The sequence below is a fragment of the Acidovorax sp. NB1 genome, assembly GCF_005405905.1.
In the GTDB taxonomy this organism is placed as follows: Bacteria; Pseudomonadota; Gammaproteobacteria; order Burkholderiales; family Burkholderiaceae_C; genus Acidovorax.
In genome coordinates this window covers 112,618-194,515 of sequence record NZ_BJHU01000003.1, presented here as the reverse complement: position 1 = coordinate 194,515, position 81,898 = coordinate 112,618, and the positions used below count along the sequence as shown (strand labels likewise).

Below are 81,898 nucleotides of genomic sequence, written 5' to 3'. Positions count from 1 at the left end.
GCACCAGCACCAGCACCAGCACCAGCACCAGCACCAGCACCGGCACCGGCACCGGCACCGGCACCAGCACCCATACCCACCGACAGAATCGCTCAAGCACTCCAGTCCGGCGACCCCCGCCCGTTGCAGCCTGCCGACACGCTCACTCTGCTAGAGCGTGCAACCCGCCTTGCCGTGCAGTTGCAAAGCCGACAGACGGGCATAGTGGCCAACATCTACCGGGGTGGCGAGACGCTGGACCTGTCGCTCAATCACACCACCTCCAGCACCACCGTCACACCCATCGCCACCACGCCGTCGGCGTCGGTCATGGTGGCGCCATTCATCCTCAGCGACAACAACAGTGGCATGGCGGCCGTGTCGGAGGTACAGGCAGGCCGTGGCCTGGCGTATGGTGCCAACGTGCTGGACTGGATGGCCAATGGCACCCGCGAGGCCCAGCATGCGCCACTGTTTAGGCGCGCCTTCACCTGGCTGATGCGAGGGGATGCCAATGCCGCCTTGCCCGCCGGCATCTCCTTCAGCACGGCGGGCTACGCTGGCGCCACGGTGCAGAAATACATCGCTACAACGGGCAAGCAGGGCCGGGAAGTCGTCTGCGATATCGCCAATGCCGCCAATACCTGCTGGCAGCAGGCCGACTTGCTGGTTTTTGGTGCTGGCGTGAAGGCCGACCCCAGCCTGACGGCGCTGGTCGGCAAGTACCTCGCCGCTGGCAAGGCCGTGATCTATATGCACAACAACTGGACGGAGTCGGCCGGCGGCCGCCAGGTCCTGTTGGCCATGGGCATGACGCTCGGGGGCTATCCGGGCAACTACTTTGCCGGGGCTGCAGGTGTCAGTGTGGGCCAGGCCCGCACGGCAGAGCAAAGCCTGGGCAAGAGCGACCAGATCGGCAGCCTGCCCAATGTCCTGCGCATGCTTGCGAACGACAACCTGGTCCACAGCTTCAGCACGGACCAGACCCCTACCGAGCCCATCAACAAGATCCACAACGACCTGGCCGGATTTGATGGGCGCGGGGATGCTGTGTTCGGCAGTGCCGATACCGAGCTGTACCGGCTGCTGGTGCTGTGGGCGGATCTGTGGCGGCCAAACATCGAGTACGGCAAAGGCCTGAGCAAAACCGGTAGTTCTGCAGCCTTCCTGCGGGCCTATGCCTCTGATTCGTGGACGCATTACAGCCGTAGTGCCACCACCGTTTCGCCCAAGGGGCAGGGGGGCTACATGCCTGTTGCGGCGCAGAGCCTGCCTGTGGTGGCCGATGAGGTGGTGAACGTCACCATCGCGCAAGCCAGCGGGAAAACAGCCATAGGCCGTGCAGCGCTGCCTGGCAAACCCCTCACGATCGAGATCGTGGAGGCGGCCGATGGCAGCAGCTACGGCATTCAGACCAGCCATATCCGCACAGCCGGTAGCCCTTTTGACGCCACGTACGCACATCCGCGTCGGCCACAGTCTTTTGCCGTACCACTGCCCCGCAGCAAGGTGACGACTTTTGTGACCCCCTTCGGCGGTCCACTGTTCCTGAACTACAGCGGGACCACAGGTGGCAGCACGGTCAAATTGCGTATCAAGGGCGGCGCCAAATACGCACACTTTGATTTCAGCGGCGCCCCGCCGAGCGATGTGGAGATCGCCGAGGCGGTTGCTGCTGTGTCGCGTCAGGATTTCGGTTGGATGACGGCCAAATTCGTAGGGGGAGAAATCCAGCAGACCATTGGCTACGCCAAATCGGTCATTGGTTCCAAGAGTCCCCGGACTTATGTGATGGATGAACTCAAAGGAATCCTCTTCGATACCAACCATATCGCCAACGGCTACAGCAACTTGCCGCTGATGCCCAACGTGAAGACCATCTGCGATAGCCTGGGCTGGACCTGCGACGGCCCTTTGCACCGAGCCCCGGGCGTGCAGCATTTTGTGGGCTGGATAGCGACCTGCGGTTTCCTTTGCTCGGGCAATCCTTCTGATGGCTTCGCAGGCATTGGATTGGGCTGGGGCTGGGCGCATGAGCTGGGCCACAACACCGTGCAGCGGGTGATGCACCTGGACTTTGGCAGCAACCGTGGCTGCGTTGTTGAATGCGACAACAACAATCTGGCCGTGGCCCAGACTTTCAGGACCTATGCGCTGTTGGGGCAGGACGAGAATGGCAACCGCACCGGTCATCCCGCGCTGTATCAGCACATACTGGCCAACCGTGCCACGAACCTGGAGGGTGAGGCGCAGCGCAGTGATATGGAAGCGCGCCTCTGGGGTGGTGGCGCAGAGGCCAAGATGGCTTTCTGGATGCAACTGTCCTTCCTGTACACCAGGGAGCGCCTAAGCATGGTCCAGCCGACGGCGGCCACAGCGCTGGAATACCACAATATGCTGACCAAAGGCGATCGCCTCGTGGCCAAGGCTTGGGATGCAACCGACCCAGGCAAGTACGGCATGGGTCGTTTCAGTGACAACAAGATCAGCAACCAGGATCTGCTGTTTGTGCTCAGCTCGAAAATCATCGCCAAAGACTTGCGCAAGATTTTTGCGATGTATGGCATGCCTGTGAGCCAGAAGGCACTGGATTCGGTCGCAGACCTGAAGCTGCCCGTCGCCGACCGGAGCTTCTATGCCATCGCTGCTGGCAAAAGCAATCGTTTTTCGACCGGCCAATGGGTCAATTTGGAAGGCCAGGCACCGGCCTATCCGTTCTGATCTGGGCCGCGCGGGGCCGCCTCTGTCCGCAGGAGGCTGCATGATCCCGGGTCTTGATGGGCTGACTATCGCGATGTCGATTGCCACAGTGCCGTGTCTGGTGGCCGGCGTGCTGGGGCGCCGGTGGTGGCTGGGACAGTCTGCAGCACGCAGCCTGCGCGTGCCCGCGCGGTGGCCGCTGCAGGCGCGTGTTGTGGTCAATGCCGAGGAACGCAGAGTCTGGCGCTGGCTGCACCAGGTGTTTGATGACCACCAGATCCTGCTGAAGACGCCGGTGACCTGTTTCACGCGGGCGCCGTCGCGGGAGGGTGGTTTGCGCTGGCACCCGCTGCTGCGGGGCATGTACTGCACCTTCACCGTGTGCACTGCCGACGGCCATGTGCTGGGCTGTATCGATGTGCTCCAGGATGATCAGGGCTTGCCACGCAGCCAACGCCAGTTCCGGCGCGCGCTGCTGTCACGCTGCTCCATTGCCTACAGCGTCGTGGTGGCTGATCGCCTGCCGACGGCGGAGGAGATCCGCCTGGAGCTGCTGGGGGATGAAAGTCCCACCCTGGGCCCATCCTCCGAGCGCCACGCTGGCATCAGCGCGGCGCGCTGGAAGCTGCAGGCCGCGATCAACAGCAGGCGCCACATGCTGCGTGGCGACCCAGGGCCACTGGCTGTCGATGGTGCGAACGAGATCTTCTATGCCTCTGAGGAGGGGCGGCCTGAGAATGCCTTTTACGCGGGGGCGTGGCAGCAGTACGACTCTTTCATCGCACCCCTGCACGGGCAGCGCAAGTTATCAGGCGGAGCCGAAGGCGCGCGGGATGACACGCCGCCTGATGCTGCCAAGGCGGTGTGAAGGCAGCAGCGGGAGTGCGGCAGGACTGTGCGTCAGAGGGCCTCTGATGCCATGCCCATGCCCATGCCCATGCGCATCTGGCGGATGCTTGCCGCCGGCGCACCGGCTGCGCACAGCAGCAGTGCGGCCAGGCGCGGCCCGTGCATGTTGGCCTGAGGCCGAGGCTCCACGGTGGCTGCGGCGGCCAGCCAGGCTTCCATATCGTCGCAGGGCAGGGTGGTGTCGATGGACTCCAGCGCGGCCCTGCGCTGTGCCATGTCGGGCCAGGCCGCCACCAGCTCGCCACGCAGTTGCGCCGGGCGGCAGCCAAACCAGCCGAGGAATGCGCGCTCCAGCGTGGTCCGGTCTGCATAGCCCAGGCGCCGGGCGATCACGTCGATGCCTTCTTCGTCATAGGCCAGGCAGCGCAGCGCGCGGGCACGCCGGTCGGCTTGCAGCAGTGCCGAGAAGGAACTGCCCTCGCCGGACAGGCGCCGCCGCAGGGAGCTGGTGCCGCAATTGAATGCACGGGCCGCACTCGCCTGGCTCGCCCGGCTGGGGTCGGTCAGGGCCCCCAGCCACTGGCGCAGCCGTTCTGTGGCGCTGACCCCATGCCGAACGGGAGGCACCAGGTAGTCGAGCGAGGTGCGCAGGGCCGCGAGAAGGGCAGGGTTGCTGCCGGGCAAGGGCAGGCCCAGCATTTCGGCCGGGTAGCAGACTGCGAATTCGTCCATGCCAAAGCGCGGCATCACGCCAAACAGAGCTTCCAATTGCTCTGCCTGTGGGGTCGCTGGCGTCATGAGTTCAATGGCCTGTGGTCGCAGGGGGCGGGCCACGCAGTGCGACAGCAGGCAGATCAGCCAGGCCACGCCGGCCTCGTAGCGCAGTTGTCGGCCCAGCCGCTGGGTTTGATAGTGCGGGCGCATGACAAGACGCAGTTGCTGGCCATCCTTGTGCATGCCGAACTCGCCGTCTGGCAGCAGGCGGCTGCGCAGGCGCACGATCTCGTGCAACGCGGCTTCCAGAGTGGTGCAGCTGCGCAGGTAGTAGGCAATGCCATGGCCGGTGCTCAAGTCCGATTGCAGCGCAAGCCAGGCGCCGACATGGGGCTCACCTTCTGCATGCAGCATTTCAAGCAGCTCCAGCAGCGCAGATGTCGCCATCAGGTCCTTGCCTTGCCCGGTCACGCTGCGCAGGCCCCACTGGGCCTGCAGCTTCGCCAGCAGCGCAGGTCGGTCGGCAAGCCGCGCATACAGCGGTTGAAGGTGGGCCATTTCAAGCCCATTGAAAGTTTGCATTGCGTAGGAGGGGGGGCGCACCGGTCTGCGCCTGCGCAACCAGCGCCCATGGTGGGGCTGGTTGCTATTTTTATGATAGCTATATGCGCACTGTGCAAAGGCGCAGGGGCTATTTTAGTGCCCCGTTTCTGCTCTACACCACGCGGCTCAGTGCGCGGGGGCCGGTGCGGGCAGGCACCTGAAGGCGATGGCGCCCGCCGCCAGCATGCCCGCGATGGTCAGCATCACCGCCACATACGGGTCCGCGCCCCGTGCGGCGGCCAGCGAGGCGGCCAGGCCCGTCACCCATTGCATCAGTGCCACGCCCAGAAACAGGGCCATGGTGAACACCGCCATGGCCCGCCCGGTCATGGCCGCCGGGTAGGACGAGCGCACATCGGCGTACTGCAGCACCATGTAGCCCGACAGCAAACCCACGGCAATCGAGCCGCTCACGTCCAGCCACTCGGCGTGCAACAAGCCGATGGCCGCAAACAGCCCGGCCAGCAGCAGCGTGAAGCACACCAGCCAGCGCCTGCGCCGCCCGGGCCCGGGGTCGATGCGCCCGAAGTACGCCGGGGTGAACAGCGACACCAGCGACGAAAGCATGGCCACATTGCCACTGGCCACCAGGCTGTAGCCGTGCCGCTCGATGAGCAGCGGCCCCAGCCACAGCCCGCGCAGGGTGAGGAAGGAGGCATAGGTCATCAGCGCCAGCAGCATGATGCCGGCCGTGTGCGGCAGCAAGAACAGCGCTCCAAAGCCGCGCACTGCGGCACCGACCGATTCGCGTGGCAGCGTGCTGTGTGCGGGCTGCGCGGGCTCGTGCACCTTCCAGAAGATCAGCAGCCAGGCCAGTGCAGCCAGCCCGGCCAGCACGCCAAACCCCATGCGCCACGACGACTGCTGCACCAGCCAGGCCAGCGGCGTGCCCGTGAACAGCATGCCCAGCCCGCCCACGCCCATTGCCACGCCCGACACCATCGCAAACCGGCTGGCCGGAAAGTAGCGCGCGATGAACACCGTGCACACCAGAAAGGCGGGCGCGCAGCCCACGCCAATCAGCACCTGGCCCAGCAACACCCCGCCGTAGCTCGGCGCCAGCGCCGACAGCAGCGCGCCCGCAATGGTGAGCGGGAAGGCTACCAGCAGCGTGCGCCGCACGCCATACAGGTCGATGCCGATGCCCATGAAGAGCTGCATGGAGCCGAACGCAAACGCAAAGGCCCCGGCAAACACCCCCAGCGCCTGCGCCGACAGCCCGAACTCCGCCCGCAACCCGGTGGCCATGATGGCCGTGATGGTGCGAAACGCCTGGCTCAGCGCAAAGCCCGAAACCAGTGCCAGCAGCATGGCCCAGGCGGCGCGGGAAGAGAGCAGGGGGGCGAGTTGCGATGGCGGCAGGGGCGTGGACACGGGTGCGGGTCTCCAGAAAGAAGTCGGCAGCTGGTGGATCGGGGTGGCGCCACCGGCCGCAGGGCCCCGCGAGGTTACCTGCAGCGCGTGAAGGCTGCTGTCGCGAATGGACGGGATGGACAGGTGGTGCACAGGCCCGGGATGGCCCGGGGGCATTGGCTGCGGGCGCTTTGAACCGGCTCTTAGGGTATGTCCCAGTCCGGCGCGTCATACCCCACCAAGGGCGTCGGTTGTTGGGGGTTTTGGGCTGCTGGTGCTTGTAATCAGATGTTTCTGGCTGGTATTGGGTTTTCCAGTGCGCCCAATAAAGCCCGGCCCTGGGGTTCTCTGGCCCGTCATCAGGGCGCCACAGGGCACGGGCAGACTTTAGAGGCAGCTCTCGATGTGGGGATCACCCCAATGACGGGCCCTGGGGGCCTGGGGCACTCTTGTGGTCATGCGCTGCACCGGGTGTGGGTCATGGCTCTGGAATCGCTGGTTTCGGTCTCTCGCAAGTGGGAAGGTGCAGGTGCGGTGAGTGGCAAGGTTTGTGCTTAGGTGGCAGCCAGGGGCTTGTGAACAGGCCCCCGTGGCCGGGGGCCACCAGCCGTTGGATGGAAGTTGTCGGATGCGCCGCCAGGGTGCGCCGCGATGTCAGGAGTGACCGATGAAGACGATGGTTTTGCTGGGTTCGGGTGCGTTGGCCACCCTGTTGTTGTCGGGCTGCGCAAGCCAGCCCCCTGCGATGCAGGCGTTCAGTGCCCCTGCAGACGGCAGCAGCATGCAATACGCCTGCGGCAACGGTGAAAAGGTCGAAATGCAGTTCTACCCCGACCAGGGCCGCAGCGTGATGCGCCGCAGTGGCTGGACGGTGGAGCTGCCCCGGCAAGTGGCAGAAACCGGCTACGCCTACAGCAACGGCCCCACCACGGTGCTGGGCAAGGGCAACGAGCTGACCATCCAGATTGGCCATCTGGCACCGATCTGGTGCCGCAGCAACCGCTCCATGATGGTGGCTGGGGTCAAGTAACAGACCTTTCTTTTTTGCCTTCCGGCTGCTGGCCGGTTCGCTGGATTTTTTCTGAGGGCCTGCGCAGTGTGACTGCGCAGGCCCTTTGCCGTTTCAGGAGGCTCCCGGCGTGCAGGCCTCAGGGGCTGCTGGAGCAGCGGGGCGTTGCTCCAGGGTCAGGGGCGCAACCAGGTGGTTGCCCTGCGCATCCCGCACGCTGACGGCCACTTCGCGGCTGGTCTCGGCGCGTGTGTCGCTGAACTGCAGGCGCATCTCTGCAGCCACGGTGCGGGTCTGCACCTGGCCCTCGGACAGTTCCGTGGTCTCCAGGCTTCCATTCAGCACGGCGAGGCCCGTGGCATCGATCTCCCACGGGCCGGTGAACACAAAGTGGCGGCAGGTGACGGTCAGCTCCACCCGCTCGTTCTCCAGCCGCAACTCGGTGTTGTCGCAATGCTGCGCGCAGGGGGCGCCAATCGCGAAGCCGCTGCCCGAGAAGTTGACCGCGCCGAGGATCGGCCCTGTGCCTGTGCCCCCGGTGCCGGGGCCACAGGCGGCCAGCACCAGCAGGGTGGTGGCTGCAGCCAGCAGCCGGGCTGTGCACCGGGCCATGAGCCGGGCAATGTGGGCCCAGAGTTCAGGAGGGACGTTCATCTTTGTCTGCGGCATAGAAGTAGCTGCCAAAGCGGGCGCGCCGGTTGCGCTCGCTGGGCGGGGTGTTTTTCTGGTCGTGGTCGTAACGGGCGTGGGCCTCGGTCATCACGGTCTTGAAGGCCTGGCGCCAGGCTTTGGCGGCCACCACATGCAGGCGGCGGGCCGATTCTTCGCTGAGCTGGTCCACAAACACGGCCTGCTCCAGGTAGTTGTGCTCGTCCTGCAGGTTGAGGCTGGCGGCTGCCAGGTGGTCGTGCAGGTTGTCCTGCATCAGCTGCGCCATCTCGGCAAAACCCTGGCGTGGCACAAAGCCCGTGGCCAGCAGGCGGATCAGCCCATCTTCGCCTTCCTCGGCCATGCCCAGGCGCACCAGCTCGTCAAGCACGGCGCGAGGGCGCACGTCGCTGCTGATTCCGGCCACCAGCCCGTCAAAGTGGGGCAGCTCGCCGCTGCGGGGCAGTGGGCGCGGCTGTCCCTCGTCGTCCAGGCAGTCCGTCTGGCTCAGCCAGCGCGCGGCCACCTGGCTGGCCATGTTCAACGGCGTCTCGCCCGCATCTTCCTCGGCAGCAGGCTCGGCCAGGCGGCCCAGGTTGCGCACGTCGCGCCGGTGCACGCCCGACATCAGGCTCACCGCGCTGTCGGTGGTCTTCTTGCCCGTGCGCTGCAGCTCGTCGTGCGCAGCGTCCAGAAACACCTTCTTCATGGCCGCCGCAAACGCAGGGTAGGCCACGCCATTGCGCAGCAGCAGGCGCGCCAGCGGGCGCAGCACGTGCAGGGCAGAGGCCAGAACGATGGCAGAGCGGGAGGGCATGAAAAAGGAGCCGAAGCGCGGCAGGTGTCAGGAGCAGGCTGTGATTGTCATCTGGTTGACGGATGGAAATTGTGTGGGATATTATCCCACTTATCTGTGGAGGAGGTGGGCAAGAGCCTGCCCCGCTGCGCAGATCACAGGTATCCACAGGGAGAAAAACACACATGACGAACCGAAGATTGATGAACAAAGTGGCGGGCATGTCCTATGTCTCGCCCGCATGGCTGGCCGTGGCCACGGCCGCATTTGTGGCGGGATGCGGTGGCGGGGAGGGGGTCAACCCGCAGATCCCCAACGAAGCGCGTCTGCAGGTGGCGCGCTCCGGCGATCTGGTGGCCTACTTCAAGGCCAAGATTGCGCAGCGGGTGGCGCTGGGCTACCCGGGCACGGCCATCACCGTGCCCACCGTGGGCGGGCTGAGCAGCGCAGGCAGCGTGGTCACCCACACGGGCGCGCCGCTGGCAGGCACCGTGGTGGAGGAAGACGGCCTCATCAAGGCCGAGGGCACCATGCTGTATGGCCTGCACCGCGCCTACGCCACCGACACCGGCCGCGAGCCGCCGCGCCTGACCGCCCAGGCCCGCGCGGCCGATGGCAGCCTGACCGGCGTGGGCCGCGCCACGCTGGACGCCAAGTTCATCCCCCAGGGCTTCTACGTGGCGGGCGGCGGCACACGCGCCGCCGTGCTGTCGCAGCAAGACCCGTATGCCGACCGCCAGCCCGTGGTGGCTGCGGACGGCGCCAGCACCACCGTGTTGCCCGAATACAGCCGCACGCTGTCGCTCGACCTGTTCGCGGTCAGCAAGGACATGGCGCCCGCGCAGCTCAAGCAGATGCGCATCGATGGCCTGCTGGTGGGCAGCCGCCTGATCGGCAACACGCTGTACCTGGTCACCACCTGGTCGCCCGACCTCACGCGCTTCACCGTGCCCGCGGGCGCCTCGGCATCGGCCGTGCAGACGGCGCTCAAGGACCTGAACACCGCTGCGCTGATCCCCACCCTGCGCGTGGACGGCGGCCAGCCCCAGCCGCTGGTGAACGAGGCCGACTGCCTGGTGCAGACGGGCAATGCCTCGCTGTCGCTGCAGCTCACGTCCATCACGGCCATCGACCTGGCCTCGTCCAGCCTGGCGCGCACCAGCCGCTGTTTTGTGGGCGGCAGCGAGGCGGTGCATCTGGGCGCGCGCAGCGTGTATGTGGCCAGTTCGCGGCAGTACCGCTATGGCGGCGATGTGATCAACGCCGTGTTCCCGACCGACAGCCGCACCGACATCCACAAGTTCAGCTTCCGTGGCGCGCAGGTGGATTACGACGCCTCGGGCGCTGTGGACGGCCACCTGGGCTGGGACTTGCGCCGCATGCCCTCGCGCCTGAACGAGTACCAGAACGATCTGCGCGTGCTGACCTTCACCGGCAAGACAGGCCAGAGCGGCATGCCACCGGTGAGCATCCAGGCCCAGCAGGCCTCCCCCGCGCTGCTGACCGTACTGCGCGACAGTGGCCGCGACAACCACCTGAGCCCGCAGGCCAAGCTGCCGATCCGGCTGCGCACGGCGCGGGGCGACCAGCAGATCGACAACCTGTTCTTTGCAGGCACCCGGGCCTATGCCACCCCTTTTGCCAACACCGAACCCGTGTGGGTGCTGGACCTCGCCAACCCCGCCAACCCCACGGTGGCGGGCGAACTGGCGGCGGGCGGCCATGCCGACCACCTGGTGCCGTTGCCGAACGGCCTGCTGCTGGGTGTGGGCAAGGACAGCGCCCAGGGCGGTGTGGCCGATGGCATCCAGCTCGCGGTCTTCGACGTGCGCAATGCCGCGCAAGGCAAGCGCCTGGCCACGCAGGCGGCGGGCGGCCGGGGCAGCATCACCACACTCGACAGCACCCGCCCGGTGCTCAACCTGCAGGCCATGGATGGCAAGGTGCGCGTGGCCTTCCCCGCCCGCGTCTACCAGGCGCCTACCGGGGTGGGGGCATCGCCGCCGGTGCGGGGCTTGCAGGGTGCCTTGCGGCTGGAGGTGAACACCACCACCGGCGCGCTCGCCCAGCGCTCCATGGTGGTGTCCACCGCCATCCTGAACGGCGACACGCCAGGGCTGTACAGCCGCTTTGACATCGCCAACGAGCGCAGCCTGCAGGTGGACAACCTGGCCTACCAGCTCTCGGGCGGGCAGGTCTTTAGCAAGGCCGGAGACTGAAGCGCCGCTGAGTGCGAATCAGGGAGAGAACTATAAAAACGATAGCTGCCTGCGCCCTACCGCAGGGCGCAGGCAGCAGTTAAAAGGCCTGTTCACCGGGGTGGTGGACAGGCCTGTTTTTTTGCGGCGCGCCGTTGTGCTTACAGATCGGTGCGCAGTTTCCAGATTTCAGGGAACAGCACCACGTCCAGCATTTTGCGCAGGTAGCTCACCCCGCCCGTGCCGCCCGTCCCGCGCTTGAAGCCGATCACGCGTTCCACCGTGGTCACGTGGCGGAAGCGCCAGAGGCGGAAGGCGTCCTCGATGTCAGTGAGCTTTTCGCCGAGCTGGTACAGGTCCCAGTACTTCTGCGGGTCGCGGTACACCGCCAACCAGGCCTCTTTGACCGCTTCGCTTTCCGTGTACGGCTGCGTCCAGTCGCGCTCCAGGTGGCTTGCCGGAATGTGCAGGCCTTCCTTGGCCAGCAATTGCAGCGACACGTCGTACAGCGAGGGCGTCTCGTACGCCGACCGCACCTGGGCCAGCAGGTCGGGGCGGTGCTCATGCGGCTTGAGCATCGCTGCGTTCTTGTTGCCCAGCGAGAACTCGATGGCGCGGTACTGGTAGCTCTGAAAGCCGCTGGAGCTGGCCAGGTACGGGCGCATGGCCGTGTACTCGGGCGGCGTCATGGTGGCTAGCACGCTCCATGCGCTCACCAACTGCTCCATGATGCGGCTCACGCGGGCCAGCATCTTGAAGGCCTCGGCGCGGGTGCCCGTGTCGGGGTTGGCAATGCGGTCGATGGTCGCGCGCAGCTCGTGCAGCATGAGCTTCATCCACAGCTCGCTGGTCTGGTGCTGCACGATGAACAGCATCTCGTCGTGTGCGGGCGACAGCGGCTTTTGTGCGGTGAGGATGGCGTCGAGCTGCAGGTAGTCGCCGTAGCTCATGGACTTGCTGAAGTCGAGCTGGGCGCGCTCTTCGTGCACGATGGATTCGGGCAGTGCAGACGCTGCCTTGTCGCCCGGGTTGGCGTCGGCCGGTGTGTTGGAGTGGGAGAAGGGGCACATGATCAGGTCACTGCATGGGTCTGGTTGAACTCAGGCTTGCGCCACTCGCCACTCTCCAGCACCTGGCGCAGGTGCTCCACGGCATTCCACACGTCTTCAAAGCCCAGGTACAGCGGTGTGAAGCCAAAGCGCAGGATGTCCTTGTGGCGGCCCGTGCCGCCGTCGCCCTTGCGGAAGTCGCCGATCACGCCGCGTGCAATCAGCGCCTGCACGATGGCGTAGGCACCGCTGCCCTGGCCGTTCACGCCCGCACCTTCGTCGCGCGTCAGGCAGACCTGCGAGCCGCGCTGCGCATGGTCACGCGGCGTGGCCAGGCCCAGGCCGTGGCCTGCGCAGCGATCTTCCACCAGCTGGATGAACAGGTCGGTCAGCGCCAGCGACTTGGCGCGCAGCGCGGCCATGCCGCCCAGGCTTTGTGCGGCGGTGAAAACATCCAGCCCGCATTGCAGGGCCGACAGGCTGATGATGGGCTGCGTGCCACACAGGTAGCGCGTGATGCCCGGCGCGGGCTCGTAGTCGGGCGTGAAAGCAAAGGGTGCAGCGTGGCCCCACCAACCCGAGAGCGGCTGCCAGAAGCGGTTGGCGTGGCGCGGGTTGGCCCACACAAAGGCTGGTGCACCGGGGCCGCCGTTCAAATATTTGTAGCCGCAGCCGATGGAGAAGTCGGCGCCTGCGCCGTTCAGGTCCACAGGCACCGCGCCCGCGCTGTGTGCCAGGTCCCACACGCACAGGATGCCCTGGGCGTGCGCCGCAGCGGTGATGGCCGCCATGTCGTGCATGGCGCCGGTGCGGTAGTTCACGTGCGTGAGCATCAGCACGGCCACGTCGCTGGTCAGTGCAGCGTTGATCTCTTCAGGCTCCACCAGCACCAGCTCCAGGCCGCGCTCTTTGCACAGGCCTTCGGCAATGTAGAGGTCGGTGGGGAAGTTGCTGCGCTCGCTCACGATGCGTTTGCGGGTGGGGCTGTCTTCGCGGGCGATGTTGAGGGCGGCGCTCATCACCTTGTAGAGGTTGATGGAGGTGCTGTCGGTGCACACCACTTCGTCCTTGCCCGCGCCGATCAGCGGGGCGAGCTGGTTGCCCAGGCGCTGGGGCAGGTCAAACCAGCTGGCGGTGTTCCACGATTTGATGAGGTCCGTGCCCCATTCGCGCGTGACCACATCGGCCACGCGTGCGGCAGCGGCCTTGGGGGCCACGCCCAGCGAATTGCCGTCGAGGTAGATCACGCCCGGGGGCAGGGCGAAGTGCGCGCGCAGCGGCGCGATGGGGTCTTGCGCGTCGAGCGCGCGGCAATCTTGCAAGGTGGTGGTCATGGTGTTCAGAGTGGTTTGCTTCTGTTTTGATAGCTGCTAGCGCATGATGGACGCGCGGTGGAGGCCAAAAAATCTTGGATTTTTTCGGGCTACAGCGCGCGCAGCACGGCGCGCACGGGCGACGCATCCGCCGTGGTCAGCTTGAGCGGCAGGGCGATGAGTTCGTAGTCGCCCTCGGGCACAGCGTCGAGCACCAGGTTTTCGAGCACGCGCAGGCCCCGGCGGCGGATGACCTGGTGGCTGTCGAGCGTCTTGCTGTCGGCCGGGTCGATGCTGGCGGTGTCGATGCCCACCAGCAGCACGCCCAGGTCGGCCAGGCGCTCGATGGTGTCGGGCGCGTAGGCGGCCAGCTGGCCGTCCCAGCGGTCCACGGGCATGTGTTCGTAGGTGCGCACCAGCACGCGCTGGGGCAGGGTGCCATTCACTGCGTGGGCAATGTGCTCCCAGGTGATGAGCGGGCTGCAGCCGATGGCGTGGATCACGCGGCAGGGGCCCAGAAACGCGTCGAGCGGCACGTCGCCAATGGTGGCACCCTGTGCGTCGTAGTGCAGCGGCGCATCGGCGTGCGCGCCCACATGGGGCGACATCGTGATCGCGCTCACATTGACCGGGCAGCCGGGGCCGATGGTGGCGCACCACTGCTGGCTGTAGGCCGTGTCGCCGGGGAACACGGGGCTGCCCGCATGCACGGGCGGCGAGATGTCCCAAAGCTGGCGGACGGTGGGGGAAGAGGGCGTTGACATGGGACAAAGTTTGCATGTCTCGAAAAACCCGTGGTGTCGGTTATTTCCAACACCTCGGCGATTTTTTGTTGAGGCCTAAACTATTTTGATGCGGCAGTAGCTGGGCTGCTGGAGGGCTGCTGCCCCGGTGCCTTCAGGCGTGGTGTGGCAGTGGAATGTCCACGAAAAAGCCCACGCCCCGGCCGCCCAGCCCCGCGCCCATCTGCACCTGCCCGCCCATGCGCAGCACCGCCTGCCGCACGATGGCCAGGCCCAGGCCCGAGCCGTTGGCGGCGTGGCCCGCGCCCCGGTAAAAGCGCTCGAACACCCGCTTGTGTTCGGTGGCCGGGATGCCCGGCCCGTCGTCCTGCACCGACAGCCGCAGCGCCCCGCCCTCGCGCCGCAGCGCCACCGCCACGTTGCCGCCATGGGGCGTATAGCGCAGTGCGTTGTCGATGAGGTTGTGGGCGATGGATTCGAACGCAGGTTGGTCGAGCCGGGCGGGCAAGGTGTCGGGCGCGTCCAGCGACAGCTCGATCTGCCGTGTCATTGCATCAGGCGCGGCCTGCGCCAGCACGCCGCGCAGCCACTGCGCCACGTCCAGGTCGCGCGGGGCGGGGCGCTGGGCGTCGTCCAGCGCCGCCAGGTCCAGCAGTTGCTGCGCCAGGTGCGAGGTGCGGGCGATGGCCTGCTCCAGGTGGGCCTGGGCCTGCATGCGTTCTTCTTCGCTGGGCGAGCGGGCCATCACATGGGCCTGGGCGGTGATCACAGCCAGCGGCGTGCGGATCTCGTGCGCAGCGTCCTGCACAAAGGCACGCTCGCGTTCCACCTTTTGCCGCAGCTGGGCGAAGAGGTGGTCCAGCGACTGCTCCAGCGGCTTGAGTTCGCGGTGGCGGGCGTTGAAGCCTACCGATTGCAGGTCGTCCTGCCCGCGCTGCGCAATGCGGCTGGCCAGTTGCTGCAGTGGCCGCAGGCCATGGCGTACCGAGACCCACACCGCCAGCAGCACAAAGGGCGACGCCAGCAGCAGGTAGGGCAGCAGCGCGCGGCCGTTGTACTGCAGGAAGTTGGAGTCGGTGCGCTTGGTCTCGAACACGCGGAGCACCCAGCGCGCATGGCGGCCGGTGTAGATGCGGAACGACCGGCCCTGCAGGGCGGCTTCCTGGATAAACGGCTCTGCTTGGGGCGTGGCGGGTGGCAAGGCCACGTTCTGCAGCCCCGGCGATGCAAACACGCGCTGGCCCGATGCCGCATCCAGCAGTTCGTGCATCTGCACCCCGGGCAGCAGGCCCACCTGGCGGCGGCGGATGTTGGTCCAGTGGTCGGTGGCCGCTATGGCCGTGGCGGCGTGCGCGGGCTCGGTGATGGAGGCCAGCGAGTCCAGCACCGCGTCACCGTATTTCATCAGGCCCGGGTCGCGGGTGATGGTGTGTTTGTAGTTGACGAAGTTGTAGCCCAGTAGAACGACCCAGACCACCACAAACGCCACCAGCACCGAGGCCACGCTGCGGCGCATCAGCGTGGGCTCGGCCAGCCAGGCCCATGTGCTGCGCAACGTGTGTTTCATCGTTGTGGTCATGCTTGCAGCAGGTAGCCCACACCGCGCACGGTGCGGATCAGTTCGGGCCCGATCTTGCGGCGCAGGTTGGACACATGGACCTCCAGCGCGCCAAAGTCCAGGGGCTCGCCCAGCGGGTCCAGCCGCTGCGCGAGCACCCCCTTGGGCACCACGGCACCGGGTTCGCGCGCCAGCTCCAGCAGCAGCTGGAATTCACGCGGGGACAGGTCCAGCGCTTCGCCGCCGCGCAGCGCCCGGTGGCGGCGGGGCTCGATCACCAGCAGCTCGCCCAGCGCCCAGCGCTCGCTGGCCTGGCGGGCGCTGCGGCGCAGCACGGCGCGGATGCGCGACATCAGCTCAGCCGTGGCAAAAGGTTTGATCACAAAGTCGTCCGCCCCGCCGTCCAGCCCGGCCAGCCGGTCTTCCACGGCCGAGCGCGCCGTGATCACGATGATGGGCACCTGCCCGCCCTGGCCCGCCTGGTCGCGCCAGCGCGCCAGCAGGTCAAACCCGCTGCCGTCGGGCAGCGTCAGGTCCAGCAGCACGCAGTCCACCGTGGTGGCATCCACCGTGGCGGGCGCATCCACCGCGCGGCGCAGCCACTCGCTGGTCAGGCCCTCCACCTTCAGCGCGGACTGCAGCGCCCGGCCCAGGTCCAGGTCGTCTTCGATGAGCAGGATGTGCATGGGGTGGGATTGTGGCGGGAGCGGTGGCCGTTGCATGGTGCGACGGCAGGGGCCTTTGGCTGGCCTTAAGGCAAGGCTTTGCACAATGGCCGTATCCGGCGGCTCAACACAGGAACACAGGGAGAGAGGGTGTATGGCGTATCTGACAACAAACAATGCGAATGCGGTGCGGCGATGGTGGGGCGGTGCAGCGCTCGCCGCACTGCTGGCCCTGGCGGGCTGCGCCTCCGGGCCCACCCACCCCTCACTGGCCAACGCCCAGCTGCCCGAGATGATCCCGGTGCGCGATTTTGTGACCAGTCGGCAGGCCACCGGGGGCTACCAGGTGTCGCCCGACGGGCAGCGCATTGCGTGGTTCGGCGTCGATGGTGTGGTGCCTGCCATCTGGGTGCGCACCATAGATGGCAGCGAAGCCAAGGCGTTCCGCATCCGTGCGCGCACCATCCGGTTCAGTGCCGATAGCCGCTGGCTGGCGATCACGGCAGACCCGACCGGGGACGAAAACACACGCATCCACGTGGGCCTGGTGAATGGGCCCGACACCGGGTTGCGCGAGCTGATGCCCGCACAAAAGTCGGTGGCGCGCCTGGTGGATGTGGTGGAGGGCAGCTCGGACTTCATCGTCACCTCCAACCAGCGCGACAAGAAGGTGTTTGACCTGTACCGCGTGAACTCGGCGGATGGCGCGCCAGTGCTGCTGGCCACCAACCCGGGCAACGTCACCTGGTGGGGCGTGGACCGCACCGGGCAGCTGCGTGCCCGTGCACAGGTGCAAGGTGACCAGGGCCGGCTGGAGCGCCCGGGCGCAGAGCCCGGCCAGTGGGTGACCGCTGCGCAGTGGAGCCGCTGGGACACGCTGAACATCTTTGGCCTGCACGGCGAAGGGCACAAGGCCTGGGCCTTGTCCAACCGGGGGCGCGACAAGCTGGCGCTGGTGCGGCTGGACCTGGCCACAGGCGCCGAAGAGCTGTTTTACGCATCACCCGACGTGGACCTGGACAACGTGACCTTGAGCCGAAGCACGCGCGAGCCGCTGGTGGCTTATTCGATGCCCGGGTATCCGGCTCGCCAGGTGTTCGATGCGACGCTGGCCGCCCGGCTGGCGGCCCTGGCGGGGGACCAGCCTGCGGATGTGCGGGTGATCAGCACCGACCAGTCCGACCGCGTGCTTACCGTGGCCGTGACCACGGAGCGGGGCGCGCGCACCTATCTGCTGCGCGATGGGCACGAGCCGCAGTTCCTGGGAGAAAGCCGCTTGAGCATGATCGCCCATGCGCTGGTGCCCTCCGAGCCCATCACCTACACCGCGCGGGACGGCCTGCCCATCCATGGCTACCTCACGCTGCCTGCGGGCGTGCAGCAGCCGCGTTCGCTCCCGCTGGTGCTGTTGGTGCATGGCGGGCCCTGGGCGCGCGACCGCTGGGGCGAGGGCACCATGCGGCAGTTTCTGGCCAACCGGGGCTATGCGGTGCTGCAAGTCAACTACCGGGGCTCCAGCGGCTATGGCCGCAACCACATGGAAAAGGCCCGGGGCGAGTTCGCAGGCCGCATGCACGACGACCTGGTGGACGGCGTGCGCTGGGCGGTGCAGCGCGGCGTTGCCGACCCTGAGCGCGTGGCGATCTATGGCGCGAGCTACGGCGGTTACTCGGCCCTGGTGGGCGCGACCTTCACGCCCGAGGTGTTTGCCTGTGCGGTGGACATCGTGGGCGTGACCGACATCGCGCGCCTGCTGGAGGCTGCCCCGCCGTATTGGGAGCTGGGCCTGCCCTGGTGGCACCGCTACGTGGGCAACCCCGCCGTGCCCGAGGACCGTGCGCGCATGGATGCGAAGTCGCCCCTGTACCGGGCGGAACATGCACAAAAGCCCATCCTCATCATGCACGGCGTGAACGACCCGCGCGTGAAGCTGGAGCAGTCCGAATGGATGGTGGCAGCCCTGCGCAAGGCGGGCAAAGAAGTCGATTACGTCACCTTCAAAGGCGACGGCCATGGCAACCAGCGCTGGCCCAACAACCTCACCATGTACCGCAAGACCGAAGACTTCCTCGCTCGGTGCCTGGGTGGGCGCACCAGCGGGTTTGATTACTACCAGCTGGGGGCGTGGGCGTTCTGAGTTGAAACCGGAGTGACTCGAAATGCGCTGTTGAAATGGAGTTGCAACTCATGTCACAGCGCTGGGCTCCGATAAGAGGCAATATGAACTCCGGGGCTAGACTTCTGCCTTCGGCCAGGAGCTGTCACTGGTGACAAAAAACAGTCGCGCGTCCAACGACTTAAGGGGCCAGAGAGCGCTCAATCGCGGTCCCGACTAGATGCCTCTGGTGCGCCAACTTTGAGCCAAGCGGTGTGAGACATGCCGTAGTAGTAGAGCAGGCCTTTTCCTAGCTGCTCTTTAGCTTGAGATAGCCCTGTTTCCCGGTAGCATCGCCTCAGGCTTTCCACCTCCGCATTGAACGCAGTTTCCTCCAAAAGTGAGGGAGTCCTACGCATAGGAAATTTGACCGTGGGAAGCTTGTTCAGCATAGTCACGATGTCTTGCAAGAGTGAGTGCTGAACCTCGATTTCTTCCGCCAGTGGCTCTCCGCATGCAGCAAGGGCAAGGCTCATTACTTCCTTGCCATGCGGCAGGCTCTCTGCTCTGGAGCGAAGGTGGGGGACATAGCTAGCCCTTGGGGCAAGTGCCGATAACCAGGCTCCCCAGTTAGCCTCGCGCCAACCAAATGAAAACAGCAGATCCTGAAGCAGTTCATCGTTTAGTGAACACATCCCCCTGCGGCAGCAGTAGAACAACTCAAGGGGCTCGCATAAGACCGCGGGGTAATCATCAATAAATTTTCTGTATCCCTCGCCGGTGACCTTCATGGACTGCAGCAGACCTAGGATTCGGCCATTGCCTAGCTTCAAGTAGAGCATCGGTTCGGTACTCTGCAATAGATGAAGACTGTCAGTGGAGTAGTAGTAAGGGCGACGCATCTAGCAAGTCTGGCCGTGAATAATGATTGCTTGGGAAAATGGTAGCGCTAGACCGCTTTGGGCCCTAAGCCAACATCAGGGCTTTCGATAGCGCTTTCGACGTTCACGGTGGATGCGGAGGTCGTCAGATATTGATTTCTCCTCCCCGGCGCCAAAGATGGCAACCCAGCCGACAAACACGGAAAGCCCGGCGATGAGAAGAATCGTCGTGAGGTCCTGTGACATCTTGAAAGCCACGATGGCAAGCACCAGCAGTAACAGTGCACAGCCTCCAAGAACTAGGTGCCTCACCCAGAGGTACGTCCCGTAGAGCAGGCGTTCAGTGCCAGAGACAGGCTCGGCGGAGCCTCGCTTGTCCTCAAAAAATGCCTGCCAAAAAATCCAGAAGATGATGGGGGCCAACAGTACTGCGAAGAGCACGCTCTCCGTATCTGTTGCCAGCCAGACAGCGAGCGCAATCAAGGCAATGCCAACCACCGTGAGAACTCTGCGCTCAACGACCTCCCAACGCTCCATGCCTTCTCCTCGACGAGTGTGTCAATTTCTGCCCCTGGCTGGATTCTGCCCTCACACACATACTGGCTTGGCTCCCGCCAGTCTCGTGTGACACGTGCGGGCGGTGCACAGCGCCTCGAGCTGGGTTTGCTCTGGATCAGACTCTGCAGCCTTGCCCTGGCAGTGGGATGGTGATATTGATAAAATTGAGAATCAATATCATTAACAACAAGGCATTCCCCCATGAAAGCCATGGACCATGGCGCGGCTGCGCTGCTGCATGAGCGCGCCGGGTGCTCCGCATCCATCGGCCTGGACACGCTGCCCCTGCGCGCCCAGGCGCTCGTGACCGGGCTGCTGCCTGCCCGTGATGCGCAGGAACACAGTGTGTTGTTGCGCCTGCTGGAAATCGGTTTTCTGCCTGGTGAAACCGTGCACGTGGTCGCGCGCGGCGGGGTGGGGGGTGACCCCATCGCGGTGCGTGTGGGGCAGGTCACGTTTGCGCTGCGCAGGCCAGAGGCGTCCATGGTGCAGGTGCAGCGGCTGGATGCAGCCGGGCAGGCGCTGGAGGAGGCGGCATGAACGCGAAAGCATCCGCTGCAGCGTCCCTGCCCCCGTCTGACGCCCCGCTGCGCATTGCGCTGCTGGGCAACCCCAACTGCGGCAAGACCGCGCTGTTCAACCTGCTCACTGGCGCACGCCAGAAGGTGGCCAACTATGCGGGCGTGACGGTGGAGCGCAAGGAGGGGCTGCTGCAGACCGCTGCGGGCCGCCGGGTGCGTGTGCTGGACCTGCCGGGCGCCTACAGCCTGCACGCGCACAGCGCGGACGAGGCCATTACCCGCGACATCGTGCGAGGGCGTCGCACGGGTGAGCCTGTGCCCGACCTGCTGGTGTGCGTGACCGACGCCACCCACCTGCGCCTGAACCTGCGCCTGGTGCTGGAGGCCCGCGCCCTGGGCCTGCCCATGGTGCTGGTGCTCAACATGATGGACGTGGCCGAGCGCCAGGGCATTGCCATCGACCGCGAGGTGCTGTCGCGCGTGTTGGGCATGCCGGTGCTGGCCACCGTGGGTGTGCGCGGCAACGGCGCCCAGGAGCTGGTGCAGTGGCTGGACGGTGTGAGCCTGCAGCAGCTGCAGCGCCCGGTGGTGGCGTCCGATGCGGCGGCGCGGCTGGACGCGAGTGACCTCGAAGCGCAGAACGATGTCATCCGCACGCACCAGGAGGTGCGGCGCATTCTGGACCTGGCAGTGCGTGTGCCCGAGGTCAGCCTGCGCGCCGATGACCGGATCGACGCGGTGGTGCTGCACCCTGTGTGGGGCCTGCTGATCCTGGCCGCCACGCTGTTCCTGATGTTCCAGGCGGTGTTCAGCTGGGCCGAGCTGCCCAAGTCGTGGATTGAAGACGGAGTAGGTTGGCTTGCAGCACTCGTCAACAGCCACATGGCCGATGGCCCCTTGCGCAGCCTGCTGACCGATGGGGTGCTGGCGGGTGCGGGTGGGGTGCTGGTCTTTTTGCCGCAAATCCTGTTCCTGTTCCTGTTCATCCTGGCGCTGGAGGACTCGGGCTACCTGCCGCGTGCGGCGTTTTTGCTGGACCGCGTGATGGGCACGGTGGGCCTGTCGGGCCGCTCGTTCATTCCGCTGCTGTCGAGTTTTGCGTGTGCTGTGCCGGGCGTGATGGCCACGCGCTCCATCACCCACTGGCGCGACCGGCTGGTGACCATCATGATCGCCCCGCTCATGACCTGCTCGGCGCGCCTGCCGGTGTATGCGTTGCTGATTGCGGCCTTCATCCCCGAGCGCACCGTGGCGGGGGTGTTCAACCTGCAGGGCGTGGTGCTGTTTGCGCTGTATGTGGCGGGCATTGCCAGCGCCATGGCAGTGGCGGCCGTGGCCAAGCTGGCCCGCAGCGACACGCGTGCCACGCCGCTGATGATGGAGCTGCCCGCGTACCGCTGGCCCAGCGTGCGGGGCCTGGCTTACGGCCTGTATGAGCGGGCGGTGATTTTCATCAAGCGGGTGGGCGGCATCATCCTGGCCGTCACCGTGTTGCTGTGGTTCCTGTCCACCTACCCCGGCGCACCAGAAGGCGCCACGCAGCCCGCCATCACCTACAGCCTGGCAGGCCAGCTGGGTCGCCTGCTGGAGGTCATCGTCGCACCGATTGGTTTCAACTGGCAGATTGCCATTGCGCTGGTGCCCGGCATGGCGGCGCGCGAGGTGGCGGTGAGTGCGCTGGGCACGGTGTACGCGCTGTCTGCCACGGGGGAGGAGGCCGCTAGCCAGTTGGGGTCGATGATTGCGGGCTCTTGGTCACTGGCCACTGCGCTGTCGTTGATGGCCTGGTATGTGTTTGCGCCGCAGTGCATCTCCACCATTGCCGCCGTGCGGCGTGAGACCAACGGCTGGCGCTATCCGCTGCTCATGGTGGGGTACCTGTTTGCCATGGCCTATGCCGCCAGCTTTGTGACCTACCGCGTGGCGCTGGCGCTGGGCGGGGGCTGAGGAGAAACGTTGTGATGGCCCAGCAATTCATCGTTGGTCTGATCGTGCTCGCGGCGGCACTCTATGTGCTCTGGCGTTACCTGCCCGGGCGCTGGCGCCAGGGGTTGGGCAAGGTCCACCCGGGGTTGGCCGAGTCGCCTGGCTGTGGCGGGAGCGATGGTGGGTGCAGCAGTTGTGGCAGCTGCGGCGTGCCGCCTGAAACGGGCGCCGAAAAGCCGATTGCCATGCCTGTCCCGCGCAGGCCAATGGCGTAAGATTGCTATCTATTTAATAGCTATCTGCGCTTTGCGGATGCGCGGTAAGGCCTGTTTTCTTCAACAAAACTGCGCCTTGGCAGCCTGCTACGTGTAGAGCCTGCCTTCTCCCAGCGCACGCAAGGCCTGCTGGAGATTGGCGCGCGCCTGCGCCTCGTAGCGCTGCGCAAAGTACGCAGTGCCATAGATGTGCGGGCGGTCCAGAAACCCCTTCAGCACCGCGCTGCGCCCTGCCACGTAACGGGGCCAGCGCACAAAGAAGTATTCGCGCCGCACGTTGCGCTCGAACTGGCGGTACACCGCGTCGCTTTGGCCGAGGATGGCCAGGTCGATGTCCACCACCCACAGCGCATCGCCCGTGAGCGGGCCCGGGGTGTGGCGGGTGTCCATCACATGCTGGTGCACGGTATCGGCCAGCGTGGTGGGCAGCCCTTGGTGCAGGAGGAACTCGCGGGCCCAGTCGGCGCTGCGCGCCTCGTTGTGCCCACTCCACGGCCAGTAGATGGCGTCGTGATACCACAGGGCCAGCGCCACGGCATGGGGGTTGTGGAGCGCGCCGGGCTGGTGGTCCTGCACCGCCTGCAGGTGCCGTAGGCAGGCACGCAGGTGGGTGGTGTCGTGGTAGGCGCGGGGCCAGCGGGCCCAGCTGCGCAGCAGGCGCCGGCCCTCGGCGCGCCAGGTGGGGGTGTCGCGCCCCAGCGCTTGGCCCAGCGACTGCCAGTGCGCCAGCAATTCGGCGCTGTGGGCGGGCTGGCGGCGCCAGGGCATGGGGATCTGTCGGGCGGATTCGCGTTTGATCTACTGGAGCCGTTCGGGCTGAGCTTGTCGAAGCCTCGCGCGGCGCTTCGACAAGCTCAGCGTGAGCGGATCTGTATTTCTTAACGCCTATCGGGATCAGGCAACACGGCCGAGCAAAAGGTACTCCATGAGTGCTTTCTGCACGTGCATCCTGTTTTCTGCCTCGTCCCACACCACCGACTGCGGCCCGTCGATCACATCGGCCTCGACTTCTTCGCCCCGGTGCGCGGGCAGGCAGTGCATGAAGAGGGCGTCGGGTTGGGCGGCGGCCATCATTTCGGTGTCCACGCACCAGTCGGCAAATGCCTTCTTGCGCGCTTCGTTCTCGGCTTCGTAGCCCATGCTGGTCCACACATCGGTGGTGACCAGGTCGGCGCCCCGGCAGGCTTCCATGGGGTTGCTAAAGAATTGATAGCTGTCAGCGCTGATTCCGTGCGCGCCAGCGGCCAATTTTTCATCAATTTCATAGCCACGGGGCGTGCTCACATGCACCTTGAAGCCCAGCAGCGATGCTGCCTGCACCCAGGTGTTGGCCATGTTGTTGCCGTCGCCCACCCAGGCCACCGTCTTGCCCTGGATCGAGCCACGGTGCTCGATGTAGGTGAAGATGTCCGCCAGGATCTGGCAGGGGTGGTACTCGTTGGTCAGGCCGTTGATCACGGGCACGCGCGAGTTGGCGGCAAAGCGCTCGATCTTGGCCTGCTCGTAGGTGCGGATCATCACCAGGTCGGTCATGCGGCTGATGACCTTGGCGCTGTCTTCGATGGGCTCGGCGCGACCCAGCTGGCTGTCGCCCGTGGTCAGATGCACCACGGAGCCGCCCAGCTGGTACATGCCGGCCTCGAAGCTCACGCGCGTGCGGGTGCTGGCTTTCTCGAAGATCATGGCCAACGTGCGGTCCACCAGCGGGTGGTGCTTTTCGTAGGCCTTGAACTTCTTCTTGATGAGCGCGGCGCGCTCGAACAGGTAGGCGTATTCGTCGGCGGTGAGGTCGGTGAACTGCAGATAATGTTTCAGCGTCGTCATGACAATCTTGCTTTGCTTCATTCAGCCAGGATGGCTTTGACCAGCGGGGTCAGCTTGGCGACGATCTCGTCGGCCTCGGCCGTGGTCAGGATCAGAGGAGGCACCAGGCGGATCACGCTGTCGGCCGTGACCGACAGCAGCAGGCCCGCTTCGGCCGCGCGGCCGATCAGGGCGCCGCAGGGCTTGTTCAGCTCGATGCCCAGCATCAGGCCCTGGCCCCGGATCTCCTTGACGCCCGGCAGGCTGCCCAGCTCGCGCGCCAGTGCCGCGCGCAGGTGGTTGCCCACCTGGGTCGCATTGTGCAGCAGGCCGTCTTCTTCCATGATGCGGATGGTTTCGACCCCGGCGCGCATGGCCAGCGGGTTGCCGCCGAAGGTGGTGCCATGGTTGCCGGGCTGTAGCACGCTGGCTGCCTTGGGGCCCGCCACCACCGCGCCAATCGGCACGCCCGAACCCAGGCCCTTGGCCAGGGGCATCACGTCGGGCACGATGCCCGCCCACTGGTGGGCAAACCACTTGCCGGTGCGGCCCATGCCGCACTGCACTTCGTCGATCATCATGAGCCAGCCGCGCTCGTCGCACAGCTTGCGCAGCTGCTGCAGGTATTCGATGCGCATGGCGTTGATGCCGCCTTCGCCCTGGATGGTCTCGAAGAACACAGCGACCACGTTGGGGTTGCCCTCGGTGGCTTGCTTGATGGCCTCGATGTCGTTCATCGGCACGCGCACAAAGCCCTCGACCAGCGGGCCGAAGCCGCTGTGGATCTTGGGGTTGCCGGTGGCAGACATGGTGGCAATGGAGCGGCCATGGAAGGCCTTCTCATAGACCACGATCTCGGGCTTGGCGATGCCCTTGTCCACGCCGAACTTGCGGGCGATCTTCAGGGCCGCCTCATTGGCTTCCAGGCCCGAGTTGCAGAAGAACACGTTCTGCATGCCCGACAGCTCCACCAGCTTGGCGGCCAGCTGCTCCTGGCCGGGCACGTGGTAGTAGTTGGAGGTGTGGATCAGCTTGGCGATCTGGTCCTGCAGTGCGGGCACGAGCTTGGGGTGGTTGTGGCCCAGCGTGTTCACGGCGATGCCGCCCAGGCCGTCCAGGTATTCCTTGCCGTTCACATCCCACACGCGGCTGCCTTGTCCACGCTCCAGTGCGATCGGCACGCGGCCGTAGGTGTTCATCACGTGGGGCGAAGCGGCTTCGATGAAAGCGGTCATGCGGGAATCTCCAGACGGTACGGTGGCAAAAAACGAAGCACGATTCTAGGGCGCGCACTGTGATCTTCTGTTGACGATTGCTCATTACTGCAATGCTGCGCACTACCCGACTTTTGCCCGCTTGCTGGAGCCCGGCATAGGGATTAGAGGGCCAGCTCTTATATAAGAGTTAGAATACGCGTTGCGGTGCAGCATGCAGTGATCCTGTATCTGGCGCGCTCACTACCACTCCAATCCCCGATGGTTTCCCCCTCCTCTAAAGAAGTCTTCATTCAGGGCATCACCCATGACGGGAAAACCTTTCGGCCCAGCGACTGGGCCGAGCGGCTGGCCGGGGTGATGAGCAGCTTTCGCCCCGGTGGAGCCCGGCCCGGCAGTCACCTGAGCTATTCGCCTTGGTGCATTCCCACCACGCTCAATGGCATCAAGTGTGTGGTGGTGCACCGTGATCTGCAGGGGCACGAGCCCATGGCCTGGGACTTTGTCATCAACTTTGCGCGTGACAACAACCTGCAGGTAGCCGAGGCCTGCCTGCTGCCCGATCCGCCCCCCGCCAAGGGCTGAGGCGCTCAGTTTCCTTTTTCTGCACCCAGCCGGGGTGCATCGCCAGCGGGGCTCGCACGCAGCAACTGGTCGGCCTGCAGCCGGTTCATCCAGGCTTTTTCCACAAACGGATCCGTCACGCCGTAGTGTCCGTGTTTCACGCGCATGAGCAGGTTGGCCGAGGTCATCGTGCCGATGATGCCTTGCACCTCCTGGGCCGTGACTTCGCGGCCGATCTGCTTCGCATAGGCCTTGAGCGCCTCGCCGGTGAACACGCCCTTCACATCGCCGCCAATGCTGCAGATGCGCGAGAACACGGCTTCGGCCAGCGGGCCCATGGCTTCCACCTTCTGCAGTTCCACATCCGCCGCTGCAGCGCCCAACGACTGTGCGATGGTGGGCAGGTGTTCGTCGGGCAGGGCGTCCGGCGGCAGGCTGCGCAGTACGTTGAGGGCCTTCATCAGCTCCTCGGGCCGGCTGCCCATGCTGCGAAAGGCCGCCTCGGTGACTTCCGCCGAAGGCAGCATGGCGCCCAGCTGGGGGCCGACCTGCGCCAGCACGTAGTCGATGAAGTCCCGCCCCAGCACGGGGAATTCGTTGGTCACCGCGCCGTTGAAGGCCTGGTTGCCCTTGAGCGTGAGTTCCTGCACGCGCGCACGGTGTGAGCCGGTGCCGATGAAGAGGAAATGCCCCGGCGTGCCCGGGCGGGTGTTGATGGCGTCGCGCGCCGCCTTCAGCGCGTGCAGCAGGTGGTCGCCATCGGCACTGCCCAGCGCGTGCTGCACCTCGTCCACGATGAGCACCACATCCGTCCGGGCTTGGTCGATCAGCTCCTGGAACGCCTGGGCCAGGCTCACGCCGTCGTCTTTGCCCACATCGGCGAGCTTGAAGCCAAACTTGAAGCCCGCTGCGCCCGCTTCGAGGTTGGTGACTTCCTTGAGCCGCTTCAGGATGCTTGAGCCGGGCAGCTGCAGCTCTTTGAGCGTCTTGCGGATGGCCTCGTGCACCAGATCGGCCGGGTTGGCCTGCGGTTGGCTCCACAGGTCCACATAGACCACGATGGCGCCCAGCGCCTCCAGGGCAGGGATCAGGTCGGTGGCCAGGAAGGTGGTCTTGCCCACGCGCCGCTGGCCCGACAGGAACAGGCCGGAGCGCAGCGAGGTGTCCAGGAACGAGGGCCTGAGCAGCTGCTGGGCCATCTGCTCGGCGAGGGCGGTGCGGCGGAAGGTCATGGTTTATTGGTTTTTATGAAATTCCAATAATTATGCTTTTCGAATAATTTAAGGTAAAGCCTGCCGTTTCAGGCCCGGAAACGAAAAAACCGCCCGAAGGCGGTTTGTTCGTTTTTTTGCTGGCAGCGCACCCGTTACAAACGGCGAACGGCGGGGCCGTTCGGGCTGTTTGCCTGCCGGGGCAGGCGGTGAATGAATTAAGCGGCTGCGGGTGCCAGGGCTTTCACCTTGGCAGACAGACGGCTCTTGTCGCGAGCAGCCTTGTTCTTGTGGAAGATGCCCTTGTCGGCCACGGTGTCCACCACGGCTTGCATCTTTGCGAACAGTTCGGTCGCCTTGGTCTTGTCGCCAGCCAGAACAGCCTTTTCGACGTTCTTGACAGCGGTACGGTATTTGGAACGCAGCGAGGTGTTTGCAGCGTTGATCTTGACGTCCTGACGGACGCGCTTACGGCCCGAAGCGAGGCGGGGGTTCTTCTTTTTGGGTTTAGCGGATGCCATGATGAATATTCCTTGGGTCTGTGGATGTTGCCAGCAAAGCCAGCGATTATAGCCCAGAGAGGAATTTTTACCACTGCCCTGCCAGCAACCGGCACGGTGCCATCGCCAGGGCGCCTGTGGGGCCGGCTTGCGCCGTGCCGCCAGGGGTGTCCCTGGGGGCGGCGAGCATCCAGGGCTACACTTCTTGCGGTGTCGTTATTCAAAGCCGCCTCCACCGTCTCCCTGCTGACCCTCGCCTCCCGCATCACCGGGCTGGTGCGCGAGTTGCTCATGGCCTCCGTCTTCGGGGTCAGCGCCATGACGGACGCCTTCAACGTGGCGTTCCGCATTCCCAACCTGTTCCGCCGCGTGCTGGGCGAGGGGGCCTTCAGCCAGGCCTTTGTGCCGGTGCTGGCCGCCACCCGCGCGCAGGAAGGTGATGACGGCGCCCGGGCGCTCATCGACCATGTGGGCACGCTGCTGGCCTGGACGCTGGTGCTGCTGTGTATCGCCGGGGTGCTGGGCGCGCCGTGGATGGTGTGGGCCATGGCCAGCGGGCTCCAGCCCCAGGGGTTTGACGCCGCCGTCACCATGACGCGCTGGATGTTCCCCTACATCGGCTTCATGTCGCTGGTCGCGCTGGCCGGGGGCATTCTCAACACCTGGAAGAAGTTTGCAGTGCCCGCAGCCTCGCCCGTGCTGCTCAACATCGCGCTGATTTTGTCCATCACGCTGGGCGCGCCACTGTTTGCGCGCCACGGCATCGAGCCCATCTATGCCCAGGCAGCGGGCGTGATGCTGGGCGGCCTGCTGCAACTGGCCATCCAGGTGCCCGCGCTGCTGCGCCTGGGGCTGTTGCCGCGCATTGGCGTGCGCTGGGCGGCCATCCGCGCGGCCTGGGCCGACCCCACCACACGCAAGGTGGCGCGCCTGATGCTGCCCGCGCTGCTGGGCGTGAGCGTGGCGCAGATCTCGCTGCTCATCAATACCCAGATCGCCTCGCACCTGGCCACGGGCAGCGTGAGCTGGATCACCTATGCTGACCGCTTGATGGAGTTGCCCACCGCCCTGCTGGGCGTGGCGCTGGGCGTGGTGCTGATGCCGCAGCTGGCCAGCGCCCGCGCCAAGCAGGACGACGAGCGCTACTCGGCCATGCTGGACTGGGGGCTGCGCCTGGTCGTGCTGCTGTCGGTGCCTTGCATGGTGGCCCTGCTGGTGTTTTCGCAGCCGCTGGTGGCGGTGCTCTACCACTACGGCGCCTTTGGTGACGAGGACGTGCGCAAGACCACGCTGGCGCTCACGGGCTATGGGGCGGGCCTGGTGGGTATCGTGGCCATTAAAGTGCTGGCACCAGGCTTTTACGCCAAACACGACATGCGCACCCCCATGCTGATTGCCTTGGCGGTGTTGGTGCTCACGCAGCTGATGAACCTGGTGCTGGTGCCCTACCTGCAGCATGCGGCCTTGACGCTGACCATCGGCATCGGCGCCATCATCAACGCCACCTGGCTGTTGGTGGGCCTGTTGCGGCGCGGCAGCTACAAGCCCCTGCCGGGCTGGGGCAAGTTTGCTTTGCAGGTGATTGCCGCGAGCGCCTTGCTGGCCGTGCTGCTGGTGTGGGGCGCGCAGCATTTCGACTGGGTGGAGATGCGGGGCAAATCCTGGCAGCGCATCGGCCTGCTGGCCGCGCTGATGGTGGCCGCCGCTGTGCTGTACTTTGGCGCGCTCTGGGCGGCGGGCCTCAAGCTGCGCCAGATGCTGCGGCGCTGAAGCCCCGTGGCATATTGACCCAAAGGCCACAAATGCCCTGTCAAGACGGGTTTTCTGTCGATTGACGCTGACCGATGTGACGCTTAAAAATTCACTATGTCTCTGAGCTATTCCGTGCCCACCTCGCTGGAGTACTTTGCATCGCTGGTGCACAGCGATGAGCACTTTCCGCTGCTGGAGGCCGCCGCCAGCCTGGCCCAGGACGAATACCCCGAGTTCGACGTGCAGCAACTGCTGGGCGACATGGACCAGCTGCTCGCGCGCATCCAGCGCCGCCTGCCTGCTGATGCTCCTGCGCTGCAGCGCCTGCGCACGCTCAACCAGTTCTTTTTTGCCGACCTGGGCTTTGGCGGCAACATCAATAACTACTACGACCCCGAAAACAGCTACCTGAACGCCGTGCTGCGCACGCGCCGGGGCATTCCCATCAGCCTGGCCGTGTTGTGGATGGAGCTGGCCCAGGGCCTGGGGTTGCATGCGCGGGGCATTGCGTTCCCCGGGCATTTCATGGTCAAGGTGCTGCTGCCCAAGGGCCAGGTGGTGCTGGACCCGATCTCGGGCCAGTCATTGAGCCGCGAGGAGCTGGCCGAGCGGCTGGAGCCTTACAAGCGCCGCAACGGTCTGGTGGACGACTACGACGTGCCGCTGGGCCTGTACCTGCAGGCCGCCACGCCGCGCGACATCATTGCGCGCATGCTGCGCAACCTGAAGGAAGTGCACCGCACCCAGCAGGACTGGCAGCGCCTGATTGCCGTGCTCGACCGGCTGATCGTGCTGCTGCCCGAGGCCTGGGGCGAGCGGCGCGACCGGGGGCTGGCCCATGCCGAGCGGGGCAACACCCCCGACGCAGTGGCCGATCTGGAGGCCTACCTGGCCCATGCCGAGGACGGGCTCGACATCGACCTGATTGCCGACCGGTTGAGCGCGCTGCGCCGTGCTGGCGGCGACTGAGCGATCAGGCTTCCTCCATTGCTCCCTGCCCGTTCAGGCTGAGCCCGTCGAAGCCCGGTGCGGCGCTTCGAAAAGCTCAGCGTGAACGGTTGAGGGTGCAATTTGTTGTCAGAACGGCGCGCTGCCCTCAGGCAGTGCCGCCTGCAATTGCGCCACCTGCCTGCGCAGCTCGGTGTTCTCTGCCGTGAGTTCGGCCACGCGGCTGCGCAGGGTGTGCAGCTCGTCGGCACCGCCCTCGGCGCCCACTGCGGCTTCTGCCGTGGTTTTTTCTTCTGAAGTCGTTTCGTCGCGCGGCTTGCGCTTGCTCTGTTCGCGCACGCGCTTGGCGGCCTGCTTGAGTTCGTCCTTGCCCGCCACCACGGCGGCCACCTGCTCTTCGGCAGGCAGGGTGGCCACGGCGGCGGCGGCGTTGATGGAGATGGTGCCGGACTTCACGGCAGCCACCAGCTCAGGCGCGGCCTGCTTCTGGATTTTTTCGATCATCACCACCTGGCTGCTGCTCAGGCGCGCGGCCTTGGCAATGGCCTCGCGGCTGCTCAAGGGGTCGGGCGCGGGCAGGGCGGCTGCGGCCTCGTGGGCCGCCGCTGGCATCTCGGCCACGGCTGCAGCAGCCGATTCGGCAGGCTCGGCGGCAGTGGCGGCGCGTGCCTTGCGGTCCGCAATGATCTCGCGCTTGCGCAGGGCCAGCACGCCGCGCTGGAAGTCCGACACGCTGCGGCGGCCCAGGTGCTGGTCGATCATCCACAGGTGCACGTCTTCCATCGACTGAAAGCGCGGGTTCTGCACGGTCTGGAACGGCAGGCCATGCTTTTGGCAGATGCCATAGCGGTTGTGGCCGTCCACCAGCACATCGCCCCACAGCACCAGCGCGTCGCGGCAGCCTTCGGTGAGGATGCTGCGCTCCAGGGCCTCGTGTTCCTCGGGGGTCAGGGGTTCGATGTAGGCTTTGAGTTCTTCGTTGACGACGATGTTCATGGTGGCGGGCGGGTCCGGGGATCTGGGCAAGGGGCGGGATTGTAGTGGTGCCTGTCTCCGGGCCTGCGGGGACTGCAGGGTTTGCCTGGCAGCCGCGCCTACCGATCCCGCGCGTCCCTCAGCGTTAGCCAGCCCGCCACTGCGGTGAAAGCCGCCACCACGGCCACGATGATCCAGAAGCCGTGCCCGTTGTCGGCCAGCGGCACGCCGCCCACATTCATGCCGAACAGCCCGGCCAGGATGTTGATGGGCAGGGCCAGCACGGTGACCACCGTCAGCACGAACAGGCTGCGGCTGTTGGCCTCCTGCACGCTGGCAGCGATTTCTTCCTGCAGCAGCTTGATGCGTTCCTGCAGGCCCTGCATGTCGCGCAGCACCACCGAGAATTCTTCGGTGGAGTCGCGCAGCTCCTGCGCATCGTCCGTGCCCATCCAGGCCGGCGGGTGCTGCAGCAGGCGGAACAGCGCCGCAGGCTCGGGCGCCAGCAGGCGCTGCAGCCGCACCAGCAGGCGCCGCAGCACGCCCAGCCGGGCGCGCTTGTGGTCCAGGCGCCCAGCCAGCAGCGCATCCTCCACATCGTCGATGCGCTGGGTCACGCCGCGCACGATGTCCACCAGGCCTGAGGCTTGCGTGCGCATCAGCTCGGCCAGCAGCGCCACGCTGGAGCAGGGTGCGTTGCCGCTGCGCACCGTGGTGCGCAATGCATCCACCGAACGCAGGGCGCGTGTGCGCCCCGTCACCATCAGGTGCGGCGCCACGCTGGTCCACAGGGTGGCGATGTCCGAGGGTTCGAACGCAAAGTCGAAGTGCGCGTCGTTCAGCACGGCGATCAGCGTGTCGTCGTCGCGCTCGATGCGGGTGGAAACGGACCGGTCCTTGAGGGCGTCGAAAAAAGCCTCGGGCAGGTCGGCGTGCCGCTGCATCCAGCGCACGGCCTGGGCGTGGCTCAGGTTGAAGTGCAGCCACAGGAACTGGCCCTGTGGCGCGGTGCCACCGGCCTGCTGGCCCGCGAGCCATTGCGCCGCCTGGGCCGAGTCGATTTCTTGCGGCGCAGCGTCGGCGCCCAGCAGGTAGCCGCAGATCAACCCGGCAGCGTCACCCCCGTAGTTCAGGCTGGCACTGGCGGGCTGGGCGGTGGCGGAAGGGGGGAGGTGATCGACAGACTGCACGGGCCCGCATCGTGGCCTGCGGGCATGACAGTGCTGTGACAGATCACGCCGCTGTCATGGCACTGTCACTGCAGCAGGCGACCATGGCGCATCTTTTTTGCACTGCCGGATGGCTCCCCATGTTCTACAACAACGCCCTTGACTCGCAGGAGCTGATGCAGCGCATCGCCAACGACCTGATCGACAGCTACGACGAGGAGTTGGAGCTGGAGATCGAAGACCGCGAGGTGGACGACATTGGCGCCCCCACCGCCGCTGACAAGCTGGCGCGCCAGCAGTATTTCAAGGAACTGTTCCGCCTGCAGGGCGAACTGGTCAAGCTGCAGGACTGGGTGCAGCACAGCCGCGAGAAGGTGGTGATTCTGTTCGAGGGGCGCGATGCCGCCGGCAAGGGCGGCGTGATCAAGCGCATCACCCAGCGCCTGAACCCGCGCGTGGCCCGCGTGGCGGCGCTGCCCGCCCCCAATGACCGCGAGCGTACGCAGTGGTACTTTCAGCGCTATGTGGCGCACCTGCCTGCGGCGGGCGAGATGGTGCTGTTTGACCGCAGCTGGTACAACCGCGCGGGTGTCGAGCGGGTGATGGGTTTTTGCAGCGACGATGAGTACGAGGAGTTCTTCCGCACCGTGCCCGAGTTTGAAAAGATGCTGGTGCGCTCGGGCATCCGCCTCATCAAGTACTGGTTCTCCATCACCGACGAAGAACAGCACCTGCGCTTTCTGGGCCGCATCCACGACCCGCTCAAGCAGTGGAAGCTCAGCCCCATGGACCTGGAAAGCCGCGTGCGCTGGGAGGCCTACACCAAGGCCAAGGAGACCATGCTGGAGCGCACCCACATCGCCGAGGCACCCTGGTGGGTGGTGCAGGCGGTGGACAAGAAAAAGGCGCGCCTCAACTGCATTGCCCACCTGCTGTCGCAAATGCCCTACCAGGAGGTGCCGCACCCGGCCGTGGTGCTGCCCGAGCGTGTGCGCAACCCCGAATACCTGCGCCAGCCGGTGCCAGCGTCCATGTACGTGCCCGAGGCGTATTGAGCCCTGAGCCCTGGTAGCGGTCAATCGCTATATATTTAATAGCTAAAAAGGCAATGCCATCAGGCGCAAACGGCCTGAAAAGCTTGAAATCCGGAAGCCTATGCGGGGTGCTGGAGCATCTGGATCGTCGCGATCACATCCCGCACCTTGAAGGGCTTGAGCAGCACGCGCCGCACTTGCAGCGCTTTCATCTTCACGGCGGTGGATGCATCGACCTGGGCCGTGGTCACGGCCACGGGCACCTGGGCGTGTACGGCAAAGCGGGCACCGCGCACCTGCTCCAGCAGCGCCACGGCCTCCTGCTCTTCCTCCAGCGAGACGATCACGCCCAGAAACCCCTGGGCTGCCAGGTGCTGCTGCGCGGTGCGCACACTGCTGACCTGGCGCACTGCGGGCATGTTCAGTTGCCGCGCGGTGGACACGATGATGCTGGCCGTGAGCGAGCTGGGCTCCACCAGAAGAATGGGCGGCTGGGCGGCGCTGGGGCTCATGCGGCGGGCTCCCCGCTGGCGCGGCGCACCAGTTCCTCCACGGCCAGGTCGCGCAGCGAGGCCAGGATGGCCAGGTCGATGGCGTCGAGCTGGCGCGGGGTGCGGTCGATGAGACACAGCGTGCCGATGTTCTGCCCCCCCCGGCATCTTGAGCGGCGCCCCGGCATAGAACTGGATGTGCGGGTCGCCGGTCACCAGCGGGTTGTCGGCAAACCGCTCGTCCAGCGCTGCATCGGGCACCACCATGGTGTCGTCGTGCAGGATGGCATGGCCGCAGAACGAGATGCCACGAGCCGTCTCGCACACATCCAGCCCGTGGCGCGACTTGAACCATTGCCGCTTTTCGTCAATGAGCGACAGCAGCACGATGGGCATGTCGAACTCTTGCGCGGCAAACGCCGTAAGCCGGTCAAACTGTTCTTCGGGAGGGGTGTCGAGGATCAGCAACTGGCGCAGGGCCTGCAGGCGGTCGTCCTCGTGGGCGGGGCGCGGGGGCTCTTTCATGGCGGTGTCGGGGCAGTCGCAATGGGCGCCCATTGTGGGGGCGGCGAAGGCGGTCCCCTCACCCCAGAGGCCTGTTCAGTGGGCGTGGCCCTGGGCCGCCCCCTGCGACGGCGTGCCGCCCCGCCCGAACTGGTGCCAGGCGCGGCGCAGTTGTGTGTCAGAGCTGAACCCCGCCATCAGCGCCGCCTGCGTCACGTTCTGGCCTGAGCGCAGCGCGGCCTCGGCCGTGGCCAGGCGGATGCGGCGCAGGTACTGCAGCGGTGCGATGCCCGCGTGTTCCAGAAACAAGCGCGTGAGGTGGCGCGGCGAGGTGTGTGCCACCTCGGCCATCTGCGGCACGCTCCAGTCGGCCTGGGGCTGCTGGCCCACTGCATCCTGCACGCGGTGCAGGGCGGGGTGCAGGTGGTTGCGGTGGTGCAGAAAGGGCGAAAACTCCGGGTCGTTGGGCCCCCGGCGCAGCGCCACCACCATCGCCTGCGCCACCTGGGCCGCCAGTGCGGGGCCGCAGGTGTCGGAGATGCGGTGTAGTAGCAGGTCGATGCCCGTGGTCACGCCCGCGCTGCTGTACACGGCGCCATCGGCCACAAACACGCGGTTGGCGACCACGTCGCAGCGCGGGTCCACGGCGGCCAGTTCGTCCAGGTGCTGGTGGTGGGTGGTGGCGCGGCGGCCGGTCAGCAGGCCTGCGTGGGCGGCCAGCACCGAGCCCGCACACACGGTGATCAGCTCCAGCTGCCCCGCTACGGGCCGCAGCCCGCGTAGCCAGTGCAGCAGCGCGCGCGCCTCGTCGCCGTCCACCGCGATGTGTTGCCCGGCCAGGCCCACCAGCACCACCCAGGCGGGGGTGGGCAGGGTGGCGGGCAAAGGCTCCAGCCCCGCCAGCACCGCACCCACCGAGGTCACGGACTGGGGCGTGGGGCTCACGAAGTGCTGCACAAACCGCTCGGGCTGGCCTTGTCTGGCCAGTGCCTGGTTGGCGATGCGCAGCGCCTCGGCCGGGCCCGCCCAGTCCAGCACCAGGCTGCCCGGCAGCAGGGCGAAATAGACGTGGATGGGAGAAGGGGCCGGGTTCTGCATAGGGGGTGTCAGTGAAGCAGGGCCAGGAAGCGTGTCATGGCTGGGGGTTCCAGGGCGTGTCCATCTGGCGGGCCGTGCGCTCGGACAGCGTTGCGCCCAGCAGCCGGGTGACCAGGTGCAGGCTCATGTCGATGCCCGCGCTGATGCCAGCGGATGTGACCAGCGCGCCCCGGTCCACCCAGCGCAGATTCTCTTGCACGTCGAGTGCCGGAAACTGCGTGCGCAGGTCGGCAATGTCTTCCCAGTGGGTTGTCGCAGCGCCTTCGGCCAGCACACCGGCGGCCGCCAGGATGAACGCCCCCGTGCACACCGAGGCCGTGATCTGCGCGGCCCCGGCCGCCTGGGCCACCCAGGCGCGGGTGTCGGGGCAGGCGGCTGCTGCATCGACCACGCCGCCGGGCACGATGAGCACATCGGGCACGGTGGCGCTGGCAAAGTCCGCATCGGGCAACACGCGCAGGCCCGCGCGGGCGCGCACCGGGGCCATGCTACGGGCCACACACTGCACCACAAACGGTGCGGGGGCGCCGGGGTGTTGGCGCTGGTGCATGCGGCTGGCGGTGGTGAAGACCTCGTAGGGCCCGCCCAGGTCCAGGGCCTCCACATCGTCAAACACCAGGATGGCGACCTGTAACGGTGCGGCGCTCACTGTTGTGCCTTCGGCTTCGCCTGCGGTGCGAGCTTGCTTGGGGCGGCCCGGCGCGGCGCTCATGCGGCCGCCCGGTCCAGCGCCTGCTGCACGGTGCACAGCGTGGCAAAACGGCCCTGCAGCACGGTGGCAGTGCGGGTCTTGATGTCGGCGGCTGCCAGCACCTGGCCGTCGGGCTGCACCATGTCCCAGGTATGGGTGGCGTCGGTCACGTAGTCCACGGCCCAGCCCAGGTCGGACGCGTGGCGCGTGGTGGTTTCGCAGCATTGTTCGGTGCGGATGCCGCTGATGATGAGGCGCTGGACGCCATGGCGTGTGAGCCACACATCCAGCCCCGTGCCCACCAGCGCGCTGTGGCGCGACTTGGTGAAGGTGGCGGCTGCGTCGAAGGGCGCCAGGCCCTCCAGGGCACGCACCTGGCCCGAGGCCTGCGAGAACGGGTTCTCGGCCACTTCGGGGCCGTCGCTGTGGAACACGCGCAGCACCGGGATGCTCTGGGCGACGCAGCCTTCGATCAGTGCGTTCTGGGCCTGCAGGTAGGCGGGCAGGTCGCGCTCGGTGAAGAAAGGGCGGTGGCGGAAGGATTCCTGGACATCAATCACAATCAGACAGGTTTTCATGCGAGGCTCTGTGGAGAGGGGTGGTTGGAAGCCTCTATCCTCGCGCCGAAGAGCCCTTTTATCCGATTCTTCCGGGACAGGTTTCGATCAGTTTAGGCCATCTTTTGTGGTGTGCTTTCTGATGCGGTGCCCGTCCTCCGCCCACCCGCCCGTCAGCGCAGCTGGCGCGGCGCGGCTGCGGCGGGCAAGGCCGCCGGGGCCCCGTCCTGCCCACCCCCGTGCAGCCGGAAGGCCGCCACCACCTGGTTCAGCTCGTGGGCCTGCTGCTGCAGCGCGGCCGCAGCGGCGGTGGCCTGCTCCACCAGGGCGGCGTTCTGCTGGGTGCCCTGGTCCATCTGGGCGATGGCCTCGTTGATCTGCTCGATGCCGTCGGTCTGCTCGCGGCTGGCCTGGCTGATCTCCTCGATCACGGCCGACACCCGCTGCACGCTGTTCACCACCTCCTGCATGGTGCTGCCCGCCTGCTGGGCCAGGTCGGCACCGGCCTTCACCTGCTCGGCCGAGTTGCCGATCAGCGCCTTGATCTCCTTGGCCGCTGCAGACGAGCGCTGGGCCAGGCTGCGCACCTCGCTGGCCACTACGGCAAAACCCCGGCCCTGCTCGCCTGCGCGCGCGGCCTCCACGGCGGCGTTCAGCGCGAGGATGTTGGTCTGGAACGCAATGCCTTCGATCACCCCGGTGATGTCGGACACCTTGCGCGAGGACGCATCGATGGAGCCCATGGTCTGCACCACCTGCTCGACCACCGCGCCGCCCTTGCGGGCCACCTCGGAGGCCGACTGCGCCAGGGCGCTGGCCTGGCGGGCGTTGTCGGCGTTCTGCTTGACGTTGGAGGTCATCTCCTCCATCGAGGCGGCGGTCTGCTCCAGCGCGCTCGCCTGGGATTCGGTGCGTGCCGACAGGTCGTGGTTGCCCGCTGCGATCTGCTGCGAGGCGCTGGCGATGTGTTCGGTGCCATTGCGCACCTTCTGCACGATGCGGTGCAGGCTGCCCTGCATGGCCTGCATGTCGAGCATCAGGCTGGAGTGGTCGCCCGCACGCGTGGCCACGGGCACCGACAGGTTGCCTTCGGAGATGCTGCGGGCAATGCTGCGCGCATAACCGGGCTCGCCGCCCAGCTGCCGGATCAGGTTGCGCGAGATCAGCGTGCCGATGACCAGCAGCGCAGCGCCCAGCAGCAGCGCCAGCAGGCCGAACCGGGTGGCGCGCTGCCAGATGGCCGAGTCCACGGTGTCGATGTACACACCCGAGCCGATCACCCAGCCCCAGGGCGCAAAGCCTTTCACGTACGAGGTCTTCTCCACCGGCGTATCACTGCCCGCCTTGGGCCACAGGTAAGGCACAAAGCCCGCACCGCTGGCCTGCACGGTGCGCACGAACTCGACAAACAGCTGCTTGCCGTTGGGGTCCTTGTTGGCGGTGAGATCCTGCCCGTTGAGTTCGGGGCGGACGGGGTGCATCACCATGCGTGGGTGCATGTCGTTGATCCACACATATTCGTTGCCGCTGTAGCGCACGGCCTGGATGGCCGCCGCAGCACGCTTGCGGGCTTCGTCGTCAGGCATGCCACCCTTGGTGCTGAGGTCGTGGAAATGGGTGGCAATGCCGTGCGCGGACTCGACCACCTGGCGCACGCCGGTCTGGCGCTCTTCAAGAATCAGCTGGCGTTCGGACACCAGAAACCAGGTGGTCAACACGGCGATGCCAAGGACAGCGCTCAGCACCAACAGGGCCAGCTTGCGTGCGGTGGTCATGGGGAGCCTCCTGAAATGGGGTGGGTGGGTAGGCTGTGCGGGGCAGCATCCCCGCAACAGGGAAAAGCCCTGCGTGGCAGGTTACTGCCGCCACCCGGTGGGCGGCAGGGCAATAACCCGCATGGGCAGCAGAGGGCGGCGGTGGAGGAGTGGAGAGAAGGCAGGCCGGTGCGGGCCGGTGCCAATCGGTTGGGCGCTGAAGAGCCGAGCCCTGCGCAGGGGCGCTATACCAGCCGCGCCGCCACCAGTTCCTTCTTGAGGTAGGCGTAGAACAGCGGCGCTGCCACCAGCCCGGCAGGGCCGAACACGGCTTCGGCCACAAACATCACGCTTAAAAGCTCCCACACACCCATCTGCGTGCGGCGGCCTACCACCTTGGCGTTGATCACGTATTCAGCCTTGTGGATCAGGATCAGAAAGCCCAGGCAGGCCGCAGCCGCCAGCGGCGACACCGACAGCCCCACGATGGTGAGCACCACGTTGCACACCAGGTTGCCCACAATGGGCACCAGCCCGGCGACAAAGGTGAAGGTGATGAGCACCGGCGTGTAGGGCAGCTCCATGCCCCACAGCGGCAGCACGAACAGCAGGAACAGGGCGGTGAGCAGGGTGTTGAACGCCGCGATCCAGAACTGCGCCGCCACGATCTGGCGGAAAGCCTCGCCGAACAGGGTGATGCGCTGCCGCAGCTGATCGGCCAGCGGGCCCAGGGTGCTGCCCAGGGGGCGCACGGCGGCCAGGGCGCCGATCAGCAGTCCCACATAGGCAAACAGCACCCCGGCCAGCCAGGCGCGCCCGGCCATGGCCAGCGCGCCCGCCTTGGCGCCCAGGTAGTTGGCTATCACGCGTTGCAACTCGACGGCTCCGTCGGGCAGGTGGCTGGCCATGTCGGGTGGCAGTTTCAGCCGCAGCTCCAGCACCGTGCGGGCCATGTAGTTGAGCAGTTCCTGGTACTGGTGCGGCGCTGCTACCAGGTAGCCGCGCGAATGTGTCAGCCCCACGCCCAGCAGCACCAGGGGCAGCAGCATCACCAGCGCGGCTGCGGCGATCTGGGCCAGGTGCAGGTTGCGGGGGGTGGCCGACGGTTGGCGCAACGCGCGCGCAGCCAGGGCGCCAAACCATCGCGTGAGCGCCCGGGTGAGCAGAAAACCCAGGCACACGCACAGCAGGCCGGGCAGCAGGCCGCGCCACATCACCAGCAGCAGCACGCCTGCCATCAGCAGGTAACTGGCAACCATGACGCCCCGGGTGGCGGGGCGTGCGGGCGTGGCCGCGTCAAAGTCCGCAGAAGGGTTCCCCCCGCCCACGGTAACGGGCGGGGTGGGGGTTGCCGCAGGCGGCAAGGCGGGAAGGGTGGGACGCGTTGCCATGCGCAGTCACCTCAGGAACGGTCGGGTGGGGCGAACACAATCCAAAGCACAAGTGGCGCGCACAAGCCAGCGCGCGGCTGGCCGTGGCGGGACGGGGGCGAGGGCCTTCAGGCGACCACCACGGCGGCGCCATCGCCGCGTGCTGCAATCGCACCAAGGGTGTAGACCTGCTCGCCTGCAGCGCGCAGCGTGGTGGCCGTGGCGTCTGCGTGGGCCGCATCCACCACCACCACCATGCCGATGCCGTTGTTGAAGGTGCGGTTCATCTCGATGTCGTCGATGCCAGCGGTCTTCTGCAGCCAGGCAAACAGCTCGGTCTGGGGCCAGCTGCCCTTCTTCAGGTGGGCGGCCGTGCCTTCGGGCAGCACACGGGGGATGTTTTCGAGTAGGCCGCCACCGGTGATGTGGGCCAGCGCCTTGATGGGGTGGGCGGCCAGCGCGGCCAGCACGTTCTTCACATACAGGCGGGTGGGTTCCATGATGGCCTGCTTGAAGGGCTTGCCGTCCAGCGTGGCGGGTGCGCTGTCGCCTGCGCGGTCGATGCACTTGCGCACCAGGCTGAAACCGTTGGAATGCACGCCGGCCGAGGCCAGGCCCAGCACCACGTCGCCGGGCTTCACGTCCTTGCCGGTCAGGATCTTGGACTTTTCGACCGCGCCCACGGCAAAACCGGCCAGGTCGTATTCGCCAGCAGGGTACATGCCGGGCATTTCAGCGGTTTCGCCGCCGATCAGCGCACAACCCGACAGCTCGCAGCCCTTGGCAATGCCTCCGACCACGGCAGCGGCCGTGTCCACGTCCAGCTTGCCGCAGGCAAAGTAGTCGAGGAAAAACAGGGGCTCGGCGCCCTGCACCAGCACGTCGTTCACGCTCATGGCCACCAGGTCGATGCCCACGGTGTCGTGCATGTTCCATTCAAACGCCAGCTTGAGCTTGGTGCCCACGCCGTCGGTGCCGGACACCAGCACGGGCTCCTGGTAGCGCTTGGGCACTTCAAACAGCGCGCCAAAGCCGCCGATGCCTGCCAGCACGCCTTCGCGCATGGTCTTCTTGGCCAGCGGCTTGATGCGCTCGACCAGCGCGTCGCCCGCGTCGATGTCAACGCCGGCGTCTTTGTAGGAGATGGGGGTGGAGGAGGCAGAGGAACTCATGGGAGGTGCTTTGGTGCTGGTAGGCCCGCCGGGCGGGCTGGAATCCGGGGATTTTAAGGGGGCTGGCCGGGCGTGCCTGCTCAGCCCTGTCAGAGCGGGGGCTTTGGCAGGGCTGTGCCGGTCCGCGCGCGCCACAACACCCCCGCCAGCGCCAGGGTGCTGAACAGCCCCCCGGCGATGAACGTGGCGCTGGCGCCCCATTGGTCCCACAGCAGGCCCGCGAGGGCGCTGGCGATCAGCAGCGCCACGCCGCTGGCCAGGTTGAACATGCCAAAGGCCGTGCCACGCAGGTCGGCTGGCGCCGTGGCGGCCACCATGGTGGCCAGCAGCCCTTGCGTCATGGCCATGTGCAGCCCCCACAGCGCAATGCCCAGCCAGGCCACGGTCCCGTTGCCGCGCCAGGCCAGCAGGCCATCGGCTGCGATCAGCACCACCAGGCCCCCGGCCAGCAGCGTGGTGTCGCTCATCCGGTCGGAAAGCCTGCCCAGTGGATAGGCGCCCAGCGAGAACACCAGGCTCATGAGTACCAGCGCCAGCGGCGTCAGGGCCAGCGGCAGGCCACCTTGTTGCAGGCGCAGCACCAGAAACGCCTCGCTGAAGCGCGCCAGCGTGAAGATGGCGCCCAGAGCCACCACCCACCAGTAGTCCGCGCTCAGGCGGCGCAGGTTCTCGCGGCGGATCGGGTTGGTGCGTGGCTGTCCGGCGGGGCGTTCCGGCTCCTTCACGCCGCACACCAGCACCACGATGCACAGCGCGGCCGGGATCACGGCCACCCAGAACACCGCACGGAAATCGTTGGCCCACAACAACATCAGCCCCATGGCCAGCAAGGGGCCGAGGAAGGCGCCCACGGTATCGAGCGATTGCCGCAGCCCGAAGGCCGCGCCACGCTGGTCGGGCGGGGCCAGGTCGGCCACCAGCGCATCGCGCGGTGCGCCCCGGATGCCCTTGCCCACCCGGTCCAGCAGCCGGGCCGTGACCACCCAGCCCGCCGTGGAGGCCAGCGCGAACAGCGGCTTGGACAGCGCGCCCAGCCCTTAGCCCAGCAGGGCCAGTGGCTTGCGCTTGCCCCACCAGTCGCTCAGCGCCCCCGAAAACACCTTGAGGACCATGGCCGTGGCCTCGGCCGCGCCTTCGATCAGGCCCACGGTGAGCATGCTCACCCCCAGGGCCGTGACCATGAAAACCGGCAGCAGGCTGTGGATCATCTCGGAGGAAATGTCCATGAGCAGGCTGACAAACCCCAGGGCCCAGATACCGGCGGGCAGGCGCTTGGAGGGGGAGGCGGTGGGGGCCATGGCGGGGGATATCGGCGGCGGGGTGGGGTGGTGGCGGCAAGGGGCCTGCGCCAGACTAAAATCGGGGCCATTGTCGCCCAGCCCCCTGCCCAGGGAGCCGGTTGCGCCCCGCGCTGTGAGCCACTTTGCCGCCGCACCTGCCGCAGTCACCCACGGCCGGGCGCCTTCTTCCCATTCTCCTGTGATGCTGCTGCTGAACCTTACCTCGCCTGCCGCTAACGCACCGATCGCCACGGGCCTGCCCCTGCCGCCGGGGTGCCGCGCATGATGATGAAGCAACTGGCGCTGGACATCGGCCTGGCCACGGGGCCCACCTTGGCCCGTTTTTTTGCAGGCCCCAACGAGGCCGCCCTGCAGCACCTGCGCCTGGCTGCAGGCGACGGCAGCAGTCAGGCCACCCGGTCGCCCGTGCCCACCTACCTGTGGGGTGAGCCCGGCAGTGGCAAAACCCATTTGCTCCAGGCCGTGCGCCAGGCCCTGCGCGAGCAGGGCTCCAGCGTGGGCTGGCTCGACCCTTCGGTGGCCGAGCCGCCGGATTTCAGCGAAGACTGGGCCGCCGTCCTCATGGACGATGTGCACCTGTATGACACCGCCCAGCAGGCCACGGCCTTCAACTGGTTCGTGAATGCCATCAGCCCGGCCAGCGGTAGCCAGCGCTGGGTGCTGGCTGCGGGCGACCTGCCCCCTGCCGACCTGCCGCTGCGCGACGACCTGCGCAGCCGCCTGGGCTGGGGCCATGTGTTCCAGCTGCAGCTACTGGGCGAGGCCGAGCGCCGCTCGGTGCTGCGCCAGGAGGCCGACGCACGCGGCGTGTTCCTGGGCGACGAAGTCATGGACTACATGCTCAACCGCTTCTCGCGCGACCTGGGCAGCCTGATGCAGTTGCTGGACCAGCTCGATGCGTTTGCCTTGCGCACCCAGCGCGCCATCACGATTCCGTTGCTCAAGACGATGCTCGAATCGGAATGAAGCCGCGCACCTCTTTTTGCCCTTTGTGACACTGAATGACTACTGAACCCCGCCGCCTGCGGCTTGCGCTGTTTGACCTGGACCACACGCTGCTGCCGCTCGACTCCGATTACGAGTGGGGCGAGTTCACCATCCGCATCGGCTGGAACGACCCGGTGGAGTTCGCGCGCCGCAACGACGAGTTCTATGCCCATTACCAGGCGGGCACGCTCAACGTGCACGACTACGTGCGCTTTGCGACCGAGGCCGTGCGCCTGCGCGGGCCCGAGGCCGCAGCGGCGGCGCACCAGCAGTTCATGCGCGAGGTCATCACACCCGCCATCAAGCCCCAGGCGCTCGACCTGATCCGCCAGCACCAGGCTGCGGGTGACGAGGTGCTGATCGTCACCGCCACCAATGAGTTTGTGACCACACCCATCGCCCAGGCGCTGGGCGTGCCGCAGCTGCTGGCCGTGCAACTGGTGCGTGACGCCCGCGGCTGGTACACGGGCGAGATCGACGGCATCCCCACCATGCGCGAGGGCAAGGTGTTGCGCATGGAACAGTGGCTGGCCGCGCGCCAGCTCAGCTGGGCGGACGTGGACAGCACGTTCTACAGCGACTCCATGAACGACGTGCCCCTGCTCGAAAAGGTGAACCGCCCCGTCGCCACCAACCCCGACCCGCGCCTGCGCGCCCTGGCCCAGCAGCGCGGCTGGCGCATACTGGACCTGTTCTCGGCACCCTCCGGCGAGCCCGCCAGCCAGACGGCCTCCTGACCCCTGCGCTCGCAGCCCCCTGATACCTCCCTACCCATGATCAAGAAGTTCATCGACAAACTGCTGGGCAAATCGACGCCCGGCACTTCGGGCGGCAAGCCCCACTTCGGCAAGCGCGAAGAAGTGCCCGCCAGCGTGCATGGCATCAACCCCGAGCTGGTGGACCGCCGCGCCGCCGAGGTGGTGGCCACGCTCAAGCAGGCAGGTTTTGAGGCCTACATCGTGGGCGGTGCCGTGCGCGACCTGCTGCTGGGTCTGCGCCCCAAGGACTTTGATGTGGCCACCAACGCCACACCCGAGCAGGTCAAGGGCCTGTTTCGCCGTGCCTTCATCATCGGCAAGCGTTTTCGCATCGTGCACGTGGTGCATGGCCGGGGCCGCGAGCACGAGGTGATCGAGGTCTCCACCTTCCGCGCCTACCTCGACAACAGCGCCGCAGGCCAGGTCAGCGGCAACGAAAAGACCTCCAAGGCGCAGCTCGCGGGCATGCAGCACGCCGTGGACGCCAGCGGCCGCGTGTTGCGCGACAACGTCTGGGGACCGCAGGACGAAGACGCCACGCGCCGCGACTTCACTGTGAACGCCATGTACTACGACCCGGTGAGCCAGATCGTGGTGGATTACCACAAGGGCATCCAGGACGCAAAGAAGAAGACGCTGCGCATGATTGGCGACCCCGCCACGCGCTACCGCGAAGACCCGGTGCGCATCATCCGCGCCGTGCGGTTTGCTGCCAAGCTCAGCCCCCTGGGTTTCAGCATCGACGCCAAGTCGGCCGCACCGCTGGTGCAGTCGCAGGCCCTGCTGGCCGAAGTGCCCCAAAGCCGCATGTTTGACGAAATGCTCAAGCTGCTGCAAACCGGCCACGCCATCGCCACCATCGAACAGCTCAAGAAGCTGGGCATGGCCAAGGGCATCTACCCGCTGCTGGATGTGGCCGTGGAGCGCGCTGACACCCCGTTTGTCAAAGCCGCGCTGGTGGACACCGACCGCCGTGTGAACGAAGGCAAACCCGTAGCGCCCAGCTTCCTGCTGGCCTGCGTGCTGTGGGAAGACGTGCGCAATGGCTGGCAGGACCGCCTGGCCCAGCGCCAGCACCCGCTGCCCGCGTTGCAGGAGGCCATCGACGAAGTGTTCGACCGCCGCATTGGTGACGTGTCGGGCCGGGGCAAGCTGGCCGCCGACATGCGCGAGATCTGGGTCATGCAGCCGCGCTTTGAAAAGCGCGTGGGCAACACGCCGTTCGGCATGGTCATGCAGCCGCGCTTTCGCGCCGGGTTCGACTTCATGCGCCTGCGCGCCGATGTGGGCGAGGTCGAAGAAGCACTGGCCGAGTGGTGGCAAGACTTCCAGGCGGCCGACGACGAGCGCCGCGACGACCTGATGGACCAGGCGCGCGAAGAACAGAAGGCCCGCCAGAAAGCGCAGCAGCCCGTGGTCAAGCGCGTGCCACGTAGTGCGCCCGTGGCGGCCCCGCGTGCAGCAGGCCCTGCGGGCGACGCGGACGCTTCAGAAGAGGGCGCGGAGTTCGCCACCGAAGGCAGCGCCCCCAAAAAACGCCGCCGCCGTCGCCGCAAACCCGGTGGTGGTACGGGCGGCGGTGGTGAAGGCGCAGCGCCTGCCACCGCAGGCGAGTGAGTTGGCAGGACATGGGCGCTGAGCCCGCCCTGGTCTACGTAGGCCTGGGCGCCAACCTGGGCGAGCGCGAAGCCGCCCTGCGCAAGGCCCTGGCCGCCCTGGGCCAATGCCCGGGCACACGCGTGCTGCGGGTGTCGCCGCTCTATGGCAGCGCACCGGTGGATGCCGGTGGGCCGGACTACCTGAACGCCGTGGCCGAAGTGGCCACCACCCTCACCCCCGAGGCCCTGCTGCAGGCGCTGCAGGCCATCGAACAATCCGCCGGGCGCGAGCGCCCCTACCGCAACGCGCCGCGCACGCTGGACCTGGACATCCTGTGGTTTGGCGACCAGGTGATCGACACCCCCACCCTCGCCGTGCCCCACCCCCGCATGGCCGAACGCGCATTCGTGCTGCGCCCCCTGGCCGACTTGGTGCCTGAGCGCGTGGCAGCGGAAGCCCTGCAGGCGGTGACCGCGCAGAGCATCTACCCACTGGCCGACGGGCGCTGGGCTGAAGGCGTTGCGGGTGGTGGTTGCTCCTGAATCAGGAGCTGCTTGCGCTTGATGGACGCGCGCAAGAGGCCAAAAAGGCTTGAAAAACCACTTGCCCTGTGCTGGTCTTACCCACACCGGATGGCGCGGGCGAGGCCCCCGCCAGCGCCACCGTAGGATCGGCTCTGCCGGGCCACGGATGGCGTCCCCCTTGGGGGCTGGGTGCCGCCCCTGGCGGCGGCACTGAGCGGGTTGCAGCTCAGGGGGTCAATCCACCTTCGCGCCGGACGCCTTCACCACCTGCTGGTACTTGGCGCGTTCGCTGGCCATGAAGCTGTCGAACTGCTGCGGGGTGGTGGCCACGGGTTCGGCCAGCAGGGCGCCAAAGCGGGTCTTGGTCTCGGGCGCGTTCAGCGCCGCCACAAAGGCCTTGTTCAGCTTGTCGATGATGGGCTTGGGCGTGGCCGCCGGTGCCACCAGGCCCCACCAGGTGTCGATGGAGAAGCCCTTGAACGTAGCGGACAGGGGCGGCACGCCCGGCAGCGAGGCCGAGGCGTCGAGCGAGGTCACGGCCAGCGCCTTGAGTTTGCCCGCTCGGATGTTGGGCGCGGCGGCGGCCAGGTTGTCGATGTTGAAGTCCACCTCGCCCGCCAGCAGCGCCAGCTGGGCCGGGTTGGCGCCCCGGTAGGGGATGTGCAGCGCGAAGATGCCCGCGCGTTGCTTGAACATCTCGCCCGCCAGGTGGCCCGCGCTGCCATTGCCGCCGCTGCCGTAGTTGAGCTTGGCGGGGTTGGCCTTGGCGTAGGCGATCAGGTCGGTCACGGAGTTGATCTTGAGCTGCTCGGCCTTGGCGGCATTCATGACCAGCACGTTGGGCACGCGCACCATCTGCGTGATGCCAACAAAGTCCTTGCCCGCGTCGTAGGGCATGCGCGCATACAGCCAGGGGTTGACCGCGTGGGTGGCGGTGGCGGCGATGCCGATGGTCAGTCCGTCAGGTGCGGCCTTGGCAATCGCGTCGGCGCCGATGTTGCCGCCCGCGCCGCCCTTGTTGTCGATGATCACCGTGCCCAGCGAATCGCGCACGCGCTCGGCCAGCGCACGGGCCGTCACGTCGATGGGGCCGCCGGGTGCGTAGGGCACGATCAGGCGGATGGGCTGGCCCGTGTCCTGCGCCGAAGCGATAGCGGGGGAAAAAACCGTTGCGGCGGCAACGGCGCTGGCGAGAAGGATGTTTCTGCGGTTCATGGGTGCATTGTGCAAAAAATTCGTAAGAAGGCTTATGAAGCCCTGTAGCGGTGATGGTTGGGCGGTGAGGGTCAGGCGGCGACGCTCATGCCGGGCGGGGTGCGCCAAGCGCCACGCCCAGGTCTTCCACCAGCATGCCCAGCTCGTGCGACGAACGGATGTCCAGCTTCAGGAAGATGGCGGACCGGTGCGTGTCCACAGTGCGCGGGTCGATGGGGCGATCTGGGTCACGCTGGGCCAGCGCGCGGGCGACCTCCTTGCTGCTGATGCCGGTGGCCACCAGTTGGGCCACCTCTTGCTGGCGTGGGCTCAGGGCGTCCCATCGCTCGCGCAGTTGCTGCAACCGTTGCGCCTGCCGTGCCTGCGCTTGCGACAGCGTGGAGGCCTTCTCCACAGCGGCCAGCAAGGTGGCTTCGTTGCACGGCTTTTCCAGCCAGTCCACCGCCCCCTGCTTGACGGCTGCGACGGCGGAGGACAGCTCGCCATGGGCCGACAGGAACACGGTCTTGAGCGCGCTGTGGCGCTGGCCGAGTTCGTGGAACACCTGCAGCCCGCTCAGGCCTTCCATGCGCAGGTCCAGCAGCACGCAGCCGGGCTGGTCCAGCGCCGCCTGGGCCAGAAAAGCCTCTCCGGCTTCAAAGGCACGCACCGTGTACCCGCGTGCCAGCAGCAGGGCGGCCAACGATTGGCGCACGCCTTCATCGTCGTCCACGATGTAGACCACGGTGTCACCGGGCGGCTCGGCGGCGGCGGGGAGGGTGTCGTAGGTCATGGTGTGGCGGCGTTTTCAGGGATTGTCAGGTGCGTTGGTGAGCGGCAGGCGGATCTCGAAAACGGCGCCGCCGCCCTCGCGGTTGTGGGCCTGCAGCTGGCCGCCCATGCTCTCAATGATGGAGCGGCAGATGTTGAGGCCCAGGCCCAGCCCATCGGAACGGGTGGTGAAAAAGGGCTCGAACAGGCGCTCTGCGATGCCGGGCGGCAGGCCCGGGCCCCGGTCGAGCACCTGTACCAGCGCGTGGCCGTTGTCTGCTGCCAAGCGTAGGCGCAGTTCGTGCCCCTCGGGCGGGGGCTGGTGCGTCTGCATGGCCTGCAGGGCGTTCAGGCCCAGGTTGATCACCACCTGCTCAAGCAGCACGCGGTCGGCATGCACCTGCAAAGGGGCTCCGGCTGGCTCGACGCGCACCGCGATGCCCTGGCGGCGGGCCTCGGCGCGCAGCAGCAGCTCCAGCGACTGCTCCACGATGGCCGACAGGTCGCAGGGCTCGCGGCTTTCTGGGTGCTGGCGCACCCAGCGGCGAATGCGGCCCACGATGTCGGCAGCCCGCAGCGCCTGGGCCGACAGGGCTTCCAGGCTGTCATTGAGGGGCCCGGTCTTGCCCTGGGCGGCCAGTGCGCGTGCCGCCGCCGCGTAGTTGACCAGGGCCGCAAGCGGCTGGTTCAGTTCGTGCGCCAGGGTGGAGGCCATCTCGCCTACTGTGATCACGCGTTGCACCCGCTGCAGCTGGGTCTCGCGCTGCTGTTGTTGTTCCTCGGCCCGTTTTTGCGCGGTGATGTTGACCACCGAACTCATCCAGCCGATGTGCTGGCCGCCGCCGTCGATGAGGCGCGTGGTGTAGAACATGGTGTAAACGTCCGACCCATCGCGGTGCCGCAGGCGGTTCTCCCGCCCCTGGGGAAACGCGTTGCCAGCCAGCACGGTGTCGCTGTCGTTCCAGTGCCGGTCGAGGTCGTCGGGGTGCCAGTAGGGGTAGGGCGGCAACTGGCCGATGAGTTCGTCGGCCCGGTAGCCCACCATGTCGCACATGGCGGCGTTCACGTAGACGATGCGGCCCTCCAGGTCGCGGGCGCGCATGCCCACCAGCAGCGAGTCTTCCATCGACTGGCGGAACGCCTGGGCCTGCTGCAGTGCATGCGTGCGCTCCTGCACGCGCTGCTCCAGCCCGATGCGGGCCTGGCGGTTTTCGGCCAGGCGGCGTTCGCGCAGCTGCCAGTAGAGCGCGCCCAGCACCAGCAGCCCCGAGGCCAGCGTGGCCAGCGCCCAGGCCTGCTGGCGGGCCACGGCCACCACCCGGCTGTCAGCGGTGACGGTGAGTGTCCAGCCCAGGTCGGGCAGGGCTTCCTCGAACGCCAGGTAGCGCTTGCCGTTGCCGTCCAGGCGCAGTTCGGCACCCGGCTGGTCGTCCCGCTGGTCGTCCTGCTGGCGCAGGGTCCAGGGCACGGGGCGGGGCGTCCAGCCGGTGCCGTATTGCTCGTTGTGCTGCAGTTGCTGCACGTCGGCGGCGGGCACGGGGCGGCTGGTGCGGTAGAGCCAGCCGGGCTCGGAGCCCAGGAACACGATGCCCCGGGCGTCCGTCACGAACACCGGGTCGCGCAGCTGCTCCCAGGGGTTGGCAATGGGCTCCATGCGCACTTTCACTGCAACCACGCCGATCACCCGGCCGTTGTCGCGCACGGGGGCTGACACAAACAGGCCCGGCTCGCCCGTGGTCTTGCCCACGCCATAAAAACGCCCGGTGTCACCGTCCAGCGCATCGTGGAAGTAAGGGCGATTGCGGTAGTTCTGGTGCACAAAGCTGCTGGGCGTGTCCCAGTTGCTCGATGCCAGCGTGAGGCCCTCCAGATCCATCACATACAGCATGTCGGAGCCCGCGTGCTCGTTCACGGCCTGCAGATAGGCGTTGGCGGCATCGCGCACCTCCTGGGAGGCGGGGTGGCGCAGCAACTGGCTCACCAGTGGGTGCTGGGCGGTGGTGAAGGGCAGGTAGTTGTAGCGCGTGGCCACCCCCCGCAGGGCCAGGGCCTGCACCTCGCCCGAGCGGCGCAGGTTGTCCCACTGGGCGTCCCGCTCGCTCTGGGCCGCCCATTCACCGGCGGCCACCACCAGCAGCACGGCCACGCACAGCAAGGCTGCGATGAACCCGGCGCCCCGGCGCAGGCGGGGCAACCCGTGGGAAGGGCGCGGGGCACCGGCCTCGGTTGAGTCGTCGGGCGCCGCGCGCAGGTCCACCGTCAGCCGCCGTGTTTATCGGCTTCGGAGGTGAAGGAGTCTGCGAAGAATTCTTCGGCTGGCAGGCCCCGCTGCGCGCTGTAGGCCTCGCGGGCCGAATCGACCACGATGGGCGCGCCGCAGGCATAGACCTGGTGGCCCGACAGGTCGGCAAAGTCATCCAGCACGGCCTGGTGCACAAAGCCCGTGCGGCCTGTCCAGCCATCTTCGGGCAGGGCGTTGGAGATGACCGGGATGTAGCGCAGCCAGGGCAGCTCGGCCGCCCGGGCCTGCACCCAGTCGTGCATGTACAGGTCGCCGGGGCGGCGGCCGCCCCAGTAGAGCGCGGTGGGGCGGGTGATGCCCTTGAACTGCAGGTGCTCGATCAGCGCCTTGATGGGGGCAAAACCGGTGCCCGAGGCGAGCAGCACGATGGGCTTGTCGGAGTCTTCGCGCAGGAAGAAGCTGCCGAAGGGGCCTTCCACCCGCAGGATTTCCTTTTCCTTCATCGCGCCGAACACATGGTCGGTGAACTTGCCGCCGGGCATGTGGCGGATGTGCAGCTCCACACCGGGCGCCTCGGCCTGGGTGTGGGGCGCGTTGGCCATCGAATAGGCGCGGCGGGCACCGTCGCGCAGGATGAACTCGATGTACTGCCCCGCGTGGTAGCGGAAGGTGTCGGCGGCGGGCAACTGCAGGCGCACCTGCATCACGTCATGCGATGCTTTCGTGAGCGTGGACACGCGCACCGGCATCTTCTTGATCGGGTAGGCGCTTTCGTCAGTGACCTGGCGTGATTCGAGCACCACGTCCGACAACGGCTGGGCGCAGCAGGTCAGCACCAGGCCTGCTGCCTCTTCGTCGGCGCTGAGCGCCTTGGGCTGGTGCTCGCCATGGCGCACCGTGCCGCTGATCTTCTTGCACTTGCACGAGCCGCAGGCGCCGTCCTTGCAGCCATAGGGCAGGCCCACCCCGGCCTGGATGGCGGCGGCCAGGATGGTCTGGCCCGTGTTGGCGCCGAAAGCGCGGCCGCTGGGCTGCACTGTGATTTGGAATGGTGTCTCGGCGCTGGTCATGGAGTGGGTATCCTCGAAGGCTCTTGGAATCAAAAAACGGCCCCGATTTTGCCTTCAAACCAAAGCCCCCTTGGCGCCCTGCCAGCGCGCTTTCGCCGTGAACGCCTGCTGATCGTGGGCTGTGGTGACGTGGGTCAACGTGTGGTGCGTGACCTGAACACCGGCCCGGGGGCTGGGCGGCTGCAGGTGCTGGCGCTCACCTCCAGCCCCTCCCGCGTGGCGGGCTTGCGCCGTCTGGGCGCGCTGCCATTGCTGGGCGACTTGGACGATGCAGCCACGCTGCGGCGTCTGTCGGGCGTGGCCACACGGGTGCTGCACCTGGCCCCGCCGCCGGGCGAAGGCGCAGGTGGTGCTGCCTGGTGGGCCGACCCGCGCACTGTGGCGCTGGCCCGGGTGCTGCGGCGGCGCAGCCTGCCGGTGTCGCTGGCCTATGCCTCCACCAGCGGGGTTTATGGCGACTGCCAGGGCGCTCTGGTGCCCGAGACGCGGCCCCTGGCCCCTGCCACGCCCCGCGCGCAGCGCCGGGTGAATGCCGAGCGTGCCGTGCGCCACCTGGGCCGCGCCGGGGTGCGTGCCAACCTCCTGCGCATTCCGGGCATCTACGCCCCCGACCGCGAGGGCGGCACGCCCGAAGCCCGCCTGCGGCGCGGAACGCCGGTGCTGGTGCCCGAGGACGATGTGTTCACCAACCACGTCCACGCCGATGACCTGGCGCGTGCCTGCGTGGCCGCGTTGTGGAAGGGCCGGCCGCAACGTGCCTACAACGTGAGCGATGCGAGCCACATGAAAATGGGTGACTACTTCGATCTGGCGGCCGACCTGTATGGCCTGCCACGTCCCCCCAGGGTGCCGCGCAGCACGGCGCAGGAGCAGTTGTCCTTGATGTTGCTGAGTTTCATGGGGGAGTCGCGCCGCCTGGACAACCGGCGCATGCTGCAGGAGCTGGGGGTGCGGCTGCGCTACCCCAGCGTGGCGCAGGGGCTGCAGGGCCCGCGCGCCGCTGGTGTACTACCAGGGCCGTGAGCGGCTCGCAAGGCTCGGCAGTGTGGCCCTGGCGAGGCGCCTTGTCGCAGGCAGCACAAGCGGTACGACAAGGGGGTGCTTCCGCCCCCGGGGAGTTGGGCTGGCTGCGCTGAACACGCGCGCTCTTCAGCGCGGGTAGACGTTGCCCTGCTTGTCGTAGCAACGGAACACGTTGCACTGTGTGAACTGTTTCGGCTCTGGGGCCGGAGTGGGCTGGGGCGTGGGGCGCACGGGATGGCGGGGCGGCACCACCACGACCACCGGTGCCGGGGTGGTGTTGACCGTGGTGGGGCGCGATGCGCGGGCTTTTTCCACCTCTGCGTAGCCCGCAGGGCCCAGGCAGTCCAGGTCCATCTGTCGCTGGGCCGCCTCCACACGCTGGCTTTGGTCGTAGCTGCCCCCGCTGGCACTGCTCAGCACCACATCCAGGTTGCGGCGTGAGCGCGCGCATTCGGGCGACCGTGCGTAGTCCGGAGTGGCGGGCCGTGCGCTGTCGCGCTGGGCATTGCGCAGGGCCTCGGTTTCTGCGGCCTTGTTCTCGGCCTCCAGGCGCTGTTGCTTGTGCGCGAGTGCCTGGGCGGCCTGCTCGCGTTCGCGCTGGATGTCTTCGGGCGTCTTGCGGGCTTCCACCTCGCGCGCAGTGGCACCGCCTGCACAGCTGCCGTCGGTATAGGTCACCTTGCCGGTGACGGGGTCGGTGCAGCGCACGACCTGCGCCTGGGCACCTGTGCCGATCCAGGCCACACACAGGCATGCGAGAAGGTGCTGGGCTCGGATCATGATTTTGTTACCGCTCCAAGGTGGGGTTCGGCTGTGGTCACCAGGCGAGGTGGTTCAGGGCTGTTCCTGGCTGTTGGAGAACTGGCGCGAGCGCCAGTCCTGCGGATGGGGGGTGTAGCTGCCGGGTGCCATCTGGCCAGGGTTGCGGTTGCGTCGGTCTTCTGCGGCGCGGCGGTCGCGCTCGGCCTGTTCGCGGCGGGCCTGGTCGCGTTCGCGGGCACGGCGGTCGGCTTCGCGGGCCTGTTGTTCCCGCTGATCCCGCTCACGGGCAGCACGGTCGCGTTCGGCACGGTCACGGTCGCGCTCCCTTTCGCGCCAGTCGTCGCGGTCACGGCCCTTGTCCCAGCGGTCGTCGTGCCGGTCGCGCCCACCGTAGTAGACGGGGGGCGGTGGTGGGGCGGAATAGATCACCCCCGGGGCGCGGTACACGGGGGGCGCCTGGTACACCGGCGGCGGGGCGCTGTAGATATAGCCCGGCTGCTCGTACACCTGGTAGCGAGAGGGCTCGTAGTACGGGTCGCCCGGCACGGTGGCGCACCCTGTCACGAGGATCCCCAGGGCCGAGGCAGAAAGGATGCGGGCGAGTGTGTAGGTCATGGTGTTCAGACTCCGGCCCGGGGTGCGCGTTCCGCCCGGGTCCGTAAAGCCCATGAAAAACACCCCGGTGGGATGTTACAAATTTCAGGGGCTGGCGTTGGCTGTGCCAAGCCCTTTAGCGTTTGGCGCAGCCATTTGGTTGACTGCCACTGTGCAGTTGCCGGGCGCTGCCACGGTCTGTGCCCGGCCTTGCACCGTACCGGTTGGCAGTCATATCAAAATTGATAGCTAGAAAGATATGCTGGATGCGCGGAGAAGGCCAAAAATGCCAAAAATTTCTGTCCGTGCTCCTGCCCTTCCTCCTGGGGGGAGGCGGGCAGGGTTGCTGTGTCTTACTTGGGCAGGACGCGGCGGATGGTGTCGGCCAGGTCTTCGGCCACGAACTTGGCCACGTAGCCGTCGGCGCCTACGCTGCGCACATGGTCTTCATTGGCCGAGCCCGACAGGGACGAGTGGATGACCACCGGCAGGCCATGGAAGCGGGCGTCCTGCTTGATGTTGCGGGTCAGGGTGAAGCCGTCCATTTCCGGCATCTCCAGGTCGGTCAGCACCATGGCGACGCGGTCGAGCACGGTCTTGCCCTCGGCCTCGGCGCTTTTGGCGATGGCGTTGAGGCGGTCCCAGGCCTCCTTGCCCGACTTGACCATCTCGTAGGGGGCGTTGAGCACCTTGAGTTCCTGCTCAATCAGCGAGCGGGCCACAAACGAATCGTCTGCCGCCAGGACGATGGTGCCGGGCTTGAGCTTGAGCTTGGCGCCCACCTTCTCTTCGGTCACCTCGTGGCCGTCGGACGGCGACACCATCTGCAGGATGGCTTCCACATCCAGCACCTGGGCCAGGCGGGATTCGTCGGTGTTGCCGTCCAGGCGGGCAATGCTGGTGACCAGCTTGCCCTTGGCGCCGCTGGTTTCGGCCGAGAGCACCTGCTTCCAGTCCAGGCGCACGATGTCTTCCACCGATTCGACCGCAAACGCCTGGGTGGTGCGTGCGTATTCGGTCACCAGCATGATGTTCAGGCCCGTCTGGGGCTTGCAGCCCACGATGGAGGGCAGATCGAGCACCGGAATCACCTGGCCACGCAGGTTGACCACGCCCAGCGAATGCGGTGTGGTGCCTGCAATCGGCGTGATGCTGGGCATGGCCACGATCTCGCGGATCTTGAAGACATTGATGCCGAACAGCTCGGACTTGTTCAAGGCGGTGTCGGTGCCCAGGCGGAACAGCAGCAGCTCAAACTTGTTGGTGCTGGTGAGGTTGGTCCGCTCGTCGATGTCCTGCTGGATGGCTTTCATGGTGGATCCTTTGCGCAGAAATAAAGATACGCGCTTTTACAAATTCTAGGACCCAAACGGCGCGCGCAGTGCGCTAAATCTTCAGGCAATACCCGAATAGTGCGCCGCAGCATGCGGGCGTGGCGGGGGCGTCACACCCCGGCCAGCGCCACCGGCTCAAAGTGCACCACCGTGGGGAACGGGTCGTAGAAGTGGTGCAGCAGCCGCTTCCACTCCTGGTAGGGGGCGGATTGCCGGAACCCCACCTCATGGTCGGCCAGGGTGGCCCAGCGCACCAGTAGTACGTAGTCTTGCGGGCGTTCCAGGCAATGGCCCAGCTCATGGGAGATGTAGCCGGGCATGGAGGCAATGATGCGCTGCGCCTGGGCAAAAGCCTGTTCGAAGGCGCTGTTCTGGCCGGGGCGGACCGTGAGGTGGGCGATTTCCAGAATCATGGGTGAGGGGGCGAAGGGTTGATCAAGCCGGTGATCAGACCACATTGCTGCGCTGCGTGAGCTCGGGCTGGGCTGCGACTGCCTTCATGCCGTCCGCCAGGCGGTGAAGCAGCCCGAGCATGGGCGCGTCCGACGCATCACAGGCCAGGCCGATGTGGCGCGAAAAGGCCAGGGGCCCGTCCAGCGGTCGGGTGAGCGCGCGGCGTGCGTGGGCCGCGTGCGACTGCGGCACCACGGCCAGCCCCATGCCGGCATCCACCATGTGCAGCAGCAGTTCCTCGCGGGCGGCGCTGGCCTGCACCTGCAGCGCAATGCCCCGCTCGGCCAGCAGGCGGATGAAGGACTGGTGCAGCGGGCAATAGGGCCACTCGATGAGGGGCAGGTTCTCAATGTCTGCCAGGCCAAACCGCTTCTTGAAGCGCAGCGGATGCTGCTCGGGCACCAGCATCACATAGGGCTCGTGCCACAGTGGCACAAAGGTGTCGCCCGGCGACTTGCAGTGTTCTGCCACCATGCGCAACCGGGCTTCTTGCGCGCTGGCGGTGAGCCGCACCATGGTGTGGGGCCATTCTTGCGCGATCTGCGCGAACAGGGGCGCGGCGGGCTGCACCATCAGGTCGTCCTGCAGGAAGACGCACAGCGTTTCGCGCGGCGCATCGCGGAAGTCGCGCACCATGGCGCTGGACTGGGCCAGCAGGCTGCAGGCGCGCGGATACAGCCGGTGCGCGGCGGGTGTGGGGGCCAGGCCCTGCCGGCTGCGCTCGAACAGGGTGGTTTCGAGCGCATCCTCCAGCCCCTTGATGGCCATGCTGATGGAAGGCTGCGCCACAAAACAGCGGCGCGAAGCGGCAGTGACCGAGCGCTCTTCATAGGCCGCCACAAAGTAGCCCAGGGCGCGCAGGTCAAACAGCATGGTGGCAGGGCCTTCCTTGGTCGGGTGGTCAGACAGGGTTGATGGTGGTGACGGTCTCGCGGAAGTAATCCACCTGCCCATTGCGTGAATGGCTGGTGATCCAGGTCACGGATTCCACTTCGCGCTGTTGTACCGCATAAAAGAAGCGCTGGTGAAAGTGCGTGAGCACCCAGTCGTTGCCCAGTGGCTGGCTGTGCGTGTGCAGGATCTTCGTGCCGCGTGGGAACACCTCGGCGCCCAGGCGCTGCACCACGCCCAAGGCCTCGGCCTTGTTGCGGGCGATCTGCCAGCGGGTGTCGGCATCGTCGCGGTAGTGGTCGATGCGAAAGTCCACATCATCGGCAATGGTGGCCAGCAGCGTGGGCACGTCCTGCTGCTCGAAGGCAGTCAGTACACGGTCGATGGGAAAGGTCAGCGGTGGGTTGGTCGTCATGTCGGGTCTCCGGTGGGTGGTGGGATCAATCAAACAAACCCTGGCCAGGGAGCCGCGACTGTAGGCAGAGCACGGCACGCGCACAACGATGGAATTTGTCGCTTTGGGCGATAAAAAACCAATGGGAAGGCGGGCGGGGCGGGCGCTCAGTCCGAGATCCCGGGCACCTGCCGCAGGTAGGCATGCAGCGCCGCAATCGACTGGCGCACCTTGGCGGGCTGCGCGTCGCGCTGCGGGGTCACGGCCCAGATGTCCAGCGTGCCAAACGACCATTCGGGCAGCAGCCGCACCAGCCGGCCGGCCTGCAGGGCCTCGTGCGCGTCCATGCTGCCCACCAGCGCCAGCCCCAGCCCGGCCTCGCACATCTGCTGGATGGACAGCTGGTTGTTGCTGGCAATGCGTGGCTCCACCCGCAGCGCGCGTGGTTCGCCCGCCGGGCTGTGCAGGTCCAGCAGCAGCCCACCCCCCGCGCGCGCAAAGCCCAGCCAGCTGTGGGTCAGGAGTGCATCGGGGTCGCGCGGCGCGCCATGGGTTGCCAGCCACTGCGGTGATGCGGCCAGGTACCACTGCATGCCACACAGCCTGCGCGCGGCCCAGGTCGAGTCCGAAAGCCGCCCGAACCGCACCGCCAGGTCGATGCGCGCATTGATGAGGTCGATGGGCGAATCGTCCACCAGCAGCCGCAGGCGCAGCGCCGGGTGCGCCGCCAAAAGCTCCCCCAAGGCGGGCGCAATGTGGCGCGCAAAGCCCACGGTGGCCGACAGGCGCAGCTCGCCGCTGGGCGCATCGCGCGATGCCGCCAGCTCGGCCCGCGCCTGCTCGGCGGCGGCCCACATGGCGGCGCAGCGCGCGTGGTAACGCTGGCCTGCCTCGGTGAGTGCCAGCTTGCGGGTGGAGCGGTGCAGCAGCGTCACGCCGCCGTCGCTTTCGAGCTTGCGCACCTGCTGGCTCACGGCCGACGTGCTCATACCCAGCGCGCGGGCGGCGCCACTCATCGATCCGTGCTGCACCACGGCGGCAAACACGGCCATGCGTTTGAGGTCTTCCATGGGGTGATTGTGAAGCACAGCTTCAAGGAGAAGGCATTTTCAGCCCTCTACCGCGCACTTTGACAAGCCCGTAATCTCACCCCATCGCAACTTTGACCCCAGGAGACCTCCCATGAACATCGCCCTGATTGGTGCCACCGGCTTTGTCGGCTCGGCCGTGCTGAATGAACTGCTGCAACGCGGCCACCGCGTGACCGTGCTGGCCCGCAACCCTGGCAAGCTCACCCCCCGCGAAGGCCTCACGGTGGTCGCCGCCGACGCGCAGGACGCTGCCCAGGTGGCCAAGGCCGCCGCAGGCCACGACGCCGTGGTGAGCGCCTACAACCCCGGCTGGACGGTGCCCGACATCCACGACCAGTTCCTCAAGGGCACACGCGCCATCATCGACGGCACCAAGCAGGCGGGCGTGCGCCGGTTCCTGATGGTGGGCGGCGCCGGCAGCCTGTTTGTGGCGCCCGGCCTGCAGCTGGTGGACACGCCCCAGTTCCCCGCTGAATGGAAGCAGGGCGCCTTGGCCGCCCGCGAGGCGCTGAACTGGATCCGCACCGAAAACACGCTGGACTGGACCTTCCTCTCGCCCCCCATCCTGCTGCAGCCCGGCGAGCGCACCGGCCAGTACCGCCTGGGCGACGAAGCCCCGCTGATGAACGGCGAGCAGCCCGGCAGCATCAGCGTGGCCGATCTGGCCGTGGCGATGGTGGACGAACTGGAAACGCCGCGGCATGTGCAGAAACGGTTCACGGTGGCGAACTGAGGCATTGCGCCAGTGTGCCGACCGCAGGTGGAGGAGCAGTCAAAAGGCCGAAAGCTCCTCTTTTGATAGCTAAATAGGCATGATGGATGCGCGGAAGCGGCCAAAAAGCTTTAAGTTTTTCAGCCAAACAGCGGATCACCCGATGAACCACCGCATCGGCACCAGCACGATCGACGGAAACAGCACCATCAGAAACATCATGGCGAACTGGGCGACCATGAATGGGATCACGCCCCGGGTGACCTCGTCCATGCGCATCTTGCCCACGCCTGCCACCACGTTCAGCACGGTGCCGACTGGCGGAGTGATGAGCCCGATGGCGTTGTTGATGATGAACAGCACGCCGAAATAGACCGGGTCGATGCCTGCGGCCTTCACCACGGGCATCAGCACGGGCGTGAGGATGAGGATGGTGGGCGTCATGTCCATGGCGGTGCCCACGGCCATCACCAGCACCATGATGGCGATCAGCAGCAGCGTGGGGTGCTCCATCAGCGGCTTGAGCAGGCCCACCAGCTGGCGCGGGATGTCGGCTACGGTGATGAGCCAGGCGCTGACCATGGCGGCCGCCACCAGGAACATGATCACCGCTGTGGTCTTGGCGGCGCTGGTGAACACCTCTGCCAGTTGGCGCCAGTGCAGCTCGCGGTACACCACCGTTGCTACGAACAGGGCGTAAACCGCAGCCACCGCCGCCGCCTCGGTGGGCGTGAACACGCCCATCTTCAGGCCCACGATCACGATCACTGGCAGGAAGAGTGCCCAGGTCGATTCCTTGAGCGCCTTCAGCTTCTCGGCCGTGGAGGCCTTGGCCGGCGGCGTGACGTTTTCGCGCTGCGAGACCCAGTACCAGGTGACCGCAATCGCCAGCCCCATCAGCAGCCCCGGCACGATGCCCGCCAGAAAGAGCTTGCTGATCGACACATTGGCCGCCACGCCAAACACCACAAAGCCGATGGAGGGTGGAATGACCGGCGCGATGATGCCCGCCGAGGCGATCAGACCGCCTGCGCGGGCCTTGTCGTGCCCGGCCTTCACCATCATGGGCAGCAGCAGGGCCGCGAGTGCCGCAGTGTCGGCCACCGCCGAGCCCGACAGCGCCGCCAGCATGCAGGCCGCCAGGATGGCGACAAAGCCCAGCCCCCCGCGCTTGTGCCCCACCAGCGTGAGCGCGAGTTTGACGATGCGCTGCGACAGCCCACCCACGTTCATGATCTCGCCCGCCAGCATGAAGAAGGGCACGGCCAGCAGCGGAAAGCTGTCGGCGCCGTTGATCACGTTCTGCGCCAGGATCTGTGCGTCAAACAGGTCCAGGTGCCACATCAGTGCGACGCCGGACACCAGCAGCGCGTAGGCAATCGGCACGCCGATGGCCATGGCGGCGAGCAGGGAGCCGAGGAAGATAAAAACGGTCATGGAAGAGCGCTCCAGGTCATTGCGGTGGGCGGCTCACTGGCGCGAGGCCGTGGGCGCCGGGGCTGCGTGTGGCAGCTGGCTGCCCACGGAGGCCAGTTCTTCGGACTCGGAGATCTGCACCAGCTCGCTGTCCGGCATCTGTCCCGACACGATGCGCCACAGGTCCAGCGCCAGCAGCAGGCCCGCCGCCACGGCAAACACTACGCCCGACGCATAAAAGATGGCCATGGATGCACCGGTGACCGGCGCATCTACATCCCAGTTGATGCGCGCCTGCGTCAGTGCGCCGCTGAACAGCAGCCAGGTGCACCAGATCATCAGCGCGTAGCTCAGGGCCAGGCAGATGCGCTGGCCCAGCGGCGGAAGGCGCGCCAGCAGGAAGTCGGTGCCCAGGTGCCCACGCTCGCGCACCGCAACGATGGCGCCCAGGAAGGTGATCCACACAAAGAGCCAGCGCGAGACCTCCTCGCTGATGGTGATGCCGGAGTTGAACGCATAGCGCAGCACCACATTGCCGAACACCATGGCCACCATCACGGCCAGCGCCAGGGCGATGAGCAGGTTGATCCAGCGGCAGCAGCGGTCGATGAAGGCATTGAGCATGGGTGTCTCCTGTGTCTTTTGATGGGTCAGCGGCACTCGCCTCAATCCGTTCACGCTGAGCTTGTCGAAGCGCCGCGCGAGGCTTCGACACGCTCACCCCAAACGGCTGGGCGAATTTGGATTTCATTCACTACAGCACTGCGCCCTGCAGCAGCCCGCGCTGCGCCAGGTTGGCCATGAAGGCGCGCAGGCCAAAGCGCCAGGGCGGCGCGGCCTCGCTGTGCGCCACGCGGTTGTGCAGGCCGCCCAGCCAGGCGCTCTGGATGGACACCAGGTCGCCCAGGTGGTGGGTGAAGCCGCCGCCCGGCTGGTCGCGGTCTTCGATGGGGGCGAACAGCGTGCCCATGAACAGCATGAACCCATCCGGGTACTGGTGCGCGGCCAGCGTCTGCGCCACCAGGTCGGTAGGGTCACGACTGATGCTGGCCATGGTGTTGATGCCGCGCAGCTCAAAGCCATCCGTGCCCGCCACGCGCAGGTGCACCGTCTCATTGCGCACCTGTTCCAGCCCGAAGCTGGCGTCGAACAAGCGGATGAACGGGCCCAGTGCGCACGATGCGTTGTTGTCCTTGGCCTTGCCCAGCAGCAGCGCGCTGCGGCCCTCGATGTCGCGCAGGTTCACGTCGTTGCCCAGCGTGGCGCCCACGATCTGGCCCCGGCTGTTCACGGCCAGCACCACCTCGGGCTCGGGGTTGTTCCAGGCCGAATCGGAGCGGATGCCGATGTCGTCGCCACAGCCCACCGAGGCCAGCACCGGTGCCTTCGTGAACACCTCGGCGTCGGGGCCAATGCCCACCTCCAGGTACTGCGACCACAAGCCTTTGTCCTGTAGCAGCGCCTTCAGGCGCATGGCCTCGGGCGAGCCGGGGCGGATGTCCGCCAGGTTCTCGCCGATGAGGCCGATCACCTGGCTGCGCAGGCCCTGCGCGCGGGAGGCGTCGCCGCGCGCCTGCTCTTCGATCACGCGCTCGATGAGGCTGGCCGCAAAGGTCACGCCCGCAGCTTTTACCACCTGCAAATCGCACGGGGCCAGCAGCCAGGGGCGAGTGCCGTCGCGCGCGCCGGGCTGGCTGTTGGCCAGCAGGTCTTGCACGCTGCACAGGTACTGGCCGGTGGCCGTGCGCACCGCATCGGCGGGCGCCAGGGTGTCGAGCAGCGTGCTCATGGTGGGGTAGTGCGCGCTCAGGTCGAACACACCTTCTGGCCGCAGTGCCACCACGGCCGGGCCGGGCACCGCCCCTTGGGGCGCCCACACACGGCCCACCAGCGTGCCCTGCAGGCCGTCGTCGGGAAGCACTTGCAATGTGGCGTGGGGCGCACAAGCCCGTTCGGCAACTGCCGCTGCCGTCATGTTGTTCATGGAGAGTCCTTTGAAAAAAGCCGGGTGAGCGCGATTGCCCCACCTGGTCGTTGTCAGTGGTTGTGACGTGGCGTCTTTTCAGAAATGCGCCGGAAGCCCAACGCGAAGTCCAGCGTGGCGCCGTCGGCCAGCTGCCCGGTTTTCTCGCGGTACAGCGCTTCCCACGGCGACTGGCTCGCGGGCACGGGCGGGGCGGGCAGGTCACGTCGTCGGCGCGCGATTTCCTCGGGGGCGACCAGCGCATCACAGCGGCCGGTGTTCAGGTCGATGCGGATGGTGTCGCCGCTTTGCAGCCAACTCAGCCCCCCGCCCACGGCGCTTTCGGGCGATGCGTTGAGGATGGACGGGCTGTCTGCCGTGCCCGACTGGCGTCCGTCGCCCAGCGTGGGCAAAGTGTTGATGCCGCGCCGAATCAGCGCGTCCGGCGGCTGCATGTTCACCACTTCGGCCGAGCCCGGCCAGCCGATGGGGCCTGCGCCGCGCATCACCAGGATGCAGCCTTCGTCGATGTTCAGTGTCGGGTCGTTGATGCGCGCGTGGTAATCGTCTGCGCCTTCAAAAACCACGGCACGGGCTTCAAAGATGCCCTCCTGCCCTGGGCGGTTCAGGTAGCGCTGGCGGAAGGCCTCGGAGATGACCGAGGTCTTCATGATCCCGAAGTCGAACAGGTTGCCGCTGAGCACCATGAAGCCAGCCTTTTCCATCAGTGGCTGGTGGAACGGGCGGATCACCTCGCGGTCATGGGTCTCGCGGCCTTGCAGGTTCTCGCCGACCGTCTTGCCGGTCACGCTGGCGCAGTCGGCATGCAGTTTGCCTGCCTGCTGTAGCTCCCACATCAGTGCAGGCACGCCGCCGGCGCGGAAAAAGCGCTCACCTAAGAACTGCCCCGCAGGCTGCATGTTCAGCAGCAGGGGCAGGTCGTAGGCATGGTCGGTCCAGTCCTGTGCATCGAGCTGCACGCCCGCGTGGCGCGCCATGGCCATGATGTGCACCTGCGCGTTGCTGCTGCCGCCGGCCACGCTGACCACCGAGAGCGCGTTCAAAAAGCTCTCGCGCGTCAGGATGCGCGAGGGGCGCAGGTCTTCGTACGCCATCTCCACGATGCGACTCCCGGTCTCGTACGCCATCTGCCCGCGCTCGCGGTAGGGCGCGGGAATGGCCGCGCAGCCCGGCAACGACAGGCCCAGCGCCTCGGCCACCGCGTTCATGGTCGAGGCCGTGCCCATGGTGTTGCAGTGCCCGGCCGAGGGCGCGCTATTGCAGGCGCGCTGCAAGAATTCTTCTTCGTCGATCTCGCCCGCCGCGAGCTGGCGGCGGCTGCGCCAGATCACGGTGCCCGAGCCCACCAGCTGACCTTCGTGCCAGCCGTCGAGCATCGGCCCGCCCGAGAGCACGATGGCCGGGATGTCCACCGTGGACGCGGCCATGACGCCCGCGGGCGTGGTCTTGTCGCAGCCCGTGGTCAGCACCACCGCGTCGATGGGGTAGCCGTACAGGATCTCCACCAGGCCCAGGTAGGCCAGGTTGCGGTCCAGCGCGGCCGTGGGGCGGCGGCAGTTCTCAAAGATGGGGTGGACGGGGAACTCCATCGGGATGCCGCCCGCATCGCGGATGCCATCGCGCACGCGGCGCGCCAGGTCCAGGTGGATGCGGTTGCAGGGCGACAGGTCGCTGCCCGTCTGCGCAATGCCGATGATCGGCCGGCCCGAGCGCAGCTCTTCGGGTGTGAGCCCGTAGTTCATGAACCGCTCCAGGTACAGCGCGGTCATGTCCGAGCGCTCGGGCGCGGCAAACCATTCGCGGGAGCGGAAGGGGCGGCGGGGTGTTTTGGTCATGGGGTCGGAGCGTCGCAAAAGAAGGGCTGGGCGCAGCCAGGAGCTGCGCCCCGGGGAACGAACCAGTGGCTTACTTGCCGCCCCGCGCCTTGGCCAGCTCGCCCATCAGCTCGCTGGTGGTCTCTTCGCCAAACTCCTTGCCGTACTTGGCCAGCACGGGCTGCAGCTTGGTGCGCAGCTTGGCCTGTTCGGCGGCGGGCAGTTCGGTGATCTGCATGCCGGCCTTCTTCAGCTCGCCCAGGGCGGTTTCACTGAAGGCGCGGATGGTCTTGCGTTCGAACACCGTGGCCTCGCGGGCGGCCTCCTGCACGATCTTCTTCTCGTCGGCCGAGAGGCCGTCCCAGGTCTTCTTGGAGATGAGCAGCACCCAGGCGCTGTACATGTGACGCGACAGCACCAGGTGCTTTTGCACTTCATAGAACTTGCTCGCCAGGATGGTGGCGGGCGGGTTTTCCTGGCCGTCCACGGCCTTTTGTTCCATGGCGGTGTACAGCTCGGTGAACGGCATGGGCGTGGCGTTGGTGCCCAGGGCGTTGAAGGTGTCGAGGAACAAGGGGCTCTGGATTACGCGCAGCTTCAGGCCTGCCAGATCATCGGCCGTGTTGATGGCCCGGCGCGAGTTGGTCACGTGGCGAAAGCCGTTTTCCCAGAAGCCCAGGCCGATCAGGCCCTTGTCGGGCAGCATGGCCAGCAGCTTCTGTCCGAAGGGGCCGTCCAGCACCGCGTCGGCTTCTGCCTCGTTGTTGAAGGTGAGGGGCAGGTTCAGCACACCAAAGGGCTTGATCAGCGACATCAGCGTGGACGAATCGGGAATCGTCATCTCCAGCGTGCCGCCGCGCAGGGCCGAGGTCATGCTCACGTCGTTGCCCAGGGCGCCGCTGGCAAACAGTTTGGCGTTCATCTTGCCGCCGCTCTTGGCCTGCAGGCGTTCGGCAAAGTGGCGCACGGCCTGGGCCTGCGGGTGGTCGTCGCTCAGGCCGATGCCGACCTTGAAGGTGTGTTCCTTGACTTGTGCCGCGACGGGGGCGGCGAGGGCTGCCAGCAGCGTGGCGGCAAGCGCCAAGGATTTGGCGAGGGAAGTGAATTGCATGGTGTCTTGTCTCCGTTGGAATGGCTGACCCCGTTGGCGAGGCCTTCGGCGCCTGCGGCTTTTTGGGGCCAGCCGTCATGAACGCAAGGCGAAGGTTAGGTTTCACGCCCCGGCGGGTCCACTGAATGTTTTGCGACAATCCATTCCAAACGCTTATGAGTCCAGACGAATTTCCGGGTAAACCCTTGTCTTTGGCGCAGGCCTGCGCGCGGCTGCGCTTTCGGCATTTGCAGTTTCTGGACATCCTGGGCCGCACACGCAACCTGCGGCTCACGGCCGAGCAGATGCATGTCACGCAGCCTGCGGCCACCAAGATCCTGATGGACATCGAGGAGATACTGGAAGCGCGCCTGTTCGACCGCCTCTCGCGCGGCATGCGGCCCAACGAGCTGGGGCTTTTCACGCTGCGCTACGCCAGCGCCGCGCTCGATGGGCAGCGCAAGTTTGTCGATGAATTCAATGCGCTCAAGCAGGGCGGCCACGGCCATGTGACAGTGGGCGCCATCACCGGCTCGGCCGCGCATGTGCTGGTGGCGTCGGTGGTCGAGATCCAGCGCCTGCGGCCCCTCTTGGTCATCAAGATCCTGGAGCAGAGCAGCGACCAGCTCATCGCCTGGCTGGCCGAACGCAAGATCGACCTGATGATTGGCCGCTTCACCACCGAGGACCAGCGCAGCCAGTTCCACTACGACCACCTGTCGGCCGAGCCGCTGCATGTGGTGGGCGGGCAGCACCACCCGCTGCGCGGCGCCACCGACCTGTCGCTGACCGAGCTGGCGCACTGGCCGTGGATTCTGTACCCCGCCTCCACGGCGGTGCGCAAGGTGTCGGACGATCTGTTTGGCGGCGCGGGCCTGGCGCTCACGGCGGGGGTGGTGGAGACGCCGTCCTTCCTGTTTGCGCTGGAGCTGATGAACACCACGCACATGATGTCGCTGCAGCCCGCCGCGCTGATCCAGAAATACGTGGACCGGGGCCTGCTCTCGCGCATCCCCGTCGAGCTGCCCGACCGCATGCCCAGCTATGGCCTCATCACCCGCCTGGGCGAGCCGCCCACGCCCTCGGCACAGGCCTTCATCGACGTGCTGCGCGAGACGGCGGGCGTGGTGCCCGACGCTTCTGGGGACTAACTAGCCCTTCGTAGTGCACGGCCTTTTTCGATAACCAACGGTTATTGAAAATTGGGGCCACTGGGCCCTGCCGTTATGCTCTGCGCCCTTTCCCGCAACCCAGGCCTTTTTTCCATGACCGACGCACCCGATACGCCCGACACCATCCAGGAACCCCGCTGCTGGAGCGACGGGCGCTGGACGGCGCAGGTCATCAAGAACGAGGACGACGATGGCTGGGCCGTGGCCATGACCTTGAAGGGCGAGGCCGAGCCCGCGCTGGTGGGCCCCTGGACCATGGGCCGCGACAAGAAGAACCCCAAGCCGCTCGACGTATCGGCCTTCCACACCCTGGTCAAGACCGCGAGCGAGGTGGTGCGCCGCCATGAGCAGCAACTGCACGCGCAACTGAACAAGAGCGTGCACATCACCACCGCAGACGGCCAGCGCTTGCGCGTGGCGCTGGCCATCGTGCCCGACGAGGAAGGCGCCACGGCCACGCTGAGTGCGCAGGACGAGCTGGGCGAGGAACTGGCCCGTGCGTCCGCGCCGCCCACCTTCAAGCTCACACCCGCCAGCGCAGCGGCCTGGGCCGAAGGCGGGTTTCAGCGCGTGCGCTGAACAGACTTCGGCGTTCAGCACAGCCCGAGCCACAGAAACCGCCACTGCCAGTGCAGGCAATCGCCTGCGCGACGGCGTGCCGTGTGCCCGCCGCCTAAAATCCTACCCGTCGGCCCCGAATGACCTTTGGGGCCGACAGCGTTCTCAGGGCGGGGCGGAATTCCCCACCGGCGGTATTTGTTGGTTGAAAAACCAGCAAGAGCCCGCGAGCGCCTGCGGTGCCGTTCTTCGGAGCAGGCCTGCAGGGTCAGCAGATCTGGTGCGAAACCAGAGCCGACGGTCACAGTCCGGATGAAAGAGATCGCGAAACCCACAGCACCCGCCATGGGTGGCTGGGTCCTAGGTGTTTGCCTGCGTGCTTTGTTGCGCGCTGGCATGGCGCTGGGCCTGCGCCGCCCTATGCAGGTGCCGTGTTCGCGCGCGCCCTGATTCTGGTATGACCTGTTTTGAGGAACCCATGAATCAGTCTTCTGCTACTTCTTCCGTCTCTCCCCTGGCCCCTGTCGTCGCCCACCGTGGCGCCCGCGTGGCCATCATCAGTGCCAGCTGGCACCAGGACATCGTGCACCAGGCGCGCGACGCGGCCCTGGCCGAGTTCGACCGCCACGGCCTGCCGCCCGCGCAGGTGGCGCTGTTCGACGTGCCCGGTGCGTTCGAGATTCCGCTCTTGGCGCGCAAGCTCGCGCGCAGCGGGCGCTATGACGCCATCGTGGCCTGTGCGCTGGTGGTCAACGGCGGCATCTACCGCCACGAGTTTGTGACCACCGCTGTCATTGATGGACTGATGCGCGTGCAGCTCGACACCGAGGTGCCCGTGATGTCGGCCGTGCTCACGCCGCGCGACTTCCATGACCACGAGGACCATGTGCGCTTCTTCCGCGAGCATTTCGTGAAGAAGGGCACCGAGGTCGCCCAGGCCTGCCTGCAGACCATGGCCTACCTGCGCAAGCTGGCATCGCCCACGCTGGCCACACCCCAGCAGGCCACGCCTGCGGTGGCCGAGGCCGTGGCAGCCTGAGCGGGCCTGGCAACGCCCCCCGCCCTGTCCGATAACGCTGTAATGCTATTAAATATATAGCTATAAGGGCATGATGGACGCGCGGTAACGACCTTTTTTTCCATAGAAAGCCGCTCAGGTCGCGGCCAGCCGGGGCTGGCGGCCCACGGGCGCCGTGGGGTTTGCCAGGGCCGGGGCATCCGTCTCTGCCAGCCGGAACACTGCCACCGCCTGCACCAGCTGCTGCGCCTGCACCTTGAGGCTGTCGGCGGCGGCGGCACTTTGTTCGACCAGGGCCGCGTTCTGCTGCGTGGCCTGGTCCATCTGCATCACCGCTTCACCCACCTGGGCCACGCCCGCACTTTGTTCGCTGCTGGCGGCGCTGATCTCGCCCACGATGTCCGTCACGCGGCGGATGGAGGCCACCACTTCGGTCATGGTGGCGCCCGCCTTGTCTACCAGCGTGGTGCCTTGTTCCACGCGCTCCACGCTGGCGTGGATCAGGCCCTTGATCTCCTTGGCGGCTTCGGCACTGCGCTGCGCGAGGTTGCGCACCTCGCTCGCCACCACGGCAAAACCCCGGCCCTGCTCACCCGCGCGCGCCGCCTCCACAGCGGCGTTCAGCGCGAGGATGTTGGTTTGAAAGGCGATGCCGTCGATCACGCTGATGATGTCGGCGATCTTCTTGCTGCTGTCGTTGATGCCCTTCATCGTGGTGACCACCTCGGCCACCACATCGCCGCCCTGCACGGCCACGGTGCTCGCACTCACCGCCAGCTGGTTGGCCTGGCGCGCGTTTTCGGCGTTGGCCTGCACGGTGGAGCTCAGCTCTTCCATCGACGCCGAGGTTTCCTCCAGCGCGCTCGCCTGTTGCTCGGTGCGCGCGCTCAGGTCGTTGTTGCCCTGCGCGATTTCGGTGCTGGCCATGGCCACGCTGTCAGCGTTGTGGCGCACCCCGGCCACCACGCGCGACAGGCTTTGCTGCATGGCATGCAGCGCGTTGAGCAGCATCGCGATCTCGTCCTTGCCCTGCACATGCCGCGCCACCGTCAGGTCGCCCCCGGCCACGGCCTGCGACACGCGCACCGCGTTGTCCAGCGGGTTCACCACGGTGCGGCTGAAGGCCACGGCCCCCGCAATGCCCAGGGCACACACCACCAGCATCACGCCCAGGCTGATGGTGGTGGCGCGCTGCGCGGTGGCGGCGGCGCGTTCGGCCACCTCGCTGCTGGCCTTGGCGATCAGGTCGCCCGCCTGGTCCAGCAGCTGCGAGGGCTCGCGGTCCATGCCCGCCACGGCCTTGTCCCCCACCTGCGGGTCGTGGTCGGCGGCTTTGAAGGCTTCAAACCCCTTGCGGTAGGCCGCGCCCATGCGTTCGTGGGCCTGCGCAAACTGGCTCACGCGCTCGCGCCCATCGCCCGGGGGCAGGGCGGCGATCAGCTTTTGCGCCTCGTCCTTGATGGCCTTTTCCTGCTTTTCAAACGCGGCCCAGTAGCGCGTGAGCTGGGCCGGGTCCTTGCCGCGCAGCAGCACGTTTTTCCATTCCTGCACCTGCACCTTGAAGTTGTTGAGCATGGCGGCTGCGAGCCGTTCGTTCTCGAAGCTTTGCGCCACCGTGGTCTGGTAGGTGTCCAGCGCCTGGTTCAGGCGGCTGATGCCGAACAGTGCTGCCGCAAACAGCAGCAGCAAGGCCACGGTGAAGGCGAGGGGGAGCTTGAGGCTGAGCTTCATGGCGGACTCCTTGGTTTTTGTGGCAACCAGCGTGGGGGAGCGAAGAAGACTGCAGATACGCACCACACATGCCATGCATGTAGCGCGATATGGGTTTTTAAAGCAGGTTCTGACGCATTGTGGGCTGTTTGTAATTTTTTGTACAAGCATTTTGCTGAAGCGCGCGGGTAAGATGCCGCCCTGCGCGGAAGCAAGCCGCGCCCGGGCCTGCGGACAGGGTGCAACCCACTTGCCAACACCATGCGTTGTTGACCTTTTCTTCCTTTGTGCTGCCGGAACTGCAGGCCGTCGGTGTTCGATGCACGGAGGTTCTCGTGAAACGTCTTCCCCCCCGGCCCGATCTGGGCCACCTCAAGAAACAAGCCAAAACCCTGCTGGCCGAGGCCCGCGCAGGCGATGCCGCCGCACTGGCGCGCCTGCAGCCGCTGGCCTTGCCCGCAGGCACCGATCTGCGCCTGCACCATGCGCAGTGGTGCCTGGCGCGCGAGCATGGCTTTGCCTCGTGGCCGCAGTTCCAGGCGCTTGTGCTGGCCCGCCGCGCACTGGTGGATGACCCCGCGCGCGCCACGCAACTGTGGCTGCGGCTGGTGTATGCGGGCGACATTGCCGGTGGCAACCACACCGCGCGGCCTGCGTTGGCCGAGCAGCTGTGGGCCGAGGGCGCCATGCCGCAGGCAGAGCAGGACATCTGGCTGGCCTGCGCCGTGGGCGATGTGGCCCGGCTGCGCGACCAGGTGGCGCGCGACCCTGCCTGGGTGCACCAGCCCGGCGGGCCACTGCAGCTGCCGCCGCTGATCGCCGTCACCCATTCCAGCCTGGCGCGGCTGCCCGCGTTTGCCGACGGGTTGTTGGCCTGCGCCGACCTGCTGCTGCGTGCGGGCGCAGATGCCAATCAGCGCGTGGGCAGCCGCTGGCCCCCTGCATCGCTGCAGGCTCCGGATACTTCGCACCCGCTCTCAGCCCTGTACGGCGCGGTGGGTGCTAACCACCATGCGGGCATCACCCGCCTGCTGCTGGCGGCGGGGGCCAACCCCAACGATGGCGAGTCGCTGTACCACGCGCTGGGCAGCCTGGAGTGCACGCGCCTGCTGCTGGAGGCGGGTGCACGGGTGTCTGGCACCAACGCCCTGCACCACGTGCTCGACATGGACGACCTGCCCGCACTGCAACTGCTGCTGGCCCATGGCGCAGACCCCAACGAACCCCTGGGTGGCAGCGCCCCCGGCGCCGCGCCGCTGCTGTGGGCGCTGCGCCGCCGCAGGTCGCAGGCCCATGTGCAGGCGCTGGTGGCAGCGGGGGCCGATGCTGCGGTGGGCACTGCCGAGGGCACCCCCGCGCACATCCAGGCGTTGCGCTACGGCCTGCCGGAGGTTGCAGCCTTTCTGCGCGGTGTGCAGGGTGTGGGCGACATCCCCCCCGGCGAAGCTTTTGTCGCGGCCTGTGCGCAGGGCGACGAAGCGCAGGCGCATGTTTTGCTGGCCGCCCAGCCGGGCCTGGTGCAGCGGCTGACGCCCACCCTGCAGCGCCTGCTGCCCGAGCTGGCCGCGCAGCCGGACTGCGGCGATGCCGTGCGGCTGATGGTGCGCCTGGGCTGGCCCATCGACACGCCGGGCGGCGACTGGGACGGCACGGCGCTGCACCACGCCATCTTCCGGGGCGATGCAGTGCTCACCCGCTTCTTGCTGGAGCACGGCGCGCGCTGGCAGGCACGGCATGGTTTTGAGGACAACGCCTGTGGCGCGCTTGCCTGGGGTTCCATCAACACGCCCGAAGACGGTGGTGACTGGGCGGGCTGTGCCCAGGCACTGCTGGATCACGGCGTGCCGCCTGCTGCACCCGATCCGAACGGATCGGACGCGCTGTGGCTGGACGGCCGGTGGATGCGCTTCTCGGACGAGGTAACGGACTGCCTGCTGGCGTCGGCCGCTTTGCCGGGGCATTCAGCACCTTAGGCCCAGAAAGAACAATGCCCCGCATCCTGTCGGTGCGGGGCATTGTTTGATGTGCGTCGAGTGGCTTTGCGCGCGGCTACACCACGCCCTGCGCCCGCAGCGCCGCAATGCGCGCCGCATCCAGCCCCATCTCGGCGAGCACTTCATCCGTGTGCTGTCCCAGCGCCGGCGGCGCATTGCGCAGCACCGGCGGCGTGGCCGACAGGCGCAGAGGGCTGGCCACGCCGGTGATGTGCTGCACGCTGTCCGTGGCGGCCTTGCCGTCCTTCCAGCGCGGAAGCGTCACGGCCAGGCCGCGCGCCTTCACCTGCGCGTCATCGAACGCCTGGGCAATGGTGTTGATCGGGCCGCAGGGCACGGCCTTGTCTTCCAGCAGGGTGATCCAGTCGGCCGTGGTGCGCGTGCGGGTCACGGCTTCCATGGCGGGGATCAGGTCGGTGCGGTGCTTCACGCGCAGCGTGTTGGTGGCATAGCGGGGGTCGGTGGCCCACTGGGGCTGGCCGGCCGCGGCGCAAAAGCGCTGGAACTGCCCGTCGTTGCCGATGGCCAGCAGCATGTTGCCGTCGGCGGTCGCGAAGTCCTGGTAGGGCGCCAGGCTCGGGTGGCTGTTGCCCATGCGCCCGGGCGCCTTGCCCGTGGCGAGAAACCCCGATGCCTGGTTGGCCAGCACGGCCATGCCCACGTCGAGCAGCGCCATGTCGATGTGCTGGCCCTGGCCCGTGCCGTTAACGGCGTTGTCGCGCACGTGCAGCGCGGCCAGGATGGCGTTGCTGGCGTACAGGCCGGTGAACAGGTCGATCACGGCCACGCCCACGCGCATGGGGCCGCCGCCGGGTTCGGTGTCGGCCTGGCCGGTGATGCTCATCAGGCCCGTCATGGCCTGCACCATCAGGTCGTAGCCCGCGCGCTCGGCATAGGGGCCGTCCTGCCCGAAACCGGTGACCGAGCAGTAGATGAGGCGCGGGTTGAGTGCCCGCAGACTCTCATGGTCCAGGCCGTACTGCTTCAGGCCGCCGACCTTGAAGTTCTCGACCACGATGTCGGCCTCCAGCACCATCTGCCTGATGAGCGCCTGGCCCTCGGGCGAGGCCATGTCGATGGTGACCGAGCGCTTGTTGCGGTTGCAAGCGGTGTAGTAGCTGGCCTGGTTGGTGTCGTTGCCCTCGGCGTCCTTCAAAAAGGGCGGGCCCCACTGGCGCGTGTCGTCGCCCACGCCGGGGCGTTCTACCTTCACCACATCCGCCCCCAGGTCGGCCAGCACCTGCGTGCACCAGGGGCCCGCGAGCACGCGGGAGAGGTCGAGGACCTTGATGCCTGCGAGGGCGCCAGCGTTGGAGTGGGATGTGGTCATGGGTACTATTAAATTGATAGCTTTTAAGGCATGTCCAGAGCGCGGAAACGGCCTAAAAAGCTTGGAAGTTGCGGGGTGTGCCCTGTTCAACTCCCTCTCCCCTCGCGGGAGAGGGTGGGGGAGAGGGGGCGATCAGGCACACCGCTTGCGCCGCTGCCCCCTCTCCCCCGGCCCCTCTCCCGCGAGGGGAGAGGGGAGTTCTCACCGCCGCAGCGTGCAGCGTGCAGCGGCCAGAAGGTCTTCTTTGCTTCAGTTGGCGAACGCGGCGATCCCGGTCTGTGCCCGGCCCAGGATCAGCGCGTGCACGTCGTGCGTGCCTTCATAGGTGTTCACCACTTCTAGGTTCACCAGGTGGCGCGCCACGCCGAACTCGTCGCTGATGCCGTTGCCGCCCATCATGTCGCGTGCCAGGCGGGCAATGTCCAGCGCCTTGCCGCAGCTGTTGCGCTTGATGATGGAGGTGCCTTCCACGCTGGCCGTGCCCGCGTCCTTCATGCGGCCGAACTGCAGGCAGGCCTGCAGGCCGATGGCGATCTCGGTCTGCATGTCGGCCAGCTTCTTCTGGATGAGCTGGTTGGCGGCCAGGGGGCGGCCAAACTGCTTGCGGTCCAGCGTGTACTGACGGGCCGTGTGCCAGCAGAATTCGGCCGCGCCCAGGGCGCCCCAGGCGATGCCGTAGCGCGCGCTGTTCAGGCAGGTGAAGGGTCCTTTGAGGCCCTGCACTTCAGGGAACGCGTTTTCTTCGGGCACGAACACATCGTCCATCACGATCTCGCCTGTGATGGAGGCGCGCAGGCCCACCTTGCCGTGGATGGCGGGGGCCGTCAGACCCTTCCAGCCCTTTTCCAGCACAAAGCCGCGGATGGGGCCCACAGCGCCGCCTTCGGACACTTCCTTGGCCCAGACCACGAACACGTCGGCCACGGGGCTGTTGGTGATCCACATCTTGCTGCCCTTGAGCTTGTAGCCGCCATCGACCTTGTAGGCGCGCGTGGCCATGCTGCCGGGGTCGGAGCCGTGGTCGGGCTCGGTCAGGCCAAAGCAGCCAATCCACTCGCCGCTGGCCAGCTTGGGCAGGTACTTCTGGCGCTGGGCTTCGCTGCCGAATTCATAAATGGGCACCATCACCAGCGACGACTGCACGCTGGCCATCGAGCGGTAGCCCGAATCCACGCGCTCCACCTCGCGGGCGATCAGGCCATAGGCCACGTACGACAGGCCGGGGCCGCCGTACTGCTCGGGGATGGTGGGGCCCAGGAGACCCACTTCGCCCATCTCGCGGAAGATGCTCACGTCCATCTTTTCGTGGCGGAAGGCATCCAGCACGCGGGGGGCCAGCTTGTCCTGGCAATACACGGCTGCCGCGTCGCGGATGGCGCGCTCGTCGTCCGTCAGTTGCTGGCTCAGAAGGAACGGGTCATCCCATTGAAAAGCGGCGTGGGCCATGTGTGTCTCCAGGTCAGGAAAGGGAAGAAAAAACGAATCTGGAACGCATCGTAGGCCTGGGAGCTATGGCCCGCAAGCGAGTTCTTTTCATCCAGACATGCGTTTATGGAATGTATGGAATACTTGCCGCAGACAGCTTTAAGGGCTGGCTGACTCCTTACAAGTTCCTCTTCATCATGCGCCGCAACATTCCATCGACCCAGGCCCTGGCCTGTTTTGAAGTCGCCGCCCGCCACGAGAGCTACACCCGCGCCGCGCAGGAGCTGTCGCTCACCCAAAGCGCCGTGTCGCGCCAGATCCAGGCGCTGGAAGAATTTTTGGGCGTGGCACTGTTCCGCCGCACGCGCCACGGGGTGGTGCTGACGCCTGCGGGCGCGCACTATGGCCGCCAGGTGGCGCGCTGGCTGCAGGGGCTGGAGCGCGACACGCTCGACGTGATGGCCCACCAGGGCGAGGGCGGCACCATCACGCTGGCGGCGGTGCCCACGTTTGCCACGCGCTGGCTCATCCCGCGCCTGCCGCAGCTGGCGCAGGCGCACCCCGACATCGTGGTGCACATCGACACCCAGACCCGGCCCTTTTTGTTTGCCGACACCACGTTTGACGCCGCGCTGTACGCGGGCACGGCCGAGCAGGTGAGCAACTGGCCAGGCGTGCAGGCGCAGTTACTGATGCACGAAGACGTGGTGCCCGTGTGCAGCCCCCGCCTGCTCGAATCTGCTGCGCCCCGGGGGCTGGGCCGCGCCCACCAGCCGGTGGCCGCCGAGGCGCTGGCCGACCTGCCCCTGCTGCAGCAAAGCACACGCCCCTACGGCTGGCGCCAGTGGTTCGATGCGATGGCGGTGGATGCGCCGCATGCGCTCGATGGCCCGCGCTACGAGCTGTTCTCCATGCTGGCCGTGGCGGCCACGCACGGCATGGGCGTGGCGCTGATCCCGCCGCTGCTCATCGAGGCCGAGCTTGCCAGCGGCGAGCTGGTGGTGGCCTGCAACCGCCCGTTGCGTGGTGAGCGGGCGTATTACCTCATCAGCCCCGCGCAGGTCCAGCCCCCGGTGCTGGCCACGTTTGCGCGCTGGCTGCAGCAGATGGCCGAGGCGGCGGGCGCTCCGGTTGCGGGATGACGCGCTTGCGTCCACCCGGGCGGTGAACTAATCTGGCTGCGCGGAAGTCTGTCTTTCATTCAGCAACTTTGTTGGAGAGCGACCACCATGACCACTTACCACGCTCCGCATTTCGACCCCACCGTGGACGAGATTGCAACCCTCAAGCAACTGGAGATGGGCGAAATCATCACCCTGCCCCACGCGCTCAAGGACCATGTCTCCGGGCGCCTGCTGGAGTGGGGGTTTGTCACCAAGGGGCCTGGGGGAGATCTGGCCATCACGGCCAGCGGCCGCCAGCTGATTCGGCGGCAGGACAACTGAAGCGCCCTGTACGAGCCCCCCGCCGGGTGCACTGGCCAGTGCCCCGGCATTGACCCGGGCGATGCGTCCAGTCGCAATTCAGAGATGCCTGACTGGGTATTCGGGCGCGCACAGGCACTTGCCGGGCCGCCGTTCTATCCTGCGGCCTTCTTTGCGAGGTCTGCCCATGTTTCCTCTTCGCACCACTATCGGTGTGGTCGCCCTGGTGCTGGCTGGCCTGCTCCTGGCAGGCTGCAGCACCGTGAAGCTGGCCTACGGCCAGGCCCCGCAGTTGCTGGCCTGGCAACTGAACCGGTATCTGGACCTGTCGCAGCCGCAGGCCGAGCGGGTGCGTGACGAGCTGGCCGAGCTGCACCGCTGGCACCGCGACACCCTGCTGCCCGAGCACGCCGGGCTGCTGCAAAAGCTGCGCCAGCAGCTGCCCGCCCCCATGTCCCCCGAGCAGGCCTGCCGCGCCTACGCCGACCTGCGCACCCAGATCGATCAGCTGCTGGCCCGGGCCGAGCCGTCGCTGGTGTGGCTGGCTTCGGACCTGTCCGAAGCCCAGCTCCGCAGCCTGCAAAAAAGGCAGGCTGACAGCAATGCCGACTGGAAAAAGGAGTGGCTCGACCCCACCCCGGACAAGCTGCGCGAGCACCGCTATCAGCAACTGCTATCGCGCACCGAAGACTTCTACGGCAGCCTGCAGGAGCCCCAGAAGGCCGCGCTGCGCCGCTACATCGCCCAGTCGTCCTTCGACCCGCAGCGCACCTACGCCGAACGCCTGCGCCGCCAGACGGACCTGGTCCAGGTGCTGCGCCAGATGGCGCAGGAGCGCGGCAACACTGACCAGGCCCGCACGCTGGTGCGCGGCTACCTGGCCCGCCTCAACACCTCCCCGGACGCGGCCTACCAGCGCTACGCCCAGGCGCTGGTGGAAGAAGGCTGCGCCGGTTTTGCGGCAGTGCACGCCACCATGACCCCCGCACAGCGGCTGCGGGCCGTGGCCTCGGTCGGTGCCTACGAACAGGACTTCATCACCCTGGCAGCCCAGCGGGTGTCGCGCAGCGACCCCGTGCCCCAGTGACCCTGCATGGATAGGACGGGTGGCGCAAGGGCAACAATTCCATGGCCTTGCCCGCCCGTTTGGGTGGATCATCGTGTCCTTGGCACCTGCAGGAGACCCCCATGAACCAGGCTGTCTATCTGAAACTCAAGGGCATCGTGATCCAGGACCTCATCAAAAACCCGCGCCGCGTGTCGTTTCACGAGCGGGAACTCAAGAGCGAAGGGCTCACGCCAGAGTACCGGCGTGCTGTGGAAGAGGCACTGGAGGAGCTGCGCGCGGCGCAGCGGCGCAGGGGGTAGCCGGGCACAAAAAAGTCCGCAAGGAGCAGAAGGCCCTGGTCATCCACCAAAACAGTGACCCCCTCGAAGCCATGGCCCGCAACTGGATCGAACACTAGCCTGCAGGCTGGGAGCCCTGGGCAGCATACAACCCTCAGTCGAAAACGGCGTCTTCCCCACCCTTGGTTCATGCCCCATGGCCAGCCTCAAGCCCGAGACCTGAGGGAAGCCGTCAAGCAGGTTGAAGTAAGGGGCACCGCCGACCAAGCGGGCCGCGTGCTGTAGTGCGCGAAAGCCATCTACCGCTGGGTCGTCGCCCACTGCCGCATTGATACCAACCCCATGCTCGAGTTGGTGTCCTCGGAAATCCTCAAGCCCAGCACAGTCCAACGCAGGGCGAAAGAGAGCCGCTGATAGCAGCCCATGCGGCACCCCACTTCGTGCCACCTCCTCCACGAGTGGGAGCAACACCAGGGCGGGGCCGGAATCGCAAATCAGCCCGTAGGCCGCATGAAATCTATGTTTTTGATTTTTGTTTTCAAAAAGTGCCGTCAAAAATACCAACATTTTTCGACGCGTCTTGCTTGTGGCGCAAATCAAACGCTATGACGCGTCCTGACCCTCTGTGATTCTCTCGGCGGTCGCGAACCGGTACATGGGCCACTCGCACCGGCCACTGCGGCCTGGCTGTGGGCAAGAAGAGGCGCCTCTGGATGCGCGTAAAAGAGATTCTCCGCAGCGGGGAGTGGGTCGCCGAGATAGCTGGCAAAACCGGCCCTAATGCGGCCCTCGCGCGGCCCCACGGGGTGAACCTGGGCCGCTCTACGGAGAACTGTCGCAAGCTAGTGCAGCGTGTTCACGCCTACACACCCAACGCTAGGGTTTTCTGCTTTGCCAGGAAGCGGTAGCTCATCCGCCAGTATTTACCCGCGCCTTTGACGTGGAGATACAGCCCCTGACCATCTGCGTACTTTTCGCCCGCTTTGGACCCAGTGGGTTTCACGTTCTTCACGAAGGTATCTGTCAATGCCATGGATGCCCCTTTTGTTGGTATCTCTGGCGTTGGTATTTCCAGATACCTACGCAGATACCAACAATTTGTTGGTATGTCATGGTAGCTAGTGAGGTGACGCGAGACAAAGAAAAACCCGCTACACCTATGAGATGTAGCGGGTTTGATCCGTCTTGATGCTATCTGAGAGCATTAGATGGTGCCCGGGGCCGGAATCGAACCGGCACGCCTTGCGGCGGGGGATTTTGAGTCCCCTGCGTCTACCAATTTCACCACCCGGGCTGGAATTCGTGAAGCCCCAAATTATGGCACAGTAGGGCGCATGAAATATCCGACGATTGAAGACGCGGTGGGCAACACGCCGCTGGTGGCGCTGCAGCGCATTGGGGCGCAGGACAACGGGGCGCGTGGCAACGTGGTGCTGGGCAAGCTGGAGGGCAACAACCCGGCAGGTTCGGTCAAGGACCGGCCCGCGCTGTCCATGATCCGCCGCGCCGAGGAGCGGGGCGACATCCGCCCCGGTGACACGCTGATCGAGGCCACGTCGGGCAACACCGGCATTGCGCTGGCGATGGCGGCGGCCATCAAGGGCTACCGCATGGTGCTGGTGATGCCCGAGGATTTGTCCATCGAGCGCGCGCAGACCATGAAGGCCTTTGGCGCCGAGCTGGTGCTCACCCCCAAGAGCGGTGGCATGGAACACGCCCGCGACCTGGCCGAGGCCATGCAAAAGCGCGGCGAGGGCAAGGTGCTGGACCAGTTTGCCAACCCCGACAACCCGCGTATCCACTACGAAACCACCGGCCCCGAGATCTGGGAGCAGACGGGTGGGCGCATCACGCACTTTGTGAGCGCCATGGGCACCACGGGCACGATCACGGGTGTGTCGCGGTTCCTCAAAGAGAAGAACCCCGGCATCCAGATCATCGGCGCGCAGCCAGAGGAAGGCTCGCGCATCCCGGGCATCCGCAAGTGGCCGCAGGAATATTTGCCCAAGATTTACGACGCCAGCACCGTGGACGAGCTGGTGTACGTGAGCCAGGACAACGCCGAAGACATGTGCCGCCGCCTGGCGCGCGAAGAAGGCATCTTTGCAGGCATTTCGGCCGCGGGCGCCTGCTGGGTGGCGCAGCAGATCGCCGCGCGCGAGAGCAACGCCACCATCGTGTTTGTGGTCTGCGACCGGGGCGACCGTTATCTGTCCACCGGCGTGTTCCCGGCCTAAAGGCGTGTCCCAGCGCCGCCGGGTCTGCAAAATGTGAATGAAATTGGCTGCTTGCGCGCGATGGATAGGCGCTAGTAGCTATCAAAATAATAGTAAATCATGCACTACGAAGTTCGCCACTGCACCCACTGCGGCACCGCGCTGCAGCCCATCACCCTGGCCGAAGACGGCGGCGATAAGGAGCGCCTGCGCTGCCCGGCCTGCGGCTGGACCCACTGGAACAACCCCACGCCTGTGCTGGCTGCGATCGTGGAGGTGGATGGCAAGGTGCTGCTGGCGCGCAACGCGGCCTGGCCGGCCAAGATGTTTGCGCTGATCACCGGCTTCATGGAGGCGGGCGAGTCGCCCCAGGAGGGCATTGCGCGCGAGGTGAAGGAAGAAACCAACCTCGACGTGCAGTCCACCACCCTGGTGGGGGCGTATGAGTTCCTGCGCATGAACCAGATCATCATTGCCTACCACGTGGTGGCTAAGGGGCAGGTCAAGCTATCGCCCGAGCTGGTGGACTACCGCTTTTATGACCTGCATGAACTCAAGTGCTGGCCCGCAGGCACCGGCTACGCGCTGGCCGACTGGCTGCGCACGCGGGGGCACGAGCCCGTGTTCTTCACGGCAGAGGAAAATGAGGAGCGCCGCCGTGGCCTGAACCTGCCGCCCAAGGACTAGAAGAGAACCACACCATGGACATCCACAAAGAAATCGACACCCGGGGCCTGAACTGCCCCCTGCCCATCCTCAAGGCCAAAAAAGCGCTCTCCGACATGGCCAGCGGCCAGCTGCTCAAGGTGGTGGCCACCGATGGCGGCTCGCTGCGCGACTTCCAGGCGTTTGCCAAACAGACGGGCAACGAGCTGGTGGAGCAGCAGACGGAGGGTGAGGAGTTCATTCACATCCTGCGTCGCAGATAGGCATAAAAATAGCTGCTAGCGCCCATTGGGTAAGCGTTAGCAGCTATCAAAGTGGAAGCGCTAGGGGCGCTTCCTGCATGGATTGACGGATGGGGCGGTGGCTTACAGCGCCAATGCCTTCAGATATTCCCGGAAGTGCGCCCCCACCTGCGGGTGCTGCAAGGCCAGCTCCACGGTCGCTTCCAAGAAGCCTTCCTTGCTCCCGCAGTCATAGCGTTTGCCCTGGTACTGGAAGGCGTACACGGCTTCGTGCTGCATCAGGCGGGCGATGCCGTCGGTGAGCTGGATTTCGCCGCCCACGCCGCGTGGCTGGTTGCGGATTTCGTCGAACACACCGGGGGTGAGGATGTAGCGGCCTGCCACGCCCATGCGCGAGGGGGCGACATCGGCCTTGGGCTTTTCAACAATGCGTTCGATGCGAATCAGCGGGCCGCCAGCGGGCTCGCCCGCCACGATGCCGTACTTGTGCACCTGGTCTTCCGGCACTTCCTGCACGGCGATGACCGAGCGGCCTTGCTGGCGGAAGGCGGTGGCCATCTGGGCCAGCACGGGCTGGCCGCCGGGGGGGCCGACCATCAGGTCGTCGGCCAGCAGCACGGCGAAGGGCTCCTTGCCCACCAGGGGCTCAGCGCACAGCACGGCGTGGCCCAGGCCGAGCGAGCGGGGCTGGCGCACAAAGGCGCAGTCCATGTCGTCGGGCTGGATGGAGCGTACCAGCGCCAGCAGTTCCTTCTTGTTGGCGGCTTCCAGCTCGGCCTCCAGCTCGTACGCCGTATCGAAATGGTCTTCGATGGCGCGCTTGCTGCGGCCGGTCACGAAGATCATGTGGCGGATGCCAGCGGCGTAGGCCTCTTCCACGGCGTACTGGATCAGCGGCTTGTCCACCACGGGCAGCATCTCCTTGGGCGATGCCTTGGTGGCGGGCAAAAAGCGCGTGCCCAGGCCAGCAACGGGGAAAACGGCCTTGCGGACGGTGGTGGCAACAGTCATGGGTCTCCTTGATGGCGGTGTTGGGTGTGTTGTTGTCGCGGGTATGCAAGGGTCAGGCCAGGGGATGGCTGGCCCGTGTCCTTTTTGTCAGCCCAGGCGGCCCAGCTGGTCGCGCAGGCGGGTCAGCGTGGCGCCAAAGTCGGCAATGCGCTTCTTTTCCTGGTCGATCACGGCCGGTGGGGCCTTGGCCACAAAGGCTTCGTTCGAGAGCTTGTTGTTGGCCTTGGCCACCTCGCCCTCGATGCGGGTGATTTCCTTGGACAGGCGCGCCTTTTCGGCGGCCACGTCGATTTCCATGTACAGCGCCAGGCGGGCCTCGCCCACCACGGCCACGGGCGCGGCCTGCGCGGCGGCGGCCCAGGCGGCCTCGTCGTCAAACACCTTCACCTCGCTGAGCTTGGCCAGGGCCTGCAGCACCGGGCCCACGCCGCGCATGAACTCGGTGTCGCCCACCACGTACAGGGGGAGGCGGGTGGAGGGAGAAACGTTCATCTCGCCCCGCAGCGCACGGCACGCGTCCACCAGGCCCTTCACACGGCCC

At 66.7% G+C, this 81,898-nt stretch carries 76 protein-coding genes, 1 tRNA gene, 2 pseudogenes and 1 riboswitch (1 of these 80 cut by a window edge); of the genes and pseudogenes, 29 read left to right on the top strand and 50 right to left on the bottom strand.

Annotated features, from left to right (window positions below; translation table 11 throughout):
* The first annotated feature begins 123 nt into the window (after positions 1–123).
* A complete protein-coding gene (locus tag AvAM_RS25570) occupies positions 124–2,700 on the top strand; it encodes an ImpA family metalloprotease (protein ID WP_212742247.1) in 2,577 nt (858 codons plus the stop codon).
* A gap of 40 nt (positions 2,701–2,740) precedes the next feature.
* Positions 2,741–3,547 (top strand): hypothetical protein, encoded by an 807-nt coding sequence (locus AvAM_RS01045; protein ID WP_137745348.1) that lies wholly within the window; start codon positions 2,741–2,743, stop codon positions 3,545–3,547.
* A gap of 32 nt (positions 3,548–3,579) precedes the next feature.
* On the opposite strand, the gene AvAM_RS01040 is transcribed toward AvAM_RS01045, so the two are convergent.
* Positions 3,580–4,800, bottom strand: coding sequence for an AraC family transcriptional regulator ligand-binding domain-containing protein (locus AvAM_RS01040; RefSeq protein ID WP_171012102.1), 1,221 nt, complete (start codon positions 4,798–4,800; stop codon positions 3,580–3,582).
* A 171-nt stretch (positions 4,801–4,971) separates the two neighbouring features.
* Entirely contained in the window at positions 4,972–6,156 is a 1,185-nt protein-coding gene (locus AvAM_RS01035) for a nitrate/nitrite transporter (protein ID WP_137745375.1), read from the bottom strand.
* 709 nt (positions 6,157–6,865) lie between these two features.
* On the opposite strand from AvAM_RS01035, the gene AvAM_RS01030 reads away from it, so the two are divergent.
* Positions 6,866–7,228, top strand: coding sequence for an MliC family protein (locus AvAM_RS01030; RefSeq protein WP_137745346.1), 363 nt, complete (start codon positions 6,866–6,868; stop codon positions 7,226–7,228).
* A 93-nt stretch (positions 7,229–7,321) separates the two neighbouring features.
* On the opposite strand, the gene AvAM_RS01025 is transcribed toward AvAM_RS01030, so the two are convergent.
* Positions 7,322–7,861, bottom strand: coding sequence for a hypothetical protein (locus tag AvAM_RS01025; RefSeq protein WP_137745345.1), 540 nt, complete (start codon positions 7,859–7,861; stop codon positions 7,322–7,324).
* Positions 7,845–8,672, bottom strand: coding sequence for a DUF6502 family protein (locus tag AvAM_RS01020; RefSeq protein WP_137745344.1), 828 nt, complete (start codon positions 8,670–8,672; stop codon positions 7,845–7,847). Before AvAM_RS01020 ends, AvAM_RS01025 begins: the two co-directional genes overlap by 17 nt.
* A 164-nt stretch (positions 8,673–8,836) precedes the next feature.
* Here AvAM_RS01020 and AvAM_RS01015 point away from each other — a divergent pair, with 164 nt between their 5' ends.
* Positions 8,837–10,870: a beta-propeller domain-containing protein gene (locus AvAM_RS01015; protein ID WP_171012101.1), complete on the top strand. Its 2,034-nt coding sequence runs from the start codon at positions 8,837–8,839 to the stop codon at positions 10,868–10,870.
* Positions 10,871–11,010: 140 nt separating this feature from the next.
* On the opposite strand, the gene kynA is transcribed toward AvAM_RS01015, so the two are convergent.
* From kynA to AvAM_RS00990, 5 genes are all read right to left on the bottom strand, one after another.
* Complete coding sequence (kynA, locus tag AvAM_RS01010; RefSeq protein ID WP_137745342.1) at positions 11,011–11,919, bottom strand: tryptophan 2,3-dioxygenase; 909 nt, start codon at positions 11,917–11,919, stop codon at positions 11,011–11,013.
* A gap of 2 nt (positions 11,920–11,921) precedes the next feature.
* On the bottom strand, positions 11,922–13,232 hold the full coding sequence (gene kynU / locus AvAM_RS01005) for a kynureninase (protein ID WP_137745341.1): 1,311 nt from the start codon (positions 13,230–13,232) through the stop codon (positions 11,922–11,924).
* A gap of 89 nt (positions 13,233–13,321) precedes the next feature.
* A complete protein-coding gene (gene kynB / locus AvAM_RS01000; RefSeq protein ID WP_137745340.1) occupies positions 13,322–13,975 on the bottom strand; it encodes an arylformamidase in 654 nt (217 codons plus the stop codon).
* A 133-nt stretch (positions 13,976–14,108) separates the two neighbouring features.
* Positions 14,109–15,533 carry a HAMP domain-containing sensor histidine kinase gene (locus AvAM_RS00995; protein ID WP_249367858.1) on the bottom strand — a complete coding sequence of 475 codons (1,425 nt, stop codon included), beginning with the start codon at positions 15,531–15,533 and terminating at the stop codon, positions 14,109–14,111.
* Complete coding sequence (locus tag AvAM_RS00990; RefSeq protein ID WP_137745338.1) at positions 15,530–16,198, bottom strand: response regulator transcription factor; 669 nt, start codon at positions 16,196–16,198, stop codon at positions 15,530–15,532. The genes AvAM_RS00995 and AvAM_RS00990 overlap by 4 nt, the downstream gene beginning before the upstream one ends.
* Before the next feature lie 133 nt (positions 16,199–16,331).
* Between AvAM_RS00990 and AvAM_RS00985 the strand changes: the two genes are divergently transcribed.
* Positions 16,332–18,314 (top strand): S9 family peptidase, encoded by a 1,983-nt coding sequence (locus AvAM_RS00985; protein WP_171012100.1) that lies wholly within the window; start codon positions 16,332–16,334, stop codon positions 18,312–18,314.
* A gap of 179 nt (positions 18,315–18,493) precedes the next feature.
* On the opposite strand, the gene AvAM_RS00980 is transcribed toward AvAM_RS00985, so the two are convergent.
* Together AvAM_RS00980 and AvAM_RS00975 are read right to left on the bottom strand one after the other, a co-directional pair.
* Positions 18,494–19,063 carry a hypothetical protein gene (locus tag AvAM_RS00980; protein WP_137745336.1) on the bottom strand — a complete coding sequence of 190 codons (570 nt, stop codon included), beginning with the start codon at positions 19,061–19,063 and terminating at the stop codon, positions 18,494–18,496.
* Positions 19,064–19,249: 186 nt separating this feature from the next.
* Complete coding sequence (locus tag AvAM_RS00975; protein WP_137745335.1) at positions 19,250–19,690, bottom strand: hypothetical protein; 441 nt, start codon at positions 19,688–19,690, stop codon at positions 19,250–19,252.
* Between the two features lie 222 nt (positions 19,691–19,912).
* On the opposite strand from AvAM_RS00975, the gene AvAM_RS00970 reads away from it, so the two are divergent.
* The 3 genes from AvAM_RS00970 to AvAM_RS00960 are packed head-to-tail and all read left to right on the top strand — an operon-like array spanning position 19,913 to position 22,433.
* Complete coding sequence (locus tag AvAM_RS00970; RefSeq protein WP_375708127.1) at positions 19,913–20,251, top strand: FeoA family protein; 339 nt, start codon at positions 19,913–19,915, stop codon at positions 20,249–20,251.
* Positions 20,248–22,179 carry a ferrous iron transporter B gene (locus AvAM_RS00965; RefSeq protein WP_137745334.1) on the top strand — a complete coding sequence of 644 codons (1,932 nt, stop codon included), beginning with the start codon at positions 20,248–20,250 and terminating at the stop codon, positions 22,177–22,179. Before AvAM_RS00970 ends, AvAM_RS00965 begins: the two co-directional genes overlap by 4 nt.
* 14 nt (positions 22,180–22,193) lie before the next feature.
* The gene (locus tag AvAM_RS00960; RefSeq protein WP_137745333.1) at positions 22,194–22,433 is read left to right on the top strand and encodes a hypothetical protein; all 240 of its coding nucleotides are present in this window, start codon (positions 22,194–22,196) and stop codon (positions 22,431–22,433) included.
* Positions 22,434–22,520: 87 nt separating this feature from the next.
* Here the strand turns inward: AvAM_RS00960 and AvAM_RS00955 are convergent, their stop codons facing one another.
* From AvAM_RS00955 to AvAM_RS00945, 3 genes are all read right to left on the bottom strand, one after another.
* Positions 22,521–23,201 (bottom strand): hypothetical protein, encoded by a 681-nt coding sequence (locus AvAM_RS00955; protein WP_137745332.1) that lies wholly within the window; start codon positions 23,199–23,201, stop codon positions 22,521–22,523.
* 126 nt (positions 23,202–23,327) lie between these two features.
* Positions 23,328–24,257 carry an ornithine carbamoyltransferase gene (gene argF, locus AvAM_RS00950; protein ID WP_249367856.1) on the bottom strand — a complete coding sequence of 310 codons (930 nt, stop codon included), beginning with the start codon at positions 24,255–24,257 and terminating at the stop codon, positions 23,328–23,330.
* Between the two features lie 17 nt (positions 24,258–24,274).
* Positions 24,275–25,471: an aspartate aminotransferase family protein gene (locus AvAM_RS00945; RefSeq protein ID WP_137745330.1), complete on the bottom strand. Its 1,197-nt coding sequence runs from the start codon at positions 25,469–25,471 to the stop codon at positions 24,275–24,277.
* A 240-nt stretch (positions 25,472–25,711) separates the two neighbouring features.
* On the opposite strand from AvAM_RS00945, the gene AvAM_RS00940 reads away from it, so the two are divergent.
* Complete coding sequence (locus tag AvAM_RS00940; RefSeq protein WP_137745329.1) at positions 25,712–26,035, top strand: DUF3579 domain-containing protein; 324 nt, start codon at positions 25,712–25,714, stop codon at positions 26,033–26,035.
* A 5-nt stretch (positions 26,036–26,040) separates the two neighbouring features.
* Here AvAM_RS00940 and AvAM_RS00935 read toward each other — a convergent pair whose 3' ends face one another.
* Together AvAM_RS00935 and rpsT are read right to left on the bottom strand one after the other, a co-directional pair.
* Entirely contained in the window at positions 26,041–27,246 is a 1,206-nt protein-coding gene (locus tag AvAM_RS00935) for an AAA family ATPase (RefSeq protein WP_137745328.1), read from the bottom strand.
* 197 nt (positions 27,247–27,443) lie between these two features.
* Positions 27,444–27,746: a 30S ribosomal protein S20 gene (rpsT, locus tag AvAM_RS00930; protein WP_015015385.1), complete on the bottom strand. Its 303-nt coding sequence runs from the start codon at positions 27,744–27,746 to the stop codon at positions 27,444–27,446.
* A 189-nt stretch (positions 27,747–27,935) separates the two neighbouring features.
* Between rpsT and murJ the strand changes: the two genes are divergently transcribed.
* Positions 27,936–29,495: a murein biosynthesis integral membrane protein MurJ gene (gene murJ, locus AvAM_RS00925; RefSeq protein ID WP_137745327.1), complete on the top strand. Its 1,560-nt coding sequence runs from the start codon at positions 27,936–27,938 to the stop codon at positions 29,493–29,495.
* Between the two features lie 96 nt (positions 29,496–29,591).
* Positions 29,592–30,446: a SirB1 family protein gene (locus AvAM_RS00920; RefSeq protein ID WP_137745326.1), complete on the top strand. Its 855-nt coding sequence runs from the start codon at positions 29,592–29,594 to the stop codon at positions 30,444–30,446.
* Positions 30,447–30,554: 108 nt separating this feature from the next.
* Here the strand turns inward: AvAM_RS00920 and AvAM_RS00915 are convergent, their stop codons facing one another.
* A complete protein-coding gene (locus AvAM_RS00915) occupies positions 30,555–31,421 on the bottom strand; it encodes a plasmid replication/partition related protein (RefSeq protein WP_137745373.1) in 867 nt (288 codons plus the stop codon).
* Positions 31,422–31,519: 98 nt separating this feature from the next.
* Positions 31,520–32,590 carry a transporter gene (locus AvAM_RS00910; RefSeq protein ID WP_249367854.1) on the bottom strand — a complete coding sequence of 357 codons (1,071 nt, stop codon included), beginning with the start codon at positions 32,588–32,590 and terminating at the stop codon, positions 31,520–31,522.
* Between the two features lie 119 nt (positions 32,591–32,709).
* Between AvAM_RS00910 and ppk2 the strand changes: the two genes are divergently transcribed.
* Complete coding sequence (gene ppk2, locus AvAM_RS00905) at positions 32,710–33,624, top strand: polyphosphate kinase 2 (RefSeq protein WP_137745325.1); 915 nt, start codon at positions 32,710–32,712, stop codon at positions 33,622–33,624.
* Positions 33,625–33,722: 98 nt separating this feature from the next.
* Here ppk2 and AvAM_RS00900 read toward each other — a convergent pair whose 3' ends face one another.
* The 9 genes and pseudogenes from AvAM_RS00900 to AvAM_RS00860 form a co-directional block, all read right to left on the bottom strand.
* Positions 33,723–34,115 (bottom strand): histidine kinase, encoded by a 393-nt coding sequence (locus AvAM_RS00900; protein ID WP_137745324.1) that lies wholly within the window; start codon positions 34,113–34,115, stop codon positions 33,723–33,725.
* Positions 34,112–34,619 (bottom strand): annotated as a pseudogene (locus AvAM_RS00895) (GAF domain-containing protein). The gene AvAM_RS00900 and the pseudogene AvAM_RS00895 overlap by 4 nt, the downstream one beginning before the upstream one ends.
* Positions 34,620–34,694: 75 nt before the next feature.
* On the bottom strand, positions 34,695–35,696 hold the full coding sequence (locus AvAM_RS00890) for a GlxA family transcriptional regulator (protein ID WP_137745323.1): 1,002 nt from the start codon (positions 35,694–35,696) through the stop codon (positions 34,695–34,697).
* Positions 35,697–35,730: 34 nt separating this feature from the next.
* Positions 35,731–36,345 (bottom strand): DJ-1/PfpI family protein, encoded by a 615-nt coding sequence (locus tag AvAM_RS00885; protein ID WP_137745371.1) that lies wholly within the window; start codon positions 36,343–36,345, stop codon positions 35,731–35,733.
* Positions 36,346–36,404: 59 nt separating this feature from the next.
* Positions 36,405–36,965, bottom strand: a complete 561-nt coding sequence (locus AvAM_RS00880; protein ID WP_137745322.1) for a cysteine hydrolase family protein — start codon at positions 36,963–36,965, stop codon at positions 36,405–36,407.
* A 152-nt stretch (positions 36,966–37,117) separates the two neighbouring features.
* On the bottom strand, positions 37,118–38,719 hold the full coding sequence (locus AvAM_RS00875) for a methyl-accepting chemotaxis protein (protein WP_137745321.1): 1,602 nt from the start codon (positions 38,717–38,719) through the stop codon (positions 37,118–37,120).
* 224 nt (positions 38,720–38,943) lie between these two features.
* On the bottom strand, positions 38,944–39,957 hold the full coding sequence (locus AvAM_RS00870; protein WP_249367860.1) for an AI-2E family transporter: 1,014 nt from the start codon (positions 39,955–39,957) through the stop codon (positions 38,944–38,946).
* Positions 39,958–40,196: 239 nt separating this feature from the next.
* Positions 40,197–41,240 (bottom strand): phosphoribosylformylglycinamidine cyclo-ligase, encoded by a 1,044-nt coding sequence (purM, locus tag AvAM_RS00865; RefSeq protein WP_137745319.1) that lies wholly within the window; start codon positions 41,238–41,240, stop codon positions 40,197–40,199.
* Between the two features lie 89 nt (positions 41,241–41,329).
* Positions 41,330–42,538 (bottom strand): annotated as a pseudogene (locus AvAM_RS00860) (MFS transporter).
* A 270-nt stretch (positions 42,539–42,808) separates the two neighbouring features.
* Between AvAM_RS00860 and hda the strand changes: the two are divergent.
* From hda to folK, 4 genes are read left to right on the top strand one after another with little or no spacing between them, the layout of a single operon-like run.
* On the top strand, positions 42,809–43,507 hold the full coding sequence (gene hda / locus AvAM_RS00855) for a DnaA regulatory inactivator Hda (protein ID WP_137745370.1): 699 nt from the start codon (positions 42,809–42,811) through the stop codon (positions 43,505–43,507).
* A 35-nt stretch (positions 43,508–43,542) separates the two neighbouring features.
* A complete protein-coding gene (locus tag AvAM_RS00850) occupies positions 43,543–44,265 on the top strand; it encodes an HAD family phosphatase (RefSeq protein WP_137745318.1) in 723 nt (240 codons plus the stop codon).
* Between the two features lie 36 nt (positions 44,266–44,301).
* Positions 44,302–45,903 carry a polynucleotide adenylyltransferase PcnB gene (pcnB, locus tag AvAM_RS00845; RefSeq protein ID WP_137745317.1) on the top strand — a complete coding sequence of 534 codons (1,602 nt, stop codon included), beginning with the start codon at positions 44,302–44,304 and terminating at the stop codon, positions 45,901–45,903.
* Between the two features lie 11 nt (positions 45,904–45,914).
* Positions 45,915–46,427, top strand: a complete 513-nt coding sequence (gene folK, locus AvAM_RS00840; protein WP_137745316.1) for a 2-amino-4-hydroxy-6-hydroxymethyldihydropteridine diphosphokinase — start codon at positions 45,915–45,917, stop codon at positions 46,425–46,427.
* 216 nt (positions 46,428–46,643) lie between these two features.
* Here folK and AvAM_RS00835 read toward each other — a convergent pair whose 3' ends face one another.
* From AvAM_RS00835 to AvAM_RS00820, 4 genes are all read right to left on the bottom strand, one after another.
* On the bottom strand, positions 46,644–47,624 hold the full coding sequence (locus AvAM_RS00835) for a tripartite tricarboxylate transporter substrate binding protein (RefSeq protein WP_137745315.1): 981 nt from the start codon (positions 47,622–47,624) through the stop codon (positions 46,644–46,646).
* Positions 47,625–47,709: 85 nt separating this feature from the next.
* Positions 47,710–48,396, bottom strand: coding sequence for a response regulator transcription factor (locus tag AvAM_RS00830; protein WP_137745314.1), 687 nt, complete (start codon positions 48,394–48,396; stop codon positions 47,710–47,712).
* 15 nt (positions 48,397–48,411) lie between these two features.
* The gene (locus AvAM_RS00825; protein WP_249367853.1) at positions 48,412–50,631 is read right to left on the bottom strand and encodes an ATP-binding protein; all 2,220 of its coding nucleotides are present in this window, start codon (positions 50,629–50,631) and stop codon (positions 48,412–48,414) included.
* 2 nt (positions 50,632–50,633) lie between these two features.
* The gene (locus AvAM_RS00820; RefSeq protein ID WP_137745313.1) at positions 50,634–51,686 is read right to left on the bottom strand and encodes a CDP-6-deoxy-delta-3,4-glucoseen reductase; all 1,053 of its coding nucleotides are present in this window, start codon (positions 51,684–51,686) and stop codon (positions 50,634–50,636) included.
* Between the two features lie 48 nt (positions 51,687–51,734).
* Here AvAM_RS00820 and AvAM_RS00815 point away from each other — a divergent pair, with 48 nt between their 5' ends.
* A complete protein-coding gene (locus tag AvAM_RS00815) occupies positions 51,735–52,709 on the top strand; it encodes an NAD-dependent epimerase/dehydratase family protein (protein WP_137745312.1) in 975 nt (324 codons plus the stop codon).
* Between the two features lie 126 nt (positions 52,710–52,835).
* Here the strand turns inward: AvAM_RS00815 and AvAM_RS00810 are convergent, their stop codons facing one another.
* From AvAM_RS00810 to AvAM_RS00780, 7 genes are all read right to left on the bottom strand, one after another.
* Positions 52,836–53,489, bottom strand: a complete 654-nt coding sequence (locus AvAM_RS00810; RefSeq protein WP_137745311.1) for a DUF4124 domain-containing protein — start codon at positions 53,487–53,489, stop codon at positions 52,836–52,838.
* 54 nt (positions 53,490–53,543) lie between these two features.
* On the bottom strand, positions 53,544–54,086 hold the full coding sequence (locus AvAM_RS00805; protein WP_137745310.1) for a hypothetical protein: 543 nt from the start codon (positions 54,084–54,086) through the stop codon (positions 53,544–53,546).
* 332 nt (positions 54,087–54,418) lie between these two features.
* On the bottom strand, positions 54,419–55,378 hold the full coding sequence (locus AvAM_RS00800; RefSeq protein WP_063462613.1) for a chemotaxis protein: 960 nt from the start codon (positions 55,376–55,378) through the stop codon (positions 54,419–54,421).
* Between the two features lie 131 nt (positions 55,379–55,509).
* A complete protein-coding gene (locus AvAM_RS00795) occupies positions 55,510–55,812 on the bottom strand; it encodes an antibiotic biosynthesis monooxygenase (RefSeq protein ID WP_137745309.1) in 303 nt (100 codons plus the stop codon).
* Between the two features lie 34 nt (positions 55,813–55,846).
* Entirely contained in the window at positions 55,847–56,725 is an 879-nt protein-coding gene (locus AvAM_RS00790; protein WP_137745308.1) for a LysR family transcriptional regulator, read from the bottom strand.
* A gap of 28 nt (positions 56,726–56,753) precedes the next feature.
* The gene (locus AvAM_RS00785) at positions 56,754–57,158 is read right to left on the bottom strand and encodes a hypothetical protein (protein WP_137745307.1); all 405 of its coding nucleotides are present in this window, start codon (positions 57,156–57,158) and stop codon (positions 56,754–56,756) included.
* Positions 57,159–57,304: 146 nt separating this feature from the next.
* Positions 57,305–58,207, bottom strand: a complete 903-nt coding sequence (locus AvAM_RS00780; RefSeq protein ID WP_137745306.1) for a LysR family transcriptional regulator — start codon at positions 58,205–58,207, stop codon at positions 57,305–57,307.
* Positions 58,208–58,319: 112 nt separating this feature from the next.
* On the opposite strand from AvAM_RS00780, the gene AvAM_RS00775 reads away from it, so the two are divergent.
* Positions 58,320–58,961, top strand: coding sequence for an NAD(P)-dependent oxidoreductase (locus tag AvAM_RS00775; protein ID WP_137745305.1), 642 nt, complete (start codon positions 58,320–58,322; stop codon positions 58,959–58,961).
* A gap of 135 nt (positions 58,962–59,096) precedes the next feature.
* Here the strand turns inward: AvAM_RS00775 and AvAM_RS00770 are convergent, their stop codons facing one another.
* The 5 genes from AvAM_RS00770 to AvAM_RS00750 all read right to left on the bottom strand — a co-directional run bounded on the left by AvAM_RS00770 (position 59,097) and on the right by AvAM_RS00750 (position 65,265).
* Positions 59,097–60,377, bottom strand: a complete 1,281-nt coding sequence (locus tag AvAM_RS00770) for a TRAP transporter large permease subunit (protein ID WP_137745304.1) — start codon at positions 60,375–60,377, stop codon at positions 59,097–59,099.
* A 33-nt stretch (positions 60,378–60,410) separates the two neighbouring features.
* Positions 60,411–60,980: a TRAP transporter small permease gene (locus tag AvAM_RS00765; protein WP_137745303.1), complete on the bottom strand. Its 570-nt coding sequence runs from the start codon at positions 60,978–60,980 to the stop codon at positions 60,411–60,413.
* A gap of 130 nt (positions 60,981–61,110) precedes the next feature.
* Entirely contained in the window at positions 61,111–62,340 is a 1,230-nt protein-coding gene (locus tag AvAM_RS00760; protein WP_171012099.1) for a fumarylacetoacetate hydrolase family protein, read from the bottom strand.
* Positions 62,341–62,393: 53 nt separating this feature from the next.
* Entirely contained in the window at positions 62,394–64,175 is a 1,782-nt protein-coding gene (locus AvAM_RS00755) for an IlvD/Edd family dehydratase (RefSeq protein WP_137745302.1), read from the bottom strand.
* Between the two features lie 70 nt (positions 64,176–64,245).
* Positions 64,246–65,265, bottom strand: a complete 1,020-nt coding sequence (locus tag AvAM_RS00750) for a TRAP transporter substrate-binding protein (protein WP_137745301.1) — start codon at positions 65,263–65,265, stop codon at positions 64,246–64,248.
* A gap of 155 nt (positions 65,266–65,420) precedes the next feature.
* Between AvAM_RS00750 and AvAM_RS00745 the strand changes: the two genes are divergently transcribed.
* The 3 genes from AvAM_RS00745 (at position 65,421) to AvAM_RS00735 (ending at position 68,013) form a co-directional block, all read left to right on the top strand.
* Entirely contained in the window at positions 65,421–66,395 is a 975-nt protein-coding gene (locus tag AvAM_RS00745; protein WP_137745300.1) for a LysR family transcriptional regulator, read from the top strand.
* Positions 66,396–66,509: 114 nt separating this feature from the next.
* A complete protein-coding gene (locus tag AvAM_RS00740) occupies positions 66,510–66,995 on the top strand; it encodes a hypothetical protein (RefSeq protein WP_063462625.1) in 486 nt (161 codons plus the stop codon).
* Positions 66,996–67,131: 136 nt separating this feature from the next.
* Positions 67,132–67,302, top strand: a riboswitch (FMN riboswitch).
* A 150-nt stretch (positions 67,303–67,452) separates the two neighbouring features.
* The gene (locus tag AvAM_RS00735) at positions 67,453–68,013 is read left to right on the top strand and encodes a 6,7-dimethyl-8-ribityllumazine synthase (protein ID WP_137745299.1); all 561 of its coding nucleotides are present in this window, start codon (positions 67,453–67,455) and stop codon (positions 68,011–68,013) included.
* 114 nt (positions 68,014–68,127) lie between these two features.
* Here the strand turns inward: AvAM_RS00735 and AvAM_RS00730 are convergent, their stop codons facing one another.
* On the bottom strand, positions 68,128–69,723 hold the full coding sequence (locus tag AvAM_RS00730; RefSeq protein WP_137745298.1) for a methyl-accepting chemotaxis protein: 1,596 nt from the start codon (positions 69,721–69,723) through the stop codon (positions 68,128–68,130).
* Positions 69,724–70,037: 314 nt separating this feature from the next.
* Between AvAM_RS00730 and AvAM_RS00725 the strand changes: the two genes are divergently transcribed.
* Positions 70,038–71,675 carry an ankyrin repeat domain-containing protein gene (locus AvAM_RS00725; RefSeq protein WP_137745297.1) on the top strand — a complete coding sequence of 546 codons (1,638 nt, stop codon included), beginning with the start codon at positions 70,038–70,040 and terminating at the stop codon, positions 71,673–71,675.
* 76 nt (positions 71,676–71,751) lie between these two features.
* On the opposite strand, the gene AvAM_RS00720 is transcribed toward AvAM_RS00725, so the two are convergent.
* Both AvAM_RS00720 and AvAM_RS00715 read right to left on the bottom strand, forming a co-directional pair.
* Positions 71,752–73,026 carry a CaiB/BaiF CoA-transferase family protein gene (locus tag AvAM_RS00720; RefSeq protein WP_137745296.1) on the bottom strand — a complete coding sequence of 425 codons (1,275 nt, stop codon included), beginning with the start codon at positions 73,024–73,026 and terminating at the stop codon, positions 71,752–71,754.
* A 249-nt stretch (positions 73,027–73,275) separates the two neighbouring features.
* A complete protein-coding gene (locus tag AvAM_RS00715; protein ID WP_137745295.1) occupies positions 73,276–74,472 on the bottom strand; it encodes an acyl-CoA dehydrogenase in 1,197 nt (398 codons plus the stop codon).
* A 176-nt stretch (positions 74,473–74,648) separates the two neighbouring features.
* Here AvAM_RS00715 and AvAM_RS00710 point away from each other — a divergent pair, with 176 nt between their 5' ends.
* From AvAM_RS00710 to AvAM_RS00695, 4 genes are all read left to right on the top strand, one after another.
* Positions 74,649–75,593 (top strand): LysR family transcriptional regulator, encoded by a 945-nt coding sequence (locus AvAM_RS00710; protein WP_137745367.1) that lies wholly within the window; start codon positions 74,649–74,651, stop codon positions 75,591–75,593.
* An 87-nt stretch (positions 75,594–75,680) separates the two neighbouring features.
* A complete protein-coding gene (locus tag AvAM_RS00705; RefSeq protein WP_137745294.1) occupies positions 75,681–75,896 on the top strand; it encodes a hypothetical protein in 216 nt (71 codons plus the stop codon).
* Positions 75,897–76,062: 166 nt separating this feature from the next.
* Positions 76,063–76,962 carry a DUF6279 family lipoprotein gene (locus tag AvAM_RS00700; protein WP_137745293.1) on the top strand — a complete coding sequence of 300 codons (900 nt, stop codon included), beginning with the start codon at positions 76,063–76,065 and terminating at the stop codon, positions 76,960–76,962.
* A gap of 101 nt (positions 76,963–77,063) precedes the next feature.
* The gene (locus tag AvAM_RS00695; protein WP_094288260.1) at positions 77,064–77,243 is read left to right on the top strand and encodes a hypothetical protein; all 180 of its coding nucleotides are present in this window, start codon (positions 77,064–77,066) and stop codon (positions 77,241–77,243) included.
* Positions 77,244–78,084: 841 nt separating this feature from the next.
* Here the strand turns inward: AvAM_RS00695 and AvAM_RS00690 are convergent.
* Both AvAM_RS00690 and AvAM_RS00685 read right to left on the bottom strand, forming a co-directional pair.
* Positions 78,085–78,255 (bottom strand): Arm DNA-binding domain-containing protein, encoded by a 171-nt coding sequence (locus tag AvAM_RS00690; protein WP_249367851.1) that lies wholly within the window; start codon positions 78,253–78,255, stop codon positions 78,085–78,087.
* 176 nt (positions 78,256–78,431) lie between these two features.
* Positions 78,432–78,516, bottom strand: a tRNA-Leu gene (locus AvAM_RS00685).
* A 40-nt stretch (positions 78,517–78,556) separates the two neighbouring features.
* On the opposite strand from AvAM_RS00685, the gene cysM reads away from it, so the two are divergent.
* From cysM to AvAM_RS00670, 3 genes are all read left to right on the top strand, one after another.
* Positions 78,557–79,459, top strand: a complete 903-nt coding sequence (gene cysM, locus AvAM_RS00680) for a cysteine synthase CysM (protein WP_137745292.1) — start codon at positions 78,557–78,559, stop codon at positions 79,457–79,459.
* A gap of 99 nt (positions 79,460–79,558) precedes the next feature.
* On the top strand, positions 79,559–80,125 hold the full coding sequence (locus AvAM_RS00675; RefSeq protein WP_137745291.1) for an NUDIX domain-containing protein: 567 nt from the start codon (positions 79,559–79,561) through the stop codon (positions 80,123–80,125).
* Between the two features lie 14 nt (positions 80,126–80,139).
* Positions 80,140–80,367: a sulfurtransferase TusA family protein gene (locus AvAM_RS00670; protein ID WP_137745290.1), complete on the top strand. Its 228-nt coding sequence runs from the start codon at positions 80,140–80,142 to the stop codon at positions 80,365–80,367.
* Between the two features lie 102 nt (positions 80,368–80,469).
* On the opposite strand, the gene galU is transcribed toward AvAM_RS00670, so the two are convergent.
* Both galU and AvAM_RS00660 read right to left on the bottom strand, forming a co-directional pair.
* Positions 80,470–81,357: a UTP--glucose-1-phosphate uridylyltransferase GalU gene (gene galU, locus AvAM_RS00665; protein WP_137745289.1), complete on the bottom strand. Its 888-nt coding sequence runs from the start codon at positions 81,355–81,357 to the stop codon at positions 80,470–80,472.
* 87 nt (positions 81,358–81,444) lie between these two features.
* A protein-coding gene (locus AvAM_RS00660; RefSeq protein ID WP_137745288.1) for a valine--tRNA ligase crosses the window boundary here: on the bottom strand, positions 81,445–81,898 show its end. Its footprint extends 2,444 nt past the window's final position; the window shows 454 of its 2,898 coding nt (coding positions 2,445–2,898); the start codon falls outside the window, past its right edge; its stop codon occupies positions 81,445–81,447.

What these genes read in the sequence shown, in the direction of transcription:
- AvAM_RS01045 (WP_137745348.1), top strand. Translation starts at nt 2,741, where the DNA reads ATGATCCCGGGTCTTGATGGGCTGACTATCGCGATGTCGATTGCCACA.
- AvAM_RS01040 (WP_171012102.1), bottom strand. Translation starts at nt 4,800, where the DNA reads ATGGCCCACCTTCAACCGCTGTATGCGCGGCTTGCCGACCGACCTGCG.
- AvAM_RS01035 (WP_137745375.1), bottom strand. Translation starts at nt 6,156, where the DNA reads ATGCTGCTGGCACTGGTTTCGGGCTTTGCGCTGAGCCAGGCGTTTCGC.
- AvAM_RS01030 (WP_137745346.1), top strand. Translation starts at nt 6,866, where the DNA reads ATGAAGACGATGGTTTTGCTGGGTTCGGGTGCGTTGGCCACCCTGTTG.
- AvAM_RS01025 (WP_137745345.1), bottom strand. Translation starts at nt 7,861, where the DNA reads ATGAACGTCCCTCCTGAACTCTGGGCCCACATTGCCCGGCTCATGGCC.
- AvAM_RS01020 (WP_137745344.1), bottom strand. Translation starts at nt 8,672, where the DNA reads ATGCCCTCCCGCTCTGCCATCGTTCTGGCCTCTGCCCTGCACGTGCTG.
- AvAM_RS01015 (WP_171012101.1), top strand. Translation starts at nt 8,837, where the DNA reads ATGACGAACCGAAGATTGATGAACAAAGTGGCGGGCATGTCCTATGTC.
- kynA (WP_137745342.1), bottom strand. Translation starts at nt 11,919, where the DNA reads ATGTGCCCCTTCTCCCACTCCAACACACCGGCCGACGCCAACCCGGGC.
- kynU (WP_137745341.1), bottom strand. Translation starts at nt 13,232, where the DNA reads ATGACCACCACCTTGCAAGATTGCCGCGCGCTCGACGCGCAAGACCCC.
- kynB (WP_137745340.1), bottom strand. Translation starts at nt 13,975, where the DNA reads ATGTCAACGCCCTCTTCCCCCACCGTCCGCCAGCTTTGGGACATCTCG.
- AvAM_RS00995 (WP_249367858.1), bottom strand. Translation starts at nt 15,533, where the DNA reads ATGACCACAACGATGAAACACACGTTGCGCAGCACATGGGCCTGGCTG.
- AvAM_RS00990 (WP_137745338.1), bottom strand. Translation starts at nt 16,198, where the DNA reads ATGCACATCCTGCTCATCGAAGACGACCTGGACCTGGGCCGGGCGCTG.
- AvAM_RS00985 (WP_171012100.1), top strand. Translation starts at nt 16,332, where the DNA reads ATGGCGTATCTGACAACAAACAATGCGAATGCGGTGCGGCGATGGTGG.
- AvAM_RS00980 (WP_137745336.1), bottom strand. Translation starts at nt 19,063, where the DNA reads ATGAAGGTCACCGGCGAGGGATACAGAAAATTTATTGATGATTACCCC.
- AvAM_RS00975 (WP_137745335.1), bottom strand. Translation starts at nt 19,690, where the DNA reads ATGGAGCGTTGGGAGGTCGTTGAGCGCAGAGTTCTCACGGTGGTTGGC.
- AvAM_RS00970 (WP_375708127.1), top strand. Translation starts at nt 19,913, where the DNA reads ATGAAAGCCATGGACCATGGCGCGGCTGCGCTGCTGCATGAGCGCGCC.
- AvAM_RS00965 (WP_137745334.1), top strand. Translation starts at nt 20,248, where the DNA reads ATGAACGCGAAAGCATCCGCTGCAGCGTCCCTGCCCCCGTCTGACGCC.
- AvAM_RS00960 (WP_137745333.1), top strand. Translation starts at nt 22,194, where the DNA reads ATGGCCCAGCAATTCATCGTTGGTCTGATCGTGCTCGCGGCGGCACTC.
- AvAM_RS00955 (WP_137745332.1), bottom strand. Translation starts at nt 23,201, where the DNA reads ATGCCCTGGCGCCGCCAGCCCGCCCACAGCGCCGAATTGCTGGCGCAC.
- argF (WP_249367856.1), bottom strand. Translation starts at nt 24,257, where the DNA reads ATGACGACGCTGAAACATTATCTGCAGTTCACCGACCTCACCGCCGAC.
- AvAM_RS00945 (WP_137745330.1), bottom strand. Translation starts at nt 25,471, where the DNA reads ATGACCGCTTTCATCGAAGCCGCTTCGCCCCACGTGATGAACACCTAC.
- AvAM_RS00940 (WP_137745329.1), top strand. Translation starts at nt 25,712, where the DNA reads ATGGTTTCCCCCTCCTCTAAAGAAGTCTTCATTCAGGGCATCACCCAT.
- AvAM_RS00935 (WP_137745328.1), bottom strand. Translation starts at nt 27,246, where the DNA reads ATGACCTTCCGCCGCACCGCCCTCGCCGAGCAGATGGCCCAGCAGCTG.
- rpsT (WP_015015385.1), bottom strand. Translation starts at nt 27,746, where the DNA reads ATGGCATCCGCTAAACCCAAAAAGAAGAACCCCCGCCTCGCTTCGGGC.
- AvAM_RS00920 (WP_137745326.1), top strand. Translation starts at nt 29,592, where the DNA reads ATGTCTCTGAGCTATTCCGTGCCCACCTCGCTGGAGTACTTTGCATCG.
- AvAM_RS00915 (WP_137745373.1), bottom strand. Translation starts at nt 31,421, where the DNA reads ATGAACATCGTCGTCAACGAAGAACTCAAAGCCTACATCGAACCCCTG.
- ppk2 (WP_137745325.1), top strand. Translation starts at nt 32,710, where the DNA reads ATGTTCTACAACAACGCCCTTGACTCGCAGGAGCTGATGCAGCGCATC.
- AvAM_RS00900 (WP_137745324.1), bottom strand. Translation starts at nt 34,115, where the DNA reads ATGAGCCCCAGCGCCGCCCAGCCGCCCATTCTTCTGGTGGAGCCCAGC.
- AvAM_RS00890 (WP_137745323.1), bottom strand. Translation starts at nt 35,696, where the DNA reads ATGCAGAACCCGGCCCCTTCTCCCATCCACGTCTATTTCGCCCTGCTG.
- AvAM_RS00880 (WP_137745322.1), bottom strand. Translation starts at nt 36,965, where the DNA reads ATGAAAACCTGTCTGATTGTGATTGATGTCCAGGAATCCTTCCGCCAC.
- AvAM_RS00875 (WP_137745321.1), bottom strand. Translation starts at nt 38,719, where the DNA reads ATGACCACCGCACGCAAGCTGGCCCTGTTGGTGCTGAGCGCTGTCCTT.
- AvAM_RS00870 (WP_249367860.1), bottom strand. Translation starts at nt 39,957, where the DNA reads ATGGTTGCCAGTTACCTGCTGATGGCAGGCGTGCTGCTGCTGGTGATG.
- purM (WP_137745319.1), bottom strand. Translation starts at nt 41,240, where the DNA reads ATGAGTTCCTCTGCCTCCTCCACCCCCATCTCCTACAAAGACGCCGGC.
- hda (WP_137745370.1), top strand. Translation starts at nt 42,809, where the DNA reads ATGAAGCAACTGGCGCTGGACATCGGCCTGGCCACGGGGCCCACCTTG.
- AvAM_RS00850 (WP_137745318.1), top strand. Translation starts at nt 43,543, where the DNA reads ATGACTACTGAACCCCGCCGCCTGCGGCTTGCGCTGTTTGACCTGGAC.
- pcnB (WP_137745317.1), top strand. Translation starts at nt 44,302, where the DNA reads ATGATCAAGAAGTTCATCGACAAACTGCTGGGCAAATCGACGCCCGGC.
- folK (WP_137745316.1), top strand. Translation starts at nt 45,915, where the DNA reads ATGGGCGCTGAGCCCGCCCTGGTCTACGTAGGCCTGGGCGCCAACCTG.
- AvAM_RS00835 (WP_137745315.1), bottom strand. Translation starts at nt 47,624, where the DNA reads ATGAACCGCAGAAACATCCTTCTCGCCAGCGCCGTTGCCGCCGCAACG.
- AvAM_RS00830 (WP_137745314.1), bottom strand. Translation starts at nt 48,396, where the DNA reads ATGACCTACGACACCCTCCCCGCCGCCGCCGAGCCGCCCGGTGACACC.
- AvAM_RS00820 (WP_137745313.1), bottom strand. Translation starts at nt 51,686, where the DNA reads ATGACCAGCGCCGAGACACCATTCCAAATCACAGTGCAGCCCAGCGGC.
- AvAM_RS00810 (WP_137745311.1), bottom strand. Translation starts at nt 53,489, where the DNA reads ATGATCCGAGCCCAGCACCTTCTCGCATGCCTGTGTGTGGCCTGGATC.
- AvAM_RS00805 (WP_137745310.1), bottom strand. Translation starts at nt 54,086, where the DNA reads ATGACCTACACACTCGCCCGCATCCTTTCTGCCTCGGCCCTGGGGATC.
- AvAM_RS00800 (WP_063462613.1), bottom strand. Translation starts at nt 55,378, where the DNA reads ATGAAAGCCATCCAGCAGGACATCGACGAGCGGACCAACCTCACCAGC.
- AvAM_RS00795 (WP_137745309.1), bottom strand. Translation starts at nt 55,812, where the DNA reads ATGATTCTGGAAATCGCCCACCTCACGGTCCGCCCCGGCCAGAACAGC.
- AvAM_RS00790 (WP_137745308.1), bottom strand. Translation starts at nt 56,725, where the DNA reads ATGCTGTTTGACCTGCGCGCCCTGGGCTACTTTGTGGCGGCCTATGAA.
- AvAM_RS00785 (WP_137745307.1), bottom strand. Translation starts at nt 57,158, where the DNA reads ATGACGACCAACCCACCGCTGACCTTTCCCATCGACCGTGTACTGACT.
- AvAM_RS00780 (WP_137745306.1), bottom strand. Translation starts at nt 58,207, where the DNA reads ATGGAAGACCTCAAACGCATGGCCGTGTTTGCCGCCGTGGTGCAGCAC.
- AvAM_RS00775 (WP_137745305.1), top strand. Translation starts at nt 58,320, where the DNA reads ATGAACATCGCCCTGATTGGTGCCACCGGCTTTGTCGGCTCGGCCGTG.
- AvAM_RS00770 (WP_137745304.1), bottom strand. Translation starts at nt 60,377, where the DNA reads ATGACCGTTTTTATCTTCCTCGGCTCCCTGCTCGCCGCCATGGCCATC.
- AvAM_RS00765 (WP_137745303.1), bottom strand. Translation starts at nt 60,980, where the DNA reads ATGCTCAATGCCTTCATCGACCGCTGCTGCCGCTGGATCAACCTGCTC.
- AvAM_RS00760 (WP_171012099.1), bottom strand. Translation starts at nt 62,340, where the DNA reads ATGAACAACATGACGGCAGCGGCAGTTGCCGAACGGGCTTGTGCGCCC.
- AvAM_RS00755 (WP_137745302.1), bottom strand. Translation starts at nt 64,175, where the DNA reads ATGACCAAAACACCCCGCCGCCCCTTCCGCTCCCGCGAATGGTTTGCC.
- AvAM_RS00750 (WP_137745301.1), bottom strand. Translation starts at nt 65,265, where the DNA reads ATGCAATTCACTTCCCTCGCCAAATCCTTGGCGCTTGCCGCCACGCTG.
- AvAM_RS00745 (WP_137745300.1), top strand. Translation starts at nt 65,421, where the DNA reads ATGAGTCCAGACGAATTTCCGGGTAAACCCTTGTCTTTGGCGCAGGCC.
- AvAM_RS00740 (WP_063462625.1), top strand. Translation starts at nt 66,510, where the DNA reads ATGACCGACGCACCCGATACGCCCGACACCATCCAGGAACCCCGCTGC.
- AvAM_RS00735 (WP_137745299.1), top strand. Translation starts at nt 67,453, where the DNA reads ATGAATCAGTCTTCTGCTACTTCTTCCGTCTCTCCCCTGGCCCCTGTC.
- AvAM_RS00730 (WP_137745298.1), bottom strand. Translation starts at nt 69,723, where the DNA reads ATGAAGCTCAGCCTCAAGCTCCCCCTCGCCTTCACCGTGGCCTTGCTG.
- AvAM_RS00720 (WP_137745296.1), bottom strand. Translation starts at nt 73,026, where the DNA reads ATGACCACATCCCACTCCAACGCTGGCGCCCTCGCAGGCATCAAGGTC.
- AvAM_RS00715 (WP_137745295.1), bottom strand. Translation starts at nt 74,472, where the DNA reads ATGGCCCACGCCGCTTTTCAATGGGATGACCCGTTCCTTCTGAGCCAG.
- AvAM_RS00710 (WP_137745367.1), top strand. Translation starts at nt 74,649, where the DNA reads ATGCGCCGCAACATTCCATCGACCCAGGCCCTGGCCTGTTTTGAAGTC.
- AvAM_RS00705 (WP_137745294.1), top strand. Translation starts at nt 75,681, where the DNA reads ATGACCACTTACCACGCTCCGCATTTCGACCCCACCGTGGACGAGATT.
- AvAM_RS00700 (WP_137745293.1), top strand. Translation starts at nt 76,063, where the DNA reads ATGTTTCCTCTTCGCACCACTATCGGTGTGGTCGCCCTGGTGCTGGCT.
- AvAM_RS00695 (WP_094288260.1), top strand. Translation starts at nt 77,064, where the DNA reads ATGAACCAGGCTGTCTATCTGAAACTCAAGGGCATCGTGATCCAGGAC.
- AvAM_RS00690 (WP_249367851.1), bottom strand. Translation starts at nt 78,255, where the DNA reads ATGGCATTGACAGATACCTTCGTGAAGAACGTGAAACCCACTGGGTCC.
- cysM (WP_137745292.1), top strand. Translation starts at nt 78,557, where the DNA reads ATGAAATATCCGACGATTGAAGACGCGGTGGGCAACACGCCGCTGGTG.
- AvAM_RS00675 (WP_137745291.1), top strand. Translation starts at nt 79,559, where the DNA reads ATGCACTACGAAGTTCGCCACTGCACCCACTGCGGCACCGCGCTGCAG.
- AvAM_RS00670 (WP_137745290.1), top strand. Translation starts at nt 80,140, where the DNA reads ATGGACATCCACAAAGAAATCGACACCCGGGGCCTGAACTGCCCCCTG.
- galU (WP_137745289.1), bottom strand. Translation starts at nt 81,357, where the DNA reads ATGACTGTTGCCACCACCGTCCGCAAGGCCGTTTTCCCCGTTGCTGGC.